101 protein-coding genes, 1 other RNA gene and 1 pseudogene (2 of these 103 cut by a window edge) are annotated in these 115343 nt (G+C 63.9%); 31 read left to right on the forward strand and 72 right to left on the reverse strand.

Annotated elements, in window-relative coordinates; all coding sequences use genetic code 11:
- Nucleotides 1-2020 carry the 3' portion of a UvrD-helicase domain-containing protein gene (locus CK221_RS20340; protein WP_095779022.1) on the forward strand. Its footprint begins 677 nt before the window's first position, so only the last 2020 of its 2697 coding nucleotides appear in the window; the start codon falls outside the window, past its left edge; it ends in the stop codon at nt 2018-2020.
- A gap of 42 nt (nt 2021-2062) precedes the next feature.
- Here CK221_RS20340 and CK221_RS20345 read toward each other — a convergent pair whose 3' ends face one another.
- The 5 genes from CK221_RS20345 to CK221_RS20365 form a co-directional block, all read right to left on the reverse strand.
- Nucleotides 2063-3115 carry an ABC transporter permease gene (locus CK221_RS20345; protein ID WP_095779023.1) on the reverse strand — a complete coding sequence of 351 codons (1053 nt, stop codon included), beginning with the start codon at nt 3113-3115 and terminating at the stop codon, nt 2063-2065.
- The gene (locus CK221_RS20350; RefSeq protein ID WP_095779024.1) at nt 3115-3909 is read right to left on the reverse strand and encodes an ATP-binding cassette domain-containing protein; all 795 of its coding nucleotides are present in this window, start codon (nt 3907-3909) and stop codon (nt 3115-3117) included. Before CK221_RS20350 ends, CK221_RS20345 begins: the two co-directional genes overlap by 1 nt.
- Nucleotides 3910-3993: 84 nt before the next feature.
- Complete coding sequence (locus CK221_RS20355; RefSeq protein ID WP_095779025.1) at nt 3994-5007, reverse strand: substrate-binding domain-containing protein; 1014 nt, start codon at nt 5005-5007, stop codon at nt 3994-3996.
- Nucleotides 5008-5100: 93 nt separating this feature from the next.
- Nucleotides 5101-6009 (reverse strand): sugar phosphate isomerase/epimerase, encoded by a 909-nt coding sequence (locus CK221_RS20360; protein WP_095779026.1) that lies wholly within the window; start codon nt 6007-6009, stop codon nt 5101-5103.
- Nucleotides 6006-7037 (reverse strand): Gfo/Idh/MocA family oxidoreductase, encoded by a 1032-nt coding sequence (locus CK221_RS20365; protein WP_095779027.1) that lies wholly within the window; start codon nt 7035-7037, stop codon nt 6006-6008. Before CK221_RS20365 ends, CK221_RS20360 begins: the two co-directional genes overlap by 4 nt.
- A gap of 197 nt (nt 7038-7234) precedes the next feature.
- On the opposite strand from CK221_RS20365, the gene CK221_RS20370 reads away from it, so the two are divergent.
- Nucleotides 7235-8260, forward strand: coding sequence for a LacI family DNA-binding transcriptional regulator (locus CK221_RS20370; protein WP_066990814.1), 1026 nt, complete (start codon nt 7235-7237; stop codon nt 8258-8260).
- A 244-nt stretch (nt 8261-8504) separates the two neighbouring features.
- Nucleotides 8505-9986, forward strand: coding sequence for an esterase-like activity of phytase family protein (locus CK221_RS20375; protein ID WP_095779094.1), 1482 nt, complete (start codon nt 8505-8507; stop codon nt 9984-9986).
- 238 nt (nt 9987-10224) lie between these two features.
- On the opposite strand, the gene CK221_RS20380 is transcribed toward CK221_RS20375, so the two are convergent.
- Entirely contained in the window at nt 10225-11433 is a 1209-nt protein-coding gene (locus CK221_RS20380; protein ID WP_095779028.1) for an MFS transporter, read from the reverse strand.
- A 140-nt stretch (nt 11434-11573) separates the two neighbouring features.
- Here CK221_RS20380 and CK221_RS20385 point away from each other — a divergent pair, with 140 nt between their 5' ends.
- Nucleotides 11574-11975 (forward strand): TMEM175 family protein, encoded by a 402-nt coding sequence (locus tag CK221_RS20385; RefSeq protein ID WP_245430691.1) that lies wholly within the window; start codon nt 11574-11576, stop codon nt 11973-11975.
- 155 nt (nt 11976-12130) lie between these two features.
- Here CK221_RS20385 and CK221_RS20390 read toward each other — a convergent pair whose 3' ends face one another.
- Nucleotides 12131-12412, reverse strand: coding sequence for a hypothetical protein (locus tag CK221_RS20390; RefSeq protein ID WP_066990806.1), 282 nt, complete (start codon nt 12410-12412; stop codon nt 12131-12133).
- Nucleotides 12413-12561: 149 nt separating this feature from the next.
- Here CK221_RS20390 and CK221_RS20395 point away from each other — a divergent pair, with 149 nt between their 5' ends.
- Entirely contained in the window at nt 12562-13428 is an 867-nt protein-coding gene (locus CK221_RS20395; RefSeq protein WP_095779029.1) for an SDR family NAD(P)-dependent oxidoreductase, read from the forward strand.
- Here the strand turns inward: CK221_RS20395 and CK221_RS20400 are convergent.
- The 3 genes from CK221_RS20400 to CK221_RS20410 form a co-directional block, all read right to left on the reverse strand.
- Nucleotides 13415-13930 carry a low affinity iron permease family protein gene (locus CK221_RS20400; protein ID WP_066990799.1) on the reverse strand — a complete coding sequence of 172 codons (516 nt, stop codon included), beginning with the start codon at nt 13928-13930 and terminating at the stop codon, nt 13415-13417. The genes CK221_RS20395 and CK221_RS20400 overlap by 14 nt on opposite strands.
- 250 nt (nt 13931-14180) lie before the next feature.
- Complete coding sequence (locus CK221_RS20405) at nt 14181-14822, reverse strand: DapH/DapD/GlmU-related protein (protein ID WP_095779030.1); 642 nt, start codon at nt 14820-14822, stop codon at nt 14181-14183.
- Between the two features lie 65 nt (nt 14823-14887).
- Nucleotides 14888-15316, reverse strand: coding sequence for a CreA family protein (locus CK221_RS20410; RefSeq protein WP_095779095.1), 429 nt, complete (start codon nt 15314-15316; stop codon nt 14888-14890).
- A gap of 107 nt (nt 15317-15423) precedes the next feature.
- Here CK221_RS20410 and CK221_RS30355 point away from each other — a divergent pair, with 107 nt between their 5' ends.
- From CK221_RS30355 to CK221_RS20425, 4 genes are all read left to right on the forward strand, one after another.
- A complete protein-coding gene (locus tag CK221_RS30355; RefSeq protein ID WP_179295172.1) occupies nt 15424-15582 on the forward strand; it encodes a hypothetical protein in 159 nt (52 codons plus the stop codon).
- A gap of 6 nt (nt 15583-15588) precedes the next feature.
- On the forward strand, nt 15589-16173 hold the full coding sequence (locus tag CK221_RS20415) for an SCO family protein (RefSeq protein ID WP_066990790.1): 585 nt from the start codon (nt 15589-15591) through the stop codon (nt 16171-16173).
- A gap of 77 nt (nt 16174-16250) precedes the next feature.
- Nucleotides 16251-17123, forward strand: a complete 873-nt coding sequence (locus tag CK221_RS20420; protein WP_095779031.1) for a 50S ribosomal protein L11 methyltransferase — start codon at nt 16251-16253, stop codon at nt 17121-17123.
- A 96-nt stretch (nt 17124-17219) separates the two neighbouring features.
- Complete coding sequence (locus CK221_RS20425) at nt 17220-19064, forward strand: aminopeptidase P family protein (protein WP_095779032.1); 1845 nt, start codon at nt 17220-17222, stop codon at nt 19062-19064.
- A gap of 3 nt (nt 19065-19067) precedes the next feature.
- On the opposite strand, the gene CK221_RS20430 is transcribed toward CK221_RS20425, so the two are convergent.
- From CK221_RS20430 to mraZ, 23 genes are all read right to left on the reverse strand, one after another.
- Nucleotides 19068-19364, reverse strand: coding sequence for an AzlD family protein (locus CK221_RS20430; RefSeq protein WP_095779033.1), 297 nt, complete (start codon nt 19362-19364; stop codon nt 19068-19070).
- On the reverse strand, nt 19361-20089 hold the full coding sequence (locus CK221_RS20435) for an AzlC family ABC transporter permease (RefSeq protein WP_095779034.1): 729 nt from the start codon (nt 20087-20089) through the stop codon (nt 19361-19363). Before CK221_RS20435 ends, CK221_RS20430 begins: the two co-directional genes overlap by 4 nt.
- A 106-nt stretch (nt 20090-20195) precedes the next feature.
- Nucleotides 20196-20882, reverse strand: coding sequence for a TIGR02453 family protein (locus CK221_RS20440; RefSeq protein WP_095779035.1), 687 nt, complete (start codon nt 20880-20882; stop codon nt 20196-20198).
- Nucleotides 20882-23089, reverse strand: a complete 2208-nt coding sequence (gene ligA / locus CK221_RS20445; RefSeq protein WP_095779036.1) for an NAD-dependent DNA ligase LigA — start codon at nt 23087-23089, stop codon at nt 20882-20884. Before ligA ends, CK221_RS20440 begins: the two co-directional genes overlap by 1 nt.
- A gap of 139 nt (nt 23090-23228) precedes the next feature.
- Entirely contained in the window at nt 23229-24902 is a 1674-nt protein-coding gene (gene recN / locus CK221_RS20450; protein ID WP_095779037.1) for a DNA repair protein RecN, read from the reverse strand.
- 8 nt (nt 24903-24910) lie between these two features.
- Nucleotides 24911-25780, reverse strand: a complete 870-nt coding sequence (locus CK221_RS20455; RefSeq protein ID WP_066990991.1) for an outer membrane protein assembly factor BamD — start codon at nt 25778-25780, stop codon at nt 24911-24913.
- Between the two features lie 201 nt (nt 25781-25981).
- Nucleotides 25982-26917: a UDP-3-O-acyl-N-acetylglucosamine deacetylase gene (gene lpxC / locus CK221_RS20460; RefSeq protein WP_179295173.1), complete on the reverse strand. Its 936-nt coding sequence runs from the start codon at nt 26915-26917 to the stop codon at nt 25982-25984.
- A 435-nt stretch (nt 26918-27352) separates the two neighbouring features.
- On the reverse strand, nt 27353-29008 hold the full coding sequence (ftsZ, locus tag CK221_RS20465; protein ID WP_095779039.1) for a cell division protein FtsZ: 1656 nt from the start codon (nt 29006-29008) through the stop codon (nt 27353-27355).
- 67 nt (nt 29009-29075) lie between these two features.
- Complete coding sequence (ftsA, locus tag CK221_RS20470; protein ID WP_066990759.1) at nt 29076-30383, reverse strand: cell division protein FtsA; 1308 nt, start codon at nt 30381-30383, stop codon at nt 29076-29078.
- Nucleotides 30380-31321: a cell division protein FtsQ/DivIB gene (locus CK221_RS20475; protein WP_095779040.1), complete on the reverse strand. Its 942-nt coding sequence runs from the start codon at nt 31319-31321 to the stop codon at nt 30380-30382. The genes ftsA and CK221_RS20475 overlap by 4 nt, the downstream gene beginning before the upstream one ends.
- The gene (locus CK221_RS20480) at nt 31309-32235 is read right to left on the reverse strand and encodes a D-alanine--D-alanine ligase (RefSeq protein WP_095779041.1); all 927 of its coding nucleotides are present in this window, start codon (nt 32233-32235) and stop codon (nt 31309-31311) included. Before CK221_RS20480 ends, CK221_RS20475 begins: the two co-directional genes overlap by 13 nt.
- Nucleotides 32236-32546: 311 nt before the next feature.
- On the reverse strand, nt 32547-33512 hold the full coding sequence (gene murB / locus CK221_RS20485; RefSeq protein ID WP_095779042.1) for a UDP-N-acetylmuramate dehydrogenase: 966 nt from the start codon (nt 33510-33512) through the stop codon (nt 32547-32549).
- A complete protein-coding gene (murC, locus tag CK221_RS20490) occupies nt 33509-34915 on the reverse strand; it encodes a UDP-N-acetylmuramate--L-alanine ligase (RefSeq protein WP_095779043.1) in 1407 nt (468 codons plus the stop codon). Before murC ends, murB begins: the two co-directional genes overlap by 4 nt.
- Nucleotides 34912-36036: an undecaprenyldiphospho-muramoylpentapeptide beta-N-acetylglucosaminyltransferase gene (gene murG, locus CK221_RS20495; RefSeq protein WP_095779044.1), complete on the reverse strand. Its 1125-nt coding sequence runs from the start codon at nt 36034-36036 to the stop codon at nt 34912-34914. The genes murC and murG overlap by 4 nt, the downstream gene beginning before the upstream one ends.
- Before the next feature lie 6 nt (nt 36037-36042).
- Entirely contained in the window at nt 36043-37194 is a 1152-nt protein-coding gene (gene ftsW, locus CK221_RS20500; RefSeq protein WP_067329044.1) for a putative lipid II flippase FtsW, read from the reverse strand.
- Nucleotides 37194-38594 (reverse strand): UDP-N-acetylmuramoyl-L-alanine--D-glutamate ligase, encoded by a 1401-nt coding sequence (murD, locus tag CK221_RS20505; protein ID WP_095779045.1) that lies wholly within the window; start codon nt 38592-38594, stop codon nt 37194-37196. The genes ftsW and murD overlap by 1 nt, the downstream gene beginning before the upstream one ends.
- Nucleotides 38595-38603: 9 nt before the next feature.
- On the reverse strand, nt 38604-39686 hold the full coding sequence (gene mraY / locus CK221_RS20510) for a phospho-N-acetylmuramoyl-pentapeptide-transferase (RefSeq protein WP_095779046.1): 1083 nt from the start codon (nt 39684-39686) through the stop codon (nt 38604-38606).
- A 20-nt stretch (nt 39687-39706) separates the two neighbouring features.
- Entirely contained in the window at nt 39707-41140 is a 1434-nt protein-coding gene (locus CK221_RS20515) for a UDP-N-acetylmuramoylalanyl-D-glutamyl-2,6-diaminopimelate--D-alanyl-D-alanine ligase (protein ID WP_095779047.1), read from the reverse strand.
- Nucleotides 41137-42591 (reverse strand): UDP-N-acetylmuramoyl-L-alanyl-D-glutamate--2,6-diaminopimelate ligase, encoded by a 1455-nt coding sequence (locus CK221_RS20520; protein ID WP_095779048.1) that lies wholly within the window; start codon nt 42589-42591, stop codon nt 41137-41139. Before CK221_RS20520 ends, CK221_RS20515 begins: the two co-directional genes overlap by 4 nt.
- Nucleotides 42592-42645: 54 nt before the next feature.
- Entirely contained in the window at nt 42646-44370 is a 1725-nt protein-coding gene (locus CK221_RS20525) for a penicillin-binding protein 2 (RefSeq protein WP_095779049.1), read from the reverse strand.
- Entirely contained in the window at nt 44367-44762 is a 396-nt protein-coding gene (locus tag CK221_RS20530; RefSeq protein WP_066990723.1) for a hypothetical protein, read from the reverse strand. The genes CK221_RS20525 and CK221_RS20530 overlap by 4 nt, the downstream gene beginning before the upstream one ends.
- Before the next feature lie 4 nt (nt 44763-44766).
- Nucleotides 44767-45783 (reverse strand): 16S rRNA (cytosine(1402)-N(4))-methyltransferase RsmH, encoded by a 1017-nt coding sequence (gene rsmH, locus CK221_RS20535; protein ID WP_095779050.1) that lies wholly within the window; start codon nt 45781-45783, stop codon nt 44767-44769.
- Entirely contained in the window at nt 45780-46238 is a 459-nt protein-coding gene (gene mraZ, locus CK221_RS20540; RefSeq protein WP_066990717.1) for a division/cell wall cluster transcriptional repressor MraZ, read from the reverse strand. Before mraZ ends, rsmH begins: the two co-directional genes overlap by 4 nt.
- 396 nt (nt 46239-46634) lie before the next feature.
- Between mraZ and CK221_RS20545 the strand changes: the two genes are divergently transcribed.
- A complete protein-coding gene (locus CK221_RS20545; protein WP_095779051.1) occupies nt 46635-47750 on the forward strand; it encodes a cystathionine gamma-lyase in 1116 nt (371 codons plus the stop codon).
- A 24-nt stretch (nt 47751-47774) separates the two neighbouring features.
- Here the strand turns inward: CK221_RS20545 and rnpB are convergent.
- From rnpB to CK221_RS20570, 5 genes are all read right to left on the reverse strand, one after another.
- Nucleotides 47775-48175, reverse strand: an RNA gene (rnpB, locus tag CK221_RS20550) — RNase P RNA component class A.
- A gap of 58 nt (nt 48176-48233) precedes the next feature.
- Complete coding sequence (locus CK221_RS20555; RefSeq protein WP_095779052.1) at nt 48234-48944, reverse strand: transglycosylase SLT domain-containing protein; 711 nt, start codon at nt 48942-48944, stop codon at nt 48234-48236.
- Nucleotides 48945-49129: 185 nt separating this feature from the next.
- Nucleotides 49130-49897 (reverse strand): N-acetylmuramoyl-L-alanine amidase, encoded by a 768-nt coding sequence (locus CK221_RS20560; RefSeq protein WP_095779053.1) that lies wholly within the window; start codon nt 49895-49897, stop codon nt 49130-49132.
- Complete coding sequence (locus tag CK221_RS20565; RefSeq protein ID WP_067329023.1) at nt 49894-50613, reverse strand: DnaJ family molecular chaperone; 720 nt, start codon at nt 50611-50613, stop codon at nt 49894-49896. Before CK221_RS20565 ends, CK221_RS20560 begins: the two co-directional genes overlap by 4 nt.
- Before the next feature lie 133 nt (nt 50614-50746).
- Complete coding sequence (locus tag CK221_RS20570; RefSeq protein WP_082954075.1) at nt 50747-50947, reverse strand: hypothetical protein; 201 nt, start codon at nt 50945-50947, stop codon at nt 50747-50749.
- 174 nt (nt 50948-51121) lie between these two features.
- Between CK221_RS20570 and CK221_RS20575 the strand changes: the two genes are divergently transcribed.
- From CK221_RS20575 to CK221_RS20585, 3 genes are all read left to right on the forward strand, one after another.
- Nucleotides 51122-54745, forward strand: coding sequence for a hydantoinase B/oxoprolinase family protein (locus CK221_RS20575; protein ID WP_095779054.1), 3624 nt, complete (start codon nt 51122-51124; stop codon nt 54743-54745).
- Nucleotides 54746-54827: 82 nt separating this feature from the next.
- Nucleotides 54828-56075, forward strand: a complete 1248-nt coding sequence (locus tag CK221_RS20580; protein WP_095779055.1) for a DUF3419 family protein — start codon at nt 54828-54830, stop codon at nt 56073-56075.
- A complete protein-coding gene (locus CK221_RS20585) occupies nt 56072-56737 on the forward strand; it encodes a class I SAM-dependent methyltransferase (protein ID WP_095779056.1) in 666 nt (221 codons plus the stop codon). The genes CK221_RS20580 and CK221_RS20585 overlap by 4 nt, the downstream gene beginning before the upstream one ends.
- Before the next feature lie 6 nt (nt 56738-56743).
- On the opposite strand, the gene CK221_RS20590 is transcribed toward CK221_RS20585, so the two are convergent.
- Nucleotides 56744-58129, reverse strand: coding sequence for a serine hydrolase (locus CK221_RS20590; RefSeq protein ID WP_095779057.1), 1386 nt, complete (start codon nt 58127-58129; stop codon nt 56744-56746).
- Nucleotides 58130-58357: 228 nt separating this feature from the next.
- On the opposite strand from CK221_RS20590, the gene CK221_RS20595 reads away from it, so the two are divergent.
- Both CK221_RS20595 and CK221_RS20600 read left to right on the forward strand, forming a co-directional pair.
- Nucleotides 58358-59149, forward strand: a complete 792-nt coding sequence (locus CK221_RS20595) for a GH25 family lysozyme (protein WP_095779058.1) — start codon at nt 58358-58360, stop codon at nt 59147-59149.
- Nucleotides 59150-59320: 171 nt separating this feature from the next.
- Nucleotides 59321-60499 carry a lytic murein transglycosylase gene (locus tag CK221_RS20600; RefSeq protein ID WP_095779059.1) on the forward strand — a complete coding sequence of 393 codons (1179 nt, stop codon included), beginning with the start codon at nt 59321-59323 and terminating at the stop codon, nt 60497-60499.
- Between the two features lie 37 nt (nt 60500-60536).
- Here the strand turns inward: CK221_RS20600 and CK221_RS20605 are convergent, their stop codons facing one another.
- Nucleotides 60537-61757, reverse strand: a complete 1221-nt coding sequence (locus tag CK221_RS20605; protein WP_066990988.1) for an alanine racemase — start codon at nt 61755-61757, stop codon at nt 60537-60539.
- 211 nt (nt 61758-61968) lie between these two features.
- On the opposite strand from CK221_RS20605, the gene CK221_RS20610 reads away from it, so the two are divergent.
- Nucleotides 61969-62889: a DMT family transporter gene (locus CK221_RS20610; protein ID WP_095779060.1), complete on the forward strand. Its 921-nt coding sequence runs from the start codon at nt 61969-61971 to the stop codon at nt 62887-62889.
- Between the two features lie 425 nt (nt 62890-63314).
- Here CK221_RS20610 and metF read toward each other — a convergent pair whose 3' ends face one another.
- Nucleotides 63315-64232, reverse strand: coding sequence for a methylenetetrahydrofolate reductase [NAD(P)H] (metF, locus tag CK221_RS20615; RefSeq protein WP_066990683.1), 918 nt, complete (start codon nt 64230-64232; stop codon nt 63315-63317).
- Nucleotides 64232-65239: a metalloregulator ArsR/SmtB family transcription factor gene (locus CK221_RS20620; protein WP_067328997.1), complete on the reverse strand. Its 1008-nt coding sequence runs from the start codon at nt 65237-65239 to the stop codon at nt 64232-64234. Before CK221_RS20620 ends, metF begins: the two co-directional genes overlap by 1 nt.
- Nucleotides 65240-65380: 141 nt before the next feature.
- Between CK221_RS20620 and tsaA the strand changes: the two genes are divergently transcribed.
- From tsaA to CK221_RS20635, 3 genes are all read left to right on the forward strand, one after another.
- The gene (gene tsaA, locus CK221_RS20625; protein WP_095779061.1) at nt 65381-65887 is read left to right on the forward strand and encodes a tRNA (N6-threonylcarbamoyladenosine(37)-N6)-methyltransferase TrmO; all 507 of its coding nucleotides are present in this window, start codon (nt 65381-65383) and stop codon (nt 65885-65887) included.
- The gene (locus CK221_RS20630) at nt 65884-66198 is read left to right on the forward strand and encodes a DUF2293 domain-containing protein (RefSeq protein WP_066990672.1); all 315 of its coding nucleotides are present in this window, start codon (nt 65884-65886) and stop codon (nt 66196-66198) included. Before tsaA ends, CK221_RS20630 begins: the two co-directional genes overlap by 4 nt.
- Before the next feature lie 97 nt (nt 66199-66295).
- Nucleotides 66296-67255 carry an aminotransferase class IV gene (locus CK221_RS20635; RefSeq protein WP_095779062.1) on the forward strand — a complete coding sequence of 320 codons (960 nt, stop codon included), beginning with the start codon at nt 66296-66298 and terminating at the stop codon, nt 67253-67255.
- Between the two features lie 70 nt (nt 67256-67325).
- On the opposite strand, the gene CK221_RS20640 is transcribed toward CK221_RS20635, so the two are convergent.
- Nucleotides 67326-67955, reverse strand: a complete 630-nt coding sequence (locus tag CK221_RS20640; RefSeq protein ID WP_095779063.1) for a molybdenum cofactor sulfurase — start codon at nt 67953-67955, stop codon at nt 67326-67328.
- A 179-nt stretch (nt 67956-68134) separates the two neighbouring features.
- Between CK221_RS20640 and CK221_RS20645 the strand changes: the two genes are divergently transcribed.
- Nucleotides 68135-68701, forward strand: coding sequence for an isoprenylcysteine carboxylmethyltransferase family protein (locus CK221_RS20645; protein ID WP_095779064.1), 567 nt, complete (start codon nt 68135-68137; stop codon nt 68699-68701).
- Between the two features lie 6 nt (nt 68702-68707).
- Here CK221_RS20645 and CK221_RS20650 read toward each other — a convergent pair whose 3' ends face one another.
- The 4 genes from CK221_RS20650 to CK221_RS20665 all read right to left on the reverse strand — a co-directional run bounded on the left by CK221_RS20650 (nt 68708) and on the right by CK221_RS20665 (nt 73570).
- Nucleotides 68708-69829 carry a beta-ketoacyl-ACP synthase III gene (locus tag CK221_RS20650; protein ID WP_066990659.1) on the reverse strand — a complete coding sequence of 374 codons (1122 nt, stop codon included), beginning with the start codon at nt 69827-69829 and terminating at the stop codon, nt 68708-68710.
- A gap of 118 nt (nt 69830-69947) precedes the next feature.
- Nucleotides 69948-70715, reverse strand: a complete 768-nt coding sequence (gene tam / locus CK221_RS20655; protein WP_066990656.1) for a trans-aconitate 2-methyltransferase — start codon at nt 70713-70715, stop codon at nt 69948-69950.
- Between the two features lie 38 nt (nt 70716-70753).
- The gene (ettA, locus tag CK221_RS20660) at nt 70754-72403 is read right to left on the reverse strand and encodes an energy-dependent translational throttle protein EttA (protein WP_095779096.1); all 1650 of its coding nucleotides are present in this window, start codon (nt 72401-72403) and stop codon (nt 70754-70756) included.
- Nucleotides 72404-72559: 156 nt separating this feature from the next.
- On the reverse strand, nt 72560-73570 hold the full coding sequence (locus CK221_RS20665) for a ribonuclease (RefSeq protein ID WP_095779065.1): 1011 nt from the start codon (nt 73568-73570) through the stop codon (nt 72560-72562).
- A 196-nt stretch (nt 73571-73766) separates the two neighbouring features.
- Here CK221_RS20665 and CK221_RS20670 point away from each other — a divergent pair, with 196 nt between their 5' ends.
- The 3 genes from CK221_RS20670 (at nt 73767) to CK221_RS20680 (ending at nt 77602) form a co-directional block, all read left to right on the forward strand.
- Nucleotides 73767-74699 (forward strand): alpha/beta hydrolase, encoded by a 933-nt coding sequence (locus CK221_RS20670; RefSeq protein ID WP_095779066.1) that lies wholly within the window; start codon nt 73767-73769, stop codon nt 74697-74699.
- A gap of 81 nt (nt 74700-74780) precedes the next feature.
- Nucleotides 74781-75956: a CaiB/BaiF CoA-transferase family protein gene (locus tag CK221_RS20675; RefSeq protein WP_095779067.1), complete on the forward strand. Its 1176-nt coding sequence runs from the start codon at nt 74781-74783 to the stop codon at nt 75954-75956.
- A complete protein-coding gene (locus CK221_RS20680; RefSeq protein WP_095779068.1) occupies nt 75953-77602 on the forward strand; it encodes a thiamine pyrophosphate-binding protein in 1650 nt (549 codons plus the stop codon). The genes CK221_RS20675 and CK221_RS20680 overlap by 4 nt, the downstream gene beginning before the upstream one ends.
- A gap of 46 nt (nt 77603-77648) precedes the next feature.
- On the opposite strand, the gene CK221_RS20685 is transcribed toward CK221_RS20680, so the two are convergent.
- The 5 genes from CK221_RS20685 to CK221_RS20710 form a co-directional block, all read right to left on the reverse strand.
- On the reverse strand, nt 77649-78095 hold the full coding sequence (locus CK221_RS20685; protein ID WP_066990644.1) for a CHRD domain-containing protein: 447 nt from the start codon (nt 78093-78095) through the stop codon (nt 77649-77651).
- A 174-nt stretch (nt 78096-78269) separates the two neighbouring features.
- Nucleotides 78270-79241, reverse strand: a complete 972-nt coding sequence (locus CK221_RS20690; protein WP_066990642.1) for an ABC transporter substrate-binding protein — start codon at nt 79239-79241, stop codon at nt 78270-78272.
- A 39-nt stretch (nt 79242-79280) separates the two neighbouring features.
- Nucleotides 79281-80435 (reverse strand): ABC transporter permease, encoded by a 1155-nt coding sequence (locus CK221_RS20695; protein ID WP_095779069.1) that lies wholly within the window; start codon nt 80433-80435, stop codon nt 79281-79283.
- Nucleotides 80432-81310, reverse strand: coding sequence for an ABC transporter permease (locus CK221_RS20700; RefSeq protein WP_095779070.1), 879 nt, complete (start codon nt 81308-81310; stop codon nt 80432-80434). The genes CK221_RS20695 and CK221_RS20700 overlap by 4 nt, the downstream gene beginning before the upstream one ends.
- A 361-nt stretch (nt 81311-81671) precedes the next feature.
- Nucleotides 81672-82463 carry an ABC transporter ATP-binding protein gene (locus CK221_RS20710; protein WP_066990627.1) on the reverse strand — a complete coding sequence of 264 codons (792 nt, stop codon included), beginning with the start codon at nt 82461-82463 and terminating at the stop codon, nt 81672-81674.
- A 110-nt stretch (nt 82464-82573) separates the two neighbouring features.
- On the opposite strand from CK221_RS20710, the gene CK221_RS20715 reads away from it, so the two are divergent.
- The gene (locus tag CK221_RS20715) at nt 82574-82984 is read left to right on the forward strand and encodes a cupin domain-containing protein (protein ID WP_176478031.1); all 411 of its coding nucleotides are present in this window, start codon (nt 82574-82576) and stop codon (nt 82982-82984) included.
- A 17-nt stretch (nt 82985-83001) separates the two neighbouring features.
- On the opposite strand, the gene CK221_RS20720 is transcribed toward CK221_RS20715, so the two are convergent.
- The 4 genes from CK221_RS20720 to CK221_RS20735 all read right to left on the reverse strand — a co-directional run bounded on the left by CK221_RS20720 (nt 83002) and on the right by CK221_RS20735 (nt 87546).
- Nucleotides 83002-83379: a hypothetical protein gene (locus tag CK221_RS20720; protein WP_179295174.1), complete on the reverse strand. Its 378-nt coding sequence runs from the start codon at nt 83377-83379 to the stop codon at nt 83002-83004.
- Between the two features lie 2 nt (nt 83380-83381).
- Nucleotides 83382-84833: a dihydropyrimidinase gene (gene hydA, locus CK221_RS20725; RefSeq protein WP_095779072.1), complete on the reverse strand. Its 1452-nt coding sequence runs from the start codon at nt 84831-84833 to the stop codon at nt 83382-83384.
- Between the two features lie 64 nt (nt 84834-84897).
- The gene (locus tag CK221_RS20730) at nt 84898-86148 is read right to left on the reverse strand and encodes a Zn-dependent hydrolase (protein ID WP_095779073.1); all 1251 of its coding nucleotides are present in this window, start codon (nt 86146-86148) and stop codon (nt 84898-84900) included.
- A 69-nt stretch (nt 86149-86217) separates the two neighbouring features.
- Nucleotides 86218-87546 (reverse strand): aspartate aminotransferase family protein, encoded by a 1329-nt coding sequence (locus CK221_RS20735; protein ID WP_095779074.1) that lies wholly within the window; start codon nt 87544-87546, stop codon nt 86218-86220.
- A 254-nt stretch (nt 87547-87800) separates the two neighbouring features.
- Here CK221_RS20735 and CK221_RS20740 point away from each other — a divergent pair, with 254 nt between their 5' ends.
- Complete coding sequence (locus CK221_RS20740; RefSeq protein ID WP_095779098.1) at nt 87801-88430, forward strand: TetR family transcriptional regulator C-terminal domain-containing protein; 630 nt, start codon at nt 87801-87803, stop codon at nt 88428-88430.
- 12 nt (nt 88431-88442) lie between these two features.
- On the opposite strand, the gene CK221_RS20745 is transcribed toward CK221_RS20740, so the two are convergent.
- A complete protein-coding gene (locus tag CK221_RS20745) occupies nt 88443-89315 on the reverse strand; it encodes a helix-turn-helix transcriptional regulator (protein WP_066990608.1) in 873 nt (290 codons plus the stop codon).
- A gap of 102 nt (nt 89316-89417) precedes the next feature.
- On the opposite strand from CK221_RS20745, the gene CK221_RS20750 reads away from it, so the two are divergent.
- On the forward strand, nt 89418-90263 hold the full coding sequence (locus CK221_RS20750; RefSeq protein ID WP_095779075.1) for an SDR family NAD(P)-dependent oxidoreductase: 846 nt from the start codon (nt 89418-89420) through the stop codon (nt 90261-90263).
- Nucleotides 90260-90976 carry an SDR family oxidoreductase gene (locus CK221_RS20755; protein ID WP_095779076.1) on the forward strand — a complete coding sequence of 239 codons (717 nt, stop codon included), beginning with the start codon at nt 90260-90262 and terminating at the stop codon, nt 90974-90976. Before CK221_RS20750 ends, CK221_RS20755 begins: the two co-directional genes overlap by 4 nt.
- A 5-nt stretch (nt 90977-90981) precedes the next feature.
- Here the strand turns inward: CK221_RS20755 and CK221_RS20760 are convergent, their stop codons facing one another.
- Together CK221_RS20760 and CK221_RS20765 are read right to left on the reverse strand one after the other, a co-directional pair.
- Nucleotides 90982-91581 carry a DUF3592 domain-containing protein gene (locus CK221_RS20760; protein ID WP_143749073.1) on the reverse strand — a complete coding sequence of 200 codons (600 nt, stop codon included), beginning with the start codon at nt 91579-91581 and terminating at the stop codon, nt 90982-90984.
- 188 nt (nt 91582-91769) lie between these two features.
- A complete protein-coding gene (locus tag CK221_RS20765; protein ID WP_095779078.1) occupies nt 91770-92435 on the reverse strand; it encodes an outer membrane protein in 666 nt (221 codons plus the stop codon).
- A gap of 335 nt (nt 92436-92770) precedes the next feature.
- Here CK221_RS20765 and CK221_RS20770 point away from each other — a divergent pair, with 335 nt between their 5' ends.
- Entirely contained in the window at nt 92771-93589 is an 819-nt protein-coding gene (locus CK221_RS20770; RefSeq protein ID WP_179295175.1) for a glycosyltransferase family 25 protein, read from the forward strand.
- Between the two features lie 527 nt (nt 93590-94116).
- On the opposite strand, the gene CK221_RS20775 is transcribed toward CK221_RS20770, so the two are convergent.
- The 5 genes and pseudogenes from CK221_RS20775 to CK221_RS20795 form a co-directional block, all read right to left on the reverse strand.
- On the reverse strand, nt 94117-94575 hold the full coding sequence (locus CK221_RS20775) for a carboxymuconolactone decarboxylase family protein (RefSeq protein ID WP_095779080.1): 459 nt from the start codon (nt 94573-94575) through the stop codon (nt 94117-94119).
- Between the two features lie 4 nt (nt 94576-94579).
- Complete coding sequence (locus CK221_RS20780; protein WP_095779099.1) at nt 94580-95104, reverse strand: Rrf2 family transcriptional regulator; 525 nt, start codon at nt 95102-95104, stop codon at nt 94580-94582.
- 110 nt (nt 95105-95214) lie between these two features.
- The gene (preA, locus tag CK221_RS20785; protein ID WP_095779081.1) at nt 95215-96528 is read right to left on the reverse strand and encodes an NAD-dependent dihydropyrimidine dehydrogenase subunit PreA; all 1314 of its coding nucleotides are present in this window, start codon (nt 96526-96528) and stop codon (nt 95215-95217) included.
- Between the two features lie 2 nt (nt 96529-96530).
- Entirely contained in the window at nt 96531-97895 is a 1365-nt protein-coding gene (locus CK221_RS20790; protein ID WP_066990587.1) for an NAD(P)-dependent oxidoreductase, read from the reverse strand.
- A 111-nt stretch (nt 97896-98006) separates the two neighbouring features.
- A pseudogene (locus CK221_RS20795) lies at nt 98007-98267 on the reverse strand (gamma-glutamylcyclotransferase); the annotation flags it as partial.
- A gap of 173 nt (nt 98268-98440) precedes the next feature.
- On the opposite strand from CK221_RS20795, the gene CK221_RS20800 reads away from it, so the two are divergent.
- Nucleotides 98441-99217, forward strand: a complete 777-nt coding sequence (locus CK221_RS20800) for a VOC family protein (RefSeq protein WP_095779082.1) — start codon at nt 98441-98443, stop codon at nt 99215-99217.
- Nucleotides 99218-99341: 124 nt separating this feature from the next.
- On the opposite strand, the gene CK221_RS20805 is transcribed toward CK221_RS20800, so the two are convergent.
- Nucleotides 99342-99830 (reverse strand): hypothetical protein, encoded by a 489-nt coding sequence (locus CK221_RS20805; RefSeq protein ID WP_095779083.1) that lies wholly within the window; start codon nt 99828-99830, stop codon nt 99342-99344.
- Between the two features lie 201 nt (nt 99831-100031).
- Between CK221_RS20805 and CK221_RS20810 the strand changes: the two genes are divergently transcribed.
- Nucleotides 100032-100424 carry a DoxX family protein gene (locus tag CK221_RS20810; RefSeq protein WP_067328942.1) on the forward strand — a complete coding sequence of 131 codons (393 nt, stop codon included), beginning with the start codon at nt 100032-100034 and terminating at the stop codon, nt 100422-100424.
- A gap of 27 nt (nt 100425-100451) precedes the next feature.
- Here CK221_RS20810 and CK221_RS20815 read toward each other — a convergent pair whose 3' ends face one another.
- Nucleotides 100452-102878 (reverse strand): FAD-dependent oxidoreductase, encoded by a 2427-nt coding sequence (locus tag CK221_RS20815; RefSeq protein WP_095779084.1) that lies wholly within the window; start codon nt 102876-102878, stop codon nt 100452-100454.
- A gap of 219 nt (nt 102879-103097) precedes the next feature.
- A complete protein-coding gene (locus CK221_RS20820) occupies nt 103098-104636 on the reverse strand; it encodes a trimethylamine methyltransferase family protein (RefSeq protein WP_095779085.1) in 1539 nt (512 codons plus the stop codon).
- A gap of 211 nt (nt 104637-104847) precedes the next feature.
- Here CK221_RS20820 and CK221_RS20825 point away from each other — a divergent pair, with 211 nt between their 5' ends.
- A complete protein-coding gene (locus tag CK221_RS20825) occupies nt 104848-105438 on the forward strand; it encodes a transglycosylase SLT domain-containing protein (protein WP_095779086.1) in 591 nt (196 codons plus the stop codon).
- 20 nt (nt 105439-105458) lie between these two features.
- On the opposite strand, the gene CK221_RS20830 is transcribed toward CK221_RS20825, so the two are convergent.
- The 5 genes from CK221_RS20830 to CK221_RS20850 all read right to left on the reverse strand — a co-directional run.
- Nucleotides 105459-107669 carry an ABC transporter ATP-binding protein gene (locus CK221_RS20830; protein WP_066990565.1) on the reverse strand — a complete coding sequence of 737 codons (2211 nt, stop codon included), beginning with the start codon at nt 107667-107669 and terminating at the stop codon, nt 105459-105461.
- Between the two features lie 50 nt (nt 107670-107719).
- Nucleotides 107720-108877 carry an ABC transporter permease gene (locus CK221_RS20835; RefSeq protein WP_066990564.1) on the reverse strand — a complete coding sequence of 386 codons (1158 nt, stop codon included), beginning with the start codon at nt 108875-108877 and terminating at the stop codon, nt 107720-107722.
- Between the two features lie 12 nt (nt 108878-108889).
- Nucleotides 108890-109924 (reverse strand): ABC transporter permease, encoded by a 1035-nt coding sequence (locus CK221_RS20840; RefSeq protein ID WP_066990563.1) that lies wholly within the window; start codon nt 109922-109924, stop codon nt 108890-108892.
- A gap of 149 nt (nt 109925-110073) precedes the next feature.
- Complete coding sequence (locus CK221_RS20845) at nt 110074-111732, reverse strand: ABC transporter substrate-binding protein (protein ID WP_095779087.1); 1659 nt, start codon at nt 111730-111732, stop codon at nt 110074-110076.
- 269 nt (nt 111733-112001) lie between these two features.
- Nucleotides 112002-115343, reverse strand: part of the annotated coding region (locus CK221_RS20850; RefSeq protein ID WP_143749074.1) for a translocation/assembly module TamB domain-containing protein (this coding region is incomplete at its 5' end). 2511 nt of the annotated region lie beyond the right edge of the window; 3342 of its 5853 annotated nt are in view.

Here is a 115343-nt window from a genome sequence, read left to right on the forward strand (position 1 = left end):
CGACTTCGGCGATCTCCTCTATCACCCGATCCGCATCTTCCGCGCCTATCCGGACGTGCTGAAGGACTATCACCGCAAGTTCAAATACATCCTGGTCGACGAGTACCAGGACACCAACACCGCGCAATACATGTGGCTGCGCCTGTTGGCGCAGAGGCCGCAATCCTCCCCCCTTGAGGGGGAGGTGTCCGCGAAGCGGACGGAGGGGGTCGCCGCGGAAGGCGCCGCCCAGTCATCAGGCGCCGGAGCGTCGAGCACTGCCGCGAGGACCCCTCCCGACCGGGCTTCACCCGGCCACCCTCCCCTCAAGGGGGAGGGAAACCGGCGTCAATCCACTGTCAACATTTGCTGCGTCGGCGACGACGACCAGTCGATCTATGGCTGGCGCGGCGCCGAGGTCGACAATATCCTGCGCTTCGACAAGGATTTTCCCGGCGCCACCATCATCAGGCTGGAGCGCAACTACCGCTCCACCGCGCATATACTGGGTGCGGCTTCGCATCTTATCGCCCACAATGAGGGCCGCTTCGGCAAGACGCTGTTCACCGACCGCAACGACCCCGAGGACGATAAGGTGCATGTCCATGCCGCCTGGGATTCGGAGGAAGAGGCGCGCGCCATCGGCGAGGCGATCGAGGCCTACCAGCGGCAAAAGCACAACCTCAACGATATGGCGATCCTGGTGCGCGCGTCCTTCCAGATGCGCGCCTTCGAAGACCGCTTCATCACGCTCGGCTTGAGCTACCGAGTCATCGGCGGTCCGCGCTTCTACGAACGGTTGGAAATCCGCGACGCGCTGGCCTTCTTCCGCGTCGTCGCCAACAGCGGCGACGACCTTGCCTTCGAGCGCATTGTCAACGTGCCGAAGCGCGGGCTCGGCGAAGCCACCATCCGCCAGATCCACGACACCGCGCGCGCCATGCAAATCCCGATGCTTGAGGCCGCGGCGACGCTCGCCGAAAGCGACGAGCTGAAGCCGAAGCCGCGCGCCGCGCTGCGCGAGGTCGCGGCCAGTTTCGAGCGCTGGCAGAAGGCGCTGGAGACCACGCCGCACACCGAGCTCGCCGAGACCATCCTCGAGGAGAGCGGCTACACCGACATGTGGAAGAACGAGCGTTCGGCGGAAGCGCCCGGGCGGCTGGAGAACCTCAAGGAACTGATCCGCTCCATGGAGGAGTATGAATCCCTGCGTTCCTTCCTCGAGCATGTCGCGCTGGTCATGGAGGCCGAGCAGGGCGAATCGCTCGATGCGGTCTCGATCATGACGCTGCATTCGGCGAAAGGGCTTGAATTCGAGACCGTATTCTTGCCCGGCTGGGAGGAAGGTCTGTTCCCGCATCAGCGCGCGCTGGACGAAGGCGGCCGCTCCGGCCTCGAGGAAGAACGCCGCCTCGCCTATGTCGGCCTGACTCGCGCGAAAAAGAACCTGCACGTCTGGTTCGTCTCAAACCGCCAGATCCACGGCCTGTGGCAATCGACCATTCCGTCGCGTTTCGTCAATGAATTGCCGGAAGCCCATGTCGATGTCGCCGACGGCGGCAATTCCTATGGCGGCTACGGCAATCCCTATGGCGGCGGCTCCTTCGCCTCGGGCCGCGGCGGCGGCCGGCAGAATCCCTACGGCGCTTCGCGCTTCGACAATATCGGTGCGGAAAAATCCGGCAGCTTCTCCAACACCTATGCGACGCCCGGCTGGCAGCGCGCGCAGGCGAACCGCACCGAAGCGACCGACCGCAACTGGGGCACACGCTCCGGCCACCAGGTCGAACGCATCGGCTATGGCGAGACCGACAGCGGCTATGGCGCCGGCCGCACCTCGGTGAAAGGCCGCACCATCGAAGGCGAGCTGGTCGCCAAATCGGTCGCCGACACACCTTCGCCATTCAAGCTCGGCGACCGCGTCTTCCACCAGAAATTCGGCAACGGCAATATCGCCGCCATCGACGGCAACAAGCTGACCATCGACTTTGACAAGGCCGGCCAGAAACGTGTGCTGGACGGGTTTGTCATCAGCGTTTGAGCGGCGGCCGCCAACGGATTACCGTCCGAAAACCGCAGCCTCTCAGCGATACCGCGCCTGGTTCCATTTGTGGCCGAGCAGGGACAGGATGATGATCAGCCCGTTGAAGAACTGCACGTAAAAGCCGCTGAGGCCCGCGGCGACGACGCCGGTCTGGATGAACGACACGGTGACCGCGCCGATCGCGCCGCCGACCACTGTACCGATACCGCCCCAGGTCGGCGTGCCGCCGACGAACACCGATGCCAGCACCGGCAGCAGGTAGCCGTCGCCCGCCGTCGGCCACCAGGTGAAGTTGATCATCACCGAGAAGGTTCCGGCGATCGCCGCCCCGATGCCGGTGAAGACGAACACCTTGACCCGGACGCGCTGAACGTCGATGCCCATTTGCTTGGCGCTGTCCGGGTTATCGCCGACCACCTTGACCTGGGCGCCGAAGCGGTGGCGGTTGTAGAGCAGCGCCGAAAACACGACGAAGGCGATCGCCCAGAAGATCTGCACCGGGATGCCCCAGAGCTGGCCGGAGAAGATCGCGTAAGCTGAGCTGTCGGCCAGACTGGTCAGCGCCGTCGACTTGCCCTCGTTGATGATCTGGATCAGCCCGCGCAGCAGGAAGTTCATGCCGAGCGTGGCAATCAGCGACGACAGGCCGCCATAGACCACCAGCGATCCGACCAGGAAGCCGAGCAGCGTGCCGGTGAGAAGCGCCGCGGCGATGCCGAGGAACGGATCGTAGCCGGCCTGCACGACGATCGCGAAGGCCCATGAGGCGAAACCCATCGTCGCCGGGAACGATAGGTCGATCTCGCCGCAGGTGACTACGAAGACCAGCGGCACGACAACGAACAGCGCGACGGGAAGCGTCGTCAGCACCGAGCTGTAAAGATACCAGGTGGTGAAGACGGTCGGGTTGGCGATCATGAAGATTGCCATCATGACGATGAACACGGCGAGCGTGCCTAGCGCCGCGCGATTGTCGAGGACGAAGCCGCGCAGCCAGTGATCGGAAGGATGACTCCACTGCTTGCCTGATTCTGTCGGGCCGCTTGCCCTTCCCAGAGGTGTTTGCAGATCGGGTTCCATGGCCTTGCTCATCACGCTCTCTGCTCCGCTCCGCCCGCCTCGTGTAGCCCTGGCAGGCCACCCGGATGCGCGATCTCTTCCATAAAGTTGATGAGGTCGTCGGCTGACTTGACCTCGCTGCGGTCAGCCGTCAACGCCACCTTGCCGCGGTCGAGCACCACGAAGCGGTCGGCGATGTCGAAGACATGATGAATGTTGTGGCCGATGAACAGGATCGAGCGGCCACTCGCCCGCACCTGGCGCACGAAATGGAAGACCTTGGCGGTCTCAGTCAGCGACAGCGCCGTCGTCGGCTCGTCGAGGATAATCAGCTCCGCCTGCTTGTAGATGGCGCGCGCGATCGCCACACCCTGACGCTCGCCGCCCGAAAGCTGGCCGACGATGGAATGCGGCGTGAACACTTTCGAGGTGAAGCCGATCTCACGCATCAGCCGGCTTGCCTCCTCGATCTCCTTGCCGACCTTGAGCCAGCCCATGAAGCCGGTCACCTCGCGGCCCATGAAGATGTTGCGCACGATCGTTTGCTGCACGGCCAAAGCCCGGTCCTGGAACACCGTCTCGATGCCGGCATCGCGCGAGCGGGCGGCACTCCATCCGGTCACCGGCTTGCCGCGTACGAGGATGTCGCCGCTTGTCGGCTTGACCACGCCGGATAGGATCTTGATCAGCGTCGATTTGCCGGCGCCGTTGTCGCCGATCAAGCCGACCACCTCGCCGCGATCGACGCTGAGGTTGACGCCGCCCAGCGCATAGACCTGGCCGTAGGATTTCTTGATGTCGCGCAGTTCGATGATGCGTTCGCCCATGCGATCCTCGCTTCCAATTGTGTTATCGGCCGCTTGCCGGCGATCCGGTCGGCCGGGCCCAACCCCGACCGACCGCCTGGGAGGTCAACGCAGCGCCTGCTTGGCCAGCTCGGCGACGATCTCGTAATTCTGCGGCGTGACGAAGCCGGCGCCGGTATCGACATTCATCGGCGCCAGACCCAGCACCACCTGCTGGCAAAGGCTCAAGATCGGCAGATAGCCCTGCAGGAAAGGCTGCTGGTCGGCCGTCAGTTGCACCCAGCCGCCCTTGAAGCCTTCGACGATCTGCGGGCTGGTATCGAAGCCGAAGTTGAAGATGTCGCCGGGCTTGCGTCCCGCCGCCTGCATATAGGTGGCGACGTTGCCGAGCATCTGTCCGCCGGGATAGCCGACCGCCTTGACGTCGGGGTGGTTGAGCAGAGCCGCCGTGATCACCGGAATGGCGAGGTTCGGGTCGGACGCCCATTCGCCGCTCGGCGGCGAGGACAGCTGGATCACCTCGACGCCCGCCTCCTTCAGCGCCGCGACCGTGCCGCGCTCGCGCGCGCCGCGATTCTCGTTCTCGAACGGGCCGATCATGATCGCCTTGTCGCCGGCCTTGAGCTTGCCGAGCTTGAACGCCTCGGCGCCGAGCGCGCGGCCCTGCTGCTCCTGCTGCGCGCCGACATAGCCGCCGCCGAACGCTTCCGCCACCTTCGGCACCGGCACGTTCTGGTACATCATCTTGATGCCGTCCTTATGCGCCTGCTCGGCCAGCGGCATGATCGCGGCATCGCCCGGATGGCCCATCATGGCGATGCCTTGCGGCTTGACCGCGACCGCCTCGCGCAATTGCTGCACCATCTTCTCGACATCCCACTGGGAGAAGATGTAGTCGACCTTCGGCCCAAGATCGGCCGCCGCCTGCTTGGCGCCATTGTAGACGATGGTGCCGAAGGCGTCGCCCTCGGCGCCGCCGACGAAAAAGCGGATATGGACGTCCTTGCACCATTGGGCGTCAAGCGCCTTTGCCGGCAAGGTGGAGATCGAGGCGCAGAGCGCCGCGGCAGCCGCCGCGACGGTCGAGCGCAGAACAGTCCTTCTGGTCGTGATGCTCATGCACGTTCCTCCCTTTTGGTCCCTCGCAACAGAGGGTTTCGACGATTGCTTCGGCCGTAGTCTTGGTGGCCGGCTCCTCCCGCCGGCCGGTCCTCACACCGGATTGGGCAGGTAGCTGGCTCCTCCCCTGCACTGCTTCAGATAGTCCAGCGCCCGCACCTGACCGGTCATCTCGAGGTCGCCGCGATAGACCGGGTCGTGCCAGCCTTCGATGTCGATGGCGCCCTTGTAGCCCGCCAGCCGCAATTCGCTGATCACCCGGGCCCAGTCGCTGTCGCCGAAGCCGGGGCTGCGCATCTGCACGAATGGCAGGCGTCCGAACACGCCGTGCTCGCGGATCACGTCCCAGCGCACGGTGGCGTCCTTGCCGTGGACGTGGAAGATGCGCGGCGCCCATTTGCGGATCTGCGGAATCGGGTCGATCAGATAGACGAGCTGGTGGCAGGGCTCCCATTCGAGCCCGAGATTGTCGTCGGGCAATTCGTTGAACATCAGCTCCCAGGCGTCCGGGTTGTGGGCGATGTTCCAGTCGCCGCTCGCCCAGTTGCCGTCCATGGCGCAGTTCTCGAAGGCGATGCGCACGCCCTTGTCGGCGGCGCGCCTGGCCAGCGGCCCCCAGACCTCGCGGAAACGGGGCAGGCTGTCGGTCAGCGGTTTGCCGCGCAGCCGGCCGGTGAAGCCGCAGACCATCGTGGTGCCGAACAGATGTGCGTTGTCGATGACGGTCTCCCACGCCGCGAGCACGCCGCGGTCGACCTCGCCGTTTTCCAGCGGATTGCCGAACACTCCGATCGACGACACGGTGACGTCGGCATCGCCGATCGCTTCGCGGATTTCGCCCGCCAGGCGCTTTAGGTCCTTGCCGCCTAGCGTCTGCCAGAAAAAGGGCTGGATGCTCTCGAAGCCGAGCGGCAGGATCTGTTTCACATAGGCGGCCGGGTCGTCGAGATTGGCTCGCACCATGGTGCCGATCCTGATGTCGAGAAGCGGGTTCGGGATCACGGCGTTTCCTTTGCGATTGCGACGCGGCGTCCGGTCTCGGCGCTTTCGATGGCGCCAAAGACCATGGCTAGGCTTTTGATGTTGTCGGTGCCGCGCGTCTCCGGTTCGGTGCCGGTCTCGATCGCGCGCATGAAATCCTGGATGATGCCGAGATGGCCGTCGACTCTGTCGGCCGCCTCGAGCGCCGGCACCTCGATCGACTGGGTCTTGTCGACGATACCGTCGCGGCCGGACGCAACCACCTCGGCCTTCAACCCGTCATGCCCGTCCCACAACAGGCTGCCGCGCTCGGCGACGATGCGCCAGCTGCCTTCCCAACTCGTGCGGAAACCGTCCGCGCACCAGGAGCCGGCATAGGTGAAGACCTTGCCGCCGCCGAAATCGAACACCGCGCTGGCCGACGAGCCCTGACGGTACCAGGAATTGGCAGGCTCCCACTCCTGGCAATAGACGCCGGCCGGTTCGCCGGCGACCATGTAGCGGGCGGCGTCGAACGTGTGGATCGCCATGTCGAGCAAGAGCACGTGGCGCATCTCCTCGCGAAAGCCGCCGAAATGCGGCGCGACGAAGAAGTCGGCGTGGATGCTGGTCGGCGCGCCGATGGCGCCGGAGGCCAGGAACCGCCTGATCCGCCTGACATTGGCGACGTAGCGCCGGTTCTGAACTACGGCATGGACGCGCCCCGCGCGGCGCGCCGCTTCGATGATGGCGCGCGCATTTTCTGGGCTGTCGGCGAGCGGCTTTTCGGTGAGCAGATGGCAGTTATGGGCAAAGGCCGAAAGCGCGACCTCGCGCCGGGCGGCAGGAACCACGACATCGAACACGGCATCGGGCCGGGTCTGGTCGAGAACGGCATCGAGGCTGGTGCCGATGACGGCACTGGTGAGGTCATACTCGCGCGCCCTCCCCTGAGCCCGGTCGGCATCGAGATCGACAAGGCCGGCAATGGCAAGCCCGTCGATCTGCCTCGCGGCATCGAGCCAGTGCCTGCTCATGGCTCCGCATCCGACCAGGACGATCTTCATCATCCAGCGCTCCTCCTCCGCTCGGCCCCTCCAGGCCGAGTGTCACGGCATTTCCGGCATCACCGTAAACGTTTTTCCGTAAACGTTTACGAGAACACACCCGATGGCGTAGAATGTCAATCACCTGCTCGCGAAAATCGACATCCGCTGCTTGGCCTGAACGCCGGCCGGTGCTAGCGAAGTCAGGGGGAGAACCTGCCTTGGCGTCCAGCATCCACGATCTCGCGCGTCACCTGAACATTTCGATCGGCACCGTGTCGCGCGCGCTGAACGGCCGCGCCGACGTCAATGCGGAGACGCGCCAGCGGGTGCTCGAGGCGGCCAGGAAGCTGAACTATTCGCCCAACCAGTCGGGCCGCAGCCTGCGCCAGGGCGCCACCCGCTCGATCGCCTTCATGCTGCAACCGCATCCCGGCGACCAGCAATATGGCGAGCCGTTCTTCATTCCATTCCTGACCGGCCTGCAGGCGCGGCTCGCCGAGCATGACCTGGATCTGATGGTCGTCATGGGCGAGCCCGGCCAATATCAGCAGGAGAGGCTGCGCCGCGTGGTTGAGACGCGCCGGGCCGACGCGGTCGTGTTGGCCAATACACGGCGGGAAGACGATCGGATCGACTATCTGAGCAAGGCCGGCTTTCCCTTCGCCACGCTTGGCCGAAGTCAATCCGGCGGCGACACCTATCCTTCGCTCGATATCGATTTCGAGAGGGCGGGTGATGAAGCCGTCGACCGGCTGGTCGCGCGCGGCCACCGCCGCATAGCTGCCATCCGCCCTTCGCTTGATCTCAACTTCGGCTACCTGTTCCTCGACGGCTACCGCAAGGCTCTGAAGCGGCACGGCATCGAAGTCGACCCCGGCCTGATCGCCGACGGCTTCATCAACGAGACCGGCGGCTACCAGGTGACGCCGCGTGTCATGCTCTCCAAGGACCGGCCGACAGCCATCATCTTCAACAATGACGCGATGGCGCTCGGCGGCTGCAAGGCACTGGCCGAGATGGGCATCAGGCCCGGCCACGACATCGCGGTGATCGTCATCGTCGACACGCCGCTCTGCCGCTATTTCTCGCCGACGCTGACCGCCTTCCGTCCGGCGCTGGAGCCGATGGGCCGGCGGCTGGCCGAGATGCTGCTGGCGTCACTCCCGGCCCATGCCGGTCCGGAGGGGCCACGCACGATCCGCGAAGTCTGGCCGCTGGAGCTCGTCGCGCGAGAGAGCGATTGAGCGCCCTCTCCTTCTCCCCTTGCGGGAGAAGGTGTCGCCGAAGGCGACGGATGAGGGGAGCTCCAGGGAAAGCCAACGTCTCGCTCCGCTGGAACACCCTCATCCGTCTCGGCGCTGCGCGCCGATCCACCTTCTCCCACAAGGGGAGAAGGCAAGTACCCCCCTCCTGTCACGCAAGTATCATGTTCGCGTCCTAGACCCGATGTGACGCCATTCCGGCTCTGCTCGTCACATGGGGGACATCATGAAGCACCTCAACCGAACCGTCGCGCTTGGCGCGGCACTCGCCCTGTTCACCGTGCTGAGCCCTGCGCTCGCCGAGGGTGTTGGCTATGTCAACAAAGGGCTAGTCGGCGTTGGCCGCATCCCCGCCAGCCAGAAGGACAAGTTCGGCGAGACCTTTGGTTCGGGCTCCGGCATGGCGATCGACGCCAAGAGCTGGGCGCGTGACGGCGCCGGCTACAAAGGCTCGCTCTGGCTGCTGCCGGACCGCGGCTACAACGTCGCCGGCACCACCGACTACCGGCCCCGCTTGAACACAATTGCAATCGAGCTGACCCCGACCGCCCCGGGCGCGGCGCCCGCCGCCGGCCAGGAACAGTCGGGCGTCAAGGCAACGCTCGCCGACACCATGCTTCTGACCGACGACAAGGGCGCCGACGCCACCGGCCTCGACCCGCTCAACGGCGTGCGCCCCGCTGCCGGCGACATGCCGATCCTGCCGCAGGCCGGCAACGGCAAGCTTTCGCTCGACGACGAGGCGATCGTGCGCCTGCCCGACGGCACCATGTTCATTTCCGACGAATATGGCCCCAACATCTATCGCTTTTCGGCCGACGGCCGCCTGATCTCGGCGACGCAGCCGCCGGCGGCCCTGGTGCCGATGCGCCATGGCAAGCCGAACTTCGCTTCCGACAATCCTGGCCCGGGTGCCGCCGAGCCGGATCCCAAGGATCCCGAGACCGGCCGCCAGAACAATCAGGGCCTCGAAGGCATGTCGATGACGCCGGACGGCAAGTTCCTGATCGCCGTGCTGCAGTCGGCGCCGCGCCAGGATGGCGGCGATTCCGGGTCGACCCGCCGGAATGCCCGCGCGCTGGTCTATGACGGCTCCGACCTTGCCCACCTCAAGCTGGCGCACGAATATGTGGTGCCGCTGCCGGTGTTCAAGGACGCCAAGGGCAAGACCAAGGTGGCCGCGCAGAGCGAGATCGTGGCGCTGTCCGACAAGAGCTTTCTGATGCTGGCACGCGACAGCGGCAACGGCCAGGGGCTGAAGGACGCCGAGTCGGTCTACCGCAAGATCGAGGTCGTAGACCTTTCCGCCGCTACCGATATCGCCAACGGCCCGTTCGACGCCGCCGACAAGCCGGTTGCGCCGAAAGGCGTGCTCGATCCGTCGGTGACGCCGGCCAAGCTCACCTCGTTCATCGACATCAACGACAAGGGCGAACTCGGCCGTTTCGGCCTGCACAACGGCGCGCCGAACGACAGGAACAACCTCTCGGAGAAGTGGGAGGCGATGTCGCTGGTGAGCGTGCTGGACCCGAAGCTGCCCGACGACTATTTCCTGTTCGTCGCGAACGACAACGACTTTCTGACCCAGGACGGCTTCCAGGTCGGCGCCCCGTACAAGGCCGAGGATGGCGCCGATGTCGACACCACCTTCCTGGTCTATCAGGTTACCCTGCCCGGCCTGTCGGGGAACAGTCTCGCCGCAAACTAGTTGCGAAGGCATCTGGCCCAGCCCCAACGGATGCAGAAGCATCAGGCTGCGATACCATCGCGGGCCTGATGCATCTTCGGTGCCCGCCATGGACGACAACAAGCCCGCTCGCCGGGGACCGGCGACCTGACAAGCGGCCCCATCTCCGAGGACCCTCCGGCCGCAGGCGAGCCGCTGGACACCGGGTTCGGCGTGCCGCGCCGGCGCGCCAATCTCGTCGAGACACCGAACGGGTGAACTATCGCGCGTATCTGGCGCCGAACCCGAGCGCCACCAGCGAGAAGATGGTGATCATGCCGGCGAAGGCCAGGCTTGCCACCGTCGCGCTCGTCCAACCCGACAGCACGCCGATGCCGATGACCGGCAGCGCATTGCCGCAGAAGCAGCAGATGAAGAAGGCCGAGACCACTTCGGCGCGTCGGTCGCCCGGCGCGATCTGGTTCACCACCTGCAGGCCACCGCGATAGCCGAGTGCCGCCGCCACGCCGCAAAAGCCTGTGGCAACGATCATCATCGTCATGGAGGCGAAGGCCTGCGCCGCGACGATCAGCGCCACGGTCGGGACCATCAGAACTAGCGCGGCGAGCATCGTGAAGCGACTGGACAGGCGCGCTGTCGCCAGGATCGCCGCCGCTGCCACGATCGACAGTTCGAAGAACAGCCCGCCGGCCTCGGAGTGGTTGGTCGCATGGAGCTGCTGTGCCAGAATGCTTGGCGCGAGCGCGGCGTAGAAACCGACCAGCGCCATGGCGCCGAAGCCGGTCACCGCCGGCGCCACGAATTGCGCGCGGATTTTGTCGGGGACCGAAAGCCGCGGCTGCATTGAGACGTCGGAGAGTCGTCCGGGCCTGGAGACTGTTTCCTGAGTGCGCCAGATCAGCAGCGTGATCAGCGCAAGCAGGACCAGATAAACGGCAAATGTCAGCCTGAGCGGCCAAGGCGCGTATTGGGCGAGCAATCCCGACATCAGTGCGCCGACCCCGAGACCGACGAAATTGGTGCTGGTAGCGATGACAGCCGCGCGTGACTTGTCCTCCCCTTCGATCAGCTCAGCGAGCCAAGCGGTGCCGGTTCCCGCGCCGATCCCGATGCCGAGCCCGCTGAGGATACGGGCGATGTCGAGCCACATCAGGTTTTCAGCCAAGAGGAAAAACAGCGCGCTGACCACGGCCACGCCCATCGCCGCCATGGCTGCCGGACGGCGACCGATGACATCCGACAATCGGCCGAAAAACAGAAGTGCGGCCAAATTGCCGACCACATAGACGGCATAGACCAATGTCAGGGTGATCTGCGAGAACCCGAAGGCTTGTTTATAGATGACATAGAGTGGCGTCAGAGCCGTGCTGCCGGCAAACAGTGCAGCTATCATAGCGGCAACCGCGGCTCTTGCGACACCGCCGCCAAGTTCGTTGTCGCGCTTCATGGTTTGAGTGTAGCCGGCCATCGCGACCTCCGCTTGGTTGCAAGCCCAACGTCCGCGCAATTGCGGCTGTTCCGAATGCCGAACGCTCTCCTGACAGTTATGGCAGTATGGTCTCGCGCGAAATCCTCCCGTAACGTTCGTTAAACGAGGAGGGAAGAACCATGGGCAAGGGCCGGGTCGAAGCCTTCACCGATGGCGTTGTCGCTATCATCATCACGATCATGGTGCTGGAGCTTAAAGTGCCGCATGGCGAGGACCTTGCCGCGCTGGCGCCGCTTTGGCCGATCTTCTTCTGCTACGTCTTGTCCTTCATCAATGTCGGCATTTACTGGAACAATCTGCACAACATGTTCCATACCGTGCAGCGTGTCGACGGCCGGGTGCTGTGGGCCAACCTCAACCTCCTGTTCTGGCTGTCGCTGATGCCGGTGACGACCGCCTTCATGGGCGAGAACCACTTCGCCCCGGTGCCGGTCGCCGTCTACGGCATCGACCTCGCGCTTTGCGCCGTTGCCTATACCATCCTGGTCTTCAAGCTTCTTCGCCAGAGCCGTGGGCCATGACCGCAAGGGTAACATTTCGCTGGCGTTCTACATTGCCGCCATTCTGCTGACCTCGTTCAGCCAGTGGATCAGCGTGGCGATCTACGTCCTGGTGGCAATTATCTGGTTCACTCCGGACAGGCGGTTCGAGCGTCTCGTGGAAAGATAGCGGGTTCTTACTGCCGCATCGCTTTCAGTTTTTCTGCCGCCGAGGCGGCAAGGTCGGCATAGCGCTCTTCCAGCCGCTCTGCGGCCTTGATGACGGGAAAGTCATGGCCGAACTTCTCCAGCGCCAAGCGCAGCTTTTCCGCGAAGTCCGCCTGTTGCTCCAGTGCCGAAAACAGGGTCTTGACCTGCGCCTCGCTGATATCGGGGTTGGCGAGCATCTTCGGCACATCCCGGCCCATCTGTTCGCCGGTGGCGGTCTGCTCCTTCAGGATTCCGATCCAATCGGTCAATGCCGAACTCCTTTTCCGGCAGCATGCGCGGGGCAAGCTGCTGCGGTCAACCCATTGGCGGTACCGCCGTCGATGATTGCAGCGATCAAGGCTTGCCTCGCCCCTGACCGGCGTTAAGTTCGGCTCGACCCGGAATAAGGACATCAACCATGACCAGCGACGCCGAAATCCAGACCGCCCTGCCCGCTTTCGCCTCCGGCAATGTCGCCGTCATCACCGGCGGCGCCAGCGGCATAGGCCTGGCCGCCGCGAAGCGCTTCGCGGCCATGGGCATGAAGACCGTGCTTGCCGACATAGGCGGCGTGCGCCTCGACCAGGCCCGGCAGGCGGTCGCCGTCATTGCCGGGGACGATGCCGTTCTCCCTATCCCCACCGACGTCTCCAAGGCCGAGGAAGTCGACCGGCTCGCGGACCTCGCCTACGGTGCATTCGGTGCGATTTCGGTAATGATGAACAATGCCGGCGTCGGCAACAATCCCGGCAAGCCGTGGGAAAATCGTGAAGCCTGGAAACGGCTGCTGGACATCAATTTCTGGGGCGTCGTGCATGGTGTCGAGGCCTTTGCGCCGCGCATGCTGGCTGCGGGCGAGCCCGGCCTGATCATCAACACCGGATCCAAGCAAGGCATCACCACGCCGCCCGGCAATCTCGCCTACAACGTCTCCAAGGCGGGCGTGAAGACCTTCACCGAGGGCCTGGCCCATGCGTTGCGCAACGAGCCTGGAGCGAAGCTTTCCGCGCATTTGCTGATCCCCGGCTTCACCTATACCGGCCTGACCGAGGGCGCGACGGAAAAGCCGGCCGGCGCCTGGACGGGCGAGCAGGTGATCGATTTCATGCTGGCATCGCTCAAGCAGGACGACTTCTACATCCTTTGCCCGGACAACGAGGTCGCTCGGCCCATGGATGAAAAGCGCATGGCCTGGGCGATCGGCGACATCATCGAAAACCGCCCCGCTTTGTCGCGCTGGCATCCGGATCACAAGGACGCTTTCGCCGCCTTTATGAACCGCTGACGGGCCGTTCAGGCGGCGCCTTCCTCTTAGAGCTTGCCTTCCGTGGCACGGTCTTGTTGGCGGCCGCCTCAGCGATCTTGCGGTCGCGCCCGGAACCGTTTTTTATCGTCATAGCCTGCTTGGCCGCTGTTTCGGCGATTTTGCGGTCGTGCCGTTTTGCCGCCGCTTCGCATTTGGCGCGGATCTCCTCGACCTCCGATTCCGTCAGGTGCTCGATGCCGATGAAATGGTTGTGGGCCTCGCTGACGCGAATCAACTCGTCGAGCTTGGTCTGGATTGCGGCGCCATCGCGGTTCTGCGTGTTCTGGATCAGGAACACCATCAGGAAGGTGATGATGGTTGTCCCGGTGTTGATCACCAGTTGCCAGGTATCCGAGAAGCCGAAGACCGGGCCAGTCGCGGCCCAGATCACTACGATCAGAACGCAGACGGCAAAAGTCAAAGGCATACCGGCCAGGTGAGCCACCCAATTGGCAACCTTGGTGAAAAGCTTTTCGATCATCCATTCCTCACAAAACGCAAGAGCGCGGCATTTCGAGAGAAACAAGGGCCGGCCTCTCCGGTTCCCGCCGGCCCGATTTTCCGCCTGCAATCGCATACACGCGAGAGGCGCATGCCGACGAAAAAACACCTTATGCGTTGTTGCCATGGTGCCGGTGCAGGTCGAAAAGCCTGCTCGTTCCGCTTCACGGCGGCTTACCTCCGGCCCCTTCAGCTGCTCCCCCCGCATGGCGGAGGGGCGCTTCACGGGTTCAGGTCGCGGCGTTTTCCCAACGATCGAGGAAGGCCTCGATCGGCAACGACTGCATGTCCGGGATCGCCCTGGCGAGTTTTTCCGGCGTCCAGTCCCACCAGGCGAGGTCTTCAATGCGCGCCGCCACGTCGGCGCTAAAGCGCTGGCGCAAGGGTTTGGCCGGAACGCCGGCGACGACAGCGTAAGGCGGCACGTCCTGCGTCACCACCGCGTTGGCACCGATGACGGCACCATTGCCGATCGTGATGCCTGGCATGATGACGGCGCCATGGCCGATCCAGACATCGTGCCCGATGCTGACCGGCTTTGCCTGCCGCCGCTCTCGAAATGCCGCGTCGACGCCAAGCCAGCGGAAATATTCGTTGGGCCGGTAGCTCACCTTGTGCTGGGTCAGCCGCTCGATCGGATGCTCGAGCGCGTTGATACGGCTGTTGGCGGCGATGGAGCAGAACTTGCCGATCGTCGTGTAGATCGCTTCCGAATGACGCTCGAAATAGGAAAAATCGCCGACCGTCACGTCGCGCAGGATCACCCGCTCGCCGACCGATGCATAACGGCCAAGCTTGCACCCCTTCAGCTCCGCGGTCGGATGGATGCGCGGCTCGGGATCTTTCGCGACGAGATGTTCAGGACGATCCATGGCGCGGCTTTACGCCTGAGCGATTGGCCCCGCAAGCGTGACCAATCATCCGGGCGGATCGGAGCCTATTGCGGCTTGCCCTTGGTCCACACGACGTTCTGGCCATAGAGCGGCACGGTCGTGACCGACATCTTCGCCGAGCCGTTCTGGACCTGGCGCGAGTGCGAGAGATAGATCAGCGTCTCGTTCTTCTTGTCGTAGATGCGGTTCACCACCTGTTTCTTCCAGATCAGGCTGAGGCCCTGCTTGAACACCTCTTCGCCGCGCTCGCTCATGTCGATGTCGCCGATGGTGATCGGCCCGGTCTGGCGGCAGGAGATCGACGAGTCCGACGGATCCTCGAACCAGTTGCCCTTGTGCAACCGATCGATGATGCTGCGGTCGAAATAGGCGACGTGGCAGGTGACGCCGTCGACCTTTGGATCCTTGATCGCGTCGATCATGATGTCGTTGCCGACCCAGTCGACGCCGACCTTGCCGACCTCGTCCGCCATCGCTGCGCCGGCGCCGAGGGCAATGCAGGCGGCAATCAAGCCGATCAGTTTTCGCAAGGAAGCCTCCTCGGGTTTTGCGTTTAGCCGATGTCAGGTGGGACAGGACAATGGCATTTGCAAGCCATTCGATGATCGTCGCGATGGAGGCGGCAGGTCTCGTGGTTGCGGCAACGCGACCTCTTTGCGCGCGCGCCGCCAAACCGCTAAGACTGTCGCCGAACAGGCTCGCGCCGGATCCGCCGGGCCGCGACGATCGCGACGGATAGTTTCTGATGATGCGCTCAATTCTGGTCGGCATCCTCGTACTGATGGCGGCGGGCATCGGCTGGCTCACTTTCGACTGGTATCGCGGCCATTATGGCGGCCAGCCCTACGGCGCACCGTTCACACTGATCGACCAGAAGAGCGCGCCGATCACCGAGGCCGCGTTCCGGGGCCACCCAAGCGTCGTCTTCTTCGGCTTCACGCATTGTCCGGAAGTCTGCCCGACAACGCTGTTCGAAATGGCCGGCTGGCTGAAGACGATGGGCGACAGCGGCAAGAACCTCAACGCCTACTTCGTCACGGTCGACCCGGAGCGGGACACGCCGCAGATCATCAATTCCTACGTCGGCAACTTCTCCGACCGCATCACCGGCATCACCGGCGATCCGGACAAGGTGCATGCAATGGCCAAGGCCTTCGGCATCTATTGGAAGAAGGTCGACACCGGCGACGGCGATTACACGATGGACCACACGGCCTCCGTGCTGCTCCTCAACGCCAAGGGCGAGTTCGCCGGCACCATCGCCTATGGCGAAAGCGCCGACACGGCTATTGCGAAGCTGAAGCGGCTCGCAGCAGGCGGCCAGGCGTGATCCCGAACCGAAGGTTTGCGTAGCAACAAGTGGAACCGGTTCTCGGAAATGATCACGCTCAAACATGAGTCGCCCTGATGGGGCAGACCAGGTTCCATTTCACCGCGGGCAAGGCCGAGGCTGACCGCATCTTCGCGGCGCTTGATGCAGCCTTCGAGGACGAAGGCCTGCCGCTTGCCGTGCTGGAGGTCGACGAGGCCAATGACATCCACGAAGTGTCGCTCTATGCCGATGGCGATGTCGATGCCGTCGCAGTCCGGATCAACCGCATACTCGCGGACCTCGCCCTGCCGAAGCAGGTCGAGCGCGAGGCGCTCCCCGACATCGACTGGGTTGCACGCTCGCTCGAAGGACTGAAGCCGGTCCGCGCCGGGCGTTTCTTTGTCCACGGCGCGCATGATCGCGACAAGCGCCGCAGCGGTGACCTCGCCATTGAGATCGAGGCGGGTCTTGCCTTCGGCACCGGCCATCACGGCACCACGGCCGGCTGCCTCGAACTGCTGGAACAGGTGGTGCTGCGCGAACGCCCCGGCAACGCGCTCGACCTCGGCACCGGCAGTGCCGTGCTGGCGATAGCGCTGGCCAAGCACGCGCACATTCCGGTGCTGGCGACCGACATCGATCCGGTCGCCGTTCGCGTCGCTGCGACCAATGCGCGACTGAACCAAGTGAAGGCGCTTGTCGAGACGGTGACGGCGCCCGGCTTCCACCATCCGATCTTCGCCAGGCGCGCGCCCTTCGACCTCATCGTCGCCAATATCCTGGCGCGCCCGCTGATGCGGTTGGCGCCCGAGATGGCCAGGCACATCAGGCTCGGCGGCTCGCTGGTGCTCTCCGGCATTCTCGACCGTCAGCGCGATGCGGTGATCTCGGCCTATGTCGGCCAGAGCTTCCGCCACGTCCGCACCTTGCACCGCGAGGGCTGGGTGACCATCCACCTCAAGCGCTGAAAACCAGATCGTTCAAGACTGGCCCTGTCGAAATCGATTCCGGTTTCGAAGACCTTGCGCTACGGTCGCGCGAGCCATTCGAGGAGATGCGGAAAAATGTTCCAGACCTTTGATTCCGCCGGCGATCCGGCTGTCGGCAAGCCGCGCGTGGCGACGCTGCGCCAATGGCTGGCCGAGAACAAGCTGGACGGCTTCATGGTGCCGCGCGCCGACGAGCACCAGGGCGAATATGTCGCCGACCGGTCGGCCCGGCTGAAATGGCTGACCGGCTTTTCCGGCTCAGCCGGCGTCGCCATCATCCTGCGCGACCGCGCCTTCATCTTCGTTGACGGCCGCTACACGCTGCAGGTGCGCAATGAGGTCGATCTTTCGATCTTCACCGTCGAGAGCCTCGTCGACAATCCGCCGGCCTCCTGGATCAAGGACAATCTCGGCAAAGGGGCCAGGCTCGGCTTCGACCCGTGGCTGCACACGATCGGCGAGATCAAGGCATTGAAAGCCTCGGCCGAGCAGTCCGGCGCGACACTGGTGCCGCTCGACAAGAATCCGATCGACATCATCTGGGAAGATCAGCCCGAGCCGCCGCGCGCACCGGTGGAACTCCACCCGATCGCCTTCGCCGGCGAGCTCGCCAAGGACAAGCTGGCGCGGCTGGCGGGCGCGATCGAAAAGGAGGGCGCGACGCACGCCGTGCTCACCGACCCGTCTTCCATCGCCTGGGCCTTCAACATCCGCGGCGGCGACGTGGCGCATACGCCGCTGGCGCTCGGCTTCGCCATTCTTGCCGCCGACGGCAAGCATCAACTCTTCATGGACCAGCGCAAATTTTCGCGACAGGTCGCGGCCTATCTCACCCAGCTTGCCGATCCGCACGATCCAGGCGAATTCGAAGCGGCGGTCGCCAACCTTGCCAAGGGCGGCGCAAAAATCGCGCTCGATCCCGTTCTGGCGGCGGAAAAGCTCAAGATGCTGGTCGAGGGCAATGGCGGCGCAGTTGTCTCTGCGCCAGACCCCGCCCGCATTCCGCGCGCCACCAAGAACCAGGCCGAGGTCGCCGGCAGCCGCGCCGCGCATCGTCGCGACGGCGCCGCCGTTGCCAAGCTGCTCTGCTGGCTCGACCGGCAGCAGCCGGATACGCTCGACGAGATCGACGTCGTGACCAAACTCGAGGAGGTGCGGCGGCAGACCGGCGAGGAAACACAGATGCCGCTGCGCGACGTCTCCTTCGACACGATTTCCGGCGCCGGCCCGAACGGCGCCATCATGCACTACCGCGTCTCCCGCGCCACTAGCCGCAAGCTCCAAAGCGGCGAGCTGTTCCTGCTCGATTCCGGCGGACAATACCAGGACGGCACCACCGACATCACCCGCACCGTGCCGATCGGCCAGCCGACCGAAGAGATGCGCGAGCGCTTCACGCTGGTGCTGAAGGGCATGATCGGCATCTCGACGCTGCGCTTTCCGGCCGGCACGCGCGGTTCGGAAATCGATGCCGTCGCCCGCGTGGCCCTGTGGAAGCATGGCTGCGACTTCGCCCACGGCACCGGCCATGGCGTCGGCTCTTACCTCGCCGTGCATGAGGGCCCGCAGCGCATCGCCCGCACCGGCACCGAAAAACTGCTTGCCGGCATGATGCTGTCCAATGAGCCGGGCTATTACAAGGAAGGCTCCTACGGCATTCGCATCGAGAACCTGATCCTGGTCACGCCTGCCGAGCAGATCGAGGGCGGCGACATCGCCATGCACGGCTTCGAGACGCTGACGCTGGCGCCGATCGACAAGCGCCTCATCCGCAGCGACCTGCTGACCCGCGACGAACTGCACTGGCTCGACCAGTATCACGCGCGGGTTCTGGCCGAGATCGGTCCGATGGTGGACGGCGAGACGCTGGCCTGGCTGGAGAAAGCCACGGCGCCGCTGCCACACGACGCCAAGATCTGACTTCTAGCCGACGAACTGCCTGGCCAGAATCAGCACCGCGGCACCGGCCAAAAACATCGCCATCAGGCCGCCGCGCAGCGACACCAGCGCGGTGACGATCAGCGCTGCCCATTCGGCCGGTCCGGCGCCGAGCGCGGCAGGTGCCACAAGTGTCGTCAGCACAGCGGCCGGCACGGCGTTGAGGCCGGCCTCGACACGCGGGTGGACGGTCTCGAAGCGCGAGATGACGAGATGGCCGCCGACGCGCGTGAGATAGGTGGCGACGGCGCCGGCGAAGATGATCCAGAAGGTCGTGCTCATGTGCGCTGCCCCACGCCGCTATGATGCGGCGGCAGAATGACCGCCAGAAGGACGCCGGCAATGGCGCCGATCGAGACATGCCAGGGCGAGCCGACCGTCTTGTAGGCGACGATCGAGGCGGCCGCGCTGGCGACGACCACCGGCAGCCACAGCGGCCGCTTGCGGAAGCCGAGAACCAGGCCGAGGAAATAGATCGGCAGCAGGAAATCGATGCCCAGAGCATGGGTATCCGGGATCATCTTGCCGAAGACCGCGCCGAGCGCGCTTTCGGCCACCCAGAACACATAGACCGGCAGGCCGAGCCCGAGATACCAGACGAACCCGACCGATTGGCCGGACGCCGCGCGCGCCTCGGCCACGGCATATTGCGGATCGGTCAGGATGAAATAGCCCAGCGCCTGCTGCAGCAGCGGCCAATGCGCGATGCGCCGGCCGATGCCGGCGGAATAGAGCACGTGACGGAAATTCACCGCGAAGATCGAGAGCACGATCAGCCAGGGCGCGACATGCTGGCCGAACAATTCGATGCCGACCATCTGGCTGGCGCCGCCGAAGATCAGCGCGCTCATGAGGAATGCTTCCAGGACCGAAAACCCGTTGTCCACGGCAATCGCGCCGAACAGGATCGCGAACGGCGCTGAGGCGACCACGACCGGCATCGACAACCGCACGCCGTCCCAGAAATCGCTCCTCGCACGGCTTTCGGAGATTGCTTCCGCCGTCATCCAACTGCTCCCTTGAGCGGCTTGATTTAGGGAGCGTCGCCCCGCTTGTCACACCAATTCGCTTGAGCCGACGATCAGCGGAACTGATTGCCGGGCTTTGAGCGGCTCAGGCAGCCTTGCCCTGGATCGCCCTGCCCCAATCGAGCAGCGGCTTGGCGCGCAAGGTGAAGCCGACGAGATCGTCAACCAGCGCCGCCATGTAGATGGTTTCGGGATCAATATTATGCCGCACGACGAAATGGCGGTTGCGGACTGCTTGCGCGAGATCGGCTTCGCTGACGTCCTCGAAACCACGCGGCGCGCGCTTCAGGCAATCTTCCCTATCCAGCTCCAGCCCAGTCTTTTTCAGCGCTGAAACCATGGCGCGGAAGGCGGCCGGCTTCGTCACGATCGCCTTGCGCATCGCCTGCAGCAACTCCGGTCCGGGCTGCCACCAGGCGACGCCGGCAAAGCAGCGCTCGAGGCCGATATGCACATAGAACACGCCCTGCTCCATCTTGGTGCCGTCTGGCGACAGGATTGCCGACAGGTGCCGATTATAGGTGCGCTTGTCCTTGGAAAAGCGCACGTCGCGATTGATGCGGAACAGCGACTTCTTGCGGTCGCCGCGCAGGCCAAGTCCCGCCGCCGCGAAACGCTCGCTGAGCGTTTCGACGAGATCGCAGAACGGCTCGTGCAGCTCACTCTCGTAGAGACCGCGGTTTTCCTGGAACCATTCGCGGCTCTGGTGGAAGTCGAGAGCCTTGAGGAAGGGAATGGCCTTCTCGCCAAAACCCTTGAACGCTCCGGCCATCAGCCGCCCCTGCCGATGCGCTGCAGCCAGGTGTCCTCGTCGATCACCTCGATGCCGAGATCGCTCGCAACCTTGAGCTTGGAGCCGGCGCCCGGACCCGCCACCACCAGATCGGTCTTGGCCGACACCGAGCCGGCGACCTTCGCCCCGAGGCGCTCCGCCATCGCCTTGGCCTCGGAGCGCGTCATCTTTTCCAGCGTGCCGGTGAACACCACCGTCTTGCCGGATACCTCGCTGCCGGCCGAGATCTCGACCACATAGGGCTTGGGATGGACTTGCGCCAGCAGCGCATCGAGCACGTCGTCATTGCGCTCATTGCCGAAGAAGTCGTGCAAGGCGTTGATCACGGTGTCGCCGATGCCGTTGATCGACGGGAACACGTCATGCGGATCCTGCGCCTTCGCCGTCTCCTTGCCGACGCGGATCAGTTCCTCGATGGTCGAGAACTGGCGGGCAAGCACCGCCGCCGTGGTCTCGCCGATATGGCGGATGCCGAGCGCGAAGATGAAGCGGTCGAGCTCCGGCTCGCGGCGCGCGTCGATGGCTGCAAACAGCTTGTCGAGGCTTTCGTAGTTGCGATCTTCGACGCTGCGCACATTCTTGCGCGTCTTGCCCGATGCGGCCTCGCGCAGTCTCGCCTGCTCCTCACGCCGCTCCGCCAGCGCCTTGGTGACGGCCGGCCGGCGGTCCTTCAGCGTGAAGATGTCGGCGGCGGTCTTGACCAACCCGGCATTGAAGAACAGGTCGATGTTCTCGGCGCCGAGGCCCTCGATATCGAGCGCGCCGCGCGACACGAAGTGGCGCAGCCCCTCCACGGCCTGCGCTGCGCAGATCAGCTCGCCGGTGCAGCGGCGCCGCGAATCCTCCTTGCCGGTCTTCTCGTTGATCTCGCGCGTCGCCGGCGAGCCGCAGACCGGGCAGGTGTGCGGGAACTCATACGGCACCGCATCGGCCGGCCGCTTGTCGATGACGACCCTGACGATCTGCGGGATGACGTCCCCTGCCCGCTGGATCACCACCGTGTCGCCGATGCGAACGTCAATGCCGTCGCGGATCGGCTGCCCATTGCTGTCAAAACCCTTGATGTAATCTTCATTGTGCAGCGTGACGTTTTCCACCACCACGCCGCCGACCGTCACCGGCGCCAGCCGCGCCACCGGCGCCAACGTGCCGGTGCGGCCCACCTGGATGTCGATCTTCTCGACCGTCGTCATCGCCTGTTCGGCCGGGAATTTGTGGGCAACTGCCCAGCGCGGCTCGCCGGTCACAAAACCCCAGCGGCGCTGCAGCTCGAGCTGGTCGACCTTGTAGACAACGCCGTCGATGTCGTAGCCCAGCGAAGAACGCTGCTCCTCGATCCGATGATAGTGCGCGATGAGGTCGTCGATCGACTTCGCCCGCACCATCAGCGGACTGACCTGGAATCCCCATTCCTTGAATTTCTGCACGGAACCGTACTGGGTTGGAGCGGGATCTGCCGTCGTGTAGCCCCAGGCATAGGCGAAGAATTTCAGATTGCGGCTGGCGGTGACGGCTGGATCCTTCTGGCGCAGCGACCCGGCCGCCGTGTTGCGCGGATTGACATAGTCCTGGCCGCCGATAGCTGCCGAGCGCTGCTTCAAAGCCTCGAACTCCGCGTAGGTCATGTAGACCTCGCCGCGGATTTCGATGACGTCCGGCCAGCCCGAGCCCTGCAACTTCTTCGGGATGTCGGCGATGGTCTTGAGATTGGCGGTGATGTCCTCGCCGACCGCGCCGTCGCCGCGTGTCGCGCCCTGCACGAAGATGCCGTTTTCATAGCGCAGCGATGCCGACAGCCCGTCGATCTTCGGCTCCGCCGTGAAGGCGATGTCGAGATCCTTGTCGCGGTCGAAGAAGCGCCGGCCACGCTCGATGAAATCGGCCACGTCCTGGTCGGTATAGGCCTTGGCGAGGCTCAGCATCGGCACGGCATGCCGCACCTTGGTGAAGCCTTCCGCCGGCGGCGCGCCGACCCGACGCGACGGCGAATCCTCGCGGACGAGATCGGGAAAGCGCCCCTCGATGGCAAGGTTGCGCCGCGCCAATGCGTCGTATTCGGCGTCCGAAATCGTCGGCGCATCCTCCATATGGTAGCGCCGGTCGTGCTCGGCGATCTCCGCCGCCAGCCGCTTCAGCTCCTCCGCGGCCTCGCTTTCGCTCAGCGAATCGACTGGTTTTTCAGACATGAAGCGCGGTCCTCGAATTGTGGCGGGCCACTATAAATCAGGATTCGGTATGGAGGAGTCCGCTTGCGCAAAAATCATTGCCGAACAGCAGGATGCAGCCACCTGCTGACTCGGCATTCCAGCCGGGGAATCAAGAAGCCTAGGCTGCCGCCGTGTTCTCGCGCAGCAACCGCTCGGCGGCGGCGCGCGCTTCATCGGTGATGGTGGCGCCGGCCAGCATGCGCGCGATCTCTTCCTGGCGCGCCGCGCGATCCATTTCGGCAACGCCGGTTGCGACACGGTCCTTGCCGCCGGACTTCGAGATTAGAAAATGCGTCGCGGCGCGCGCCGCCACTTGCGGCGCATGCGTGACCGAAAGCACCTGCACCCGCTTCGACAGCCTCGCCAGCCGCTGGCCGATGGCGTCGGCCACGGCGCCGCCGACGCCGGTGTCGATCTCGTCGAAGACCAGGGTTGGCGCCGAGCCGCGGTCGGCAAGCGCCACCTTCAGCGCCAGAAGGAAGCGCGACAGCTCGCCGCCGGACGCAACCTTCATCATCGGCCCGGGCCGTGTGCCCGGATTGGTGCGCACCCAGAACTCGACCTGGTCGATGCCTTCTTCCATGCGGCTTTCGGCATCGCTCACCATCTCGACGATGAACTCCGCCCGCTCGAGCTTGAGGGCCGGCAGCTCGGCCATCACCGCCTTGGTGAGGCCCGCCGCCGCCGCATGGCGTAGCGAAGAGAGCTGCGCCGCGGCTATGTCGTAAGCTTCGCGCGCGGCGGCGGCTTGTTTTTCAAGCCCGTGCAGGCGTTCCTCGCCCGCATCGAGATCGGCAAGGTCGGCCGCCATCGTGTCGCGCAGCTGCGCCAGATCGTCGACGGCGACATTGTGCTTGCGTGAGGCCGCGCGCAGCGAGAACAGCCGCTCTTCCGCCTTTTCCAGTCGCTGCGGATCGTATTCGGTGGCGCGTAGTGCTATCTGGACGCCGGACTGCGCCGCGTCGAGCGAGATCATTGCCTCGTCCAGCGACTTCACCACATCGTCGAGCAGGCCCGGCACCTCACCCGATTTGCGCTGCAGCCGCCTGAGCAGGCTGGCGAGCTGCGGCAGGGGCGAAGACGGCCCCGACAGCACATCCTGCGCATCGTGGATCTCGGACGCGATCTTTTCGGCGCGCATCATCTGGGCGCGCAATTCGGCAAGCTCGGTCTCTTCGCCCGGCTGCGGATCGAGCTTCGCCAACTCGGCGACCGAGGCCCTGAGATAATCGGCCTCGCGCGCCGCCGCCTCGACCTTGGCGCGGTGCCGCGAAAGCTCCTGTTCGCAGTTCCGCCAATAGCGCCAGGCTTCGCCCGTCCCGCGCACGGCGCCGAGATGGCCGCCGAAACTATCCAGCAATTCGCGGTGGGCGCCGGGATCGACGAGCGCCCGCTCGTCATGCTGGCCGTGTATCTCGACCAGCGCGCGGCCGACGTCGCGCATCAGGGTCACGCTGGACGGCTGATCATTGACGAAGACGCGGGTACGTCCGTCGGCGGTCTGCACGCGGCGCAGGATGATGTCGCCATCATCCTCGATGTCGTTGTCGGCAAGCAGCGCGCGCGCCGGGTGGTTGCGCGGCACGTCGAACACGGCGATGACCTGGCCCTGCGCCGCGCCATGGCGGACGAGCGAAGCGTCGCCGCGCGCGCCAAGCGCCAGCGACAGCGCATCGAGGAGGATGGATTTGCCGGCGCCGGTCTCGCCGGTCAGCACCGAAAGCCCAGGCAAGAAGTCGATGTCCAGCTTCTCGATCAGGACGATATCGCGGATCGACAGTCTGGACAGCATCAGAAGTGTCAGGCGCCGGTGATCAGCTTCCCAGCCTTGGAGATCCACGACCCGGCATTCTCGCGCGGTTCAAGCCCGTTGCTCTGCAGGAGCTTGTAGGAATCCTTGTACCACTGGCTGTCCGGGTAGTTGTGGCCGAGCACCGCTGCGGCTGTCTGCGCTTCCGACGTCAGGCCCATCGCGTAGTAGGCTTCGGTCAGTCGCGCGAGCGCCTCCTCGACGTGGCGCGTGTTGGAGTAGTTCTCGACCACGGTGCGGAAGCGCTTGACGGCGGCGATATATTCGCGGCGTTCCAGATAGTAGCGGCCGATCTGCATCTCCTTGCCGGCGAGCTGGTCGGTGGCGAAGCGGATCTTGTCCTTGGCGTCGTCGACATATTCGGAATTCGGCCAGCGGGTCACCAGGTCCTGCATGGTCTGCACCGTCTGGCGCGCTTCCTTCTGGTCCTGGGTGACGTCCTTGATCTGCCGGTAGTAGCTCAAGCCGATGATGTACTGCGCATAGGCGGCATCGTCGGTTGACGGATAGAGCGTCAGGTAACGTTTGGCGGAACCGATCGCCTCGTCATAGTTGCCGGCGCGATAATCGGCGAAGGCGCCCATCACCATCGATTTGCGGGCGAATTCCGAGTAGGGATGCTGGCGGTCGACGGCGTCGAACTTCTTGCTCGCCTCATCGAGGCGGCCGGCATTCAGATTGGCGAGGCCCTGGTTGTAGAGAACGTCTGCGGGTTCGGTGTGGTCGACATAGGTCGCCAGATTGACGTCCTTCTCGGACGACATGCAGGCCGACAGCATGAGCGACGGGGCGACCAACGAAAACGCCAGGAAAACAGCCCGATACGGCGCCTTCGATTGACCAACTCGCGAAAAAAACATGTTTGGATTCCGCCCTTTCGGCGTCGTTTCGGTCTCGGCCGCAGCCATAAACCATTATCCCCTTGCCCGGCAACGCTATGTCCGGCCAATCGCACATTTTTGTGGCGGTTTGGGACCGTGCCCAAAGCCGCTCGATTTCACGGGTTTGTGATGCATTTGCGCAACACCGGCTTCGCTACAAAGCCAGAAAATCGTTAAAAATCAGATGACCCAGGGCGCGTAGACCGGTCCGCTGACGGCGATCATTTCGGCGACCCGGCCGCGCTCGCGGCGCCGCGTCTCGACGATCTCGAAGGCCGTACGGTCCGAAAGCAGGCGGCGCAGCGCCGCCGCGTTCATCCGATGGCCGCCACGATAGGAGCGGAAGCAGCCGATGAAGCGCGCGCCGGCAAGCGCCAGGTCGCCCATGGCGTCGAGCGTCTTGTGGCGGGCGAATTCGTTCGGATAGCGCAGTCCGCCGACATTGATGACGCGGTTGTCGTCGCCGATGACCAGCGAGTTCTCCAGCGACGACCCGAGCGCGTAGCCGGCGGCCCACAGCCGCTCGACATCCTTCATGAAGCCGAAGGTGCGGGCCCGCGCGATGTCGCGGCGGAAGATGTCGGGGTTGATGTCGGAGGCGAAGAGCTGGCGGCCGATGGCCGGGCTCTCGAAGTCGATCTCGACCTCGAATCGCGTGCCGTCATAGGGGCGGAACTCGGCCCAGGATGCACCGGCTTCGACGCGGATCGGCTTGACCACGCGGATATAGCGGCGCTTGACCGAAAGCGTGTCGATCCCCGCCTGGTCGAAGGCTTCGACAAAGGCCACCGCGCTGCCGTCGAGAATGGGGACTTCCGGACCGTCGATCTCGATGATGAGATTGTCGATGCCAAGTCCGAACACCGTCGCCATGAGATGTTCGACGGTTCCGATATGCTCGCCGACCGGATCGCCGAGCATGGTGCACAGGTCGGTGGCACCGACCTCGGAGACCAGGGCGCGGAACTCGCGGAACTCGCCGCCAGTCGCGAGGTGGAACACGATGCCGGTATCGGCGTCGGCGGGCAGGAAATGAACGGTGACGGGCTTGCCGCTGTGGACGCCGGTGCCGATCAGCGTCACGCGCGCCTTAACTGTCGTCTGATAGTCGTGCAAGACAAAACCCCATAAGCCCAAACCGCCTGTGTCCGCTTGTCAGCCTTAGGCATTATCGGCCCGACGGATCATCTGGCCTGCGCGCAAAAGCGGCGAATGAGCAAGGCAGCGGCTCTGATAACATCGGCAGGCAGGGCCAACTCCCCGAATCCCGGCAAACCGACTTTAGTCCGACGCGAAGATAGTGGCCCCTCCGGGAGACTCCAAATCACGGTTTCTTACCCCGTGTAACCGCTGCCCTGAACGAAGAAACGCTCGTAATCCGTTGTTTCTCCATAACTTTTGAAGGCAACAGGCAGACGATCTCTCGCCCGCCTGTTAACAGCTGTTATATATCGTTAGTGCATGTTCTGCCCGAAAGTGCGCAGCGGTTTTGGGAGAACGACATTATCAACATTGCTTAAAGCGCGGCGCGTAGGCGGCGCGCTTTAACGATTAGTTCGCCTGGCGACGCAGGAACGCCGGGATCTCCAGCTGGTCGTCTTCCTGCACCGTGCGGGTTTGAGGCGTGAGGCGCCCCTGGTCGTCGAGCTGGCCGCGGCGCGGCGCATAGAGCTGCGGGTCCTGGCTGGCGAGGCGGCGCATTTCCGGTGCCGCCTGGCGCAGTTTCGGCTCGCGCGGCTGCGCCGGCTGCAGCCGGGCCGGCTCTTCCTCGCGGCGGGTCAGGCCGTTGGTCAGCCGCTTGATCAGCCCCATCGGTCCGCTGTTCTCATGATCCGCAGGGCGGCTCTTGGCCTCCACCTCGGCCCTCACGACCGGTGGAAAGTCCTCGACGCGCGGCATGCGCTGCGGCGCTGCAGCCACAGGCTGCGGCATCTCGCGCTGCGGCGCGGGCTGCATGACCGGCTGCTGGGCGATCGGCTGCGGCTGAGGCTGGGCCGGCGGAGCCTGGAAGATCTTGCTCTGCGGGCGGAAGTCGTCGACCGGCGCGGGGCGCGGCTGTGCCATCGCGGCGGCGTTCGCCTCTGCAAGCTGGATCGCCTCGGCGACCGGATCGACCGCGCGCGGCTCGTAGGCCTGCTGCTGAACCGGTGCGGGACGGCTTTCCTGAACAGGTGCCGCGGGACGGGCGACCGGCTTCTGCGGCGCGCGGATGGAGATTGGCGCCGCGGCGATTTCGGCTGCCGACTTGTCGATGCCGGTAGCGACCACCGAGACGCGGATCACGCCTTCCAGTTCCTCGTCGAAGGTGGCGCCGAGGATGATGTTGGCGTCCTGGTCGACCTCCTCGCGGATCCGGGTCGCGGCTTCGTCCACCTCGAACAGGGTGAGGTCACGGCCGCCGGTGATCGAGATCAGCAGGCCCTTGGCGCCCTTCATCGAGGTCTCGTCGAGCAGCGGGTTGGCGATCGCCGCCTCGGCGGCGGCCATGGCGCGGCCCTCGCCCGAAGCCTCGCCGGTGCCCATCATCGCCTTGCCCATCTCGCGCATCACCGAACGGACGTCGGCGAAGTCGAGATTGATCAGGCCTTCCTTGACCATCAGGTCGGTGATGCAGGCAACGCCGGAGTAGAGCACCTGGTCGGCCATGGCGAAGGCATCGGCGAAGGTGGTCTTGTCGTTGGCCAGCCGGAACAGGTTCTGGTTGGGGATGACGATGAGCGTATCGACGCATTTCTGCAGTTCCTCGATGCCCATGTCGGCCGTCTTCATGCGGCGCTGGCCCTCGAAATGGAACGGCTTGGTGACGACGCCGACGGTGAGGATGCCCTTCTCGCGCGCCGCGCGGGCAACGACAGGTGCAGCGCCCGTGCCGGTGCCGCCGCCCATGCCGGCGGTGACGAAGCACATATGCGTGTTGGACAGATGATCGATGATCTCGTCGATGCATTCTTCCGCCGCCGCGCGGCCGACTTCCGGCTGCGAGCCGGCGCCGAGGCCTTCCGTGACATGCGCGCCGAGCTGGATCAGCCGCTCAGCCTTCGACATCGTCAGCGCCTGCGCGTCGGTGTTGGCCACCACGAACTCGACGCCGCGCAAGCCGGCTGTGATCATGTTGTTGACCGCGTTGCCGCCGCCGCCGCCGACACCGAACACGGTGATGCGGGGCTTAAGCTCGGTGATGTCCGGCTTCTTGAGATTGATGGTCATAGTCTCCGTCCTTTGCCTTTCCCGCCGCCTCGCCGCTGCGGCCGCCTTTGGGGCTGTCCCCGTCAAATTAAAAACTGTCTCTCAACCACTGACTCATGCGATGCAGTTTTCCGCCCGTTCCGGTCATCCTGAAACCGGAAAGTCCTTTCGCCGAATGGCTCTCGAAGCTCGCCATTTGAGGATAGATCAGAAGCCCGACCGGGGTCGAAAACGCCGGCCCCTTGGCCGCTTCCGGCAGGCCTGCCACGCCGAGCGGCCGGCCGATGCGCACGTTGCGCCCAAGAATGCGGCGCGCCGCCTCCGGCAGGCCCGCCAGTTGGCTGGCGCCGCCGGTGAGGACGACCCGCTTGCCGACGGCGTTGCCGTAGCCCGATTTGTTCAGCCGGTCGCGCAAAAGCTCCAGCGTCTCGTCGATGCGCGCCCGGATGATCCGCGTCATCACCGAGCGCGGGATCTGTAGCGGCAGCTCGCCCTCCTCGCCGATCGGCTGGATGGAAACCAGGTCGCGGTCGTCCGCACTGCCCGGCAGCGCAGAGCCATGCATTACCTTCAGCCGCTCGGCGGCGTCGAGCGAAGTCGACAGCCCCTTGGCCATGTCGAGCGTCACATGATTGCCGCCGATAGCGATGGCGTCGCCATGCACGAACTTGCCTTCCGAGAACACCGAGATCGTGGTCGTGCCGCCGCCCATATCGATGCAGGCCGCGCCCATTTCGAGCTCGTCGTCGACCAAAGCCGCGAGACCGCTGGCATACGGCGTCGCCACCATGCGCTCGACCGACAGATGCGAGCGGTTGATGCAAAGCTCGAGATTGCGCATCGGCGCAGCATCGCCGGTCAGCACATGCATATCGACGCCCAGCGTCTCCCCGACCATACCGCGGGGATCCCGCACGCCGCGCTCGGCATCGAGCGAGAAGCCGACGGGAAGCGAATGAACCACCTCTCGCTCGGCCCGCAGCGCCTGCTTCGCGCCGGCAGCGAGCACGCGCTTGATGTCGGCTTCCTCGACCTGATGGCCGCCGAGATTGATGGTTGCCGAAAAGGCCTCGCTCTTCAGCCGGCCGGCCGTCATGTTGACGATAAGGGAATCGACGGTGAGCCCCGCCATGCGCTCGGCGGCGTCGACAGCGAGACGGATGGCATGCTCGGCGCGGTCGAGATCGACCACGACGCCCGACTTAACTCCCTGCGACTTCTGATGGCCGATGCCGATCACCTGGATGCGATGCGAGCGTCCGCGCAACAGCTTGCCGTCCTCGCGCGGCTTCAGCTTCGCCACCACGCAGCAGACCTTGCTCGAGCCGACATCGAGCACCGTCAGCGTGCCCGACCGGCGCGAAGAGGCATCACCGCCGCCGCCAAGCCAGCTCATATCTTCGTCTCCGGCTTGCGTTTCGTCAGGGTCTTCGGCTTGTCGCTGAGCGCGGCTTCGCGCTGCGTCGCCGCTTCCGGCGAGAGCTCGACGACCAGGCGATCGGACAACCGCATGTCGACGGCAGCGATGTCGCGCGTCAACAGTCCGTTGTCATGATCAAGCTTGACGAGCTCGGCGATCGCCTGATCCTCGCCGTCTTCCGGCAGCTTCACGGTGATGCCGTTCTCCAGCTTGAGATCCCAGCGCCGCTCGCCGACACGAATATAGCCTTTGACCCGCGCCGCCAGCTCGGGATAGCGCTTGATCCTCTCCAGGAAATCCGGCGCCTTGGCCGGCGCGCCCGTGCCGATGATCAGCGGCAGCAAAGCCTGCTTGCCGCCCGAGAACGGCGCGATCACCTCGCCCGACCGCTCGATGACCGAAAGCGAATTGCCCTGCTGCCAGAGCGCGAAGGGCTCACGCTCCTCGACACGGACCTCCAGCGTGTGAGGATAGATCTTGCGCACGGCCGCAACCTCGACCCAGGGCAACGTCGCGACGCGCTCGCGCGCAGCCTCGGCATCAAAGCCGATCAGCGACGTCCAGCCATCGAGGCCGAGGCGGTCCAGTATATCGATCTCGGAAGTCTGGCGATTGCCGACGACCTTGATCTGGTCGACGGCAAAACCGGTTCGGGCCGTCACGCCCTGCACGATACTGTCGGCGTAGCCGCCGAGATAGGCCCCGTAGGCTCCGGCGGAAGCCAACAAGGCAGCCGAGAGGATCGCAGCCGAGAAGCGCGGCGCCTCATACTCGCCATCGCAGAGACGGGCAAGCAAACGCACCGGCCGCCGCAGCTGGCGCGGCAACACGAAATGGTCGAACGATAGCGGCACGCCGAACAGCGCGGGCCCAGTCCCGCGGCCCTTGCCCTGGCCCCACCTCAACGCAGACACGAAGCGTCCTCCACCATCCAACTCAACAATTCGCCGAACGAATGCCCCGCTTGCGCGGCGATTTCAGGCACCAGAGACGTCGGCGTCATGCCCGGCTGGGTGTTGATCTCGAGCCAGACAACCTCGCCGTTTTCGGAGTGACGGTCGTCGTAACGGAAGTCCGACCGGGAAACGCCCCGGCAACCGATAGCAAGATGAGCCTTGAGGGCCAGTGTCTGTATTTTTTGGTAAATATTCGGTGAAATTTTTGCAGGGGTTTCGTGTTTTGATCCACCCGGGACGTACTTTGAATCGTAGTCGTAGAAGGAATGACCGGTCGGGATGATTTCACAGACCCCAAGCGCCACGTCACCCATCACCGCGCAGGTCAACTCGCGCCCGTGGATGTAGCGCTCGACCATGACGATCTCGCCATACTTCCATTCGGACGAGCCGATGACTTGCGGCGGATGCGACTGCCCCTCGTGCACAATGACGACGCCGAAGCTCGAGCCTTCATTGACCGGCTTCACCACGTAAGGCGGCTTCATCGGATGCTTGTTCTGGACGGAGAAGCGGTTGACCACCTTCGATTCCGCGACGGGAATGCCGGACGCCTTGGCGACCTTCTTGGCCTGCTCCTTGTTCATGGCCAGCGCCGAAGCGAGCACGCCCGAATGGGTGTAGGGAATTCCGAGATATTCGAGAATTCCCTGGATGGTGCCATCCTCGCCGAACGGGCCATGCAGCGCGTTGAAGGCGACATCGGGCTTGAGCTCGGCAAGCAGAGACCCGACATCGCGCGAAACATCGACGCGGGTGACCTGATAACCTTCATTCTCGAGCGCATCCGCACATGCCTTCCCCGACGACAGAGACACGGGCCGCTCCGAGGAAAATCCCCCCAGGAGAACAGCCACATGCTTCTTCTTCATCCCGCCTTCCCCTTTCACGCCGGGCCTGCAACCAATATTTCCGCACGCAACATTTCCGCACATTGAGTCGGAGTCTTCCGGCAGGTTGCCCCCCCAGACGGAAAACGCGGGTAACGCGTCAAACGACTCAAATCAGGAAACGCTTTAGAGCAGAGAATCAGAGAGTTGATTCCCTGGCAAGTACCTATGATTCCGAGAGATTCACTTTCCGCGAAAACGGGCGAGAAAAGTGTGTTGTTGAGTCTTTGCGGTAACGCTTGACGGCGTCGCCGACGACGCAAGTTCAAGCACTACTTGAACATCGCAGCGAGCTAAAGAAGCTGGCCCAGGAACTCCTGCACCGCGTGACCCGGCCGGAAGTTGCCCAGCCGCTTGATCTCCCAATGCAGGCGGATGCCCGAATTTTCCAGCACCCGCGCTCGCACCGTCTCGCCGAGATATTCGAGATCGTAGCCGGTCGCGGTGCCGGTGTTGATCATGAAGTTGCAGTGCATGGGAGACATCTGCGCGCCGCCGATCATCAGCCCGCGGCAGCCGGCCTTGTCGATCTCTTTCCACGCCGACGAGCCTTCCGGGTTCTTGAAGGTCGAACCGCCGGTCTTCTCGCGGATCGGCTGTACCGTCTCGCGATGGTTCTGCACGGCGTCCATCGCCGCCTTAATCGCAACCTTGTCTTCCGGGGGGCCCTCGAAGATGGCCGAGGTAAAGATCAATCCGCCAGGCGCCGACGAATGGCGGTAGGCATAGCCCATATCCGCATTGCTCAGCGTATGGACATTGCCTGCGCGATCGAGCGCCCGCACCTCGACCACGCGCTCGCGCGTCTCGACGCCATTGGCGCCAGCATTCATCCTCAGCGCCCCGCCGACAGCGCCCGGGATGCCGTGAAAGAAATGAAACCCTCCGATGCCGGCTTCATAAGCCACGGCGGCCAGGCGCTTGTCCGGCGTTGCCGCGCCAGCCTTGATGGTGGTCGATCCGGTGACCTCGGCCTCGCCAAACCCCTTGGCGGAGAGCCTCACCACAAAACCGGGAATGCCGCCGTCGCGCACCAGAAGGTTTGAGCCGACGCCGACGACCGTGATCGGGATTTCCTCCGGCACCGCGCGCAGGAAGGCCGCGAGATCCTCCTCGTCGGCCGGCTGGAACAGCGCTTCCGCCAGCCCGCCGGCACGGAACCAGGTGATCTTGTCCATCTCGGCATTGGGCGTGACGCGGCCGCGCAGGCCGGCAAGCTTGTCGCCGAGCTTGTCGATCAGGTCCTGGCCGCGCATCATGAGGGGGCCCCACCGAGTTCCTTGGGCAGCGCATAGGCCCATTGCGTGATGTTGCCGGCGCCAAGGAAGATGACGAAGTCGCCCGGCTTGGCAAGTTCGCGGACGGCCGGCGCGACCGCCGCCGGGCCTTCGATATAGCGCGCGTCGCGATGGCCGCCGGCACGGATGCGCGACACCAGCGCGTCCGAGGTCACCCCCTCGATCGGTTCCTCGCCGGCCGCGTAAACGGGCGCCACCATGACCGTGTCGGCATCGTTGAAGCAGACGGAAAACTCATTGAACAGGTCGTGCAGCCGGGTGAAGCGGTGCGGTTGCGCAATCGCGATGACGCGGCCCTTTGTGGCTCCGCGCGCGGCCTTGAGCACCGCCGCGATCTCGACCGGGTGGTGGCCGTAATCGTCGAAGACCTCGACGCCGTTCCAGGAACCGGTGCGCGTGAAACGTCGCTTGACGCCGGCGAAGGATGACAGGCCTTTCTTGATGGCTTCGGGGGACAGACCAAGCTCATGCGCGACCGCGATCGCTGCCGTCGCGTTGGAGACATTATGGCGGCCGGGCATCGGCAGCCGCAGACCCGTGATCGTCGTCGTGCCCCGCCCCTTGCGGTCGCGGATCACCACGTCGAACTCGGATGTAGCTCCGTCCATGCGATGATTGGCGAAGCGCACGTCGGCCTGGGCATTCTCGCCATAGGTGATGACGCGCCGATCCTCGATGCTGCCGACCAGCGCCTGCACCTCCGGATGGTCGGTGCACATCACACCGAAACCGTAGAACGGTACGTTCTCGACGAACTGGCGGAAGGCCTCGCGCACCTTGTCGAAGCTGCCATAGTGGTCGAGATGCTCGGGATCGATGTTGGTGACGACGGCGATGTCAGCCGGCAGCTTGAGGAAGGTACCGTCGCTCTCGTCGGCCTCGACCACCATCCACTCGCCGTCACCCATGCGGGCATTGGTACCATACGCGTTGATGATGCCGCCATTGATGACGGTCGGGTCGAGCCCGCCGGCTTCGAGCAGCGTCGCGACCATGGAGGTGGTCGTCGTCTTGCCATGCGTGCCGCCGATGGCGACCGCCTGGCGGAAGCGCATCAGCTCGGCCAGCATCTCGGCGCGGCGCACGACCGGCAGCAGTTTCTCGCGCGCCGCCTTGAGCTCTGGGTTGGATTTCTTGATGGCGGTCGACACCACGACCACCTCGGCCTCGCCGATGTTCTCGGCCTTGTGGCCGACGAAACATTCGATGCCCTTGTCGCGCAGCCGCTGCACATTGGCGCCGTCCGCCTGGTCCGAGCCCTGCACCTTGTAGCCGAGATTGTGCAGCACCTCGGCAATGCCGCTCATGCCGATGCCGCCGATGCCGATGAAATGCACGAGGCCGATCGTCTGCGGCATCTTCATGCGCGCGTCCTCCTGTAGTCGGAAACCGTTTTGCCGGACGCAATAGCCTCTGTCAGATCGCCGAGCAACCGCGCCGCGTCGGGTTTTCCGGCCGAGCGGGCAGCCGCGGCCATTGCGGTCAGCCGGCCGGGATCCTCCATCAGCCCGCCGACCAACGCGGCGATCCGCTCGGCCGAGAGCGTCGATTGCTGATGGACCTCGGCCCCACCGGCGGCGGCAAGTGCCGCGGCATTCGCCGCCTGGTCGTGATCGAGCGCATGCGGGTAAGGCACCAGCAGCGCCGGGCGTCCGATGACCGCGATCTCCGATACGGTCGAGGCACCGGACCGCGACATCACCAGATGCGCGGCCGCCATGCGCGCCGCCATATCGGTGAAGAAGGGCGAGACCTGCGCGTCGACGCCGAGATCGGCATAGGCGGTCTTCACTCGCGCCACGTCTTCCGCGCGCGCTTGCTGGGTGATCGCCAGCCGCTTGCGCTGCGCTTCGGGCAAAAGCGCGATCGCCGCCGGCACAGCATCGGAAAAGAACTGCGCACCCTGGCTGCCGCCGAAGACCAGGAAGCGGAACGGCTCGCTGGCATCCGACGCGGCATAAGGCGATTTCGCCGCTTCAAGTATCTGCGGCCTCACAGGATTGCCCGTGGTCACCGTCTTGGCGCCGGCCGCGCTTTCCCCCTCGGGCAGGAACCCGCCGGCAATCGCATCGACCCGGCTCGACAGCGCCTTGTTGGCACGTCCCATGACGGCGTTCTGCTCATGGATCAGCGTCGGCACCTTGCGCCGTGTCGCCGCATAGAGCGGCGGCAATGTCGGATAGCCGCCGAAGCCGACGACGGCGTCAGGCTTGATCCTGGCGATGACACGCCCCGCTTGCCGCACGCCTTGCCAGATCGTCCAGAAGGACGCGAGGATGGCGAAGGGATTCTTCGAACCCAAAGTCGCCGAGCGGATGGAGTGGATCGCGGCGGCGGGAAAGTGGCCGGAGTAGCGCTCCGCGCGGCGGTCGGTGGCAAGATGCACCTCCCAACCCCGCTCGGTCAGCTCATGCGCAAGCGCCTCGGCTGGGAACAGATGTCCGCCCGTTCCGCCGGCCGCCAGCAGGATGACACCCTTCGACATCCCGCCTCATTCCGCCGGCATGGCGCGCTGCGAGAAGGCGTAGCCAATCTGCTTGCGCTTTTCGGGATGCCTGCGCGTCAGCGCCAGCACCATGCCCATCGAGACGGCAATCGCGATCTGCGAGGAGCCGCCATAGGAGATGAAGGGCAGCGTCATGCCCTTGGCCGGCATCAACTGTAGGTTCACGCACATGTTGATGGCCGACTGCAGGCCGAAAATGGTGACGAGCCCGCCGACGGCGTAACGGGTGAAGTCGTCATGCTCCTTGAGCGCGATGCTCAATCCGCGCAGCACGATGAAAGCGAAAATCGACATGATGAAGAAGCACATGATCAGCCCGAACTCCTCGCCCGCGACCGAAAATACGAAGTCGGCGTGGCTGTCGGGGATGACCCGCTTCACCGTGCCCTCGCCTGGACCGACGCCGAACCAGCCGCCATTGATCAGCGCCTCACGGCCCATGTCGACCTGGAAAGTGTCGCCTTCGCCGGTGAGGAACTTGTCGATGCGGGCGGCCACATGCGGAAATACTGTATAGGCCGCGAACACGCCGCCGACGCCGGCAGCCCCCAGCGCGACGATCCAGAACCACGGCAGGCCGGCCATGAAGAACATCACGCCCCAGGTGCCCAGCACCAGCATGGTCTGGCCGAGATCCGGCTGCGCGATCAGCAGCGAGATCACCAAGGCCAGCAGCAGCATGGCGAACAGATTGCCGGGAATGTCGGGCTGGCGCTTGTGCTCGGCAAACAGCCAGGCGCAAATGATGACAAAGGCCGGCTTCAGGAACTCGGACGGCTGGATCGAGAGCCCGGCGAGCGATACCCAGCGCCGCGCGCCCTTCACCTCGACGCCGATATAGAGAACCGCCACCATCAGCACCAGCATGATGCAGATCATCGCCAGCGACATGCGCCTTATTTGTCGCGCTTCCAGGAAGGAAACCGCGAGCATCACGACGAGCGCCGGGATGGTGAAGATGATCTGTCTTGTGGCGAAGTGGAAGCTGTCGAGACCGATGCGCTCGGCGACCGCCGGGCTTGCGGCGAAGGACAAGACGATGCCGAGCCCCATCAGCGACAGGAATGCCGCCAGGAACCAGCGATCGATCGTCCACCACCAGGTTGCGACCGGACTTTTGTCGAGACGGCTTTGCATCAACGTGGCCCTCCGATGGCTTTCACCCCATCAATAGCAGTCGCAGCTTGCCTGAAGACTTCGCCGCGAACCTCGAAATTCTTGAACTGGTCGAAACTGGCGCAGGCCGGCGAAAGCAGGACGACGGCCTCGCCGCCGGTGTCGCCCGCGGCGTCATGGGCGGCGTGCTCGACCGCGGCCGCCAGCGTTCCGGATATTTCGTAAGGCACCGCCTCGCCGAGCGTGGCGGCGAAAGCGGGAGCGGCCTCGCCGATCAGATAGGCCTTGGCGATGCGTGGAAAGAAACCGCGCAGCGGCTCTATCCCGCCTTCCTTGGGCAGGCCGCCTGCGATCCAATAGATGCGGTTGAAGCTCGACAGCGCGGGAGCGGCCGCATCGGCATTGGTCGCCTTGGAATCGTTGACGAACAGCACATGATCCTTGCGGCCCACCTGCTCCATGCGGTGCGCCAGCCCCGGGAAGCTTTCCAGCCCCGCCTGGATCTCGCCGAGTTCCAGCCCGACCCTGAGGCAGGCGGCGACGGCGGCGAGCGCATTCTGCGCATTGTGCTGGCCGCGCAGCGAGCCGATGCCTTCCAGGAATGCGATGCGGCTGTAGCGACCGTGCACGGCTTCCATCAGATTCGTGCCGTCGGCGAAATAGCCGTCGGTCAGCGGCAGGCGCTTGGAAATGCGGATCACTTGCCGGCCTGCCCGCTCCAGCCGGTCGGCAATCTGGGCGCACCAGGAATCGTCGACGCCGATGATCGCGGTGTCGCTGCCGGCGACCAGCCTTTCCTTGATCGAGGCGTAATGGGCCATGGTGCCGTGGCGGTCGAGATGGTCAGGCGTCAGATTGAGCAGGATGCCGGCGGTCGGATTGATGGAGGGCGCGAGATCGATCTGGTAGGAAGAGCATTCCACCACATAGTGCCGTTCGGGCTCGGGCGGATCGAGCGTCATGATGGCGCGGCCGATATTGCCGCCCATCTGGGTGTCGCGTCCGGCCGACTTCAGGATGTGCGCCGTCATCGCCGTGGTCGTCGATTTGCCGTTGGTGCCGGTGATCGCGACGAAGGGTGCGGCCGGCGCGCGCTGGATGCGCTCGCGGCAGAACAGCTCGATATCGCCGATCACCTCGACGCCGGCGCCGCGCGCCAGTTCCACCGTCCAGTGCGGCTTCGGATGCGTGAGCGGCACCCCGGGCGACAGGACAAAGGCCGCAAAGCGCGACCAGTCGGCGCCGCGCAGGTCGCCGGTCGCGATCCCGGCGGCTGCTGCCTTGGCGACGCTGTCCGGATTGTCGTCCCAGGCGAGGATCTCGGCGCCGCCGGCGATCAGCGCATGCGCGGTGGCAATCCCCGACCCGCCGAGCCCGAAGAGCGAAACGGGTTTGCCTGCAAATGAAGCGGCGGCGATCAAGCGGGCATCCTATCTGAGCTTGAGGGTGGAGAGGCCGACCAGCGCCAGGATGACGGCGATGATCCAGAAGCGGATCACCACCTGGCTTTCGGTCCAGCCGAGCTTTTCGAAATGGTGATGGATCGGTGCCATCAGGAAGACGCGCTTGCCGGTCATCTTGAAATAGCCGACCTGGATGATGACCGACAGGATCTCCACCACGAACAGGCCGCCGACAATGACCAGCACGATCTCGTGCTTGGTGGCGACAGCGATGGTGCCGATCAGGCCGCCCATGGCAAGCGAGCCGGTGTCGCCCATGAAGATTGCGGCCGGCGGCGCGTTGAACCACAGGAAGCCGAGGCCGGCGCCGATGACGGCGCCCAGCACGACCGCCAGTTCGCCGGTGCCGGGAACGAAATGGATCTGCAGATACTCGGCGAACACCGCGTTGCCGGAAAGATAGGCGATGACGCCGAACGACGCCGCAGCGATCATGATCGGCACGATCGCCAGCCCGTCTAGGCCGTCGGTCAGGTTCACCGCATTGCCGGCGCCGACGATCACCAAGCAGGAGAACGGCACGAAGAACCAGCCGAGATTGATCAGGAATTCCTTGGCGAACGGGAAGGTCAGCGACGACGAGAACGGCGCCTGGCCGTTATGCATGATCACCCAGGCCGCGATGCCGGCGACAACGAATTCGATCGCCAGCCGCGCCTTGCCGGAGAAGCCCAGATGCGACTGTTTCGTCACCTTTAGATAGTCGTCGTAGAAACCGATCGAGCCGAAGCCGACGGTGACCAAAAGCACCACCCAGACATAGATGCTGGAGAGGTTTGCCCACAGAAGCGAGGAGCCGATGATGCCGGACAGGATCATCAGCCCGCCCATCGTCGGCGTTCCGGCCTTCTTGAAATGCGTCTGCGGTCCGTCGGCGCGGATCGGCTGCCCCTTGCCCTGACGCAGCCGGAGCGAATTGATGATGGTCGGTCCGAATATGAAGACGATCAGCGCCGAAGTGATCAGCGCGCCGCCGGTGCGAAAGGTGATGTAGCGGAAGACATTGAAGGCCGAGATCTTGTCCGCGAAATCAACGAGTAAAGTGAGCATCGGTCCCCCGTATCCCGACCTCAGGTCGGTTCAATGGTTGCGGCTTCCGCCGGAAATTTGCCGAGCAATGCCTCGACCAGCTTTGAAAAGCCGATGCCTTTCGACGACTTGACCATCACCACGTCGCCCGGCCTGATCGCCGACATGACGACGGGCTTCAGCTCTTCGGCTCCTGGCCGGTACTCGGTTTCGACATCCGAAGGCAAAACCTCGGCCAGTGCCCGCATCTCCGGGCCGCCGAGAAAGACGTTGCGCGTTTCTGTGCCGACAATAAGTTCGGCAAGCGCCGCGTGGAGCTTCGCCGAATGGCTGCCGAGTTCCAGCATGTCGCCAAGCACGGCGATGCGCCTGCCCTCGCCCGATACCGGCGTGGCGTTGAGCAGCGCCATGGCTGCCGCCATCGACGCCGGATTGGCATTGTAGCTCTCGTCGATCAGCGTGATCGGACCGTTCGGATGGCGCAAAATGTGGCGCCGGCCGCGCCCGCGCTCTGCCGAAAGATCGGCGAGCGCCGCCGCGACCTTGTCGAGATCGGCGCCGACCAGTTGCGCGGCGCCAAGCACCGCCAGCACATTCTGCACGATGTGGCGGCCGGGCGCCCCGACACGAGCCGTCACGTCCCTCTTGCCGATCTTGACCGCGATATCGGAGTGATCGGCATAAAGATCGCAGCCAACAAGACGAAAGGCCGAGCGGGCGTTCTCGCCGAAGCCGAAGACATGCTCGACACCTGCATCCTTGGCCACTTTCCCGAGCAGCTTCCAACGCGGATCGTCGCGATTGAGCAGAGCGGCGCCGCCGGCCTCTATGCCCTCGAAAATCTCGGCCTTGGCCATGGCGATCTCGTCGAGATTCTTGAAGAAGCCGAGATGGGCGGCCGCGATCAGCGTGACGATCGCGACATGCGGCCTCACCATCTTGACCAGCGGCCTGATCTCGCCCGGATGGTTCATGCCGATCTCGAAGATCGCGTAGTCGCAGTCTGCGGGCATGCGCGCCAAGGTAAGTGGCACGCCCCAGTGATTGTTGAACGACTGCGCCGAGGCGTGCACCTTGCCGACCGCCGACAGCACATGGCGCAGCGCTTCCTTTGTGGTCGTCTTGCCCGCAGAGCCGGTCACCGCGATGATCTTGGCCCGTGAGCGAGCGCGCGCCGCAATGCCGAGCTTTTCCAGCGCTGCAAGCACATCCTGCACGACAATCATCGGCGCAGTCAGCCGGCCAAGCGACGGCAGCTTGCCCTCGGCCACCACCAGCACCGCAGCGCCCGCCTTCACTGCAGCGGTCGCGAAATCGTGGCCGTCCATCGTCTCGCCCTTGATGGCGAAGAAGGCGTTGCCCGGTTCGAGGCTGCGGCTGTCGATCGAAATGCTGGTGATGCCTTCCGGCATCGAGCCGATCGGCCTGCCGCCCATGGCCTTGACAAGCGCTTGCGACGTCCACAGCAAGCTCATGCGGCGCGCTCCTGGAGCGCCTCGCGCACTTCCTCATGATCGGAAAAGTGGAAGGTTTCGGTGCCGATCGTCTGGCCTTCCTCATGCCCCTTGCCGGCGACGATCAGCGTATCGCCGGCATGGAGCATGGCGACGGCCTCGTGGATCGCTTTGCGGCGGTCTCCGATCTCGATGGCGCCGGGCGCCGCGGCAAGGATTGCCGCGCGGATGGTTTCGGGGATTTCCGTGCGCGGATTATCGTCGGTGACGATGACGACATCGGCGAGCCGGGTCGCGATCTCGCCCATGATCGGCCGCTTGCCGCGATCGCGGTCGCCGCCACAGCCGAAGACGACAACGACCCGGCCCGTGGTGAACGGACGAACCGAGGTCAGGACATTTTCCAACGCGTCGGGCTTGTGCGCGTAGTCGACATAGACCGGAGCGCCGGCGGCCGTCGTGCCCACAAGGTCGAGGCGGCCCGGCGCACCTTTGAGTTTCTCCAATGCGGCCAATGCCTTATCGACGGATGTTCCAGTCGAGATGGCGAGGCCGGCCGAAACCAGCGCGTTGGCGATCTGGAAATCACCTGCCAACGGTAGGTCGATCTCGTGAAGCACACCATCGGCCTCCACCTCGGCACGCTGGCGCCGCCGCTCATGCTCGACGCGCTTCAGCGTCAGGAATTCGCCGTGGCGGCCGACGGTCAGAACATTGAGGCCCGCTGCCCGCGCGGCATGAACCGTCGGCTGCGACCAGGGATCGTCGGCGAAGATCACGGCCGGCGCCCCCTTCGGCAGCAGCGTGTCGAACAGACGCAGCTTGGCACGATGATAATCCTCAACCGTCGGATGGTAATCCATGTGGTCGCGGCCGAGATTGGTAAAGCCGCCGGCGGCCAGTTTTACGCCGTCGAGCCGACGCTGGTCGAGACCATGGCTGGAAGCCTCCATCGAGGCGTGCGTTACCCCCGCCTCCGCCAGCTCCTTGAGCAACTGGTGAAGCGCGACGGGATCGGGCGTGGTCAGCGAACCATATTCGTTTCGGCCAGGCGCCACCACGCCCGTCGTGCCGATCGAAGCGGCGGCTAAACCTGCCTGCTCCCAGATCTGGCGGGTGAACGCGGCAACCGATGTCTTGCCGCTGGTCCCGGTTACGGCGACCATCGTCCGAGGCTGCTTGCCAAAGAAGCGCGCCGCGCTCAGCGCCAATGCCAGACGCGGATCATCGACGGCAAGAACCGGGATCGACAGACCGGAGATGGTATTGCCTTTGGCCGCCACGATTGCGGCAGCGCCGCGGCCGGCGGCATCGGCGGCATAGGTCGAGCCATCAGCCTTGCTGCCGGCGAGCGCGAAAAAAACGACGCCCGGTCTTACCTGGCGGGAATCGGAGGAGAGACCGGCAACCTCCAGATCGGGGGAAGCTGTTCCCTCGACAGGCAGGATGCCGGCTAGATTTTTCAGATACATTGAGTCCCGTTCACCGCAACAAAATAGCGCGCAGTTGCCGGCGCGCCCCAAGAATCACTGATAGGAAACCAGCGTTGCACGATTTTCATGGCTGAAATCTGGCTTCACGCCAAGCATCGAAGCCGCACGCCTGATGATGTTGCCTGCCATGATGCCGGCATTCGAGGCGGCGGTGGCGCCCATGCCAGGCTTTTCCGGCTTCGGCTCATCGGCGATAGTCAGCACGATATATTGCGGATCGTCCATCGGAAAGGCGGCGACGAAGGCGTTGAAATTCTTCTCTTTCGAATAACGACCGTTGACGACCTTTTCCGCCGTGCCCGTCTTGCCGCCGACGCGATAACCCGGAACCCTGGCGCTCTTGCCCGAGCCTTTCTCGGCGTTCAGCGCGTAGAGATAGCGCATCCCGTCCACCGTTGTGTCCTTGACCACCCTTTTGGCCACCTCCATCGCCTGCTCGGCCGTGCGCGGCAGAAAAGTCGGCTCGATCAAATAGCCACTCATCAATGCGGCGCAGCCGACGGCAGTTTGCAGGGGCGTGGTCGAGACGCCATGGCCGAAGGCGATGGTGATCGAATTGACCTGCTTCCATACTTTCGGCTCGGTCGGGCGCGCCACTTCCGGCAATTCCGTCTGCATCTTTTCGAGCACGCCTAGCCGATGCAGGAACTCGCGATGCCCTTCGATGCCGACAGCCTCGGCTTCTTTGGCCGAGCCGATGTTGGATGAATAGATGAACACTTCGGGCACCGAAAGCACACGGCCTTTGCTGTGGAAGTCATGGATGGTCTGGCGGCCGATCCTGATCGGGCGCGACGCATCGAAGCGACTCTCCAGCGTCACCTTGCCGGAATCGAGCGCCATGCCGGTGGTGAAGCTCTTGAAGGTCGAGCCCATCTCGTAGAGCCCGGCCGACATACGGTTCAGCCGGTCCTTTTCCTGAGCATTGTAGGGATTGTTGGGGTCAAAATCCGGCACCGAGGCCATGGCCAGCACTTCGCCGGTCTTGATATTGAGGACCACCGCGCCGGCCGCGATCGCGTGGAACCGCTCCATGCCGGTCGCCACCTCGTCGCGCACCACATGCTGGACGCGCAGGTCTATCGACAGCTTCACCGGCTTCAGGTCCCTGGCCACCGCTAGTCCTGACGCCTGCAGATCGGTCAGGCCCTGGTCATCGATGTACTTCTCCATACCGGAGATGCCCTGATTGTCGATGTTGGTGAGCCCGACAATGTAGGATGACGTTTCGCCGCTCGGATAGAAGCGGCGCTTTTCGGTGCGGAAACCGAGACCCGGGATGCCGAGCGCCATGATGTCGGCCTGCTGCTTCGGCGTCAGCTGCCGCTGCAGCCAGACGAAGCCGGCGCCGCTCTTCAGCTTGTGATAAGTCTGCTCGTAGTCAATCTCGGGAAGCACGGTCGAGAGCTTCTCGATCGCCTCGTCGGCGTCGACGATACGGCGCGGCTCGGCGAACAGCGACGCCGTCTTGATGTCGGTCGCCAGCACCTCGCCGTTGCGGTCGACGATGTCCGGCCGCGATGCAGTGACGCGGCTCTGCGGACCACCTGAATTGTCCGGATTCTGCAGGCCGAGATAGACCAGTCGGCCGGCAATCGTCGAATAGATGGTGAAGAACACCGCCATCGTCATGACGATGCGGGTCTTGGCCTTGCCGCCGGTTGCCTTGCGGGCGGCGTCGACGACGATCGAGCCGTCCTCAGCTGCCTTGCTTCGGCGCTTCAGCAGGTTGCCGATCCCTGGAAGCCTGCTGATCATTGCACGGTGCTCCCGGTCACCACCGGATCCTTGCCGTCCGACGGCCCTTTGCCCGAATTGTCGGCCATGCCGCCGAGCGGCTGCGACGACAGGTCCTCGATATTGAGCGGCTTCATCGGCACGTCGTCGAGCCCGCCGATTTGGTGGGCGTTGAGCGGCTCGAGCCCGAGCTGCGACTTGTAGATTTCGGCAAGCTTCTGCAGCCGCGCCGGCTGGGTGAGCAGGCTCCAGTCCGCCTTGAGAAGATCGATTGTGTCTTCCTCGTAGCGGATCTGCGCCTGCAGCTTCTGCACCGCCGCCAGCTGGTCCTCGGCCTCGCGCTTGGTCTTGTAGGTCAATGCCGCCGCCGAGACCATGACGGCGATCAGGACTATATCGCTGGTGCGAAACACGTGCTTACCTCTCCCCCGGCCGCTCGACGGCGGGAAGCTTTGGAAGGCCGAAAATCGAAAAGTCGCCGGCGCGCGCAGGCGCGCCGGTGCGGATTGCCGCGCGCAGCCTCGCCGAGCGCGCCCGCGGATTGCCGGCGATCTCGGCCTCTCCCGGCGTCACCCCGCCGCCGGATTTGCGGAAGGTCGCCAGCCGCGCCGGCGCGTCCGGCATATGACGCGATCCGCTGGCCGCATCGGCGCGATCGGCGATGAAGCGCTTGACGATGCGATCCTCCAGCGAATGAAAGGTCACGACGGCGAGCCTGCCGCCCGGCTTCAGCACCCGCTCGGCGGCGAACAGCGCGCTCGCCAACTCGCCGAGCTCGTCATTGACGAAGATGCGCAGCGCCTGGAAGACGCGGGTGGCGGGATGGATCTTGTCCTTCGGCGCGCGGCCGACATGGGTGGCGATGGCGTCGGCAAGATCGAGCGTGCGCTCGAAGGGCCGCTTCTCGCGCCGGGCCTCGATCATGCGGGCGATGCGGCCGGCATGCCGCTCTTCGCCGAGAAAGCCGAAGATGCGGGCAAGGTCGCCCGCCTTGAAGGTGTTCACGACGTCGGCGGCGCTCAGGCCAGCCTGCGCCATGCGCATGTCGAGCGGTCCGTCGGCGCGAAAGGAAAAGCCGCGCCCAGCCTGGTCGAGCTGCATCGACGAGACGCCGATGTCGAGCACGACGCCGTCGGCGCTTTCGACATGCTTGTCCAGGGTCGAGAACGGCTCCTGAACGAGCTTCAGCCTGCCGCCGGCCTGCTGTTCCAGAGCCTTGCCCGCGGCGATCGCATCCGGATCGCGGTCGATGGCCACGACCGAGGCGCCGCGCTCGAGGATGGCGGTGGTGTAGCCGCCGGCGCCGAACGTGCCGTCGACGATCGTCTCACCCGCCTTGGGTTCAAGCGCCTCCAGCACTTCGGCAAGGAGGACCGGAATGTGACGGACCAGTCCGCCAACGGCGTGAGGATCATCGCCGTGGCCAGTCATCATTCCGGTCGCTCCCCGGGCTTCGTCCCCTGCCGAAGCTGCAAAAGCCTGGCTCGAGCCTGCGCCCCATAGGCGGCAAGTCGGCCCGGCTCCCAGATCTGGAAGAAATTGCCGCGGCCGACAAAGGCCACCTCGTTCGAGATGCCCGTGTGCTCGCGGATGAAATCGGTCATCGTGATGCGGCCGTCCTGGTCGAGTTTCAGGAACGTCCCGTCGCCATGGCAGAAGAAGGACATATCGTCCGCCGTCCGCAGGAAGGGATCTTCCAGCGCGATCCGCTGCTCGTAGCGGTCGAGCAGATCGAGCCCGCCGACGTCCATCGCCGGAAGGTCGAGGCAGCGTAGCGCATAGAGTTCCGCATAGCCACGTTTCTGCACGACCGAACGGAAATGCGCCGGGACGGATACCCGCCCCTTCGCATCGATCCTGTTCACTGCGTTTGACAGAAATCGGTCCACTACACCTTACAGCCGCTGTCGCCGCCGCACCCCTGCCCATGTTTTTCTCCGCGCCGCCGCCGCGCATCGCCTCGCGACAAATCGCTTCATTCACCAAGGCGAAAACCGGCAAACGCGCAGCCGCCGCGACTGCCCGATTGGCGTACGCTTCACCCTGACGCGGAACGAAAGCTTGATGAGAGTGGGATATCATGGGGTAATATGGGCGTCAACGGGAAGAGGCATCACAAACACGCATGCCACAACCTGAAAGCGCAGGCTCGCGGCACGTCTCGTCTTTATCGACCATTAAGCCTAACGAAGCGTTTAGAAGGCTCTGGCCCAAAGGGCGCGGCTTGCCGCGAAGGCCCGGCACGCCTAGCGTTCGGACGTCAGTTCAGTGAAGGAATGCGCCCAATGTCCGAAACCGCGAAGTCACGCGCCGCGACACTTGCCCATCTGCGCAGCGGCGATTTCGCCAAGGGCGATCCGATCCCTTTGCCGCTGACAATGGCCTCGATCTTTCATTCGCCGGGCGACGCGACGGGCTTCGATCAATACGGCCGCTTCAGCAATCCGACATGGCACGCGGTCGAGCATGCGCTTGGTCATCTCGAAGACGCGCAGTGCGTCGCCTTTCCGTCGGGCATGGCGGCGATTTCGGCAACGTTCTTTGCGCTGGTCAAATCTGGCGACCGCATCCTCTTGCCCTCGGACGGCTACCACACGACGCGGGCTCTGGCGGAGCGTTTCCTGAAACCGCTCGGCATCGCCTGTGACGTGAGGCCGACATCGAGCATGCTCGACGGCGGCTTCGCCGGCTACCGGCTGGTCTTCGTCGAAACTCCCTCGAACCCAAGGCTGGATATCTGCGACATCGCCGCCGTCGCCAAGACCGCCCACGAACAAGGTGCGCTCCTCATCGTCGACAACACGACGATGACGCCCTTCGGCCAGCGCCCGCTCGACCTTGGCGCCGACATCGTGGTCTCGGCCGACACCAAGGCGATCAACGGTCACTCGGATGTGCTGTTCGGCCATGTCGCCAGCCGCGATCCGGATATTATCGCCAAGGTCAGGGACTGGCGAGAAACCGCCGGCGGCATTCCCGGGCCGTTCGAGGCCTGGCTCGTGCATCGCGGCCTTGAAACACTTGAGGTGCGGTACGATCGCATGTGCTCCTCGGCGGAAACGATCGCCCGCCGGCTCAAGGGGCATCGCGCCGTGAGCGGCTTGCGCTTTCCAGGCCTTGAGGGCGACCCCTCGCACAATCTGGCGCGTGCCCAGATGGAGCGCTTCGGCTTTCTCATCTCGTTCGAACTGGCTTCGGAAGAGAAGGCCGAGGATTTCATCAACAACTGCGCGCTGATTGAATCGGCGACCTCGTTTGGTGGCGTCCATACATCGGCCGAGCGGCGATCGAAGCGCGGCGATGCCGTGCCGCCCGGCTTCGTGCGGCTGGCCGTCGGCTGCGAGCCGGTGGAAGAGCTCTGGCAGGCGATCGAGGCGTCTTTGGACCGGCTTGGCGGCTGAGCGGCTCGGAGCGCTGTGGAGGAAAATGCCAGCTGGCCTGTAAGCCGGGTTCTGTATGGCCCCCACGCCTTGCGGCGCGGGAACGTGGCGGCCATTCATCTTGGGCGCATGTCGCCATGCGCCTCACGCAACCTACCCGGGCGGTGGGCCGGAAACAGCCCTCGAAGGTTTCCCTTCGCACCGCCCCTATTCGGTCTTGCTCCCGGTGGGGTTTGCCGTGCCGCTTCTGTTGCCAGTCGCGCGGTGGGCTCTTACCCCACCCTTTCACCCTTGCCGCGGCAAATGCCGCGGCGGTTTGCTTTCTGTGGCACTTTCCCTGGGGTCTCCCCCGCCGGCCGTTAGCCGGCACCGTGTCTCCATGGAGCCCGGACTTTCCTCACCCGCAGCCTTTCGGCTCTTGCGGGCGCGGCCGCCCGGCCAGCTGGCAAGGGCGTATAAAGGGATTCGCGCCTGAAAACGCAACAAAAAAGGCAACTGTCCCGCTTAGACAGGCGAACCGAGCGCTGCCATCTGCACCTTCACCTTGCTGCAATAGGCGGCCGAAATCGGATTCATCCGCGTCGCCCCATGTCCGGCATTGTATTTGAGGATGGTACCGCAGGTGGTGCCGCCACCTAGCCCCTGCGCCATGGCGAGGTACTTCATGCCGTATTTGATGTTGGTGTCGGGATCGAACAGTCCCTTGACCGAACCGGTATAGCCCATCATCCGGGCCGTCGCCGGCTTGATCTGCATCAGGCCGATCTCGCCGGCGCCGCCGACCATGTTGGGCCGGAAGTTGCTCTCGATCGTGATGACGGCCTTGGCCAGCGACACCGGCACGCCGTAGCTTGCCGCATAGCGGGCGATGATCGCCGAATATTGGCCGTCGCCAGTTGCCGAAGAAGACAAGGCGGGCTTTTCAGGACGGATGGAAGCTGTCGCGGTCAGGTCGATGGTTTGCCTGCTGCGCTTTGCGTAGCGTTTGAGTCTTGATTTGGCGGACCGCGCTGCGGCGGCTTTCTGCACCTTCGCCGGGGTAGCTCTCTTGGCCGTCGAAGTCTTGGCGCTTGGCGCAGCCTTGGGCTTTGAGGGGGTCGCAGCAAACCCATTGTCCGCCGCCCGGAGGCTCAGGGGGGCGCTGTTCGCTGGGCTGAAGGCAAAAGTCATCACTCCGGCAGCAACGGCTGCCGCTACAACGGTCAATCTTTGCATGTATTCCTGTTCTGTTAGAACCGCGCGAAGAATTTCACGCGGCGGGGCCAATCCAACACCGGAGCATCTTGGAGGGATAGATGCCCGACAACTTGCGGGAGATGCGTTTGGAGACCGAATTGGCGCCAATAAAGGCGAGGCAATTCACTTTGTATGACAAATTGTAATTTAGCCAGCTTGGCCGGCTATTTGGAAGAGGCTGCCTTTACCGCAGCCAACAGCCTTTGGAGCGTGCTGATCGTCGAACCGTCCGCCACGCCGTCGACGAGCCGCCGTCGAAAATGCCGCTGAAATGCCGCCACCACGATTTCCGTCTGGCGGTCGAAGACACCCGATATCTCGGCGCTGTAGCCGTAAAGCGCCAGCATCGATTGCAGGGCTTCCACGTCAGCACCTGCGTCGCCCGCCCTCAGCGCCGCGCCCGTCCTGATCGGAGCCGCGGGAACCAGATGGCCGACACCGGCGGCAAAGAGCGCCTTCCAGGGAAACTTCTCGCCCGGGTCGACCTTGCGTCCCGGCGCCACATCGGAATGCGCAAGCACCCTTTGCGGTGGAATGGAATGCCGGCCCGCGATCCCCGCGCATAAATCGATCACGGCCTTGACCTGCCGCTTCGGGAAGGTTTTGTAGCCCAGCGAATGCCCGGGGTTGACGATCTCGATGCCGACAGAGCAGGAGTTGATGTCGGTGCACCCGAACCATGAACTCTTGCCGGCATGCCAGGCGCGGTCGCTTTCGCGCACCATTTGCACGATGCGGCCGTCCTCATGCACAAGATAGTGCGAGGATACCTCGCTTGCCGGATCGCACAGCCAGGCCTCGGCCCCAGGCCCCGTCGGCATGCCGGTATAGTGCAGCACGATCATGTCGGGCCTGAGCGTCTCGCGTCGCGGACCGAAATTCGGCGATAGCCTGACCTCGGCACCCGGCTGGTCGGGCAAGAAACCGCTCATACGTGCCTGAGGCCCCGTTCGATCATCTCATAGGCGGCATTGATCGCAGCGACCCTTGTCGTGGCGATCTTGATGAATTCCTGCGGCAGGCCGCGCGCGATCAGCCGGTCGGGATGGTTATCGGAGATCAGCTTGCGATAACGCTTCCTGACCTCCTCGAATGGCTTCCCGCGTTCGACGCCGAGAACCACATAGGGATCGGCGGCGCCCAGATTGACGTGGCGCGCCAGGATCGCCTGGTAATGCGCCTCATCGATCTGAAAAATCTCGGCGATGCGATGCAGGAATTGCCCTTCCCTCTCGTGAACCAGGCCATCCGCCTTGGCGATGTGGAACAGCCCGTCGAGTATGTCTTCCAGCATCTTGCAATTCGCATGACCGGAACCGCAAAGCTGCGACATGCGCTGGGCGTAGATTTCAAATCCGGCAACATCGCGCTTGGCGAGGTCATAGAGGCGCGCCACATTGCGCGTTTCGCTCGGCGGCACCTCAAAGATTTCCTGGAAGGCGCGCACCTCGTCCTGGGTGACGATGCCGTCGGCCTTCGCCATCTTGGCCGAAAGCGCGATCATCGCCACCGAGAAGGCCACGCGCCGGCGTAGATCCGGGTCGCCCGAGTACATGGTCCGCACGGCCTCGACGACATCGCCGACGCCCGAGGACGCCGACGACGAAACACGAGCGATGAAGTCGCCGAGGCGGTCCCAAATCGACATGCGGCTTCTTAGTGCGAACCGGGCACCGCTATCAAGCCGGGACGATGCCGCAGGTCGAACGACTTTGAGGACAGTCCCGCCAAAAGGAAGGCCGGCACAGGGGCCGGCCTTCCTGATTTCAGTGGATGAACTTCTACTGCGCGGGCGCAGCAGGAGGTGTTGCCGGAGCCGGTTCAGCAGGCTTCGAAGGGTCAGGGGTGGCCGGCTTCATTGGCTGTTCGTTGGCCGGCGGGTTGGTGCTCTGCGTGGTGGTGTTGTCGGTGCTGCTGTCGCTGCAAGCCGCGACCCCCAGCAGGGCGAGCGCCGAAACAGACGCCAGAATAAGCTTCTTCATGGTATCTCTCCTTCAGAAAACGCTCACGTTTCGGTGAACGTCGCAGAGGAAATGCAGAAATCGGACCCGGGTTTCGTAACGTTGCGTTTCCATGTGTAACACCAAGCGCATGGTTGCCGGGGCCAAAACGGCGAACTAACAGGACGGGGTTTTCGCAGATAACGGATAAGCAGCATGCAGGACGCCGCAGCCAACAAATGGGATTTCTGGATCGACCGGGGCGGGACCTTCACCGACATCATCGGCCGCGATCCGCAAGGCCGACTGCATCCCCGGAAGCTTTTGTCGGAGAACCCTGAGGCCTATGCCGATGCCGCCATCCAGGGCATCCGCGAACTGCTTGGACTGAAAACCGGCGCCGCCATTCCCGCGGAGCGGATCGGCGATATAAAAATGGGCACCACTGTCGCTACCAACGCGCTGCTGGAGCGCAAGGGCGACCGCGTGCTGCTGCTCATCACCAGGGGTTTTCGCGACGCGCTGCGCATCGCCTATCAGGCGCGGCCGGATATTTTCTCCAAGGAGATCATCCTGCCCGAACAGCTCTATGAGCGGGTGGTAGAGATCGACGAGCGCGTGCGCGCGGACGGGTCCGTCGAGCGCCTGCTCGACATCGCCGCCTGCCGCCCGGCGATCGAGCAGGCCAAGGCCGACGGCATCGACGCGGTCGCCATCGTCTTCATGCACGCCTGGAAATATCCCGACCATGAAAAAGCAGTCGCGAAAGTCTGCCGCAAGATCGGCTTCAGCCAGATATCGGTCAGCCACGAGGTCTCGCCGCTGATCAAGCTGGTCGGTCGTGGCGACACCACGGTGGTCGACGCCTATCTGTCGCCGATCCTGTCACGCTACGTGCAAAGGGTGGCGGGAGAATTGGGCGCCGGCCCGCGGCTGATGTTCATGATGTCATCGGGCGGGTTGACCGCCGCCGACATGTTCCAGGGCAAGGATGCGCTGCTTTCCGGCCCGGCCGGCGGCGTCGTCGGCATGGTCGAGACGGCGAAGCTCGCCGGCTTCGACAAGGTCGTCGGCTTTGACATGGGCGGCACCTCGACCGACGTCGCCCATTATGACGGCGAATACGAGCGCGCCTTCGACACTGAAGTTGCCGGCGTGCGCATCCGCGCGCCGATGATGCGTATTCATACCGTCGCGGCCGGCGGTGGCTCGATCCTGCATTACGAGGCCGGTCGCTTCCGCGTCGGCCCGGACTCCGCCGGAGCCAATCCCGGCCCGGCCGCTTACCGACGCGGCGGCCCGCTCGCCGTCACCGACGCCAATGTCATGCTCGGCAAGCTGCAGCCCGATGTCTTCCCGGCGATCTTCGGCCCCGGTCAAGACCAGCCGCTCGACGTCGCCACCGTGCGCGAAAAATTCGCCGCTTTAGCCGCCGAGATCGGCGATGGACGCTCGCCCGAAGCGGTGGCCGAGGGTTTCGTCACCATCGCCGTCGAGAACATGGCCAACGCCATCAAGAAGATTTCGGTGCAGCGCGGTTACGATGTCACCGAATATCTCCTGAACTGTTTCGGTGGCGCCGGCGGCCAGCATGCCTGCCTTGTCGCCGATGCGCTCGGCATGGAAGCGGTGCTCATCCACCCCTTCTCCGGCTTGCTTTCGGCTTACGGCATCGGGCTGTCGACGGTTTTCGCCTCGCGCCAGCAGGCGTTGCTGAAGCCGCTCGCCGAAGAGTCCCGCTCCTCGATGGAAGAGCTGATTGCAGCACTTCACCAAGGCGTCATCGCCGAGCTTGCAGTGCAAGGCATTGCGCAAGACGCCATCGCCTCAAAGCCGGTCCTGCAGATCCGTTATGACGGCACCGACACAACTTTGCCGGTCAACTTCGAGCACGGCTCGATTTTTCGCGCCAGGAGCGATTTCGAGGCCGCCCATCGAGCGCAATTCGGCTTCGTCTACGAAGACAAGCCGATGATCGTCGAGGCAGTCGGCGTCGAAGGCAGCGATGTCGGGACCGCCGGCCGCGACGAAAGTGAATCAGGGCTCGAAGACCAGGTGGGAAGCCCCTGGCAGTCCCGGCAATTCTTCGCCGACGGCGCCTGGCGCGATGCCGGCATCTTCCGTCGCGAGGATTTGAAGCCCGGTCACAAGGTGGCCGGCCCCGCGCTCGTCATCGAGCCGAACCAGACTATCGTCGTCGAGCCGGGCTGGCAGGCCGAGATCACGGCCAGGAACCATGTGCTGCTGCGGCGTACAGAGAAAAAGGCCCGGCAGGCGGCGCTCGGCACCGAAGCCGATCCGGTGATGCTCGAGGTCTTCAACAACCTTTTCATGTCGATCGCCGAGCAGATGGGCGTCACGCTGCAGAACACCGCCTATTCCGTCAACATCAAGGAGCGACTGGACTTTTCCTGCGCCGTGTTCGACCGCCATGGCGCGCTGGTCGCCAACGCGCCGCACATGCCGGTGCATCTGGGGTCCATGGACCGCTCGGTCGAAACCGTCATCCGCCTGAATTCGGGCGATATCCATCCCGGCGACGTTTTTGCTCTCAACGCGCCCTACAATGGCGGCACGCATCTGCCCGACATCACCGTGGTGACGCCGGTGTTCGACGACGCACGCAAGGAAATCCTCTTCTGGGCGGCCTCGCGCGGCCACCATGCCGATGTCGGCGGCACGGCGCCCGGCTCGATGACGCCTTTGGCCACCACCGTCGACGAGGAAGGCGTGCTGTTCGACAATTTCCGCATCGTCGATCGCGGCCGCTTCCGCGAGGAGGAGCTCGAGGCGCTCCTCACCGACCATCCCTATCCTGCCCGCAATCCCGCCCAGAACATCGCCGACCTCAAGGCGCAGATCGCCGCCAACGAAAAGGGCGTGGCGGAGTTGCGCAAGATGGTCGCGCATTTTGGCCTCGCTGTCGTCGAGGCCTATATGGGCCATGTTCAGGACAATGCCGCCGAGAGCGTGCGCCGCGTGCTGGAAAGGCTGCCCGACAGTTCCGACTACGAGTATGCCACCGACACCGGCCAGGTGATCAAAGTGAAGATCACCGTCGATCGGCAAAGGCGCGACGCGACGGTCGATTTCACCGGCACCTCGAAGGTCATGAAGAACAATTTCAATGCGCCGGAGCCGGTGGCGCGAGCCGCTGTGCTCTATGTCTTCCGCGTCATGGTCGAGGACATGATCCCGATGAACGCCGGATGTCTCAGGCCGATCAACATCGTCATCCCCGACGGTTGCATGCTCAAACCCTCCTACCCTGCCGCCGTCGTCGCCGGCAATGTCGAGACCTCGCAGCATGTCACCAACGCGCTGTTCGGCGCCATGGGCGCGATGGCCAACGCGCAAGGCACAATGAACAATCTCACCTTCGGCAACCGGCAATACCAATATTATGAGACGATCTGCTCCGGCTCGCCGGCCGGCCAAATGAATTCGGGCCGCGGCTTTGCCGGTACCTCCGGCGTCCACACGCATATGACCAATTCGCGGCTTACCGATCCCGAAGTCCTGGAACTGCGCTTCCCGGTCGTGCTGGAAGACTTCCACATCCGGGATGGTTCCGGCGGCAAAGGCAAATGGAACGCCGGCAGCGGCACCAAACGCACGATCCGCTTCCTCGAAAAAATGGAATGCGCCATCCTCTCCTCGCACCGCAATCGCCCGCCGCAGGGTCTGAACGGCGGCGGCGACGGGGAGGCCGGCTCGACCAAGGTCAGACGCAACGACGGCTCGATCGAGGTGCTGAAGGCCTGCGACCAGACCACGCTCGACGCCGGCGAGGCCGTCATCGTCGTCACGCCGACGCCCGGCGGATTCGGCAAGGCCTAAGCTTAACGTCGGCAGCCTGTCACCCGCCTGTCACAACGCTGCGCTACCCGCTTGCGCCAATGCAAACGGGAATCAGCTTGCCATGTCGGATGTATCGGGAGAACTCGTTTTTCGACGCGGCAAGGAGGTTGGAAAAGCCGTCTACCAGAACCGCGCCCTGTCGAAGGACGGCATTTCCGAGCGGCTTTTCGCCTTCCTGTTTTCCGGCCTCGTCTATCCCCAGATCTGGGAAGACCCGGAGGTCGACATGGACGCCATGCAGCTTGGCGCCGGCCATCGCGTCGTCACAATCGCATCGGGCGGCTGCAACATTCTGGCTTACCTCACCCGTTCGCCGGCCCGGATCGACGCCGTCGACCTCAACGCCGCGCACATCGCGTTGAACCGCATGAAGCTGGAGGCGGTGCGCCATCTGCCCTCGCAGGGCGATCTGTTCCGTTTCTTCGGCGCAGCCGACACCAGCCACAACTCGGAAGCTTACGACCGCTTCATCGCGCCGCATCTCGACCCGGTCAGCCGTCACTACTGGGAGCGCAGGAACTGGCGCGGCCGCCGCCGCATCGCGGTTTTCGACCGCAACTTCTACCAGACCGGCCTGCTTGGCCTCTTCATCGCCATGGGCCATCGTGTGGCAAAACTGTTCGGTGTCGATCCGGCCGGCATCATGAAGGCCGAGAACATCGGCGAGCAGCGCCGTTTCTTTAACGAGGAACTGGCGCCGGTCTTCGACAAGAAGCTGCTGCGCTGGGCGACATCGCGCAAGGCCTCGCTTTTCGGTCTGGGTATCCCGCCGGCACAGTACGACTCGCTGATCACGTCCGGCGACGGTTCGATGGCGAGCGTCTTGAAGGCGCGGCTGGAGAAGCTCGCCTGCGATTTCCCGCTGAAGAACAACTATTTCGCCTGGCAGGCCTTTGCCCGCCGCTATCCGCAGCCCGGCGAGGCAGCCCTGCCCGCCTATCTGGAACAGCGCAACTACAAGACGATCCGCGCCAACACCGAACGCGTCTCCATCCATCATGCCAACTTGATCAAATTCCTCGCCGGCAAGGATGCGGGCTCGGTCGATCGCTTCGTCCTGCTCGATGCCCAGGACTGGATGACCGACGACCTGCTCAACGATCTGTGGACCGAGATCACCCGCACGGCCTCGGTTGGCGCGCGCGTGATCTTCCGCACCGCGGCCGAGCCCAGCCTGCTGCCGGGCCGCGTCTCGGGTTCCCTGCTCGGCCAGTGGCGCTACGAAGCCGAGGCCTCGCGCGAATTCTCGGCCAGGGACCGCTCGGCGATCTATGGCGGCTTCCATCTCTATGTGAAGCGCGCCGCATGAGCACGACGGAGCTGCCGGTCCGCCATGCCGAACTGATGGATGGCGTCTATCGCTGGCAGCGCCATATCTACGACATCACCCGCAAATACTACCTGCTCGGCCGCGACCGGCTGATAGCGGGGCTCGACGTGCCGCAAGGCGGTACCGTGCTCGAGCTCGGCTGCGGTACCGGCCGCAACATCGTACTTGCCGCCCGGAGCTATCCGGACGCCCGCTTCTTCGGTTTGGATATCTCGGCCGAGATGCTGGACACGGCAAACGCGGCCATCGCTCGCGAAGGTCTCTCCGACAAGGTCAAACTGGCGCGCGGCGACGCCACGGATTTCGATCCCGCGGCGCTCTTCGGCGCACGGCATTTCGACCGTGTCTTCATATCCTATTCGTTGTCAATGATCCCCGGCTGGGAGAAGACCGTGTCGGCCGCGCTTGCCGCGCTCGCGCCCGGCGGCTCGCTGCATGTCGTCGATTTCGGCCAGCAGGAAGATCTGCCAAACTGGTTCCGGGCCTTGCTGCGCGGCTGGCTGCGGAAATTCCATGTCACACCGCGCGCCTCGCTGCGCGACGTCCTTGACTCGGAGTCGGAACGGACCGGCGCAACCTTCCGTTTCAGAACGCTTTATCGCGGCTATGCCTGGCTCGGCGTCATCGGAGCTCGAATGTAGAGAGCCTTACTGGTGTAAAGCTTTCACCAGCGCGGCCACCATCGCCTGCGGCCGATAGCCGAGCTTGGCAGGTGTCAGCCCGAGCCGTACCACCACCAATTGCTCCGACGGAATGATGGCCACTGTCTGGCCGTCATGGCCTTCCATCCAGTAGGTGTCCTTGGGCAGGCCGGCGGCAGCGCCCGCACCCGGATTCTCCTCATCGCCCGGACCCTCGATCCACACCTGGCCGTTGCCGTAAACCTTCGAGGCCGGCGCCGGCTGCCGCATCCAATCGACGAAGCCGGTGGGCAGGATCTGTGCGCCGTTCCAGACACCGCCCTGCAGAAGGAACTGGCCGAAGCGGGCCCAGTCGTGCGCCGTGGCATAGAGATAGGACGAGCCGACGAAAGTGCCCCGCTCGTCCGTTTCGAGCACCGCGCTGCGCATACCGAGCGGCTCGAACAGCGCCGTGCGTGGCCAGCTCAGCGCCTTCGCCTTGTCGCCGATTGCCTCCTGCCACAGCCGCGACAGCATGACGGCCGTGCCGCTCGAATAGGAAAATGCCTTGCCCACCTCGCCGCCGAGCGGCTTGGCCTCGGCAAAGCCCGCCATGTCCGGCTCGAGATAGAGCATGCGCGTCACGTCGGCGACGTCGCCATAATCCTCGTTGAACTCCAGCCCGCTCGACATCGCCATCATGTCGGCAAGGCTGATCGCCGCCCGACCGTCGGCCTTCCACGGCGAGAACAGGCCCTTCTTGTCGAGAGCCATCTTGCCGTCCTTGACCAGCGTGCCGACGATCGCGGCATTCACCGTCTTGGTCATCGACCAGCCGAGCAGCGGCGTCTTGGCCGAAAAACCCTCGCCATAGCGTTCCGCGACGATGCGGCCGTTCTTCACCACCGCGACCGCGCGCATGCCAGTCCCGACCATCGCGGCATCGTCGACGATCTTCGTGACCGCGGGGTTTTGCAGGGCGTCCACCCTTTCGCCCTCCGGCCAGAGCGCATCCTGCGAGGTCACCGCCAGAGGCTCGATGTGGACGGAGGTCTGCCGCGCCTTGCCGGTGTCGCCATCCGGAACCGACGCGCAGCCGACCCCGTCGCGCTCTACGGCGACGCTCTTGCCAAGCATCCAAAGCAGGCCCGCCGAAACAAGGCCCCTTTCCTTGTCGACGGATACCTTCATCAGCTTGAGCAGCGGATGGCCCGGCGCCTGCACATCGACGGCCAGCACTTCATTCGGGTCGCGGCCGGCGATGAACACGTTGGAGCAGACGATCTTGGCCGCATAGCCCGAGCCGACACGGATCAGTTCGGGCGGCGCAAAGTAGAGCCAGGCGAAGAGCGCGACCACCGCCAGCACAATGAGGCCGAGCAGCCATTTGATGAACTTCACGACAGCCCGCATCTTTCCGCCCTTGGATTTCCGGTTCGCTTTATGTCATCGATTTGCCGCCATTGCTTCTCCAAAATCATGGTCGATGTCGAGCGCCGTCAATGGATTATCAACCATGTTCGGCGATGAACGGAGAGACTGGGCGGTCCTGTGGGGCGATCGTCCGGAGGGGCGCGCGGAAGCGACCACCATCAGTGAAGGACCCATCAGCGGCCGGCTGATCCCGGCTCGGGGGATATCATGCGCCGTCTTGCGGCCATCCTGATGCTTACGCTGTTGAGCGCCTGCTCGACCGTGGACGATCTATCGCCGCTGGCGCCCTCATCGCAGACGGTCGCCCTGCGCGCGCCCCGTTTCGAAGATTCCAAACCGCATGAATGGGACAGCGGCGCGCCGTGGAATTATGCGGTCCACGGCACCGACGTCTCAAAATACCAGACCTCGGTTGACTGGCCGACGGCCAAGGCCAGCGGCATCTCCTTCGCCTTCATCAAGGCGACCGAAGGCGGCGATCGCTTCGACGATTATTTCAACGAGCACTGGGCACGCACCAAGGCCGTCGGAATCCCGCGCGCGGCCTATCATTTCTTCTATTTCTGCACCCCGGCCGCCACCCAGGCGCGCTGGTTCATCGCCAATGTTCCGAAAGATCCGTCGGCGATGCCGCCGGTGCTCGACATGGAATGGAACCCGAAGTCGCCGACCTGCCGACTGCGCCCCGATCCCGCGACGGTGCGCAGCGAGATGACTACCTTTCTCGAGATCGTCGAGCGCCATTATGGCAAGAAGCCGATCATCTATACATCGCTCGACTTCTTCGATGACAATAACCTGGCGACGTTCCGCGGCTACCCTTACTGGCTGCGCTCGGTCGCCGGCCATCCGCGCCAGAAGTATGGCAGCCATCCTTTCACCTTTTGGCAGTACACCGGAACCGGCATCGTGCCCGGCATGACCGGCAAGTCCGACATCAATGTTTTCAACGGCTCGGAAGCCGCCTGGAACAAGTGGCTGCGGCAGAACACCCGTTGACATCGGCCCCCTTGCCTGCTTTCGACATGGCGGGCGGTGATAGTTGCAACCGCTGGCGATGCGGAGCGGCGCACCCCACCGGGGTGCCGCACGGCGCTCCTGAATTTTGAAATCTACGCATGATGCGTCCGCACCCGGCCGTGATCATGCCCCGGTCTCGTAAGGGAAGCGATGCGATTGCGCGTTGAAATCCTGGCGGCGCTGCTGGTCGGCGCTTTCGCTTGGCCTGCGGCGGCGCAGGAATGCGGCGGCGATTTCGAAGCGTGGAAACAGGGCGTGGCAGCGGAAGCCAAGGCAGCCGGCGTCGGCGCCGTTGGCCTGGAGGCGCTGGAAAATGCCGCGATCGATGAGAAGGTGCTGGCGCGCGACCGAGCTCAAGGGGTGTTCGCCCAGACCTTCACCCAATTCTCGAACCGCATGATCTCGGCCTATCGCCTGAAGCAGGGCGCGGCCAACCTCAAGAAATATGCCGACGTCTTCGCGCGCGCCGACAGGGAATTCGGCGTGCAGCCGGCCGTCATCACAGCGTTCTGGGGACTGGAGACGGATTTCGGCGCCGTGCAGGGCGATTTCCACACGCTGGACGCGCTGGTCACCCTTGCGCACGACTGCCGCCGCCCTCAGTTGTTCCGGCCGCAATTGGTGCCGTTGCTGACCTTGATCGACCGCGGCGTGCTGCCGGCCGATGTCAAGGGCGCCTGGGCCGGCGAGATCGGCCAGACGCAGATTCTGCCGACCGACTATCTCGCCCGCGGCGTCGACGGCGACGGCGACGGCAAGGTCGATCTCCGGAACAGCGTGGCGGACGTGATCATGACCACGGCCGACAAAATCCTGTCGCGCGGCTGGAAGCGCCACCAGCCCTGGGTCGAGGAGGTGCGTGTTCCCGACGACATGCCTTGGGACCAGACCGGCCGCACCAACAAGCTGCCGCTGTCGCAATGGGCCCAATGGGGCGTGACCAATCCGGACGGCACGCCGCTCGTCGACAACGGCCTGAAGGCCGGGCTCGCCTTGCCCATGGGTCGCAAGGGTCCAGCCTTCCTGACCTACGATAATTTCGACGTTTATCTGGAATGGAACCAGTCCTTCACTTACGCGCTCACCGCTGCGGTGCTGGCGACCCGTCTGGCCGGGGCGCCGCAATTCGACCCGCGCACGCCCGAGCCCGGCCTCAACGGTGACCAGATGAAGGCCCTGCAGACCAAGCTTGAGGCCAAGGGCTACGATGTCGGCACGGTCGACGGTATCCTCGGCACGAATACCCGCGAAGCGATCCGCAAGGAGCAGATGCGCCTGGGCATGGCCGTGGACGGTTGGCCGACGCCGGAATTGCTGGCGAAATTGTAGCACCCTGTCCTTCTCCCACAAGGGGAGAAGGGGGAGCTCAATCCGCCATCGTCTCCAAGCTTGCGAAACCTTGCGGCGCGTCGCCCTCGTCGAACGGCGTCGTCACCTCCACGAACGTGTCGGGATAGAACCCGTTGAATCGCGTCCTCAGCGACAGCGAGTAGGCGCCGATATGGCCGATCTCGATCCAGTCGCCGGTGTCGACCGTTTCCGGCAGCCAGAACGGCCTCGACAATATGTCGACGGAATCGCACGTTGCGCCGCAGACCTTGAACGGCACGACCGTCTTGTCGCTGCCATTGCGCGTGCGGATCGCCGGATCGGGAATGAAGCGCGCCGGCAGCGTGATCTTGCCGGTCCATGAATCTGAGAGCGACGCCCAGATGCCGTCATTGATGTAGAGCCTTTTGCCCTTGCGCAAGAGCACGCGCACGATCAGGGACAGGCAGCGCGCCACGATCACGCGGCCGGGTTCGGCGACCAGCGGCATCTCGTCGAACTGGTATTCCTTGAGGTCGCCGGCCAGCCGCGACATGAGCTGGCCGAGTGACGGCATCTCGATGTGCTTGCGGTTGGGATCGTGGCCGTACTCAGCCGGGAAGCCGCCGCCCACGTCGAGCCCGGCTATGTCGAAGGTCAGTCGGTTGCGCACCCAGTCGGCAGAGGCCAGCGCGCGCTCGTAGGTGTCGGGGTCCTCGATCTGGCTGCCGACATGGAAGCACAGCCCGACCTTGTAGCCGGTACGGTTGAGCCGCTCGGCAAGCTCCACCGCATTGGCGGGACCGGCGCCGAATTTCTTCGACAGCTCATAAGCCGCGTGGCCTTTGGTCTGGATGCGCACGAAGACGGTGAGAGCGCCGGGATCGATGTCGAGCGCACGCACCACGCGCGTCAGCTTGGTGATCTCGTCCTCATGATCGAGCGAAATCACGCGGATGCCGTATTTCTCCAACGCCAGCTTGATGTCCGACTGCGCCTTGATCGGATGCATGTAGAGCATTTCGGCCTCGGGCGAGACCGCCCGCACAGCGGCGAACTCGCCGGGCGAGGCGACGTCGAAGGCGCTCACGCCGGCCTCGACCAGCGTCTTCAGCACGATCTGCTCGCCATTGGTCTTGACCGCATAGGCGGTCTTGCCCGGGAACATGCCCATGAACTGCAAAGCATCGGCCTTGAGCACCTGCGGGCGGAAGCAATAGACCGGATCGTCCGGACGAAGCGCCAGTGCCGCCTCGCGGGCATTTTCGAATCGCTGCATGGAGGAATCCTTGATCTCGGCGCGCACAATTAATCCTAGCTAGCCGCCAAAGAAAACAGTTCTGTGTCTCGCCTTCGCCTGCGAGCGGCCGCACCCTTTGCGCCACGCTAAACCACTGGTCAGGTTTCGGGTGGCCCTTGCCACCGAACCGTATATCGGTTGGAGCTGGTTCGGGGATTGAGGGAGCGATCGGGGTGGGAGGGGTGACGACATGACGATGGCGGCTGGCGCCGCGCCAACACGCGGACCGATGACGCTCAGGGATTGGGCGCAGCTCCTGCTGCTCGGCGCGATCTGGGGCGGGTCCTTCTTCTTTGCCCGCATTGCCGTGGCGGAGATCCATCCTTTGGCGCTGGTGCTGTTTCGCGTCGCCATCGCGGCGGCCGCGCTTCAGCTCTATCTGGCGATCCGCGGCCCGTCCTTCCGTCTCGCCTTTCCCCACGCCGGCCTGTTCTTCCTGCTGGCGTTGGCCAACAATGTCATTCCGTTTTCGCTGATCTTCGCCGGCCAGACCGAGCTCGGCGCCGGTATTGCCTCTGTGCTCAATGCCACGACGCCATTTTGGACGCTGCTCCTCGCCAATGCGCTCACCGCTGACGAAAAACTGTCCTGGAACAAGCTGGCCGGCGTCTCGCTCGGCGTTGCAGGAACAGCTGTCATGATCGGTCCTGGTTTGGCTGACGGTCTCGGCGAGCCGGTCTGGGCCAAGTTCGCGCTGATCGGCGCCTCGGTGTCCTACGCGATTGCCCTGATGATCGCGCGCCGCTTCAAGGGGGTGCCAGCGCCGGTCATCGCCACCGGGCAACTGACCGCATCGACCATCATCATGATCCCCGTCGTGCTGATTGCCTACGGCCCGACTGGACTGTTTTCGGTCTCGCCGCCGGTCTGGGCCGCGGTGCTCGGGCTGGCCCTGCTCTCCACAGCCTTTGCCTACATCCTCTATTTCAACCTCGTTGCCTCGGCCGGCGCCACCAACGCCTCGCTGGTCACTTTGATCGTACCGGTGAGTGCCATGCTGCTCGGATTCCTGTTTCTGGGCGAGCGGCTGCAGCTCTTCGAAATGGGCGGCATGGCGCTGATCGGAGTCGGTCTGATCACCATTGACGGGCGCCTGTTCGGCCGATGGTAGCGGTGCCATGCCACGGCTTCGCCATAATTTATTCACAAACCCTTGGATCGATTTTTGCCGAAGAGTTTCAATGGCTAACGGCAAATTCGAGGTCGCAAATTCCACAATCGCGTCGCAATGCAGCACATTTTCCGCTTGCCTGTGACCCAAATGACTCTAGATTCCGGCCATAGCTCTTAAGAGGAGGCTATGGCATGGGACTGACGAGGCCAATCAACGCATTGATGATTTGTGCTGCGTTTGCATTCATCGGCGCCCTTATCATGGGCGTTCTTCCCTGACCCGCCGAAGCCAGGAAGACCAACACCGAGGATGAGTCCAACCGATTCGAAAAGGCCGGGTTCCGCCCGGCCTTTTCCGTTTCAATCATTGTTTTGGATGCATGTCGTTTCGCAAAACCGCTGCACACTTTTCGGCGAGTTTGATCAGGCCGCGGCCGAGCCGGCCGCTTCCGCCTCATGCGAGCGGATGCCGATCATGTGGCAGACGGCGAAGACCAGATCGGCACGGTTCATCGTGTAGAAATGGAAATCGCCGACGCCGCGCTCGACCAGATCATGGACCTGCTCTGCCGCGACCGCTGAGGCCACCAGTGCATGCGTTTGCGGATCGTTCTCCAGCCCTTCGAAGCGCTCGGCCAGCCACGCCGGCACTAGCGCGCCGCAGCGGGCGGAAAAATTGGCGACCTGGGTGAAGTTGTGCACGGGCAGGATACCCGGCACGATCGGAATGTAGATGCCGGCGCGGCGCGCGCGCTCGACATAGCGCTCGTAGAGGTCGTTGTCGAAGAAGAACTGGGTGATCGCCCGCGTCGCGCCATTGTCGACCTTGCGCTTCAGCATGTCGATGTCGGTGGCGAAGTCCGGGCTTTCCGGATGCTTTTCCGGATAGGCCGAGACCGAGATGTCGAAATCGCCGACGCTCTTCAGCGCCCCGACCAGTTCGGCGCCGTTGGCATAACCATTGGGATGCGGACGATAGGCGGTTCCCACACCTGCGGCCGGATCGCCGCGCAAGGCGACGAAACGCGTGACGCCAAAGTCGGCGAATTCCTGGATGACGGCGTCGACCTGATGCCGGGCCGCGTCGACGCAGGTCATATGCGCCGCCGGCGTCAGCGTCGTCTCGTTGAGAATGCGCTTCACGGTGCGCGCCGTGCGCTCCCGGGTCGAGCCGCCGGCACCGTAGGTCACCGAGACGAAGCGCGGCTTGAGCGGCTCGAGCCTTGTGACGGTGTCCCAGAGCCTTGCTTCCATCTCATCCGTTTTGGGCGGGAAGAACTCGAACGAAACCCGGACCTTGTCGCCAATATCGGGGCGGCGGGAAAAGCGGAACTGGTTCATCAGGCTGTTTCCCTTGCTGGAAGTGTGTCGTTGGACGGATCGGCGATCAGCAGGCGGCGATCGCGACCCAACCAGAGCTTGACGGTGAGTCTCGCCTCGGCCTGGCCGCGCGGCTCGAATTCCTGGCTCTCTTCGAGGTCAAGCCCAGCCTCCTCGAACCAGTCGGCGATCTGCCGGTCGGAAAAGCCGAGCCGCATATGCGCGTGCTGGTCGCGCAGGAACTCCAGATTGTGAGGCGCGAAATCGACGATCACCAGCCTGCCGGACGGACGCAACAGCCTCGCCGCCTCGCCGATGGCGCGGGCCGGATCGTCGAGATAGTGCAGAACCTGGTGGATGGTGACGAGATCGAAGGCGTTGCGCTCGACGGGCGGCGAAAAGATGTCGCCCTGGCGCACCTGCGCATTGGCGACGCCGGCCTTGTCGAGATTGGCGCGCGCCACGGTCAGCATCTCGCGCGACATGTCGATGCCGACGCCGCGCCGGTAGAGCGGCGCGAAGATCTCCAGCAGCCTGCCCGTTCCGGTTCCGAGGTCGAGCATCGACTGGAACGGCCGTTTGCCGACAAGCTTGAGCAATGCCGCTTCCACCGCGCGATCCGGCACATGCAGCGAGCGGATGCGATCCCAACTGGCGGCGTTCTCGGAAAAATACTCCGCGGCCCGGTCCTGCCGCTTGCGCTTGACAGCGGCCAGCCGCTCCAGGTCGCGCACCACCTGCGGATCGGCCTCGCGCACGCCCGAGACCAGCCGCTGAACGAAATCGCGCGAGCTGTCTGTGTCCGACAGCCTGAAAAAGGCCCAGGACCCTTCCTGGTAGCGGCCGATCAGCCCGGCATCGAGCAGCAACTTCAGATGCCGTGAGACGCGCGGCTGCGACTGGCCAAGGATTTCGGTAAGGTCGGAGACCGTGAGATCCCCGCGCGACAGCAGCACCAGAATGCGCAGGCGGCTGGATTCGGCAGCCGCCTTCAATGTATCTACCATCGTGTCGAGCGTGACATGCATGAAAGGCTCTCGCTGAAAGATATAAAGATATGTTTATGTCGAATTTGAAAGCCTGGCAAGCGCTATGTCGCTCCCTGACAAGAAAATGGCGCAGCCATGATCCGCGCATTGCGGGCCGTGCGTCCGCGGATTGATTGAACGATGTTCGAGAGACGCGAGGACGAGACGCTCCTGGAAAACGACCCGGCCGATCTGCCGCCGGACGGCCATCTCGTCTTCATCGGCCGGATCTCCTCCCCTTGGACGAGCCGCGAGGATTGTCCCAAGAACATGCGCGCCGCCCGCGAGACCGGCCGGACTGCGGCCATCCTGATCGACAAGCCCTACCGCCGGGGGCTGCAGAACCTCGATCGCGCCAGCCACATCGTCATCCTGTCCTGGCTCGATCATGCCCCACGGAATCTGATTGTTCAAAAACCGCGCCATGCGGCTGAGCCGAAAGGGGTTTTCTCGCTACGTTCCCCTGCCCGGCCGAACCCTGTCGGCCTGCACATCGCCAAGCCCGTCGCGCTCGATATTGAGGAGGGCCGGATCGAGATCGACGCCATCGACGTGCTCGACGGCACGCCGGTCGTCGACATCAAGCCCTACTATGCGTCGACCGATGCCTTCCCTGAGGCGGCCATTGCCGGACGCGAGGAGAAATGAGCGCGCCGACCGGCCGCCGCCGCGCGATTGCCAAGGCGCTCACCGCGCTCTTGCCGCTCGCCCCCTATTCCGACATGGAAAAAATCCGCGCCGATGCCGGAGCCGTGCATATGAAGAGCTTGCCGCCGACAATCGCGGTGTGGCTGGCAACCATCGCGCATGTCCGCCACACCCATACCGACTATGACAAACTGCTGGCCGAAGGCTATGACCGCGACTCGGCACGCTTCTTTGTCATCGACGAGACCAATGAGGTGCTGACCCGCTGGCGCGCGACGCGGCTGCTGGAAGAGGATGACGAGGACGAGTAAAGCACAGGCTAGGCTAGACAGCGCCGTTGGCCTGGCTCTTACTTCATTCGAAGCGGGACGCTAGCCTGCCTTTCCACAACGACGAAGAAGGAGCGAAATGAGCCAAGCCGCCCCCGCGCCTGCCGCGCCACTACCCGTTCTGTCAGAGCGTCATCTCGATCCGCATGCCTATCCCAACGGCGTCGCTTACCTCGATGGACAATATCTGCCGATGTCGCAGGCAAAGGTGTCGGTGCTGGACTGGGGCTTTCTGCATTCCGACGCCACTTACGACACGGTCCATGTCTGGGACGGCCGCTTTTTCCGTCTCGATCTGCATCTCGACCGTTTCTTCGGCGGGCTGGAAAAGCTTCGCATGATCATCCCGTTCGACCGCGACGGCGTTGCCGAAATCCTGCACAATTGCGTCGCGCTGTCCGGCCATCGCGCCGCCTATGTCGAGATGCTGTGCACGCGCGGCGCCTCGCCGACCTTCAGCCGCGATCCGCGTCAGGCGATCAACCGGTTCATGGCTTTCGCCGTCCCCTTCGGCTCGGTCGCCAATGCCGAACAATTGCGAAGCGGCCTCCACGTCGCGATCAGCGACAAGGTCCGTATCCCACCTGCCTCGATCGATCCCTCGATCAAGAACTATCATTGGCTGGACCTGGTGCGCGGGCTCTACGACGCTTATGACCGCGGCGCCGACACCGCGCTGGTCCTCGACTTCAACGGAAACCTCGCCGAAGGTCCAGGCTTCAACGTGTTCTGTGTCAGGGCAGGCAAATTGACCACGCCCGCCGTCGGCGTGCTGCCCGGCATAACGCGCCGCACCGTGTTTGACCTGTGCGCCGAGGCGGGACTGCCCGCGGTTGCCGCGGATGTCAGCGTGGCCGCGCTCAAGTCAGCCGACGAAGTCTTCATCACCTCGACGGCCGGCGGCATCATGCCCGTCACGATGATCGACGGTGCTCCGGTTGCCGATGGCAAGGTCGGTGCGATCACTGAGCGTCTGATGCGCCTCTACTGGCAAAAGCACGAGGATCCGGCCTGGTCGAGCGCAGTGCGCTACGGATGACAACCAAAGCCACTCCAACAGTTCACTCAGAGCGAGACTTGAACCGGCGATATCCAAAGCCGAAGCCCGATCACGCGCGATAGATCCACTGCTCCGGCACCCGCACCGAAATCTCTTCGCCGGTCCTGATGATGCCGGGTTTTTCGACCCAGGCGACCAGACCGCGCAGCCTCTTCGCCGTCTTCGGAAACAGCAAGGCCGTCGCGTCGCGATCCGCCGCGTTGACATGTTGGGCGATCGATTGCCCGGCGACCCGGCAGGGCTTGTTCTGGCCGTCGATCTTGATCGTCACGCCGCCCTTGAAGAACAACAGCGACCCCGCCGGCAGCATCGAAAGATGCGGCAGGCCTTCGATCATCAGGTTGGCGCCGATCCATTCCGCCTTGATCTCCTCGAGGCCCATGCAGTGGGCGACGATGGCGAGCTCATCCGCGGCGACGAGCGACAATTGCCGCTCGTTGCGCATTTCGGTGCCGCGCGGGTACCAGGGCTCGCGCCCGCCGGAGCGCCGCGTCGCGCCGGCATGGAAGTCACCCTCGATCCCGTCGAAGCCAAGGCGCAATTCGTCCACGGGCCTTGTCTCGAAATGATCGGACGGCGCGGCATAGAGTGCCGCTGCCAATGCTGTCAGCTTGCGGCCGGCGACGATGTCGGCCGTCGGCTCCGCCGACGGAAAAAGCTCTAGGTTCGTTTCCTGCATAGCGTTGGTCTAGAGACGCTCGGCTACTCGGTCCAGTCGAAAGCGCTGATGATCCGATCACAGCGCTTGATGGCGATCACGACTTTCTTACCTGAAGATGCCGCACGCTTTCACATTCCGCCGCATTGCCGCCGCGCCGGCGGCGTAAATGGCGGCGCGAACTTGGGAGGGTTCAGATCATGCAGGTTCAACATGCGATCGCCGCGCTCTGGTTGGCCTGGGTGGTGTCTTGGGTGCTGGCCGCCGCGTGGGCCGATCCAGCGCAAAAGCGCGCGGACTTCAAGGCTGAGGCCCGTTACCGGGTTCTCTGGCTGGCCGGCACCTTTCAGCTGTTCGCGCCGGCGCACGGCTATGTCGGCCGATTGCGGCTGTGGACGCCGACGCTTGCCGAGGGCTGGATCTGCGTCGCCCTGATCGCGATCGGCATCGCTTTCGCCTGGTGGGCGCGCTTGCATCTCGGTCGGCTGTGGTCGGGCACCGTCACCGCCAAAGCCGATCACCGCGTGGTCGACAGCGGTCCCTATCGGCTGGTCCGCCACCCGATCTACACCGGCCTGCTGGTGTCGATCCTCGCCACCATGGCAGCCAAGGGCACTGTCTGGGGTGTTGCCGGCGCTGCCCTGCTGCTTGTCGGCATCGTCGTCAAGGCCAGGCTGGAAGAGAGCTTCCTGCGCGGCGAGCTCGGCCCCGCCTATGACGACTATGCCAGACGCGTGCCGATGCTGGTGCCGTTCGTCCCCGCCTGAGCCGGTTTACAACATCCTCAGCAGCGCGCCGCCGATCGAATAGCCGGCGCCGAAGGCGCAGAGCAGGCCGAAATCGCCGGCCTTCATGTCCGCATGATTTTCGGACAGTGCCACGATGGCGCCGGCGCCCGCCGTGTTGCCGAGGCGTTCCAGCACCATCGGCGCGCGGTCGTGGTCGACATCGTGGCCGAAGGCGAGTTTGAGAATCATCGCATTCATGCGCGCATTGGCCTGATGCAGCCAGAAGCGGCGGATGCCTTGCGGCGTCAGACCATGCTCGGCCAGGAACTCGACGATGAATTTGTGGCCCGCGACCGTGACTTCCTTGAACACCTTGTTGCCGACCTGCTTGATCAGATTGCCCTCGAGTTTGATCTGGTAGGGATCGTCCTGGGCAGTGCGGGTGTGGTAGCCGAGATTGGTGCGGATGTTGTTCGACATTTGCGTCCAAGTGCGCGTGTCGAGCACCTCGAAGCGTCCCGGCCGCTTCTCGCCCTGGTCGAGCCCTTCGACGATCATGGCGACCGAGGCGTCGCCGAAGATGAAATGCGTCTGTCGGTCGCGGAAGTTGAGATGGCCGGTGATGATTTCGGGCGTCGACACCAGGATGCGCTTGTGCGCCCCTGCCCTGACAAGGTTGACCGCGATGTGCAGCGCCGCCGCGGCGGAAGAGCAGCCGAGCCCCATGTCGAAGCCGGCGCCCTTGGTGCCCAGGGCCTGCTGCATCTCGATGGCGATCGCCGGATAAGGCCGCTGATGATGCGAGGCCGAGCAGATCACCAGATCGATGTCCGAGCCTTCCACGCCGGCATGGGCGATGGCTTTTTTGGCCGAAGCGATGCCGAACTCCGCCTGCAGCGACAGTACGTCGTCCGGCCGGGCCGGAATGCGCGGCGCCATGCGGGTCGGATCGAGGATGCCTTCGCGTTCGATTACATGGCGGGTCTGCACGCCCGAGGCATGGACGATGAAGTCGCTGTTCGACTTCTGCAGCAGCGTCTCGCCTGTGACGGCGCGGCGCGCATTCTCAGTGTCGACCCAGCTGTTGAAGCTTTCGACCAGCTCTTCATTGGTGATGACAGGCTCGGGGATTTCGGCGCCGATGCCGCTGATGATGACGCGATGCATGTCCAATCCGTCCGAGGCACGGCCTTTGTGCCGGAGCGCGCTACCCTTGTCGCATTTGGCCGGTTTATGCCAGCCTAAATCGCAGTTCCGGCTATCGCGATGAGTTGACCGGAAACGGTCAGGCCCGCTTGGCAATGATGAAGATGCGCGGGAAGCGCAGCAGCACCTTGCCGTTCGCCGTCTTCGGATAGGCCTTTGCGATCTTTGCGGTGTAGCTTTCGAGGAATGTCTTTCTCTCGTCCGCGTCGAGCGGATCGAGGAACGGCTTCAGCCCCGTCGCCTTGACCCATTCGACGATCGCTTCGGCATTGGCCAACGGATGATTGTAGATCGTGTGCCAGATATCCACGCGATCGGCGAGCGGCGACAGAAGATCGTAGTAGAAGGAAACCGCGGGCAGCGGCGCGCGGGCGGCACTCCTGAGCTTGGCCGAGAACGGCATCTCGGCCGCGGTGTCGCGCATCAACCGATGCGAGGGTTCGCCAAGATTATCAGGCATCTGGATGGCCAAGGCGCCGCCCGGCGCGAGCAGCCCGATCAGCCGCTGGAACACCGCCGGATGCTCCGGCAGCCATTGAAAGACCGCGTTTGCGAAGATCACGTCGACGGGCTGTGCCGGCTGCCATGCGGAAGCATCGGCTAGAGCGAAATTCACGTTGGGCAGCCGCGCCTTCGCCTTCTCGATCATGTCGGGTGAGGTGTCGAAGCCGCTGACCTCCGCATCCGGCCAGCGCTCGACTAGCAGCTCCGTCGAGTTGCCCGGACCGCAGCCGATATCGACGACGCGGCGCGGGAAATCGACCGGGACTTGTGCTGCCAGGTCCCGCGCGGGCCGCGTGCGCTCGTCCTCGAACTTCAGATATTGGGCGGCGGACCAGTCAGCCATTTCAGAACCTCATATTTGTTCGCCGCCCATGGACTTTGCTACCGCGTCAGCCGCTTGTGCGTCATGCGGTGCGGGGTTGCCGCTTCCGCGCCCAGGCGGCGCAGCTTGTCCTTCTCATATTCCTCGAAGTTGCCTTCGAACCATTCGACATGCGCGTCGCCCTCGAAGGCGAGCATGTGGGTCGCCATGCGGTCGAGGAACATGCGGTCGTGGCTGATGATCACCGCGCAACCGGCATAGGCTTCGAGCGCATCTTCCAGCGCGCCCAGCGTTTCGGTGTCGAGATCGTTGGTCGGTTCGTCGAGCAGCAGCACATTGCCGCCGCCCTTCAGCATCTTGGCCAGATGCACGCGGTTGCGCTGGCCGCCGGAAAGATTGCCGACCTTCTGCTGCTGGTCGCCGCCGCGGAAGTTGAAGGACGAGCAGTAAGCGCGGCTGTTGACCTCGTGCTTGCCGAGCTTGATGACCTCGGCGCCGCCCGAGATCTCTTCCCAAACCGTCTTGTTCGGGTCGAGCGCGTCGCGGCTCTGGTCGACATAGCCGAGCTTCACAGTCTCGCCCTTGCGGATCGAGCCGGCATCCGGTGTTTCCTGGCCGGTGATCATCTTGAACAACGTCGTCTTGCCGGCGCCGTTCGGGCCGATGACGCCGACGATGCCACCCGGCGGCAGTTTGAACGACAAATCCTCGATCAAAAGCTCGTCGGCAAAGCCCTTGTTGAGGCCCTCGACCTCGATGACGACATTGCCGAGGCGCTCGCTCGACGGGATGACGATCTGCGTGTCGGTCGGCTTGCGGTTCTGCGACTGCTCGACCAATTCCTCATAGGCCTTGATGCGCGCCTTGGACTTGGTCTGGCGCGCCTTCGGCGAGGATTGGATCCATTCGCGCTCGCGCCAGATCGCCTTCTGGCGGGCGTCGTCCTCGCGCCCTTCCTGGATCAGGCGCTTGGCCTTGGCGTCGAGATATCTGGTGTAGTTGCCCTCGTAGGGAATGCCGCGGCCGCGGTCGAGCTCGAGAATCCAGCCGGTGACGTTGTCGAGGAAGTAGCGGTCGTGGGTGATGATCAGCACCGAGCCCGGATAGTCGCGCAGGTGCTTTTCCAGCCACTGCGTGGTCTCGGCGTCGAGATGGTTGGTCGGCTCGTCGAGCAGCAACAGGTCGGGCTGCTCGAGCAGCAGCCGGCAGAGCGCCACGCGGCGCCGCTCGCCGCCCGACAGGTTGGTCACTTCTGAATCGGCCGGCGGGCACTGCAGGGCGTCCATCGCCATCTCGACCTGCTGCTCGAGATCCCACAGGTTCAGCCGGTCCATCTCGTCCTGCAGCTTGGCCGACTCGTCCGCCGTCTCGTCGGAATAGTTCATCATCAGCTCGTTATAGCGCTCGATGATGGCGGTCTTCCTGGCGACGCCGTCCATGACGTTTTCACGCACGGTCTTGCTGTTGTCGAGCTGCGGCTCCTGAGCGAGATAGCCCACGGTCGCGCCTTCGGCCAGCCACGCCTCGCCCTGAAACTCCTTGTCGAGCCCGGCCATGATGCGCAGGATGGTCGACTTGCCCGAACCGTTGGGGCCGAGGATGCCGATCTTGGCGTCCGGATAGAAGGACAGGTGGATGTTATCGAGCACCTTCTTGGTGCCGTAGGCCTTCGACAGGCCTGACATGTGATAGATGAACTGGCGAGCCACGCGCGCTTTCCCTGAAACTGAACTGTCGAATTGGGTGGAGTTGCGCGCTATGTAGGCGATGAAGCGCCGAACGGCAATCGCTTTCGGCACGCCGCGATCTTCACCAGCCGGCGATCATGCTCGGTTCGGCGGCCAGATCCGGGCCTGGCACGCGCCCTATTGGAACCCTATCGCGTCGACCGTGCCCTTCGGGCAGCCCGCCTTGCTCGTCGGCGCCGAGGCGATCAGCAGGCTGGCGAGCTTGCTGTCGGGGCCGATCGGACCGGAGAGACCGAGCGTCAGCTCGCCGATCAACCGCCTTCCGCTCGACGGATCGACAAGGCAGGAGACGCGCACGCGGTCGCCGGCGCCCTTGCCGAAGGCCTGGTCGAAGGCATTGCGGATCTGCTCCGATGTCAGCTGCTTGCCGATGTTTTTGACGAAGAGATCGCGCACCGGCGAGGCGTTCACCGCGCGCATCAGATTGAGCGCGTCGGAGAAATACTCCTGCTGGCTCTTGCCGTAGCAGGTGCCGTGCTTGATCCATTCATGGCGCTCCAGCTTGGACGCCGTGCCCGGCATCATCTGGTCGAGCTCAGCGCGCGTGTTGGCGTCGAGTTCGACGGGCGGCAAATCCCCCCAATGCGCGGGATTGTCGTTGGCCTTGTCGCCCGCCGACACCTGGCAATAGAAATTGCCGTTCGGCTGCGGCCACAGCCCATGCAGCGTGAAGTGCGAAGCGTCGAATTCGTTGGGATTCTGCGCCTTGCATTCGGGTTTGTTGGCCTTGGTCTCACAGAATGCGGGCTGCCAGCTCAGCGCGAACACATATTCAGGCTTGCCGGAACCAGGTTGCGACGGCTTCATCGGATCGGCCGGCGAGGGCGTGGCGGACGCGCTGCTGCCGGTGACATGACCGCAGCCGATCTTCACCCAGCGTCGCTCCGGATCGGCGCCAGGAACCTGGATGAGATAATGGGTGGGCTCGTCCTTGTTGCCTGCCAGAAGCTGATAGGTCTGTCCCGCTTCGGTAGACACGTTGCCGGAGTTCTTGCCGCTCCTGATGGCTTGCGTTGCCGGACAGGCGCTGTCGGCCACGAAGGTGCCGCTCATCTTCACATCGGCCTGAGCCGCGCCGGCGCCAACCAGGGCCAGAACAACCGAACCCCATACTGCCCAAACCCGCATTCCCGCTCTCCCGGCGATCATCGAACCGTATCGGATTCGCCACATTAGAACAGGCGACGTGTCAGAATTGCGATCTTTGTCGTCGCGCGAAAATAATCCCCAGGAGAGCGATAAGCGCACTCCACATGGCTCGAAAGGATCGCGCTCTCTTGACGCAGCCGAAGCCCTCGCCCATCAGTCGCCAAGGGAGCGAGACATGCCATTCGACAAGCAGACCAGGCTGGCCTCACCGACCGGGGCCGACCTCAACCTCTATGTGAGACATGCGCAAATATCCCCGCGCGCCGTCATCCAGATCAATCACGGCTTGGCCGAGCATGCGGCGCGTTACGCCCGCTTTGCCGACTTCCTCTGCGCGCGCGGCTTCCATGTCTACGCCCATGACCATCGCGGCCATGGCGCGACAAAGGCGCCCGATGCGCCGCTCGGCCGGTTCGCCGATACCGACGGCATCGCCAAGGTGATTGCCGATGTCGGCGCGGTGCATGATCTGATCGCCGTTGAACATCCGGGATTGCCGGTCATCGCTTTTGGACATTCGCTCGGCGCCTCGATCGCGCTGAATTTCGTGCTCCGCCATTCCGATCGCGTCCATGCCGCAGCGATCTGGAACGGCAATTTCTCGCAAGGCCTGCTCGGCCGGCTGGCCCTGGCCATCCTGGGCTGGGAAAGGATGCGGCTGGGCTCCGACGTGCCATCTCGGCTGCTGCCCAAGCTGACCTTCCAGGCCTGGGGCAAGGCCGTGCCCAATCACCGGACCTTGTTCGACTGGCTGTCGCGCGATCCGGTCGAGGTCGACAAATACATCGCCGACCCGCTCTGCGGCTGGGATGCCTCCGTCTCCATGTGGCGCGATGTGGTCAACCTGGCGCTCTACGCCGGCAGGGATTCGAGCTTCGCCGGCGTGCGCCGCGACCTCTTCGTCAATCTGATCGGCGGCGAGAAGGATCCGGCATCGGACTACGGCAAAGCGGTTCACCACCTTGCCCGGCGTATGGACAAAATGGGCTTTTCGAATCTGGTTTCAAAGGTTTACGCCGACACCCGCCACGAGAGCCTGAACGAGGTCAACCGCGACATCATCATGAATGATTTCGCCGCCTGGGCGGATCATACGCTGAAACCCTAGCGGCATTGGCCCATTGCATGGGTCGTGACAGGGGCGACCTCTGTTGGTAGACGCTGCGCTTTCGACCACTCACGGTGATCCATGGCTGAACCCCCGCTGAAAGGCATCCGCGTCATCGAACTCGCTCGCATCCTGGCAGGCCCCTGGGCCGGGCAGCTGCTCGCCGATCTCGGCGCCGATGTCATCAAGGTCGAGAGCCCGGACGGCGGCGACGACACCCGCAAATGGGGCCCGCCCTTCGTCATGAGCCATGACGGCGAGAACCTTTCGGCGGCTTATTATCATTCCTGCAATCGCGGCAAGCGCTCGATTGCCATCGATTTCTCCAAGCCCGAAGGCGCCGAAACGCTCCGCCGCCTCGTCGCCACGGCCGACGTGCTGATCGAGAACTTCAAGCTCGGCGGTCTCAAGAAATACGGGCTCGACTATGAGAGCCTGAAGAGGATCAACCCGCGTCTCGTCTATTGCTCGATCACCGGCTTTGGCCAGGACGGGCCGTACGCGCCCCGCGCGGGGTACGATTTCATCATCCAGGCCATGGCCGGCATGATGTCGATCACCGGCGAGGCCGGCCGCGAGCCGCAAAAGGCAGGCGTCGCCATCTCCGACCTGTTCACTGGGCTTTATTCGGTGATCGCCATCCAGGCGGCGCTCCGCCACGCAGAAAGGACCGGTGAAGGCCAGCATATCGACATGGCGCTCTTCGACAGCCAGATCTCGGCGCTCGGCAACCAGAACCTCAACTATCTGGTCTCCGGCAAGTCGCCCGAGCAGATGGGCAACGCGCATATGAACATCGCGCCTTACGAGGTGCTGCCGGTCAAGGACGGCCATATCATCCTGGCGGTCGGCAATGACGGACAATTCACCAAGTTCTGCGCAGTGGTCGGGCTGACCGAGTTGCCCGCCGATTCCGATTTCGCCACCAACCCCGCCCGCGTCGCCAATCGCGCAAAGCTGCGCGAGCGGATCATCGAGACGCTGAGCACGTGGAATCGCGATCCGCTGCTGGCGAAGCTCGAGGCGGCCGGCGTGCCGGCAAGCCCGATCAACACGATCGGCCAGATGTTCGCCGATCCGCAGACGATCGCGCGCGGCATGCGGCTCGACCTGGACGACGGTCATGGCAATTTGCTGCCTTCGGTACGTGCGCCGATGGTGATGTCCGGCACGCCGCTCGTCTATGAGCGCCCCTCGCCGCGTCTCGGCGAGCACACTGAGGAAATCCTTGCCGAACTGGAGAGAGCAGCGAAATGAAAACCGGCGGACAATTGATCGTCGAGGCGCTCGAAGCGAACGGCACCGACCGCATCTTCTGCGTTCCAGGCGAATCCTATCTGGCGGTGCTCGACGCGCTGCATGACTCGCCGATCCGTACCATCGTCTGCCGTCAGGAAGGCGGAGCGGCGATGATGGCCGACTGCCAGGGGCGCCTGACCGGCAAGCCCGGGATATGCTTTGTCACCCGCGGCCCCGGCGCCACCAACGCTTCGGCCGGCATTCATATCGCCATGCAGGATTCGGTGCCGCTGATCCTGTTCATCGGCCAGGTCGCCAGTCACGCCAAGGAGCGCGAGGCTTTTCAGGAGGTCGACTACAAGCGCTTCTTCGGCGACATCGCCAAATGGGTGGTCGAGATCGACGATGCCTCGCGCATCCCGGAATTCGTCACCCGCGCCTTCGCGGTGGCGACGTCGGGCCGACCTGGTCCGGTCGTCATCTCGCTGCCCGAGGACATGCTGACCAGCGAGGTCGAGGCCCCACCGGCGCTGGCTCATACGCCGGTCGAAACAAGCCCCGGTGAAGCCGAACTCGACCGGCTTGAGGCCCTGCTCAATGCCGCCAAACGGCCAATTGCCATCCTGGGCGGCACGCGCTGGGATTTTCAAGCGGTTCAAGACGTCACCCGGATCGCCGAGGCGTGGTCACTGCCGGTCGGCTGCTCGTTCCGCCGCCAGATGCTGTTCGACCACTTGCATCCGAACTATGCCGGCGATGTCGGCATCGGCATCAATCCGAAGCTGGCTGCAGCGATCAAGCAGGCAGACCTGGTGCTGCTCATCGGCGGCCGCATGGGCGAGATGCCGTCCTCGGACTATACGCTGTTGAAAAGCCCATACCCCGACCAGATGCTGGTGCATGTCCACGCCGACGCCGGCGAGCTTGGCCGCGTCTATCGGCCGACCCTGGCGATCAACGCCTCCCCCACCGCCTTCGTGCGGGCTTTCGCCAGACGCAAAGGTTCGGCCGCGCCCGGTTGGGCGGCGGAGACGGCAAAGCTGCATGCCGCCTATCTCGAATGGTCGACGCCGCCTCAGACCGGCCCCGGCGCCGTCCAGATGGGGCCGATCATGACCTATCTGGAAAAGGCGCTCCCGGAAGACGCCATCCTCACCAACGGCGCCGGCAACTACGCCACCTGGGTGCATCGCTTCCACCGCTTCCGCCGCTTCGCCACGCAGGCGGCGCCGACTTCCGGCTCGATGGGCTACGGCACGCCGGCCGCGGTCGCGGCCAAGGCCCTGTACCCGGATCGCGAGGTCATCGCGTTTGCCGGCGACGGCTGCTTTCTGATGAACGGGCAGGAGTTCGCGACCGCCGTGCAATACGACCTGCCGATCATCGTGGTGGTCGTCAACAACGGCATCTACGGCACGATCCGCATGCATCAGGAGCGGGAATATCCGAGCCGCGTCGTGGCGACCGATCTCAAGAACCCGGATTTCGCCGCCCTCGCCCGCGCCTATGGCGGTCATGGCGAGACCGTCGAAAAGACCGAAGACTTTGCGCCGGCCTTCGAACGCGCACGCGCCAGCGGCAAACCGGCGATCGTCGAGATCAGGCTCGATCCCGAAGCCATTACGCCGACCCGCACGCTGACACAGATACGCGACAAGTCCTGATCCGGCAGAACGAGGCGGTCGCCCCTCGTTGCCTGAGGAAACTCCGCTACATCGATCCGCCGGCTTTCTCGATCTGGCCGCGGATCTCGCCGTCCGGATTCGCCTTGGTGTGGACGTTGACGTAGTACTTGCCGGCCTCGAGGTCGGCCGCCTGCGCGTCGGTCAGCGTCGCCGATCCCTTGATCGGGCTCTTGAGCTTCTTGAATGGGATCACCGGAGGTGCGTTTTCACCCGACGCGGCCGGCCCGTGAATGTGAGCAGCCGTCGCAGGTCCGCTGAGGCCGGAATATTTGACGTTCCAGCTGAGCTTCTTCTTGGCGGTGTCGAAGGTGAATGTGGCGGTTCCCTTGCCTTTGGTGGTGACGGGCGGGCTCTGCTGGCTGCCGTCGAGCGTCGCATTGTACTTCACAGTTTCGGCCAAGGCCGGAGATGCGAGCAGCAAAGCAGTCGAGACAGCAAAGGCCGAAAGCATCGGCCATGATTGGATGCGCATTGGAGAACCTCCTTGGCTGGCGCGCATCCGCCCCGCCGCGGCTCCCCCGGCGCGCGGATGCCCCACTGCAACGGTTGGCAGGCCGCTTGTATCCCTGCACACGGATATTTTACCACAGCAAAGAAAAAGGGGCGGTCACCCGCCCCCGTTAAGTCTCGACTGGCGAGGTCGACCTTACTTGATCGCCTTGTCGGTTATCGCGGTCGTATAGGCGCCCGACGGCTCCTTCGCGATGATCTTCTGGTCGAGCAGCGCCTTGGCGGTGCGCTCATAGGTGGCCGGATCGAGCTTGCCGTCGGCATTGTCGATCAGCTTGGCGACTTCGCCCATCATGCGCTTCTGATGGTTCTCGTCCTGGCCGCCATTATCCATGACGATCTCGGCCGCCTCATCCGAATTGTCGACGGCGTATTTCCAGCCCTTCATCGAGGCGCGCACGAAGCGCACCATCTTGTCCTCGAAGGCCGGATCCTTGAGCTTGTTCTCCAGCGCGTAGAGGCCGTCCTCGAGCAGGTCGTTGCCCATGGCCGAATAGTTGAAGACGGTGAGCTGCTCCGGCTTGTAGCCGGCGTCGATCAGCTGCCAGTACTCGTTATAGGTCATGACCGAGATGCAGTCCGCCTGCTTCTGGATCAGCGGCTGCACGTCAAAGCTTTGCTTCAGCACGGTGACGCCGTCCTTGCCGCCGTCGGTCTTGAGGCCGAGCTTGTTCATCCAGGCATAGAACGGGTACTCGTTGCCGAAGAACCAGACGCCGAGGGTGTGGCCCTTGAAGTCGGCTTCGGTCTTGATCGGGCCGTCCTTCGGGCAGACCAGCTCCATGCCGGCTTTCTTGAACGGCTGGGCAATGTTGACCAGCGGCACGCCTTTTTCACGGGCGGCCAACGCGCCGCCCATCCAGTCGACGATCACATCGGCGCCGCCGCCGGCGATCACCTGCTCGGGCGCGATATCCGGCCCGCCCGGCTTGATGTCGACGTCGAGCCCTTCGGCCTCGTAGAAGCCCTTGGCCTTGGCGACGTAGTAGCCGGCGAACTGGGCCTGCGTGACCCATTTCAGCTGCAGCGTCACCTTGTCGGCCGCCATCGCTTGGAAAGCGGCCAGCGACATCGCCCCGGCCAGAGCAGAAATTACCAGTCTTTTCATGTTTTTACCCTCTGAAGTTAGCACCCAAACCCACAGCCCCTATCCACCACGGACAGAGGGATGCCAAAACGTGACGGCTCTCTCGACAAGAGCGACCACGCCATAAAAGACCGAACCCGCAAGTGCTGCAACTGCGATTTCGGCCCAGACCATGTCGATGTTCATCCGCCCGACTTCCGTCGAAATGCGGAATCCCATGCCGACCACGGGCGTGCCGAAGAACTCCGCGACGATGGCGCCGATCAGCGCCAGCGTCGAGTTGATCTTCAGCGCATTGAAGATGAACGGCATTGCCGCCGGCAGCCCCAGCTTCAGCAAGGTCGGCCAGTAGCCCGACGCATAAGTGCGCATCAAATCGCGCTCCATGTGGCCGGAGGCGGCAAGCCCCGCGACGGTGTTCACCAGCATCGGGAAGAAGGTCATGATGATGACGACCGCCGCCTTGGACGGCCAGTCGAAGCCGAACCACATCACCATGATCGGCGCGACGCCGATGATCGGCAGCGCCGATACCATGTTGCCGATCGGCAGCAGCCCGCGTCTGAGGAACGGCACACGGTCGGCAAGGATGGCGACGACGAAGCCGGCGAGATTGCCGACGATGTACCCGATCAGCACTGCCTTGAAGATCGTCTGCCGCACGTCCGATCCCAGGATCGGCAGCGAGTTGGCGATGCGCGCGCCGATGGCGCTCGGCGGCGGCAAAAGGATGAAGGGAATGCCGGCGCCGCGCGTCACCGCTTCCCAGATGATCAGGATCCAGGCGCCGAAGATCGCCGGAATGATCAGCCGCAGCGCCGTTTTGGCCCCGCTGGCTGCCGGCCGTAGCGAGGACAACAGCGCGACGCAGCGCCAGGCAAGCAACCAGGCGGCCGCGAGAACCAGAAAGTACGGCGCCAGTGCCGTGCCCTCGAAGCCTCCGATGCCCTTGACCAGAAGCCACGCTGCGACATGGGCGCCGATGAACAGGACAACGGCTTCGATAAGTAGCGCGAGTCTCACCGTCGAAACCAGCGCCGCGATCAGCAGCAATCCGAGGATGAGACCTTTGGTGCCCATATACGGGTAGGCAACCGTCGCGGCAGGCTCGGCCAGCGCAGCCGCTTCCGGTGTCGACATCGCGCCGAGCGCGAAGGCGACGACGCAAAGAAGGATCGCCAGCACCGCTTGCCAGGATGGTTTCAGCCAGGTCATGCCGGCCTCCCGCCCATGGCGCGGTCGACCAGGCGGCCAGCGATGCCGACCACCATGACCAGAAGCGCGGCAACCACCGAGCCCGCAACCAGCGCCGACCAGATGTCGATCGTCTGGCTGTAATAGGCGCCGGAAAGCAGCTTGGCGCCGATGCCGGCGACAGCACCCGTCGGCAATTCGCCGACGATGGCGCCGACCAGGCTCGCCGCCACCGCCACCTTCATCGACGTGAACAGGAACGGCACCGATGCCGGGACGCGCAGCTTCCAGAAGGTCTGCGAGGCGCTGGCATTATAAGTGTGCATCAGGTCGAGATGCATGAGCTCGGGCGAGCGCAATCCCTTCACCATGCCGACCGCAACCGGAAAGAACGACAGATAGGTCGAGATCAGCGCCTTCGGGATCAGCCCGGTGATGCCGATGGCCGCCAGCACCACGATGATCATCGGCGCCACCGCCAGGATGGGAATGGTCTGCGAGGCGATGATCCATGGCATCAGGCTGCGGTCGAGCGTCGTCACATGCACGATGCCGACGGCGATCACGATGCCGAGCGCCGTGCCGAAAGCAAAGCCGAGCAGCGTCGAGGACAGCGTCACCCAGGCATTGTAGACAAGACTGCGGTTCGAGGTGATGCCGCGCAGGAAGGTGTTCTCGAAGAAGTTCACCGCCACCTGGTGCGGCGCCGGCAGCGTCGGCTTCGGCTGCGACAATGTCTTGCCGATGAATTCGACCGTGCCGGGGGTTTCGTTGGCTCTGGCGTCGAGATCGCGCTGGAACGGCGCATTGAGGATGACGGCGAAGGCATACCAGAGCACCACCACGCCGGCGAGGATTGAGGTGACCGGGATGATCTTGGAACGGAAGGAGTCCATTTAGCAGGCCTTCCCCCGGCGCAACGGCAGCACGCGGCGCTGCGTGTTTTTCGTCATCATAGGGCGGAGCAAGGAGCGAAGCGACGCGGCGCAGACCCTAGGATCCATGCCGTTACCTCGACGCTCCGCTGTGACGCAGAATACGGCTCCGTGCGCCGCGCTCAGCTCGTCGGGTATTCTGAGCCGCTTACGGCCTTCGGCCGAGGTCACGGCATGGATCCTAGGGTCTGCGCTCCGCTTCGCGTCGCTCCGCCCTAGGATGACGAAATCACGGCGGTCGGCTCCCGCCACGCGCGCGGCTTCGCGCTTGCTCCGCCCCAGGATGTCGAAGCAGCGGGTGTCCGTCCGCTGGCAAGCACCCTCAATCATCATAGCTGTGCCCCGCCCTCAACCCGTCGCGCACGCGCGCGGCGATCGCCAGGAATTCCGGCGTCTCGCGGATGTCGAGCGGCCGCTTCCTGGGCAAGGTAGATTCGATCACGTCGGTGACGCGGCCCGGCCGCGGCGACATCACCACGATGCGGGTCGAGAGATAGACCGCCTCGGGAATCGAATGGGTCACGAAGCAGATCGTCTTGTTGGTCGAATCCCAGAGTTCGAGAAGCTGTTCGTTCAGATGGTCGCGCACGATCTCGTCGAGCGCGCCGAAGGGCTCGTCCATCAAAAGCAAATCGGCGTCGAAGGCGAGCGCGCGCGCGATCGAGGCGCGCTGCTGCATGCCGCCGGACAGCTGCCAGGGATACTTCTTCTCGAAGCCGGAGAGGTTGACGAGTTCGAGGGTGCGCTTGATGCGTTCCGCCTGCTCGGCCTGGCTGAGGCCGATGATTTCCAGCGGCAGCGCCACATTGCGCTCGATCGTACGCCAAGGAAACAACGCCGCCGCCTGGAAGACATAGCCGTAAGCCCGCTTCTCGCGCGCCTGCTCCGGCGAAATCCCATTGACGGAGATCGTTCCCGAGGTCGGCTTCTCCAGATCGGCGATGACGCGCAGCAAGGTTGTCTTGCCGCAGCCGGAGGGGCCGATGAAGGAGACGAACTCACCCTTGCCGATGGTGAGATCGACATTGGACAGCGCCTGCACCGGACCGTCGTTGGTCTGGAAGGTGAGGCCGAGCTTGCTTGCCGAAACGACGGCTGGCGACTGTCCGCTCATCGGCAGAAACCTGTCTTTCGCAGCCGCTGCCGCGCCGGCCGGAATCCGGTTGATTTTACGATTGCCTTGCTTTCCACTCGTCCAGTCCCACTTGATCGACGCCCGGAGCCTTGCCGATGTCGCCTAAACCCACATGCCATCTTATTCGCCCTGAAAGCACTTATGAAGGCAAGCAAGGCTTGAGCTATTTCGCCGGTATTGCCGCCGAAACCGTCGGCTCCTCCGGCATTTGTATGCATCTTCTCACCATGCCGCCCGGCGCCCGCGCCAAGGCGCATATGCATGAGAACCACGAGACCGCGATCTATGTGCTCTCCGGCGAGGTCCATACCTGGTATGGTGACCGGCTCGAGCATCACAAAGTCGTCCAGGCCGGCGACCTGTTCTACATTCCGGCGGGAGTTCCGCATCTGCCCGCCAATCTGAGCGGTGCGCCCTCTTCGGCGGTCATCGCCCGCACCGATCCCAACGAGCAGGAAAGCGTGGTCCTGATGCCGGAACTGGATGCGTTGGTTGCCTGAAGTCGACGGGACCGCCGTCATTTGCACCGGGAGACTTCTCCCATTGCCTTGCCGTCCTTATCGGCGATCACCAGTCTCTTGGCGTTCTTGGCGCTGCGCTTGATGATGAACTGAGCCGGCGACTGCCCCTCCTCGCCTTCCGCCTCGCACTGCGCCGTCACCATAAGAGAGCCATCCGCCTGGGGTCTCTTGTCGGTAAAGGTGCAGGCGCTGGCGACCGTGACGAGCGCCTCGCTGGTCAACAGCAGCATGTCCTCGGCATAGACCTCCTGGCCGTTCTTGTTGATGCAGCCGGATTTGTTGCCCCAGGGCTTGGAGAGATCGATGCCGGCGGCGAAAGCTTGGCCGGCGGCCAGCAGCACGGCTGCCCCGGTCAGAAGGTGAGTTGCGCGCACGCTCAAACTCCGGTCGCCGGAATGCCGGTGCGCTCCACCTTGCGCGGTGCGCTGATCTCCTTCCAGGTCGAAAGCGCGCGGCTGACGGCGGCGTTCGGTTCGCGCGCCACGAACTCCCCGTGCCCGACCTTGGCCTTGACGTCCGCTTCTTCGATCGACAGTTCGCCGCGCGAAAAGACGAAGCGCGGCAGCCCTGTCACCTCGAAACCCTCAAAGACGTTGTAGTCGATCACCGACTGCTGGTTCTTGGCCGTGATCGTCTTCTTGCGCTTCGGGTCCCAGACCACGATGTCGGCATCCGCGCCTTCGACGATCGCGCCCTTCTTCGGATACATGTTGAGGATCTTGGCGATGTTGGTCGAGGTCACCGCGACGAACTCGTTCATCGTCAGCCGACCGGTGTTGACGCCGGTCGTCCAAAGCACGGGCAAACGATCCTCGAGGCCGCCGGTGCCGTTCGGGATCTTGGTGAAGTCGCCGACGCCGTTGCGCTTCTGCTTGGTGGTGAAGGAGCAGTGGTCTGTCGCCACCACCTGCAGCGATCCGGCCTGCAGGCCCGCCCACAGCGAATCCTGGTGCCACTTGCTGCGGAAAGGCGGGCTCATCACGCGCCGCGCCGCATGGTCCCAGTCCTTGTTGAAATATTCGCTCTCGTCGAGCGTCAGGTGCTGGATCAGCGGCTCGCCATAGACGCGCATGCCCTTCTGGCGTGCCCGGCGGATGGCTTCATGGCTCTGCTCGCAGGAGACATGCACGACATAGAGCGGCACGCCCGCCATGTCGGCGATCATGATGGCGCGGTTTGTCGCCTCGCCTTCCACTTCGGGCGGACGCGAATAGGCATGCCCCTCGGGGCCGTTATTGCCGGCGGCAAGCAGCTTCTGCGAGAGTGCCGCGACCACGTCGCCATTTTCGGCATGGACCAGCGGCAGCGCGCCGAGATCGGCGCAGCGCTGGAACGAGGAATACATCTCGTCGTCGTCGACCATCAGCGCGCCCTTGTAGGCCATGAAGTGCTTGAACGAGGTGATGCCCCTGTCGACGACGGTCGCCATCTCGTCGAAGACCTGCTTGCCCCACCAAGTGATCGCCATGTGGAAGGAATAGTCGCAGGCAGCCTTCGAGGTCTTGTTGTCCCACATCTGCAGCGCCTCCAGCAGCGACTGCTGCGGCGCCGGCAGGCAGAAATCGACGACCATGGTCGTGCCGCCGGAAAGCGCCGCGCGCGTGCCGGATTCGAAATCGTCGGCCGAATAGGTGCCCATGAAGGGCATTTCGAGATGGGTGTGCGGATCGATGCCGCCCGGCATGACATAGCAGCCCGTGGCGTCGAACTCGTGATCGCCATGCAGGTTCGAGCCGATGGCGATGATCTTGCCGTGCTGCATCAGCACGTCGGCTTTCCACGTGCGGTCGGCGGTGACGATGGTGCCGTTCTTGATGACTTTGGTCATATCTGTTCCCCTGATCTTTTCGCGCTTCTTTGCGAGCGGCTTTTTCGAGGTGATTTCTATTCGGTCATTCGACGATTCCTGCCGTCTCGACCACCGCGTGGAACAGCACATCGGCGCCTGCCGCCGCCCATTCCTTGGAGATGTCCTCGGCCTCGTTGTGGCTGAGCCCGCCGACACAGGGACACATGACCATGGTCGCCGGCGCGACCTTGGCCGCCCAGCAGGCGTCGTGGCCGGCACCGGATATGATGTTCATGTGGCTGTAGCCCAGCTTCTCGGCGGCGGTGCGGACACGGCCGACCAGCGTCGGATCGAAGGTCACCGGATCGAAATGGCCGACCGCCTCGACGGCGCATTTCACGCCGAGCGGCTCGCAGATCTTCGGCGCCTCCTTCTCGATGCGGGCGCGCATGCCGTCGAGCTTCGCCTTATCGGGCGAGCGGATATCGACAGTGAAGATCACAGTGCCCGGCAAAACGTTGCGGGAGTTGGGCGAGAACTTCACCTGGCCTACACCGCCGACGGCGCCAGGCTGGTTCTCCATCGCGACCGTCTGCACCATCTCCAGGATGCGGGCCATGGCCAACCCCGCATTGACGCGCATGTTCATCGGGGTCGAGCCGGTATGCGCCTCCCTGCCGGTCAGCGTGAATTCCAGCCACCACAGGCCCTGGCAGTGGGTCACCACGCCGATCTGCTTGTTCTCGGCCTCGAGGATGGGCCCCTGCTCGATATGGTACTCGAAATAGGCGTGCATCTTGCGCGCGCCGACCGTCTCGTCGCCGACCCAACCGATCCGCTTCAGCTCGTCGCCGAAGCTCAGGCCGTCGAGATCCTTGCGGGCATAGGCATAGTCCTGCGTGTGAACGCGTGCGAACACGCCGGAGGCGAGCATGGCCGGCGCGAAACGGGCTCCCTCCTCGTTCGTCCAGTTGGTGACGACGATCGGATGTTTGGTCTTGATGCCGAGATCGTTGAGCGAGCGCACGACCTCGAGGCCAGAGAGCACGCCGAGCACGCCGTCATATTTGCCGCCGGTGGGCTGGGTATCGAGATGGGAACCGACATAGATCGGCAGTGCGTCCGGATCGGTGCCGGGCCGCGTCATGAACATGGTGCCCATCTGGTCCACGCCCATCGTGAGCCCGGCCTCGTCGCACCAGGACTTGAACAGTTCGCGGCCTTGCTTGTCGGAATCGGTCAGCGTCTGGCGATTGTTGCCCCCGGCGATGCCGGGGCCGATCTTCGCCATCTCCATGATGGAATCCCACAAACGGTCTGAATTGATTCGCAGATTCTCGCCGGGGGCGGCCATTCAAAGTCCTCTCATTTCAGGTCTCCGGTCGGGCGGCGGTTCCCGTCGCCGCCCGAACGGTTTGAGCAGTTAGTCTATCGAGCGCAGAACATCGCGAACATGGTCGATCAGTTCGTTGATCTGGCCCTTGGTGATGATCAGCGGCGGCGACAGCGCGATGATGTCGCCGGTTGTGCGGATCAGAGCGCCGCGTTCGAACGCTTTGACGAAGGCCGAGAAGGCCCGCTTGGTCGGGCTACCGGCGATCGGCGCCAGCTCGATCGCGCCGATCAGGCCGATATTGCGGATGTCGATGACATGCGGCTCGCCCTTCAGCGAATGCAGCGCGTCTTCCCAGTAAGGCGCCAGCTCCTCGCCTCGGCTTAGCAGGCCTTCATCCTTATAGGTGTCCAAAGTGCCGAGAGCCGCGGCGCAGGCGATCGGATTGCCCGAATAGGTGTAGCCGTGGAAGAACTCGATCATGTGCTCCGGGCCGTTCATGAAGGCGTCGTGGATTTCCTTCTTCACGAAAACCGCGCCCATCGGGATGACGCCGTTGGAGACGCCCTTGGCCGTCGTCATGATATCCGGCGTGACGCCGAAATAATCGGCGGCGAATGGCGCGCCAAGACGGCCGAAGCCGGTGATCACTTCATCGAAGATCAACAATATGCCGTGCTTGGTGCAGATTTCTCGAAGCTTCTGCAGGTAGCCTTTCGGCGGCAGGATGACGCCGGTCGAGCCTGCGACCGGCTCGACGATGACCGCAGCGATGGTCGAGGCGTCATGCAGGGTGACGAGACGCTCCAGCTCGTTCGCCAGTTCGGCGCCGTGCTCAGGCACGCCCTTCGAGAAGGCGTTCTTCTCCGGCAGGTGGGTGTGCGGCAGATGGTCGACGCCGCCGAGCAGCGTGCCGAACATCTTGCGGTTGGCGACGATGCCCCCGACCGAAATGCCGCCGAAATTGACGCCGTGATAGCCGCGCTCGCGGCCGATCAGCCGGGTGCGCGAGCCCTCGCCGCGGACACGGTGATAGGCGATCGCCATCTTCAACGCGGTCTCGACCGATTCCGAACCGGAATTGGTGAAGAACACATGGTCCATGCCCTTCGGCGCGATATCGACCAGGCGGTTCGCCAGTTCGAAGACGATCGGGTGGCCCATCTGGAAGGCCGGCGCATAGTCGAGTTCGGCGGCCTGCTGCTGAATGGCCTCGGTGATCTTCGGCCGGCAATGGCCGGCGTTGACGCACCAGAGGCCTGCAGTGCCGTCGAGCACCTTGCGGCCATCGCTCGTCGTGTAGTGCATGTCCTTGGCGGACACGAACATGCGCGGCGCCTGCTTGAACTGCCGGTTTGCCGTGAACGGCATCCAGAATGCGCTGAGATCGTTCGGCGTGACTTTCAGCCGGTTGGACATGACCAAGATTTCCCCTTGTAACCTGTTTCTGTGCGCTAACGCTTGGTCTTCCCAAGGCTTGGTCTTCGTTGCGTTTTCGTGCTACGCAAAATTTTGACCGGTTGGACAAACGTTAGCACCGCCCTGTCGGCGGTCAAGGGACTACTAACGGAAATGCGGCATCGAAAGCGCGCTCCACGGCTCGGAGAAAAACTGGTCCAGAGAATTGGTCCAGAGTGCCCACACGGCAGCAGCCGGCAAGGATGACGGACACGATGGAAGGCTCAGTTCCACGCCGCACCCGCATCCAGCAGGAAAAGCGCGAGCTCATCCTGGAGGCCGCGCTCGAAGTCTTCTCCGCCAACGGTTTTCGCGGCTCGACCATCGACCAGATCGCCGAAGCCGCCGGCATGTCGAAGCCGAACCTCCTCTATTACTTCCGCCGCAAGGAGGACATTCACGAGACATTGATGCAGCGGCTCCTGGACACCTGGCTGGCGCCGCTCCGCGAGCTTGACGATATCGGCGATCCGATGACCGAGCTCAGAAGCTACATCCGCCGCAAGCTCGAAATGGCGCGCGATTTTCCGCGTGAAAGCCGGCTCTTCGCCAACGAGATCCTGCAGGGCGCGCCGCGCATCATGCCGATGCTCGAGGGCGAGCTGAAAACGCTGGTCGAGGAGAAGGCCGCCGTCATCAAGGGCTGGATGCGCGCCGGCAAGATCGCCCGCACCGACCCCTGGCATCTGATCTTCTCGATCTGGGCGACGACGCAGCATTACGCCGATTTCGACGTCCAGGTGCGCGCCGTGCTCGGCCCCGACCGCGGCGGCGACGGCCGCTTCGAGGATGCTGCCCGGTTCCTGGAGCAACTGTTCCTCGATGGGCTGAAGCCGAAAGCTTAGGTCGGGCGAAGATCAGGCGCTGCGCCGCTCGGCGGGCTTCTCTTCCAGCAGCTTCTTGAGCTTGGCGATCGTATTCTGCTCGGGCAACGGCGTGTAGACGATCAGCCGCATGTCCGAGCCGTCGTCGATCGACAGGCTCATATGCTCGAAAGCCATCGGGCCGGCTGTGGGATGGCGGACGTGTTTCACGCCCGTCAGCCTTCTCGCCACGTCCCGCCGCGGCCACCAATCACGGAACTCCGGGCTTGAGCGCATCATCAGCGCGATCAGCCGCTCGAAATCCGGATCGCCGACATATTTGGCGCTCTCCGCGCGAAACGAAGCGAGCACCACGCGGGCAAGCTCTTCCCAATCGACCAGCAGCCGGCGGTGATGCGGGCTTGTGAACACCAGATGGACGATGTTGCGGGCATCGCCCTCCAGCAGGCCATAGTCGCCGAACACGGCGACCGCCGCCGGATTCCAGGCGAGCACGTCCCAACGCCGGCCAACCACATAAGCCGGCTGCAAGACGAGGCTCCTCAGCATGTGCAGCAGTGTGGCGTCGACCTTTTCAGAGGTCGCCGCGCGCTGCTCCGGCTGCTGGCGGCCGGCAAGGATGAACAGATGCCGCTTCTCGACGGTGTCCAGGCGCAGCGCCTCGCAGAGCGCGGTCAGCACTTCGACCGAGGGCCGCACGTCCCGCCCTTGCTCCAGCCAGGTGTACCAGGTGGTGCCGACGCCGGCGATCATTGCCACTTCCTCGCGCCTCAGCCCGGGCGTACGCCGCCTGGCGCCGCTCGCAATCCCAATGTCGGCAGGCGAGAGCCGCTCCCGGCGCGAGCGCAGGAAAGCGCCGAGCTCGCGGCGGCGGCTGTCCTCAGGGGAATGGGGCACGGCATCCATGCAGCTATTATAGCAGTATCGATACCAGGATAAAATTTGAACTGTTTGCCCTGCGCGCCGCGCCCCATCTTGCGTTCAGAGCAGCATAAGGAGGCTCTGAACATGGAACTTAAGAACAAGACCGTTCTCGTCACCGGCTCGACCGGCGGGGTTGGCCGCGTGGTCGCTGAAAGGCTCGGCGCTGCCGGCGCCCGCGTGCTGGTGCATGGCCGCAACAAAACTCGCGCCAAGGCGACAGTCGCTGCCATCGAAGCCGAGGGCGGCAACGCCGAATTTCTGCTTGCGGATCTTTCGTCGCTCGCCGAAGTGCGCCGCCTTGCCGACGCCGTGCGGGCAGGAACCGACCGGCTCGACATATTGATCAGCAATGCCGGCGTCGGCACGGGCGGCGAAGGCGCAAAAAGGCAAGTGAGCGCCGACGGCTACGAAATGCGCTTCGCCGTAAACTATCTCGCAGGCTTCCTGCTGTCGTCGGAGCTTTTGCCCTTGCTAAAGGCAAGCGCGCCGGCGCGCATCGTCAATGTCGCCTCCGCCGGCCAGCAGGCGATCGATTTCGACGATATCAATCTGGCCCGCGGCTACAGCGGCGTGCGCGCCTATTGCCAGAGCAAGCTGGCGCAGATCTTGTTCACCATCGATCTGGCCGAGCAGCTCGAAGGCAGCGGCGTCACCGTCAATGCACTCCATCCGGCAAGCTACATGGATACCACCATGGTCCGGCAGGCCGGCATCACACCGTGGAGCTCGGTCGAGACCGGCGCCGACGCGATCCTCAACTTGGCAATATCTCCGGCGCTCGAAGGGCGCAGCGGCCTCTATTTCGATGGCCAGCGGGAATCGCGCGCCGATGCCCAGGCCTATGACGAAAAAGCCCGCAGCCGTTTGCGGGCGCTCAGCCTCGAACTGACCGGACAATCTTCCGCGACATCCAAGGAACAGCATTCATGAGCATCGAACATTGCGTCATCATCGGCGGGTCGTCTGGCATTGGCCTTGCCACAGCCAAACGGCTGCTCAGCCCCACGATGAAGGTGACGATCACCGGCCGCAGCGAGGACAAGCTGAACAACGCCTGGAAGAGCCTCGGCGACACCGTCGGCAAGGCCGCTTTCGACGCGACCAAGCCGGACGCGGTCCGGCACTTCTTCGATGGTCTCGGCCCATTCGACCATCTCGTTCTCGCCGCAAGCGGCGGCAGGGGCCTTGGGCCGTTCGCGACCCTCGACCTTGCCGACATCGGCAGCGGCGTCGACGAGAAGATCAAGCCGCAACTAGGCTGCTTGCAAGCGGCCCTGCCGACCTTGAACAAAGCCGGATCGGTCACTTTCATTTCGGCCGTCTCGGCGCAGATCGCAGCACCCGGCATTGCCGGCATCGGCGCCATCAACGGCATGCTTTTGACCGTAGTCCCGATCCTGGCCATCGAACTGAAGCCGCTGCGCGTCAACGTCGTGGCCCCCGGCGTCATCGATACGCCCTGGTGGGACTTTCTATCGGGCGAAGAGCGGCAGGCGGTCTTTGCCGAGTACGCCGGAAAGACGCCGGTCGGCCGCATCGGCCGCGCCGAGGACGTCGCCGACGCGATCGCCTTGCTGGTGTCCAACGGTTTCATGACCGGCCAGGTGCTGACCTGCGACGGCGGCCTGCGCTTCGCCGCCTGAATGGATCAATTGGAAAAGAGGCCGGGCAAGAAGGCCAGCACCATCAGCCCGGCGACGACCGCATACCAGACAGCCAGGTGGACGGCCTTCATCAGCGGGCGGCCGACTTCCCGCGCCCGCTTCGGGTGGAGAGGGTCATAAATCACTTCGACCGCTGCGCCGACGTTCCCGGTCGTTCTGTTGACCGGCAGGTGCGAGTAGAAACGCCAGGTCTTGCCCAGTCGGTCGGCGAATTCGATGATCGGCGTGTCCGGCCCGTCGCTCGACTTGTCGATGCCGATCACCTTGCCGGTGGCAAAGGCGCCGCGTCGCCTGAGCATGATGTCGCCATAGGTCTGTATGGCGACGACCGCGAGGAAGAAGACGCCGCACAGAAAGCACCATATCTGAATGTCGCTCGGATGCTGGCCGAAGGCTCCCGCGACTGCACGGAACGGAGCCAGCGCCTGGTGGAAGGCATCCGAAACGCGTGCCCAGAATGCAGTCCAGCTCTGCTCCATGAACGCTCCGACGGGCGAACCTGTTTTTTGCCAATACAGGACAATCGCGACAAACCGATTAACGCGGCGCCGCTCAATTGTGCGGAATCCGCAGTTGTCAGGCATAGTGCGTGATCAGTGCCAGAATGCCGCTGGGTAAGGCGACATTGGCGACGAAGCCGTTGATGCGTGAGGCGCGATCCGGCCCTGATGATCCCAGAAATCTAAAACATCGGCGTCGCGAAGGCCGCTGCAGCGAGGCCACCCCCAAGCAACGACAGGCAGGGGCGGCTCCTATGAACCCACCGAGCGCCTCAGAATTTGTAGTTGATCTTGCCGACGACGACATTTTCCGTGTCGCGATTGTCGACCGTAGCAATCGGTACCACACTGGCAAAGCCGCTCCTGGTGCCGAAGTCGTAGTAGTTCCATTCCGCTCCGGCGGTCCAGTGATCGGTGAAGGCGTATTCAACGCCAAGGCCAGCGGTCCAGCCGACGCGCGATCCGCCCCCGAAGGTCTGAACAAAAGGCTGAAACGCGGTGAATTTGTACTTAGTGAATGCGATACCACCATCGCCATAAACCAAGAAACGGTCGAAAGCGTATCCGAGACGGCCACGCACCGAGCCCAGGTAATCCTGCTTGGTCTCGCAGGTGGTGAATGTGGCATTTGCACCACATTGGTCGTCGCCCTTTACGGTCGAGCCCGCGAGGTCGCCTTCAATGCCGAGGACATATTGGCCGATCTGGTAATTGTAGCCGATCTGGCCTCCGAAATTCCCCCCGGACCCGTTGGTGTTGAAGGGAAGGAAGAAATTCCCCGACCAATGGCTGTCATTCCACCCGCCGCCGATCTGGCCGCCGACATAGAAGCCGGTCCACGAAAAAGGCATGGCGGCGACTGGCTGGACGAGGTCCGCCGCCAGGACCGGTGACGAGATCGCCCGAACCGCGACCGAACAAAGCAATGCAAGTTTCATGCGAGCCTCCCGCATGGATCGACGCAGTCGTATCTCTGGGGGTTCGTGGATCACAACTACACGTTTAAGCTCTCGAAATTGTGATCACGTGCAGTTGCACGAATGCAACAGCTACCGCACGCCGAAGAGCCACGGCAAAGCCGGCCAAATCCCCACTTTCAACCGTCGACAGGCAAGGATCGCTCCCATGAGTCCAACACCGATCCGTCCATCACCCAGATGTGATGCCAACCAGCCGAAACGTGCTGAGACAAGGTGACGGTCTCAAACTAAATCGCCGACCTCAAGAGCAGTTCAAAGAGACTGATCTGCCAGCAAAGCTGACGACCAACGCCATGAAATCGTACGTCATCAACTTGGATCGCAGCCCCGACAGATGGCAGCGGATGGTCGATCGCCTCAACTCGATCGGAGCAGCCTTCGAACGAGTCCCGGCGGTCGACGGGCGGCTGCTCAGCGACGCTGAAATTTGGGACGTCCACAAGCCCGTCGCTGGCGCGGCCACGATGACGCCGGAAGAGGTGGGGTGCTTCCTGAGCCACCGTAAATGCTGGGAGCGGATCGTGTCGGGCCCGGACGCCTACGGCTGCGTTTTCGAAGACGACATGTTGATATCCAAGCAAGCGGCACTGTTCCTGGGTGAGGACACCTGCTGGATTCCCGCGGACGCGGACATCATCAAGATCGAAGCAGTCCCCGGAAGAGTGTGGCTTGACCGCGTGATTTCTCCGCTACCCGGCACCTTCAAACTGGCGGTTCTGCGGAGCTTTCTCTGGGGGTCCGGCGGATACATCCTGTCGAAAGTGGCGGCCGAGCGCCTCTTAGCACTCACAAGAGTATTCTCGGACGCGGTGGACCATGTGAAGTTCAACCCCGCCTGTGGAATAGCCCGCAGTCTGAAATCCTATCAGGTGATCCCGGCCCTTTGCGTTCAGACACAGGTCTTCTCTCCCAACGGATCCAATTTGATCGATGCTCCGGCGCTCGCAATGCACAGTGATCCGCGTTTTCCGGAGAACCTGGAGAACAGGCCATGGCTGGAGCGAAAAGTTCTGCGGGCGTTTCATCGGGTGGCACACAGGCTGCGCCGACATTGGCGAACCGAGATCCTGTTTGCCGATCAGCCCGGCTGCTTTCGGCCACACGCAAGGTAGGTCAGTTTGTTGACGTATTCTCGGTCGGTCTGGACGAAATCCCGCGCGAACAGATCAGCACCGAAAGGATCCTATCGATCCTCCACCGTGAGGGCCGGTTCAGCACTTTTGAGGCCTCGGCAAACCCAACGATCGCCCGCGCCATGACGACCATCTTGAAAAAGATGTCTGGCCTGATCGAGACCTATCTGGAGGAGAGCCACAAAACATCGGCGTCGCGACGATCAGGAACAGGGTCAGGCTTGCCACCAGCCCGGTCCATAAGCCGCCAATCACCAGCCGTCCGGCGCGACCTGCAGGACATGCCCAGCCACAATGCCGGCCCTGCCTACGGCACGCCGCGTACCGCCATCATCGGGATGAGCAGATCTTGTGCTGGACGTTGCGCAGGCCGGCAATGACGAAGGCGCCGCCGAGCAGCAGGCGCGCGGCAAACAGAATCTCGTTCTGAAAATTCTCAAACATGTCATTGATCTCGCAAATGAAAGCCGCGCGGAACGTTTTGCGATCCGCGCGGCTTTGGACAGTCAGGCAGCCCTGGCGGCCGGCATCGGATGGATGGCGTGGAACGACACGCAGAGCCGGTTCCAGGTGTTGATCATGCCGATCACCACTGTCAGCTTGACCAGCTCTTCCTCGGAGAACTGCTCCAGCGTCCTGGCGTAGAGATCGTCCGGAACGCCATTGTCGGAGATGTTCGTCACCTTCTCGGTCCAGGCGAGCGCGGCGCGCTCGCGCTCGGAAAACAGCGGCGACTCCTTCCAGGCGGCGACCAGATAAAGCCGCTGCTCCGTTTCGCCATCGCGTCTTGCCTCGCGGCTGTGCATCTCGACACAATAGGAACAGCCATTGATCTGCGAAGCCCTGAGCTTGACCAGGTGCATCAGGCTTTCTTCCAGCCCGCACTCCTCGACGGCCTTGTTGAGCGCCATCACCGCCTTCATGATTTCAGGCGCCTTGGCGAAGAACTGCAGCCTCTGTTTCATTCTCTTACCTTTCACGCTTTGCTTGGTTGTTGAACTTTTGCAGCCGCTGATGGCGTTCGACGAAGGCGCAGCTTGCGGCGACGGTGCGGGGATCGGCGTCGTTCATGAAATCGGCGACGATGTCGGAGAGCTTTGCCTCGGCAAGGGCGGCACGATAAGCGCGCTCGGCCTTCAGCATCGCGGCATTGATGCCGCACGGTTTGACATAGGCCGACGCGTCTAGCTTGACCGGCCCGCGCTGGCGGATCTCTCCGCAGCGGAAGGCCGGCTCCCTGCCCTCGACCGCAAGCACGATGTCGAGCAGCGTGATCCGCTCGGCCGGCCGCGCCAGCCTGTAGCCGCCTGCCGGCCCCGGCACGGATTCCAGGATGCGCGCCGTTGTCAGCTGATTGAGATGCTTCAAGAGATAGCTCGGCGACAGGCCGAACGCCTCGGCCATGGCCGCGCCCGACATGGTGCTGTTGCCGTCGACGCCGGCAAGCATGGCGGCGCAGTGGATCGCCGCTTCGACGCCCTCTCCCAGCTTCACGATCTTTGGCTCCAATTCATGGATAGTACTTATCATGGATAATTCTTATCTGCAATATAGGTAACGAAAAACGGCACCCGAAGGCGCCGCATTTCTTTCAAAAGTGTTCCCTACTCCGCGGCCACCTTGGCCATCGGATTGTTCGGATGCGTCGTCCAGTTCGCGTAGACCGGCGACACCGGCATGCCCGTGCGCCGATCCAGCACGCCGGCGGCCAGCGGTTCCATGGTGATGCAGCCCTCGACCGGGCAGACATTGACGCAAAGATTGCACCCGACGCATTCGGCTTCGATCACCTCGAAATGCCTGACACCGTCGACCATGCTGGTGATGGCCTGGTGCGAGGTGTCCTCGCAGGCGATGTGGCAGCGCCCGCATTTGATGCACGCGTCCTGGTCGATATGCGCTTTGGCGACATAGTTCAGGTTGAGATACTGCCAGTCGGTGACGTTGGGCGTGGCGCGGCCGATGATGTCGGAGAGCGAGGCGTGGCCCTTCTCGTCCATCCAGTTCTCCAGTCCCGCGATCATCTCCTGCACGATCTTGAAACCATAAGTCATTGCCGCCGTGCAGACCTGCACGTTGCCGGCGCCGAGCGCCATGAATTCGGCAGCATCCCGCCAGGTTGTGATGCCGCCGATGCCCGAGATCGGCAGGCCGTGCGTTTCCGGATCGCGCGCGATCTCGGCCACCATGTTCATCGCGATCGGCTTCACCGCCGGGCCGCAATAGCCGCCATGCGAGCCCTTGCCATCGATGGTCGGCTGCGGCGCGAAACTGTCGAGGTCGACCCCGGTGATCGAGTTGATGGTGTTGATCAGCGACACCGCGTCGGTGCCGCCGGCCTTGGCGGCGCGCGCCGGCTTGCGGATGTCGGTGATGTTCGGCGTCAGCTTGGTGATGACCGGCATGCGCGTGTACTGCTTGCACCAGCGCACCACCATCTCGATATATTCCGGCACCTGACCCACCGCCGAGCCCATGCCGCGTTCGCTCATGCCGTGCGGGCAGCCGAAATTGAGCTCGATGCCGTCGGCGCCGGTCTCCTCGACCAGCGGCAGGATCGCCTTCCAGCTTTCCTCCTCGCAAGGCACCATGATCGAGGCGACCAGCGCCCGATCCGGCCAGTTCATCTTCACCTGCTTCATCTCGCGCAGATTGGTCTGCAGGTCGCGGTCGGTGATCAGCTCGATATTGTTCAGGCCGAGCAGCCGGCGGTCGGCGCCCCAGATCGCGCCGTAGCGCGGGCCGTTGACGTTGACGACCGGCGGGCCCTCTTCGCCAAGCGTCTTCCAGACCACGCCGCCCCAGCCGGCTTTGAAGGCGCGTTCGACATTATAGGCCTTGTCGGTCGGCGGCGCCGAAGCCAGCCAGAACGGATTTGGCGACTTGATGCCGACGAAGGTGTTGCGGATGTCTGCCATGCTCATGCCCTCCCGTTAGAGGTCAGTGCCCGGTGGATGGATTCGGCGGCGTCGCGGCCTTGCGCCACGGCCGAGACCGTCAGGTCGTCGCCGCCGAAGATGCAGTCGCCGCCCGCCCAGACTTTCGCCAGCGAGGTGCGGCCCTCGGCATCGACCCTGATGCGGCCGCCATCGAGCTCGATGGAAGCAACGCTGCCGTTGAGATGAGCCGGCACAAAGCTCTGGCCAATCGCCTTGAACACCTGGTCGGCGTTGAGCCTCAGCATTTCGCCGGTACCGGCGAGCTTGTCGCCATTCATGGCTGTGTATTCGAGCTCGATCGCCGACACTTTGCCGTTCTCGGCGATGACGCGCTTCGGCTGCAGCCAGTGGCGGATCGTGACGCCGTTCGCGGCGGCCAGATCCTGCTCGAAGCCGGAGGCATTCATATGCTCCTGGCCGCGCCGGTAGCAGATCGTCACCTCCTCGGCGCCGAGCAGCTTCGACTGCACCGCGGCGTCGATCGCCGTCATGCCGCCGCCGATGACGACGACGCGGCGGCCGACCGGCAGGCTGGAAAGGTCGCTTGCCTGCCTGAGTTCGGCGATGAACTCGACTGCGTTGGCGACGCCATCCGTATCCTCGCCTTCGGCGCGCAGCGCATTGACGCCGCCGAGCCCGAGGCCAAGGAACACCGCATCGTAGTTGCGGATCAGGTCGGAAAGCTGGAAGTCCCGTCCGAGCGCTTTGCCGTTCTGGATGTCGATGCCGCCGATCGCGGTGACGTAGTCGACCTCGGCCTGAGCGAAATCGTCGACGCTCTTGTAAGCCGCGATGCCGTATTCATTGAGGCCGCCGGCCTTCGGCCGCGCTTCGAGGATCGTCACATCGTGGCCGTGGCGGGCCAAGCGATGCGCCGCCGCCAGGCCCGCTGGCCCGGCGCCGACCACAGCGACCGTTTTTCCGGTCGGTTCGGCGCGCTTGTAGAACTGCTTGCCCTCATCCATCGCGACATCGGTCGCATAGCGCTGCAGCCGGCCGATCTGCACCGGCTTGCCCTCCGCGACCTCGCGCACGCAGACCTCTTCGCACAGCGTCTCCGTCGGGCAGACGCGGGCGCACATGCCGCCAAGAATGTTCTGGTCGAAAATGGTCTTGGCCGAGCCCAGCGGATTGCCGGTCGCGATCTGCCGGATGAACAACGGGATATCGATCGAGGTCGGGCATGCATTCATGCACGGCGCATCGTAGCAGAAATAGCAGCGATCGGCCTCAACCAGCGCCTCGTGGTGATCGAGCGGCGGGTGCAGGTCGGAAAAATTATCGGCGTATTGCTCCGCAGACAGCCGGCCGCCGGCTATGCCTTCGATGAAATGACCAGTCGCCATTCCAGTTCCCCTTGTTTGTTTTGAGGAAAGCTAGCACGTTTTATTTTTTTATCAATTGGTCAATTTTCGGCCAAGCTGCTGTATTGCTTGGACAAAACATGATAGTCGTACTCATATTATCGCGACGCCGATGTCTGTCGGTTCAGCGCTTTCAATCCTGGAGGGATGGATCGACCTGATCTCGTCGGCCACGAGTTCCTGCAGGCGCCACAGATTGCGGTCATGGATGCCGAATGTTTCGAGGTGGCTGACGGTGTTGTAAAGATATTCGGCGCCGGAACCGACATGGCCGCATGCGCGTGCCAGTGTCTTTGCCACCCTTTCGAGCGGCTGCCTGAGCGACGTGCCCCTACCCGTCACCCCGATCCAGAAGCTCCGATTTTGATGCGTGTCGGTCGCCCAAAACCGCTGCGCATTTTTGAGTGACATGCATGAGCGCCTTGCCGTTCTCGATTTCTGGTCCAGATGTCGGATTTCTGTCGCCGAGATCGTCCTATGATGGATCGGAACCGCGATCGCTGCCTGAACCGGTGAGGAGACCGACCATGCCGAATGCCGCAAAACCCTTCTTCTGGTACGAACTGATGACCACCGACCTCGACGCCGCCGAGGCTTTCTATACTGCCGTCGTCGGCTGGCGGGCCGAGCCCTTCGACAAGGCGCCGGGCATGCCGCGCTATATCGTGATGAATTCCAGCCTGCGCGGCGTCGGCGGTTTGATGACGATGCCAGAGGATGCCGCCAAGATGGGCATGCCGCCGGCCTGGCTCGGCTACATCTACACCAAGGACGTCGATGCCTCGACGAAGGCGCTCAAGGAGGCCGGCGGTGCCGTTCATCGCGCGCCGGATGATATTCCCGGCGTCGGTCGCTTCGCCGTCGTCGCCGACCCGCAGGGCGCGACCTTCATGTTCCTGCAGCCCAACCAGCCCGAGCAGCCGCCGGTACCCGCTACCACGCGCGGCCATGTTGGCTGGCACGAGCTCTACACCTCGGACTGGAAAGCCGCTTTCGACTTCTATTCCAGCCAGTTCGGCTGGGAGAGCGCCGGTCAGTTCGACATGGGCGAGATGGGCATCTACCAGACCTTCGGCGCCGGCCCCGAATCCGGCGGCGGCATGATGAACAAGCCGCCGCAGATCCCGGTCCCGGTCTGGCAGTTCTATTTCAACGTCGACGCGATCGACGCCGCCGCCAAGCGCGTCACCGACAATGGCGGCAAGGTATTGATGGGACCGATGGAGGTGCCGAGCGCGCAGTGGATCATCCAATGCCAGGACCCGCAGGGCGCGCATTTCGCGCTGCTGGCGCCTGGGCGATAGAAACTGCCGCCCCTGTTGTGCGGCAGATGTCCGGTCCACCCTCCGCAGCCGCAACGCAGCTGCTGCGGAGGTCGGGCCGGGCAGAGGGGGCGCTGGCCCGGCGCCGGCGTCGCCCTCTTGGGCGTCACTCCGGCGTCAGCACCGCCACTTTGAGATCGGCCCTCTTGGCGCCGCTGAGCTGCACGGTGGCCGGACCGGCGGACAGCTTGAAGCGCACGCTCTTGCGAATGCCCGGGCAGGTCTTTGCGCGGCTGAAGCCCGCCGACTTCACGGCGCGGCCGTCTTGGACGACATCGATCCAGACCTCATCGGACAGGCTGAACTGGAGCTCGCCTTCAGCCGGTACGGTCACGCTTGCCATCGCGCCGAACGTGCCGGCTGCCGGTGCACGTCCAGGCGGAACTTCGAAGCCGATCGTGTCGACCGCTGCAAGTGAGAAATCCGCCGCTTGCCCGACTGTCAGGGCCGCGCCGGACTGGGCGGCGGACGCTGACGGAAACAGGGCCTGCTCGCGTGTCACCGGCCATTTGAAGGCATCACAACCGGCATCGGCAGCTATGGCGAAGCTGGTGCCTGCAAGGAATGCGAAGAGGCTGATGGCGAATTTTTTCATGGCGAATGGATTCCCCGGATGGTTTGGTGTATCCACGCATCAATACAACTTATAGGAGACAATTGCAACCACGGCGAGAATGAACCGGAAGAGGTAAACTCATGCCCACTCACCGATTGTTGATGGCAGGGCATGGGAAGTGAATGGTCCGCTTCCGAGCGATAATTTATGGCGGGTCGAGAAGGGCAAGATGGAGTTTAGATGAAGCTTTTTGAAGGTCTCTCCCGCTATCAGCCGCAGGCGCTGGGCGTGCTTCGCATCATGACGGCGCTGCAGTTCACCGAGCACGGCACCCAGAAGCTGTTCAATTTCCCCGCCGGCGCCCATGCCGGGGCGCTGACGGGGCTCGCGCTGACGTCCGCAATCCTTGAATTCGCCGGTGGCATCCTGCTGGCGCTGGGGCTGTTGACCCGCCCCGTGGCGTTCCTGCTCTGCGGCGAAATGGCCATCGCCTATTTCATGGCGCATTTCCCGCGCGACTTCTTCCCCGTCAACAATGGCGGCGACGCGGCGATCTCGTTCTGCTTCATTTTCCTCTATCTGGTCTTTGCCGGTCCCGGCGCTTTCGCGCTCGACAACCGCCGCAGCGCCTGATGCCCTGCGCGGACGCGCGCCTGTTTTTCAGGCGCGCATCCGCTCGAAATTGGCATCGAACAGCGGCGTTGCCTGAATGCGCGCGGCGTGGCGCTTGCCGAGGATCTCGATCTCGAAGCCGTCGGGCCTGTCGGCGATCTCCTTCGGCACGTAGCCCATGGCGATGGACTTTTTTGCATTGTGCGCATAGCCGCCGGACGTCACCCAACCGCGCACGACGCCGTCGTGCCAGATCGCCTCGTCGCCGATGACGTCGGCATCAGTGGCCTCGACGATGAAGGCGCGCAGCCGGAGCTTGCCACCTTGCTTGCGCTCGGCAATGGCGGGTTCCTTGCCAATGAAGTCGGCCTCCTTGCCGTAGGCGACGAAACGGTCGAGCCCGGCCTCGAGCGGTCCGTAGATCGGCCGGTATTCGCGCGCCCATGAGCCGTAGTTCTTTTCGAGCCTGAGCGCATTGAGCGCGCGCGACCCGAACAGGCCGATGCCGAATTCCTCGCCGGCCGTGATCAGCGCCTGGTAGGCGGCGCGCTGATACTCCGGCGCCATCCAGATCTCGTAGCCGAGATCGCCGGTGTAGCTGACGCGGCCGACAAGACACGGCGCCATGCCGATATCGATCGTGGCGACGGCCATGAATGGGAACGCCGGGTTTGAGACGTCGGCGCGGGTGACTTTGGCCAGCACCGCCCTCGCCTTCGGCCCGGCGATGGCTAGGCCGGTGAGCTTCTGCCCCAGCGATTTTATCTGCACCGAGCCGTCCTTTGGCAGATGCGCCTCGAACCAGCGCATATGGTACTGCTCGGCGACGCCGGAGCCGGCGACGAACCAGTCGCCCTCGCCGACATTGGCGAGCGTGAAATCGCCGATCAGCTTGCCGTCTTCCTTCAGCATCGGCGCCAGCGTCATGCGGCCGGGCTTGGGCAGCCTGCAGGCAAGCAGACGGTCGAGCCAGGCTGCCGCCCCCTCGCCCGTCACCTTGTACTTGGCAAAGCCTGAGATCTCCGAGAGGCCGACGCCGTTGCGGACGGCGGCCACTTCGCTGCCGACATGGTCGAAATCGGTCGACCGCCGCCACGAGAACTCGTCCTTGACGCCTTCGGGCGCATACCAGAGCGGCACTTCCAGCCCAAAGGCGACGCCCCATTGCGCGCCTTTGGCCGACAATGTGTCGTAAAGGGACGTTGTCTTCAGCGGCCGTCCGGCCGGCAGTTCCTCGTTCGGGAAGCGGATCGAGAAGCGGCGCGAGTAATTCTCGCGCACCTTGGCGTTGGTGTAGGTCATCGTCGCCCAGTCGCCGTAGCGCGCCACGTCCATCGCCCAGATATCGGCGCCGGGATCACCCTCGATCATCCAGTTTGAGAGCGCCAGGCCAACACCGCCGCCTTGAGAAAAACCCGCCATGACGCCGCAGGCGACCCAGAAGCCCGGCAGGCCGCGCACCGGACCGACCAGCGGATTGCCATCCGGCGCAAAGGTGAAGGGGCCATTGATGATCTGCTTGATCCCGGTTTTCTGAAAGGCCGGGAAGTGACGGAAGCCGACTTCGAGCGAGGGCGCGATACGGTCGATATCCGGCTCCAAGAGCTCATGGCCGAAATTCCAGGGTGTGGAGAATTCGGACCAGACCTTGTTGGCTTTCTCGTAGGTGCCCATCAGCATGCCGCCGCGCTCCTGGCGCAGATAGAGCTCGCCGTCGAAGTCGACCGCATGGATGATTTCCGTGCCGGTCTTCTTGTTCCAGTCGGCGACCTCCGGCATGTCCTCGGTGATCAGATACATGTGCTCCATGGCGAGCACCGGCAGTTCGAGCCCGACCATGCGGCCGACCTCGCGCGCCCAAAGCCCGCCGGCGTTGACGACATGCTCGGTGATCACATCGCCCTTGTTGGTGATGACCCGCCACAGCCCGTCGGGCCGGCGCACGATGTCCTCGACCTTGGTGAAGCGCTCCACTTCCGCGCCCAGCTTCCGCGCCGCCTTGGCGTAAGCGTGGGTGACGCCGGAGGGATCGAGATGGCCGTCCTCCTTGTTGCGCACGGCGCCGACGAATTGCTTCGGATCGATGAGCGGCATCAACTCGGCCGCTTCCTTCGCCGAGATCACCTCGAGGTCGATGCCGAGATAGCGGCCCTTGGAGACGACGCCGCGCAGCCAGTCGAGCCGCGCCTCGGTTGCTGCCAAGAGCACGCCGCCGGTCAGATGCACCCCCGTCGCCTGGCCGGAAAGCTCCTCGATCTCCTTGTAGAGCGAGATCGTGTATTTCTGCAGCTTGGCGACGTTGGGATCGCCGTTGATGGTGTGCATGCCGCCGGCCGCGTGCCAGGTCGAGCCCGAGGTCAGCTCATCGCGCTCCAGAAGCACCACGTCCGTCCAGCCGTGGCGGGCAAGATGGAACAGCACGGAACATCCTACAACACCGCCGCCGATGACCACGACCTTTGCATGCGACTTCATGGGTTCTTCTCGTTGTTTCAGTGAGTTGGATGACTGAGTGGATTCAGGATGAGAGGCATGTCTCTCCTCAAACGTCGGCGCTGCCCCTCACCCTTGCCCTCTCCCCGTGAAAAACGGCGAGAGGGGTCGCCAGCGCTGTAGCGCTTCCCTTCTCCCCGTCCTTCACGGGGAGAAGGTGCCGGAAGGCGGATGAGGGGCGGCGCCAGCGTTCCAAAACCGTCACGGCTCGCCCTGCCCGATCGCTTCCTTGCGGCGCGCCATATAGACTTCAAGTGCCTCGCGCACGGCTGGGTCCATTGTCGGCTGAACGTACTCTCCCAGCGCCTTCTTCCAGAGCCGGGTCGCGCGCGCCGTCGTGTCAAGCGCGCCGGCCTCCTGCCAAGCCTCGTAGTTCTGCCAGTTGGAGAGCATCGGCTGATAGAAGGCGGTGGCATAGCGTTCAAGCGTATGCGGCTCGCCGAAGAAGTGGCCGCCGGTGGGCACGGCGCCCAATGCGTCGACCGCCAATTCGCCTTCGTCGACCACGATCGGTCGCAGGAATTCCATCATGTGCTGCATCATCTCGACATCGATGATGAGTTTTTCGAATGAGGCCGTCAGTCCGCCCTCCTGCCAGCCGGCGGCATGATAGACGAGGTTGCCGTGGCCAAGCACGGCACCCCACAGCGCCATCAGCGTCTCATAGGCGCCTTGCGCATCGGCGGCATTGGACGCCGAGCCCGGCGTCGTGCGGTACGGCAGATTGTAGCGCCGCGCCAATTGCCCGGAGGCGATGTTGGCCTTGGTGTTCTCCGGCGTGCCGAAGGCCGGCGCGCCGGACTTCATGTCGACATTGGAAGTGAAGGCGCCATACATCACCGGCGCGCCCGGCCGCACCAATTGGGTCAGCACGACGCCGAACAGTGCCTCGGCATTTTGCTGAGCCAGCGCGCCCGCAAGCGTCACCGGGCTCATCGCGCCCATCAGAGTGAACGGCGTCACCGCCACCGACTGGCCGAACTCGGCCATGGTCATCAGCCCTTCGGCCATCATCTCATCGAAGCGGCGCGGCGAGTTGACGGAAATGATGGTGGTGACGCCGGGGTCCCGGCCGATCTGGTCGAGAGTCAAGCCACGCGCGATCGCCATCATCTCGATGCCGTCCAGCGCCCTGCCCCGGCCGATCGCCGAGACATGGAAGCATTTGTCGGTCAGCGTCAGATTGGCGAAGTAGGTGTCGAGGTGCCGCGAATTCGCCGGCAGCTCGATCGGCGCGCAGACCTGGTTCCCCAGCATGTGGATGCAGTTGAAATGCTGCGCCAGCCGGACGAGATCGCAATAGTCGGCGAGATTGCCGGCGCGGCGGCCGCGCTCCATGTCGTGCACATTGGGCGGCCCGGCCACCAGCGTGAAGTTGATCGTGTTGCCGCCGAGATGAACGGCGTGAGCCGGGTTGCGTGGCCTAAGTGTGTAGCTGGCCTGTGTCGTCTTCAGCGCTTCGTCGACCATGCCCCGATCGAGGCGCACATTCATCGAGCTGTGATCGACCTTCGCGCCGGCGCGCTCGAACAGCGCGAGCGCTCGCGGGCTCATCACCTCGATGCCGAAATTTTCGAGAATATGCATCGAGGCTTGATGAATGGCCTCGATCTGGTCGGCCGAAAGCACCGCCATCGGCGGGTAAGGGTTGACCACGCGCCGTGGCGGCAGCTGCGGAATGGCGGCGGGCCCGCGGTTGCTGGTCCGTTCGGCGCCGCGTTTTCGTCTTGGTTCGGTCATGCGTCTATCAGAGCGCCGACGTCAGGCGCGAGCTGTCAGGAATTCGCCATTTGCCGGCGTGATTATAGCCAAGGCGGCATTTTTTCACTCTGATGAAGACAAATACGACGAGCGAAGTCGAAATATCGATAGAGCCAAGGTCGAGGCGCCTCGGCCGGCGTTAAGGAAGCTTGAAAGACTCCTTTTATGATTTCGGCCTATTCGTCTTCCGATGCCTAGGTCGAGTTTTAGTAAAATTGTCGTTGTCTCTGTGCTGCTGGCGCTTTCGGCCTGCGCGACGGCGCCCAGCCACATCAACAATGTCTGCGCCGTCTTCGACCAGAATGACGGTTGGTTCGACAACTGGCAGGCCGCCGCCGAGCGCACCGAACAAAAATACGGCATTCCCGTTCCGGTGCTGATGGCGACGGTGCGCAAGGAATCCGGCTTCAAGAGCAACGCCCGGCCGCCGCGCACCAAGCTGCTCGGCTTCATTCCCTGGAAACATGTCTCCACCGCCGCGGGCTATTCGCAGGCGCTAGACGGCACCTGGTCGCAATATCAGATGGAGACCGGCAACTGGGCGGCGCGCCGCAGCCGTTTCGCCGACGCCATCGACTTCGTCGGCTGGTATCATTCCAAGACTGTCGACAGCTTCGGCGTCGCCCGCAACGACACCTACAGTCTCTATCTCGCCTACTATCTCGGCTGGTCGGCCTACGGACGCGGCAATCGCGGCGATGCCGGCGTGCAGAACTACGCGCGCGCCACCGACCAAATGGCCCGCGACTACGCCGCCCAGTTGCGGCAATGTGGGAGCTGAGGCCGGGACCCGGCGAAGTTTTAGTTCGGCTTCGGCCTCTTGCCCCTCGGGCGCTTGGGCGGGGTGCCGGCAAAACCCGGCCCGGTGCCGTGCGGCGCGTCGTCCGGCACGCCTTCATGTGCCGCATGCTCCTTGTCGAACTTGATGACCGGCTCCATCTTCGCCAAGACATCGTCCGACAGCCAGCACAGGCTCATATGGCCGTTGCCGAGATTCTTCACCGGCGGCACCGTCGTCTCGCACAGATTGTCCGGCACCAGCTTCTTGTAGCCGCAGCGCGTCTGGAAGGGGCATCCGGTCGGCGGGTTCATCGCCGATGGGATATCGCCTTCGAGCACGATGTGCTTCTTGACCACGCTGGTGTCGGCGATCGGGATCGCCGAGAGCAGCGCTTCCGTGTAGGGATGGTAGGGCGGCGAGAAGATCTGGTCCGTCGTGCCCTGCTCGACGATATAGCCGAGATACATGACGACGACGCGGTCGGCGATGTAGCGCACCACGGACAGGTCGTGGCTGATGAACAACATGGTCGTCTTGTTCTTGCGCTGGATGTCCATCAAGAGCTCGGTCACCGCCGCCTGCACCGAGACGTCGAGCGCCGAGACCGGCTCGTCGGCCACCACCACCTTGGCGTCGCCAGCGAAGGCGCGGGCCACGCCGATGCGCTGCTTCTGGCCGCCTGAGAGCTGGCGCGGCTTGCGGGTCTCGAAGGCCCGCGGCAGCTTCACCAGGTCGAGCAGCTCCAGCATGCGCTTGCGCCGCTCGGCGACGGTCTTGCCGACATTGAACTTCTCCAGCGTGCGGATGATCTGCGAGCCGACCGTATGGCTGGGGTTCAGCGTGTCGAACGGGTTCTGGAAAACCATCTGGATCGACGATACCGTTTCGACATTGCGGCTCTCGATGCCGGTCGACTGGATCTCCTTGTTGCCCAGCGTCACGGTGCCCGAGCTTGCGGTCTCAAGCCCCAGAAGCACCTTGGCGAGCGTCGATTTCCCGCAGCCGGACTCGCCGACGATCGCGACCGTTTCGGACTCGCGCGCGGTGAACGAAATCGTCTCATTGGCCTTGACGACGCGGCCTTCGCTCGAGCCGAACACCTCGCTGCCGCCGACCTTGTAGTACTTCTTGAGATTGTCGATCTTGAGCACCGGCGCGCCGGGCTCGACCTTTTCGTTGACCTTCTTGGCGCCGGGCGGCAGCGCTTCCCAGTCGATCTCGTTGAAACGCACGCAGCGCGAGAAATGGCCCTCATGCCCCTCAACGGCAACCATCGGAATTTCGGCGGCGTTGCAGACGCCCTCGACGAAATGGTGACAGCGGGGTCCAAAATTGCATCCCTTCGGCCGCTCATGCGGCAGCGGCAATTGGCCGGGAATGGAGATCAGCGGCCGCGAATTCTTGTCGGCGCCAGGCAACGGAATCGAGCGGAACAGTCCTTGCGTATAGGGGTGGCGCATCCGGTCGAACACGTCCTCGATCTTGCCGGTCTCGACCGCCTCGCCGGAATACATCACCGTGATCTTGTCGCAGGTCTCGAGAATGAGGCCCAGATTGTGCGACACGAAGATCATCGAGGTGCCGAACTTCTGGCCCAGCCCCTTGACCAGTTCGACGATGCCGGCCTCGACGGTGACGTCGAGCGCCGTCGTCGGCTCGTCGAGGAGCAGCAGCGCCGGTTTCGACAGCAGCGCCATGGCGATGACGATGCGCTGCTGCTGGCCGCCCGAAAGCTGGTGGGGATAGGAGCGCATCATGCGCTCCGGATCGGGCAGCTTGACCGCGCGCACCATCTCCAGTGCACGGTTATGGGCCTCTTCCTTCGAGACCTTGTCGTGGATCAGCGGCACTTCCATCAATTGCTGGCCGACCTTCATCGCCGGATTGAGGCTCGCCATCGGCTCCTGATAGATCATGGCGATCTTGTTGCCACGGATGGCCCGAAGCTCCTCGTCGGACATCTCGCCCATGTCCCTGCCCTGGAACTTGATGCGGCCGCCGACGATCTTTCCGATGTTTGAGAGGTCGCGCATGATGCCGAGCGACACGGTCGACTTGCCGCAGCCGGATTCGCCGACGATGCCCATCGCCTCGCCGGGCATGACCGTGCAGGAAAAGTCCATCACCGCCGGGATCTCGCCCTTGCGGGTGAAGAAGGAGATCGAGAGGTTCTCGATCTCGATGATCGGCCCATTGGTCGTCTTGGCTGGATCTCGAACTGCCTCGTTCATGGGTCGCTCCAATCCTTGCTTCCTGGAAGATGGGGCCCGAAGCCCCGCCATCAATCCTTCATCGACTGTTCGCGCAGCGAATCCGCCAAAAGGTTCAGGCCCAGCACGAACGACATCAGCGCGATCGTCGGCGGCAGCGCCGGGTGGATGAAGGAGCGCAAGAGCCGGCTGGCATCCTTGATCGCCGTGCCCCAGTCGGGACTCTCCGGCGCCAGCCCCAGGCCGAAATAACCGAGCGTGCCGAGCAGGATCGTCGTATAGCCGATGCGCAGGCAGGCATCGACGATCAGCGGTCCGCGTGCATTGGGCAGGATTTCCCACAGCATGATGTACCAGGGCGATTCACCGCGCGTCTGCGCCGCCGCCACGTAGTCGCGCGTCTTGATATCCATGGTCAGCCCGCGCACGATGCGGAACACGCCGGGGCTGGAAGCGAACACCACCGCCACGAAGATGTTGAGCTGGTTGGGATCGATGTGGACGATCCTCAGCGGATCCTTGTCGAAGACGAGGCCCGTATAGATCCAGCCCCCGATGACGAGCGTCAGGCCGAGCAGGATATAGAGCCGGTCCGGCCGGTTCTTGTAGCGGGTCCAGAACAGCACGCAGAAGAAGATGATCGGGAACAGGAAGAACAGCCCCGCCAGGGCGTACGGGATAGGCGTATCCATGATGCCTGGCGTCACCAGCAGGTAGAACAAAAGGATCACCGGGAAGGCCAGCACCAGATTGGCGAGGAAGGACAGCACCGTGTCGATCTTGCCGCCGTAGTAACCGGCCGGCAGGCCGAGCGTGATGCCGACCATCAGCGCAAAACCGGTCGCCGCCGGCGCGATGATCAGCACGATCTGGCTGCCATAGACCATGCGCGAGAACACGTCGCGGGCGAGCTTGTCGCCGCCGAAATAGTAGACGAGCTTCGAAGTCGGCTCGATCGCGCCGGGCAGCGTATCCTTCATGATCGACACCTGGGCCAGCGGATCGAAAGGCGAGATGGTCGATGCGAAGATCGCCGTGAACAGCCAGAACAGGCAGATGCCGACGCCGGCAATGCCGACGCCGCTGTCAAAGAGCTGGCCGTAGAGCCCGAGCTTCTTCTTGTAGGTAAAGCTAACGCCCATCACCAGGACAAGCGCGACCCATACCGGCCAGAAGCGCCAAAGCACGCCGAGCACGACATCGAAGGCACCGATATATTCGATCTGCATCCGCCCTGCCCCCTATTGAACTCTGATGCGCGGATTGAGAAACGCGTAGCCGACATCCGAGATGAGTTGGGTGATCAGCACGATGAACACCGAGACCAGCGAGCAGCCGAGCAGAAGGTCGATGTCGTTGTTGCCGGCGGCCTCGACCAGCGTGTAGCCGAAACCCTGGTAGCGGAACATCACCTCGACGATGACGACGCCGGTGAGCAGCCACGGGAACTGCAGCATGATGACGGTGAAAGGCGCGATCAGCGCGTTGCGTAGCGCATGCTTGATCACCACACTGCCGAAGGAGAGCCCCTTGAGGCGGGCCGTGCGGATATACTGCTGCGTCATCACCTCGACCATCGAGGCCCGTGTCATGCGTGCGATATAGCCGGTGCCGTAGATCGCCAGCGTGATCACCGGCAGGGTGAAATTGTAGAAGGTGATGCCCTGGCTGGCGGATGCCGCCGAGCCGTTCAGCCAGCCAAGCCACGAGGCGAAGATGACGGTGAAGATGACGCCCGACACATATTCGGGCGTCGCCGTCGAGGCGATCGAGGCCACCGACAGGGTCCGGTCCGTTCGCGAGCCTTCGCGCATGCCGGCAAGGATGCCGATGAGCAAAGAGATCGGCACCATCACCGCCAGCACCCAGAACATCAATATGCCGGTGGCGCCGAGTGCCGGAAACAGCTTGGCCGCGACCGTCGTCTTGAACTTGGTCGAACAGCCGAAATCGCCCTGCAGCACGCCCGAGAATTTCGGCTCGACCGGGTCGTTGCAGAAGGAGAAGCGCTGCGTCACCTTGCCGGTGGCAGGATCGGTGATCGGCTGCTTGGGCAGGACGCCCAGCCATTGGCCGTAGCGCGCAAAGAAGTTCTGCCGGTAGCCGTGATTGGCCAGCCAGCTTTCGAGCTGTTCGGCCGACGTGTGCATCTCGGTCTGGCTGATCGCCAGCTTCTTCAAGTTGGGCTCGAGATTGACGAGAAAGAAGACGACCAGCGTCAGGCATAGCATCGTGAGCAGAATCGTGCCGATGCGTCTGGCAATGAATGAGAACATGCGCGCTCCCCTGCCGGCCGGGTTGGGGTCAGATAGGTTCAACCCTGTGTCGGATACCTTGTGAGGCTCCGCCACCGTTGCACAATACGCAACGGCGACGAAGCTGCAAATACGAGGGGCTGACGCCCCTCATATTTATCGCAAAAGGATCACGCCTGTTCGAGCCAGACCTTGCCGAAGTCGTGCTCATAGGTCGGGTGCATCGAGTGGTTCTTCACCTCGGGCTTGATGTTGATGTAGAGCTTGCGCCAGTAAGGCTGGATGATGATGCCGGAATCCTGCAGGGTTTGCTCGATGTCCTTCATCACAACCTTGCGCTTCTCCGCATCGGCGATGCCGAGCGCCTCGTTGACCTTCTTGTCGAAGTCGGGATTGGCGTAGGCCGTCTCGTTCCACGCTTCGCCGGAGCGATAGGCGATGGAGATGACCTGGATGCCCAGCGGGCGCATGTTCCAGTTGGTTTGCGAGAACGGATACTTCGTCCAGTCGTTCCAGAAGGTCGAGCTCGGCAGCACGGTGCGCTTCACCTTGATGCCCGCTTCGCGCAGCTGGGCCGCGATCGCGTCCGTGGTGTTCTTGTGATAGTCTTCGTCGTTGCTGATCAGTTCGTGCTCGAAATCGATCACGCCGGCTTCCGTCAGCATCTGCTTGGCCTTGGCGATGTCGCGCTTGACCTCGGGCAGCTTGACATATTCCGGATGGATCGGCGCGACATGGTGGTTTTCAGCCGGGGTGCCGGCATTGCCGTAGCCGAGCTGCAGCACCGTGGCGTTGTCGACCGCAAGCAACATCGCCTGACGAACCTTCTGGTTGTCATAGGGCTTGTGGGTGATGTTGAAGCGCGACACCACGGTGGCGGCCGTGACGACCTCCGAAACCGGCGCGCCGACATCAGCGATGATCTTGATGTAGTCGGCGGTCGTTTCGTGGTTGGTCTGGACTTCGCCGGATTCGAAAGCCGAAACCGTCGCCGCCGGATCGGTGCCGTAATCGATGAACTCGACACCGTCGAGGAAAGCTTCGCCCTGCCACCACTTGCCGGTCTCGCGGCGCTTGTAGACCACCTTCTGGCCGACATCGTAGGAGACAAGCTCGAACGGGCCGGTGCCGATCGGGCAATTCTTGAAGTTGGCGCCCTTCTCATCGAAGGTCTTGTGCACGACCAGTGCCGGGTAATCGCACATGTTCGGGATGATCGCGATGTCGGGCTTGCTCAGCTTGAGCTTGACCGTCATGTCGTCGACCTTGACCACGGAGCCTTCGCGCAGCTTCTTGGTGCCGTCGTCGACCAGGCTGCCGAGGCGGCCAGGCATCGAGTTGCCTTCCGCTGCCTTGTCGGCCCAGCGGGTGAAATTGTAGATCACGTCGTCGGCGGTGAACTTGTCGCCGTTATTCCATTCGACGCCTGGCCGCACATGCAGCGTGTATTCGGTGGCGTCGTCGTTGATATCCCAGCTTGCCAGCAGGTAAGGCGCGAAGGTGTACTCCTTCGTGTACTTCACCAGCGGCTCGAGCGCCTGGCGCTCGGCGTTCGCAATTTCCGACCAGTCGGCGGTCCGTGGATCCTTGGGATCCTTGATCGACATGGCGACCTTCAGCACGCCGCCCTTCTTGCCCTGCACGTCCTCGGCCTTGGCCGGCGTCGGCGCGGCGAGACCGAGCATGCCGTAAGCCATTGCCGTCGATGCACCGAAAACGCTGGCCAAAGCCAGGAATTCACGGCGGTCCACCGTGCCCGACTTGGCCGCTTCGGCCATCGCCAGGATGTGGTCCGGAACGCGGTCACCGTTACTTTTGTAGATTGCCATGACTGACTCCCATTGTTGGCTTTCTGCCTTTTAACATTCCGCATCCAGACCGTGATGTCAAAAGCCGGTTTGGAATTGGAACATGGTGGGGAATGTGCAACTTTGGAATGGGGCCGGTTGGCGTGATAGCGACAGCCTTGACGCAAATTTGTTAGTCCACAGCACATTTCCAAAAATTAACAGGGCAATCAAATCAAGACATTGTCGGCGGACAGGGCCTCGCGCGCGCGCCAAAAGTCCGCTTCAGCCTGCCGGGGCGGGCAACACCGTCAATATTCGCGTTCGTAAAAGACGCCGCCCTTGGCTTCGCCCGCGTCGTTGGCCTCGCCGCGCAGCTTCACGCCCCTCCCGACATTGAGATCGATCGTCGCCTTGCCGGAGCCCGGTTTGTCGCCCTTCTGGATTGTCACATAGGTACGGTCGTTGAGGTACTTGCCGGCCGAAACCGCGGTGCCGCCCTTCTCGTCGGTCGTCACGTCGAGATCGTCGATGCCGATCGCGCTGCGTAGATTGTCGAGCAGCGAGGTCGTGCCGCCGGCGCCGGCCAATTGCGCGGCCGCGTCGGCAAGCTGGGCGATCTGCAGCGGCGAGAGATTGGACATCGAGCGGCCGAAGATCAGTTGCGCCAGCACCTCGTCCTCAGGCAGCGCCGGTGCGGAGGAGAAGTTGAACTTCGGGTTGGTCGCCTCGCCCGAAACGACGATGGTGACGGTGGCGCTGCTGGTCGTCGTGGTCGCGGTCAGGTTGAGGTAAGGCACAAGCGAACCCTGGAACCCGACCGTGCCCTCGGTGAAGGTCAGCCGCTTGGCAAGGATCGTCAGCCGGCCGCGTTGCAAGGTGAAGGTTCCGACGGCCTGCGGCGAGGATGCCGGGCCGGTCAGCTTCAGCGAGCCGCCTAGCTCGGCGTCGACGCCCCTGCCCTGGATGAAGATCTGATTCGGTGCGTTGACCGTCACGTCGAGGACAAGGCCGCTGCCGCTGCTGCCTCCGCTGCTGGATGTCGGCGGGTTCAGCGCCCTGTCCTGCGCGCGCACCGCGCGCGGCGGGTTCTTATGCTTCACATCCAACTCCGAGAGCGAACCGGGCAGCTTGTCCGGCACGGTGATGACCGTCCTCGCCAGATTGATGGTGCCGGCGATCACCGGCGCCGACACGAGCGGGCCTTTAATGGTCAGGTCGCCGCCGAGATTGGCGGTCACCACCCTGCCGTCGGTGTAGCGGGCGTCGGTGAGTTTTATCGACAGGTCGGCCGGAAAACCTTGCGACGGCGTGATGCCGACGGTGCCGCTCGCCGAAAGGCTGCCGCGCGTCGACAACGTGCCCGTCAGGCGATTGATCCTGGCGACGCCGCCGCCGATCGAGACGTCGGCCCCGATGTCGTTGACCGCCAGCCCGGAGCGCGCGTCGATGAGACGGGCGCCCGACGTCGTGACTTTGCCGCTGATCACCGGCGCGGATACAGGACCGCGCACCTGCACGTCGACATTGGCGGTTCCGTTGAGCGCCAGGCCTTGCACGGCGAGTTTCGAGGCAAGGAAGGAAAACGGCACCTTGCCTTTGAAATCGAGCGCCAGGGTCGGCCCGCCTGCCGTCGTCACCGTGCCGCCGCCCTTGAGACCAAGGCCGGCGCCGTCGCTGATGTTGGCGTCGAAGGCAAGCTTGCTGCCGGCAAAGGTTCCCGACGAGGATACGTTCATGCCGCCGAGGCCTGCGCCCCGCGTCTGCGAAGTCTGCACGCCCGAGGCATCGACATTGAAGGCGACCGTCGGAGTGGCCGGCGCGCCGGAGACCTTGACCGTGCCGGAGATCGAGCCTGCCGCATCGAGGCCAGGCGAGAAACTGTTTGCGAGCGAGACCGGCACCCGGGCCAGATTGGCGTTGATGTCGAGCGTCTGCGTGACCTTGCCCGTCACCGTCGCCGTGCCGCCGCCGAGATTGAGCACCAGCCGGTCGAGCGTCGTCGCACCGTTGGCGATGGTCACGGTCGAGGCCTGCGCGATCGCCGCCTTGATGCCTTGCACCGTCGCTTGGCCCGACGCGAGCTCGACGGTCGTCGTGCCGTTCGCCACTTTCACCCGGCCGGCCGCTTTCGCCGGAATGTTCTTCACGGTGGCGCCGCCGGAAAAGGCGGTCCAGTCGCCATCGCGCTTCAGGTCGACATCGATGCCGGTAACGGCAGTGCCGCCGGAGGTCACGCTGTCGGCGCGGATCTTGCCGGAGATGACAGGTGCTGCGAGGTAATTGGCGATTTGGGCGTCGACGGCGACTTTTTTGGCCGAGAGGTCGCCGCGCCTGATCGCCGCCGTGGTTGCCTTGACGGCGACGTTCGGTGCGTTGCCGGCCTTCGAGAAGGCGATCGCGCCGCGGACGTCGCCTTCCGCCTTTTCTAGCGCAAGCGCCGCCAGCGGCCCTATGTCAGGAAGATCGAGCGACACGGTGCCCACCGGCACGAACGCTTCGTCAAGCGCGAGGTCGCCGGAGATCTTGTTCGGGCCGAGCGACAGCAGAAGCCCGTTGATCGCGCGCTTGCCATTGGCGGTGGCAAGCACCGCATTGCCCTGCAGCGGCTGTCCGGCGACATTGCCGGTCAGTTGCACATCGGCCGCCGGATTGGCGGCATCGGCCTTGCCTGTCGCGGTGAGTTTCAATCCGGTGATCTCGCGCGCTGCCACGGACAGCCTGTCGCTGTTCACCGTCAGCGAGAGGTCGGGCGCCATGATCGGACCTTGCGCATTCAGGCCAAAAGCGATGGCGCCGTTGGCGTCTTTCGACAGCAGCGAAACGTCGTTCAACGCCCCCGTGATGTCGGCGGCAAGCTTGTTATCGGCAAGGCTCGCCTGCCCGTCGGCGCTCAGCGCGCCCGAGTTGAGCTTCAAGCCGGAGACATTGACGTTGCCGTTGGCGTCGCGTTTCAGCGCGGCGCTCAATTGCGCGCTGTCGCCCAGCATGCCGCGCACCGCCGCCGGCAAGGCGGAAGAAGCGACATTGGCGTTCACATTGAGGTCGACGGCGCCGTCGCGCAGCGACATGCGGCCGGCGACCTGGCTGTTGAGCGCATCGCTCTTGAGCGAGCCGCTGTTGACGGCAACGGCGTCGCTCGTCAAACGGCCGTTGACCTCGGCCGTAACCTTGCCGGCAACCAACGGCGCGATCATCGGATTGTCCAGGCCGATCCTGTCGATCGACACCGTCCCGGAGACCGGGCCTGCTCTGCCCTTGAGATCGAACGCATCCGAATGCAGCGCAACGGCAAGGCCGTCCACATTCACCTGGCTGGCGGCAACCGAAGGCAGGATCGCGGAAGCCTCGAGGCGGGCTTGCGTGCTTTGGCCGGCTATCTTTGCCGACAATGACTGGACCTCGATCTTGACCGGGCTTTCGGCGCTGCCGATCGTCAACGGCAGGCTAGGTCCGGATGACGTCAGATCGAGCGAAAAATCGCTGACGCCGTTCGGATTTAAGGTGCCGGCGGCGTTGCCGGAAATCTTGTCGCCCGAAAGCGTTGCATGGTCCAGGGCCAGGCCGCTCGCCAGACCATAGCTGCCGGCGGCATCCAGATTGAGCGGCCCAAGTCCGGCCTGGCGGGTCTGGCTGGTCTCGGCGCCGGCAAG

This window comes from Mesorhizobium sp. WSM3868 (genome assembly GCF_002294785.1).
Lineage (GTDB): Bacteria > Pseudomonadota > Alphaproteobacteria > Rhizobiales > Rhizobiaceae > Mesorhizobium.

Excerpts from the sequence above, each read along its gene's own strand:
- CK221_RS20345 (WP_095779023.1), bottom strand. The coding sequence starts at position 3,115 with ATGAGCAAGGCCATGGAACCCGATCTGCAAACACCTCTGGGAAGGGCA.
- CK221_RS20350 (WP_095779024.1), bottom strand. The coding sequence starts at position 3,909 with ATGGGCGAACGCATCATCGAACTGCGCGACATCAAGAAATCCTACGGC.
- CK221_RS20355 (WP_095779025.1), bottom strand. The coding sequence starts at position 5,007 with ATGAGCATCACGACCAGAAGGACTGTTCTGCGCTCGACCGTCGCGGCG.
- CK221_RS20365 (WP_095779027.1), bottom strand. The coding sequence starts at position 7,037 with ATGATGAAGATCGTCCTGGTCGGATGCGGAGCCATGAGCAGGCACTGG.
- CK221_RS20375 (WP_095779094.1), top strand. The coding sequence starts at position 8,505 with ATGAAGCACCTCAACCGAACCGTCGCGCTTGGCGCGGCACTCGCCCTG.
- CK221_RS20380 (WP_095779028.1), bottom strand. The coding sequence starts at position 11,433 with ATGGCCGGCTACACTCAAACCATGAAGCGCGACAACGAACTTGGCGGC.
- CK221_RS20385 (WP_245430691.1), top strand. The coding sequence starts at position 11,574 with ATGGGCAAGGGCCGGGTCGAAGCCTTCACCGATGGCGTTGTCGCTATC.
- CK221_RS20395 (WP_095779029.1), top strand. The coding sequence starts at position 12,562 with ATGACCAGCGACGCCGAAATCCAGACCGCCCTGCCCGCTTTCGCCTCC.
- CK221_RS20400 (WP_066990799.1), bottom strand. The coding sequence starts at position 13,930 with ATGATCGAAAAGCTTTTCACCAAGGTTGCCAATTGGGTGGCTCACCTG.
- CK221_RS20405 (WP_095779030.1), bottom strand. The coding sequence starts at position 14,822 with ATGGATCGTCCTGAACATCTCGTCGCGAAAGATCCCGAGCCGCGCATC.
- CK221_RS20410 (WP_095779095.1), bottom strand. The coding sequence starts at position 15,316 with ATGGCGGACGAGGTCGGCAAGGTCGGCGTCGACTGGGTCGGCAACGAC.
- CK221_RS30355 (WP_179295172.1), top strand. The coding sequence starts at position 15,424 with ATGGCATTTGCAAGCCATTCGATGATCGTCGCGATGGAGGCGGCAGGT.
- CK221_RS20415 (WP_066990790.1), top strand. The coding sequence starts at position 15,589 with ATGATGCGCTCAATTCTGGTCGGCATCCTCGTACTGATGGCGGCGGGC.
- CK221_RS20420 (WP_095779031.1), top strand. The coding sequence starts at position 16,251 with ATGGGGCAGACCAGGTTCCATTTCACCGCGGGCAAGGCCGAGGCTGAC.
- CK221_RS20425 (WP_095779032.1), top strand. The coding sequence starts at position 17,220 with ATGTTCCAGACCTTTGATTCCGCCGGCGATCCGGCTGTCGGCAAGCCG.
- CK221_RS20430 (WP_095779033.1), bottom strand. The coding sequence starts at position 19,364 with ATGAGCACGACCTTCTGGATCATCTTCGCCGGCGCCGTCGCCACCTAT.
- CK221_RS20435 (WP_095779034.1), bottom strand. The coding sequence starts at position 20,089 with ATGACGGCGGAAGCAATCTCCGAAAGCCGTGCGAGGAGCGATTTCTGG.
- CK221_RS20440 (WP_095779035.1), bottom strand. The coding sequence starts at position 20,882 with ATGGCCGGAGCGTTCAAGGGTTTTGGCGAGAAGGCCATTCCCTTCCTC.
- ligA (WP_095779036.1), bottom strand. The coding sequence starts at position 23,089 with ATGTCTGAAAAACCAGTCGATTCGCTGAGCGAAAGCGAGGCCGCGGAG.
- recN (WP_095779037.1), bottom strand. The coding sequence starts at position 24,902 with ATGCTGTCCAGACTGTCGATCCGCGATATCGTCCTGATCGAGAAGCTG.
- CK221_RS20455 (WP_066990991.1), bottom strand. The coding sequence starts at position 25,780 with ATGTTTTTTTCGCGAGTTGGTCAATCGAAGGCGCCGTATCGGGCTGTT.
- ftsZ (WP_095779039.1), bottom strand. The coding sequence starts at position 29,008 with ATGACCATCAATCTCAAGAAGCCGGACATCACCGAGCTTAAGCCCCGC.
- ftsA (WP_066990759.1), bottom strand. The coding sequence starts at position 30,383 with ATGAGCTGGCTTGGCGGCGGCGGTGATGCCTCTTCGCGCCGGTCGGGC.
- CK221_RS20480 (WP_095779041.1), bottom strand. The coding sequence starts at position 32,235 with ATGAAGAAGAAGCATGTGGCTGTTCTCCTGGGGGGATTTTCCTCGGAG.
- murB (WP_095779042.1), bottom strand. The coding sequence starts at position 33,512 with ATGATGCGCGGCCAGGACCTGATCGACAAGCTCGGCGACAAGCTTGCC.
- murC (WP_095779043.1), bottom strand. The coding sequence starts at position 34,915 with ATGAAGATGCCGCAGACGATCGGCCTCGTGCATTTCATCGGCATCGGC.
- murG (WP_095779044.1), bottom strand. The coding sequence starts at position 36,036 with ATGTCGAAGGGTGTCATCCTGCTGGCGGCCGGCGGAACGGGCGGACAT.
- ftsW (WP_067329044.1), bottom strand. The coding sequence starts at position 37,194 with ATGCAAAGCCGTCTCGACAAAAGTCCGGTCGCAACCTGGTGGTGGACG.
- mraY (WP_095779046.1), bottom strand. The coding sequence starts at position 39,686 with ATGCTCACTTTACTCGTTGATTTCGCGGACAAGATCTCGGCCTTCAAT.
- CK221_RS20515 (WP_095779047.1), bottom strand. The coding sequence starts at position 41,140 with ATGAGCTTGCTGTGGACGTCGCAAGCGCTTGTCAAGGCCATGGGCGGC.
- CK221_RS20520 (WP_095779048.1), bottom strand. The coding sequence starts at position 42,591 with ATGTATCTGAAAAATCTAGCCGGCATCCTGCCTGTCGAGGGAACAGCT.
- CK221_RS20525 (WP_095779049.1), bottom strand. The coding sequence starts at position 44,370 with ATGATCAGCAGGCTTCCAGGGATCGGCAACCTGCTGAAGCGCCGAAGC.
- rsmH (WP_095779050.1), bottom strand. The coding sequence starts at position 45,783 with ATGATGACTGGCCACGGCGATGATCCTCACGCCGTTGGCGGACTGGTC.
- CK221_RS20545 (WP_095779051.1), top strand. The coding sequence starts at position 46,635 with ATGTCCGAAACCGCGAAGTCACGCGCCGCGACACTTGCCCATCTGCGC.
- CK221_RS20555 (WP_095779052.1), bottom strand. The coding sequence starts at position 48,944 with ATGCAAAGATTGACCGTTGTAGCGGCAGCCGTTGCTGCCGGAGTGATG.
- CK221_RS20560 (WP_095779053.1), bottom strand. The coding sequence starts at position 49,897 with ATGAGCGGTTTCTTGCCCGACCAGCCGGGTGCCGAGGTCAGGCTATCG.
- CK221_RS20565 (WP_067329023.1), bottom strand. The coding sequence starts at position 50,613 with ATGTCGATTTGGGACCGCCTCGGCGACTTCATCGCTCGTGTTTCGTCG.
- CK221_RS20570 (WP_082954075.1), bottom strand. The coding sequence starts at position 50,947 with ATGAAGAAGCTTATTCTGGCGTCTGTTTCGGCGCTCGCCCTGCTGGGG.
- CK221_RS20575 (WP_095779054.1), top strand. The coding sequence starts at position 51,122 with ATGCAGGACGCCGCAGCCAACAAATGGGATTTCTGGATCGACCGGGGC.
- CK221_RS20580 (WP_095779055.1), top strand. The coding sequence starts at position 54,828 with ATGTCGGATGTATCGGGAGAACTCGTTTTTCGACGCGGCAAGGAGGTT.
- CK221_RS20585 (WP_095779056.1), top strand. The coding sequence starts at position 56,072 with ATGAGCACGACGGAGCTGCCGGTCCGCCATGCCGAACTGATGGATGGC.
- CK221_RS20590 (WP_095779057.1), bottom strand. The coding sequence starts at position 58,129 with ATGCGGGCTGTCGTGAAGTTCATCAAATGGCTGCTCGGCCTCATTGTG.
- CK221_RS20595 (WP_095779058.1), top strand. The coding sequence starts at position 58,358 with ATGCGCCGTCTTGCGGCCATCCTGATGCTTACGCTGTTGAGCGCCTGC.
- CK221_RS20600 (WP_095779059.1), top strand. The coding sequence starts at position 59,321 with ATGCGATTGCGCGTTGAAATCCTGGCGGCGCTGCTGGTCGGCGCTTTC.
- CK221_RS20605 (WP_066990988.1), bottom strand. The coding sequence starts at position 61,757 with ATGCAGCGATTCGAAAATGCCCGCGAGGCGGCACTGGCGCTTCGTCCG.
- CK221_RS20610 (WP_095779060.1), top strand. The coding sequence starts at position 61,969 with ATGACGATGGCGGCTGGCGCCGCGCCAACACGCGGACCGATGACGCTC.
- metF (WP_066990683.1), bottom strand. The coding sequence starts at position 64,232 with ATGAACCAGTTCCGCTTTTCCCGCCGCCCCGATATTGGCGACAAGGTC.
- CK221_RS20620 (WP_067328997.1), bottom strand. The coding sequence starts at position 65,239 with ATGCATGTCACGCTCGACACGATGGTAGATACATTGAAGGCGGCTGCC.
- tsaA (WP_095779061.1), top strand. The coding sequence starts at position 65,381 with ATGTTCGAGAGACGCGAGGACGAGACGCTCCTGGAAAACGACCCGGCC.
- CK221_RS20630 (WP_066990672.1), top strand. The coding sequence starts at position 65,884 with ATGAGCGCGCCGACCGGCCGCCGCCGCGCGATTGCCAAGGCGCTCACC.
- CK221_RS20635 (WP_095779062.1), top strand. The coding sequence starts at position 66,296 with ATGAGCCAAGCCGCCCCCGCGCCTGCCGCGCCACTACCCGTTCTGTCA.
- CK221_RS20640 (WP_095779063.1), bottom strand. The coding sequence starts at position 67,955 with ATGCAGGAAACGAACCTAGAGCTTTTTCCGTCGGCGGAGCCGACGGCC.
- CK221_RS20645 (WP_095779064.1), top strand. The coding sequence starts at position 68,135 with ATGCAGGTTCAACATGCGATCGCCGCGCTCTGGTTGGCCTGGGTGGTG.
- CK221_RS20650 (WP_066990659.1), bottom strand. The coding sequence starts at position 69,829 with ATGCATCGCGTCATCATCAGCGGCATCGGCGCCGAAATCCCCGAGCCT.
- tam (WP_066990656.1), bottom strand. The coding sequence starts at position 70,715 with ATGGCTGACTGGTCCGCCGCCCAATATCTGAAGTTCGAGGACGAGCGC.
- CK221_RS20665 (WP_095779065.1), bottom strand. The coding sequence starts at position 73,570 with ATGCGGGTTTGGGCAGTATGGGGTTCGGTTGTTCTGGCCCTGGTTGGC.
- CK221_RS20670 (WP_095779066.1), top strand. The coding sequence starts at position 73,767 with ATGCCATTCGACAAGCAGACCAGGCTGGCCTCACCGACCGGGGCCGAC.
- CK221_RS20675 (WP_095779067.1), top strand. The coding sequence starts at position 74,781 with ATGGCTGAACCCCCGCTGAAAGGCATCCGCGTCATCGAACTCGCTCGC.
- CK221_RS20680 (WP_095779068.1), top strand. The coding sequence starts at position 75,953 with ATGAAAACCGGCGGACAATTGATCGTCGAGGCGCTCGAAGCGAACGGC.
- CK221_RS20685 (WP_066990644.1), bottom strand. The coding sequence starts at position 78,095 with ATGCGCATCCAATCATGGCCGATGCTTTCGGCCTTTGCTGTCTCGACT.
- CK221_RS20690 (WP_066990642.1), bottom strand. The coding sequence starts at position 79,241 with ATGAAAAGACTGGTAATTTCTGCTCTGGCCGGGGCGATGTCGCTGGCC.
- CK221_RS20695 (WP_095779069.1), bottom strand. The coding sequence starts at position 80,435 with ATGACCTGGCTGAAACCATCCTGGCAAGCGGTGCTGGCGATCCTTCTT.
- CK221_RS20700 (WP_095779070.1), bottom strand. The coding sequence starts at position 81,310 with ATGGACTCCTTCCGTTCCAAGATCATCCCGGTCACCTCAATCCTCGCC.
- CK221_RS20710 (WP_066990627.1), bottom strand. The coding sequence starts at position 82,463 with ATGAGCGGACAGTCGCCAGCCGTCGTTTCGGCAAGCAAGCTCGGCCTC.
- hydA (WP_095779072.1), bottom strand. The coding sequence starts at position 84,833 with ATGACCAAAGTCATCAAGAACGGCACCATCGTCACCGCCGACCGCACG.
- CK221_RS20730 (WP_095779073.1), bottom strand. The coding sequence starts at position 86,148 with ATGGCCGCCCCCGGCGAGAATCTGCGAATCAATTCAGACCGTTTGTGG.
- CK221_RS20735 (WP_095779074.1), bottom strand. The coding sequence starts at position 87,546 with ATGTCCAACCGGCTGAAAGTCACGCCGAACGATCTCAGCGCATTCTGG.
- CK221_RS20740 (WP_095779098.1), top strand. The coding sequence starts at position 87,801 with ATGGAAGGCTCAGTTCCACGCCGCACCCGCATCCAGCAGGAAAAGCGC.
- CK221_RS20745 (WP_066990608.1), bottom strand. The coding sequence starts at position 89,315 with ATGGATGCCGTGCCCCATTCCCCTGAGGACAGCCGCCGCCGCGAGCTC.
- CK221_RS20750 (WP_095779075.1), top strand. The coding sequence starts at position 89,418 with ATGGAACTTAAGAACAAGACCGTTCTCGTCACCGGCTCGACCGGCGGG.
- CK221_RS20755 (WP_095779076.1), top strand. The coding sequence starts at position 90,260 with ATGAGCATCGAACATTGCGTCATCATCGGCGGGTCGTCTGGCATTGGC.
- CK221_RS20760 (WP_143749073.1), bottom strand. The coding sequence starts at position 91,581 with ATGCCTGACAACTGCGGATTCCGCACAATTGAGCGGCGCCGCGTTAAT.
- CK221_RS20765 (WP_095779078.1), bottom strand. The coding sequence starts at position 92,435 with ATGAAACTTGCATTGCTTTGTTCGGTCGCGGTTCGGGCGATCTCGTCA.
- CK221_RS20770 (WP_179295175.1), top strand. The coding sequence starts at position 92,771 with ATGAAATCGTACGTCATCAACTTGGATCGCAGCCCCGACAGATGGCAG.
- CK221_RS20775 (WP_095779080.1), bottom strand. The coding sequence starts at position 94,575 with ATGAAACAGAGGCTGCAGTTCTTCGCCAAGGCGCCTGAAATCATGAAG.
- preA (WP_095779081.1), bottom strand. The coding sequence starts at position 96,528 with ATGGCAGACATCCGCAACACCTTCGTCGGCATCAAGTCGCCAAATCCG.
- CK221_RS20790 (WP_066990587.1), bottom strand. The coding sequence starts at position 97,895 with ATGGCGACTGGTCATTTCATCGAAGGCATAGCCGGCGGCCGGCTGTCT.
- CK221_RS20800 (WP_095779082.1), top strand. The coding sequence starts at position 98,441 with ATGCCGAATGCCGCAAAACCCTTCTTCTGGTACGAACTGATGACCACC.
- CK221_RS20805 (WP_095779083.1), bottom strand. The coding sequence starts at position 99,830 with ATGAAAAAATTCGCCATCAGCCTCTTCGCATTCCTTGCAGGCACCAGC.
- CK221_RS20810 (WP_067328942.1), top strand. The coding sequence starts at position 100,032 with ATGAAGCTTTTTGAAGGTCTCTCCCGCTATCAGCCGCAGGCGCTGGGC.
- CK221_RS20815 (WP_095779084.1), bottom strand. The coding sequence starts at position 102,878 with ATGAAGTCGCATGCAAAGGTCGTGGTCATCGGCGGCGGTGTTGTAGGA.
- CK221_RS20820 (WP_095779085.1), bottom strand. The coding sequence starts at position 104,636 with ATGACCGAACCAAGACGAAAACGCGGCGCCGAACGGACCAGCAACCGC.
- CK221_RS20825 (WP_095779086.1), top strand. The coding sequence starts at position 104,848 with ATGCCTAGGTCGAGTTTTAGTAAAATTGTCGTTGTCTCTGTGCTGCTG.
- CK221_RS20830 (WP_066990565.1), bottom strand. The coding sequence starts at position 107,669 with ATGAACGAGGCAGTTCGAGATCCAGCCAAGACGACCAATGGGCCGATC.
- CK221_RS20835 (WP_066990564.1), bottom strand. The coding sequence starts at position 108,877 with ATGCAGATCGAATATATCGGTGCCTTCGATGTCGTGCTCGGCGTGCTT.
- CK221_RS20840 (WP_066990563.1), bottom strand. The coding sequence starts at position 109,924 with ATGTTCTCATTCATTGCCAGACGCATCGGCACGATTCTGCTCACGATG.
- CK221_RS20845 (WP_095779087.1), bottom strand. The coding sequence starts at position 111,732 with ATGGCAATCTACAAAAGTAACGGTGACCGCGTTCCGGACCACATCCTG.